The organism is Verrucosispora sp. WMMD703 (assembly GCF_049178935.1).
Classification (GTDB): Bacteria; Actinomycetota; Actinomycetes; order Mycobacteriales; family Micromonosporaceae; genus Micromonospora; species Micromonospora sediminimaris.
Genome location: NZ_JBMHMM010000004.1, coordinates 2,103,065 through 2,218,407, shown reverse-complemented (window position 1 = coordinate 2,218,407; position 115,343 = coordinate 2,103,065). Strand labels below are relative to the sequence as shown.

General features: G+C 69.7%; 86 protein-coding genes and 1 pseudogene (2 of these 87 running past the window's edge). 38 read left to right on the top strand and 49 right to left on the bottom strand.

The genetic code is table 11. From position 1 onward, the window contains the following. Together ACN26Z_RS10755 and ACN26Z_RS10750 are read right to left on the bottom strand one after the other, a co-directional pair. Positions 1–382, bottom strand: partial view of a GGDEF domain-containing protein gene (locus ACN26Z_RS10755; RefSeq protein WP_282239357.1) — the beginning only. It extends 1,211 nt beyond the left edge of the window; only the first 382 of its 1,593 coding nucleotides appear in the window; its start codon is at positions 380–382; its stop codon lies off the left edge, out of view. Positions 383–433: 51 nt separating this feature from the next. After that, positions 434–1,660 (bottom strand): MFS transporter, encoded by a 1,227-nt coding sequence (locus tag ACN26Z_RS10750; RefSeq protein ID WP_421460927.1) that lies wholly within the window; start codon positions 1,658–1,660, stop codon positions 434–436. A gap of 277 nt (positions 1,661–1,937) precedes the next feature. Between ACN26Z_RS10750 and ACN26Z_RS10745 the strand changes: the two genes are divergently transcribed. Beyond that, positions 1,938–3,200, top strand: a complete 1,263-nt coding sequence (locus ACN26Z_RS10745; protein WP_421460925.1) for a hypothetical protein — start codon at positions 1,938–1,940, stop codon at positions 3,198–3,200. A 53-nt stretch (positions 3,201–3,253) separates the two neighbouring features. Here the strand turns inward: ACN26Z_RS10745 and ACN26Z_RS10740 are convergent, their stop codons facing one another. The 6 genes from ACN26Z_RS10740 to ACN26Z_RS10715 form a co-directional block, all read right to left on the bottom strand. Continuing rightward, positions 3,254–5,650, bottom strand: coding sequence for an RICIN domain-containing protein (locus tag ACN26Z_RS10740; protein WP_421460922.1), 2,397 nt, complete (start codon positions 5,648–5,650; stop codon positions 3,254–3,256). A gap of 130 nt (positions 5,651–5,780) precedes the next feature. Continuing rightward, on the bottom strand, positions 5,781–6,632 hold the full coding sequence (locus ACN26Z_RS10735) for a sugar phosphate isomerase/epimerase family protein (protein ID WP_282239361.1): 852 nt from the start codon (positions 6,630–6,632) through the stop codon (positions 5,781–5,783). A gap of 7 nt (positions 6,633–6,639) precedes the next feature. Beyond that, on the bottom strand, positions 6,640–7,827 hold the full coding sequence (locus tag ACN26Z_RS10730) for a substrate-binding domain-containing protein (RefSeq protein WP_232511164.1): 1,188 nt from the start codon (positions 7,825–7,827) through the stop codon (positions 6,640–6,642). Between the two features lie 12 nt (positions 7,828–7,839). Then, positions 7,840–8,823: an ABC transporter permease gene (locus ACN26Z_RS10725; protein WP_421460918.1), complete on the bottom strand. Its 984-nt coding sequence runs from the start codon at positions 8,821–8,823 to the stop codon at positions 7,840–7,842. A gap of 1 nt (position 8,824) precedes the next feature. Continuing rightward, a complete protein-coding gene (locus tag ACN26Z_RS10720; RefSeq protein ID WP_421460915.1) occupies positions 8,825–9,799 on the bottom strand; it encodes an ABC transporter permease in 975 nt (324 codons plus the stop codon). Positions 9,800–9,830: 31 nt separating this feature from the next. Continuing rightward, the gene (locus ACN26Z_RS10715; RefSeq protein WP_421460912.1) at positions 9,831–11,339 is read right to left on the bottom strand and encodes a sugar ABC transporter ATP-binding protein; all 1,509 of its coding nucleotides are present in this window, start codon (positions 11,337–11,339) and stop codon (positions 9,831–9,833) included. A 532-nt stretch (positions 11,340–11,871) separates the two neighbouring features. Here ACN26Z_RS10715 and ACN26Z_RS10710 point away from each other — a divergent pair. Further along, positions 11,872–15,420 (top strand): ThuA domain-containing protein, encoded by a 3,549-nt coding sequence (locus ACN26Z_RS10710; RefSeq protein ID WP_421460909.1) that lies wholly within the window; start codon positions 11,872–11,874, stop codon positions 15,418–15,420. Positions 15,421–15,556: 136 nt separating this feature from the next. Here the strand turns inward: ACN26Z_RS10710 and ACN26Z_RS10705 are convergent, their stop codons facing one another. The 8 genes from ACN26Z_RS10705 to ACN26Z_RS10670 are packed head-to-tail and all read right to left on the bottom strand — an operon-like array spanning position 15,557 to position 23,453. Next, positions 15,557–16,540: an aldo/keto reductase gene (locus ACN26Z_RS10705; protein WP_421460906.1), complete on the bottom strand. Its 984-nt coding sequence runs from the start codon at positions 16,538–16,540 to the stop codon at positions 15,557–15,559. Then, complete coding sequence (locus ACN26Z_RS10700) at positions 16,537–17,409, bottom strand: amidohydrolase family protein (RefSeq protein ID WP_421460903.1); 873 nt, start codon at positions 17,407–17,409, stop codon at positions 16,537–16,539. The genes ACN26Z_RS10705 and ACN26Z_RS10700 overlap by 4 nt, the downstream gene beginning before the upstream one ends. Further along, entirely contained in the window at positions 17,406–18,167 is a 762-nt protein-coding gene (gene kduD, locus ACN26Z_RS10695; protein ID WP_093403033.1) for a 2-dehydro-3-deoxy-D-gluconate 5-dehydrogenase KduD, read from the bottom strand. The genes ACN26Z_RS10700 and kduD overlap by 4 nt, the downstream gene beginning before the upstream one ends. After that, a complete protein-coding gene (locus ACN26Z_RS10690; RefSeq protein ID WP_421460900.1) occupies positions 18,164–19,189 on the bottom strand; it encodes a zinc-dependent alcohol dehydrogenase in 1,026 nt (341 codons plus the stop codon). The genes kduD and ACN26Z_RS10690 overlap by 4 nt, the downstream gene beginning before the upstream one ends. A 60-nt stretch (positions 19,190–19,249) precedes the next feature. Further along, entirely contained in the window at positions 19,250–20,488 is a 1,239-nt protein-coding gene (locus ACN26Z_RS10685) for a mandelate racemase/muconate lactonizing enzyme family protein (protein ID WP_282239368.1), read from the bottom strand. 1 nt (position 20,489) lies between these two features. Further along, positions 20,490–21,317 carry a carbohydrate ABC transporter permease gene (locus tag ACN26Z_RS10680; RefSeq protein WP_282239369.1) on the bottom strand — a complete coding sequence of 276 codons (828 nt, stop codon included), beginning with the start codon at positions 21,315–21,317 and terminating at the stop codon, positions 20,490–20,492. Next, entirely contained in the window at positions 21,317–22,297 is a 981-nt protein-coding gene (locus tag ACN26Z_RS10675) for a carbohydrate ABC transporter permease (RefSeq protein WP_282239370.1), read from the bottom strand. Before ACN26Z_RS10675 ends, ACN26Z_RS10680 begins: the two co-directional genes overlap by 1 nt. A 4-nt stretch (positions 22,298–22,301) precedes the next feature. Then, on the bottom strand, positions 22,302–23,453 hold the full coding sequence (locus tag ACN26Z_RS10670; RefSeq protein WP_232511162.1) for an ABC transporter substrate-binding protein: 1,152 nt from the start codon (positions 23,451–23,453) through the stop codon (positions 22,302–22,304). Between the two features lie 258 nt (positions 23,454–23,711). On the opposite strand from ACN26Z_RS10670, the gene ACN26Z_RS10665 reads away from it, so the two are divergent. Continuing rightward, the gene (locus ACN26Z_RS10665) at positions 23,712–24,482 is read left to right on the top strand and encodes a FadR/GntR family transcriptional regulator (RefSeq protein WP_282239372.1); all 771 of its coding nucleotides are present in this window, start codon (positions 23,712–23,714) and stop codon (positions 24,480–24,482) included. 85 nt (positions 24,483–24,567) lie between these two features. Here the strand turns inward: ACN26Z_RS10665 and ACN26Z_RS10660 are convergent, their stop codons facing one another. After that, positions 24,568–25,962 (bottom strand): RICIN domain-containing protein, encoded by a 1,395-nt coding sequence (locus ACN26Z_RS10660; protein ID WP_421460895.1) that lies wholly within the window; start codon positions 25,960–25,962, stop codon positions 24,568–24,570. Positions 25,963–26,322: 360 nt separating this feature from the next. After that, positions 26,323–27,426, bottom strand: a complete 1,104-nt coding sequence (locus ACN26Z_RS10655) for a glycoside hydrolase family 53 protein (protein WP_421460892.1) — start codon at positions 27,424–27,426, stop codon at positions 26,323–26,325. A gap of 224 nt (positions 27,427–27,650) precedes the next feature. On the opposite strand from ACN26Z_RS10655, the gene ACN26Z_RS10650 reads away from it, so the two are divergent. The 6 genes from ACN26Z_RS10650 to ACN26Z_RS10625 all read left to right on the top strand — a co-directional run bounded on the left by ACN26Z_RS10650 (position 27,651) and on the right by ACN26Z_RS10625 (position 33,281). Next, on the top strand, positions 27,651–27,941 hold the full coding sequence (locus ACN26Z_RS10650; protein ID WP_421460890.1) for a DUF1905 domain-containing protein: 291 nt from the start codon (positions 27,651–27,653) through the stop codon (positions 27,939–27,941). A 116-nt stretch (positions 27,942–28,057) separates the two neighbouring features. After that, positions 28,058–29,284, top strand: coding sequence for a trypsin-like serine peptidase (locus tag ACN26Z_RS10645; RefSeq protein WP_421460888.1), 1,227 nt, complete (start codon positions 28,058–28,060; stop codon positions 29,282–29,284). Positions 29,285–29,389: 105 nt separating this feature from the next. Next, a complete protein-coding gene (locus tag ACN26Z_RS10640) occupies positions 29,390–29,824 on the top strand; it encodes an SRPBCC family protein (protein ID WP_421460886.1) in 435 nt (144 codons plus the stop codon). Then, a complete protein-coding gene (locus ACN26Z_RS10635; protein WP_282239378.1) occupies positions 29,821–30,741 on the top strand; it encodes an SMP-30/gluconolactonase/LRE family protein in 921 nt (306 codons plus the stop codon). Before ACN26Z_RS10640 ends, ACN26Z_RS10635 begins: the two co-directional genes overlap by 4 nt. 126 nt (positions 30,742–30,867) lie before the next feature. Beyond that, entirely contained in the window at positions 30,868–31,077 is a 210-nt protein-coding gene (locus tag ACN26Z_RS10630; RefSeq protein WP_093403222.1) for a DUF3072 domain-containing protein, read from the top strand. Positions 31,078–31,211: 134 nt separating this feature from the next. After that, the gene (locus ACN26Z_RS10625; RefSeq protein ID WP_282239380.1) at positions 31,212–33,281 is read left to right on the top strand and encodes a HelD family protein; all 2,070 of its coding nucleotides are present in this window, start codon (positions 31,212–31,214) and stop codon (positions 33,279–33,281) included. 18 nt (positions 33,282–33,299) lie between these two features. Here ACN26Z_RS10625 and ACN26Z_RS10620 read toward each other — a convergent pair whose 3' ends face one another. Beyond that, positions 33,300–33,926, bottom strand: coding sequence for a TetR/AcrR family transcriptional regulator (locus tag ACN26Z_RS10620; RefSeq protein ID WP_282239381.1), 627 nt, complete (start codon positions 33,924–33,926; stop codon positions 33,300–33,302). Positions 33,927–33,998: 72 nt separating this feature from the next. On the opposite strand from ACN26Z_RS10620, the gene ACN26Z_RS10615 reads away from it, so the two are divergent. Both ACN26Z_RS10615 and ACN26Z_RS10610 read left to right on the top strand, forming a co-directional pair. Beyond that, complete coding sequence (locus ACN26Z_RS10615; RefSeq protein WP_282239382.1) at positions 33,999–35,972, top strand: acyl-CoA dehydrogenase; 1,974 nt, start codon at positions 33,999–34,001, stop codon at positions 35,970–35,972. Between the two features lie 71 nt (positions 35,973–36,043). Then, positions 36,044–36,595: a TetR/AcrR family transcriptional regulator gene (locus ACN26Z_RS10610; RefSeq protein ID WP_421460883.1), complete on the top strand. Its 552-nt coding sequence runs from the start codon at positions 36,044–36,046 to the stop codon at positions 36,593–36,595. Positions 36,596–36,645: 50 nt separating this feature from the next. Here the strand turns inward: ACN26Z_RS10610 and ACN26Z_RS10605 are convergent, their stop codons facing one another. Then, positions 36,646–37,011: a DUF1330 domain-containing protein gene (locus tag ACN26Z_RS10605; RefSeq protein ID WP_282239384.1), complete on the bottom strand. Its 366-nt coding sequence runs from the start codon at positions 37,009–37,011 to the stop codon at positions 36,646–36,648. A gap of 234 nt (positions 37,012–37,245) precedes the next feature. Between ACN26Z_RS10605 and ACN26Z_RS10600 the strand changes: the two genes are divergently transcribed. The 5 genes from ACN26Z_RS10600 (at position 37,246) to ACN26Z_RS10580 (ending at position 43,410) form a co-directional block, all read left to right on the top strand. Beyond that, the gene (locus ACN26Z_RS10600; protein ID WP_282239385.1) at positions 37,246–37,905 is read left to right on the top strand and encodes an FMN-dependent NADH-azoreductase; all 660 of its coding nucleotides are present in this window, start codon (positions 37,246–37,248) and stop codon (positions 37,903–37,905) included. A 104-nt stretch (positions 37,906–38,009) separates the two neighbouring features. Continuing rightward, on the top strand, positions 38,010–38,519 hold the full coding sequence (locus ACN26Z_RS10595; RefSeq protein ID WP_421460880.1) for a SigE family RNA polymerase sigma factor: 510 nt from the start codon (positions 38,010–38,012) through the stop codon (positions 38,517–38,519). Then, entirely contained in the window at positions 38,516–39,904 is a 1,389-nt protein-coding gene (locus ACN26Z_RS10590; protein ID WP_421460878.1) for a TolB family protein, read from the top strand. Before ACN26Z_RS10595 ends, ACN26Z_RS10590 begins: the two co-directional genes overlap by 4 nt. Positions 39,905–40,055: 151 nt before the next feature. Continuing rightward, entirely contained in the window at positions 40,056–41,051 is a 996-nt protein-coding gene (locus tag ACN26Z_RS10585; RefSeq protein WP_421460876.1) for a glycosyltransferase family 2 protein, read from the top strand. Next, entirely contained in the window at positions 41,044–43,410 is a 2,367-nt protein-coding gene (locus ACN26Z_RS10580; RefSeq protein WP_421460874.1) for a hypothetical protein, read from the top strand. Before ACN26Z_RS10585 ends, ACN26Z_RS10580 begins: the two co-directional genes overlap by 8 nt. Positions 43,411–43,488: 78 nt before the next feature. Here the strand turns inward: ACN26Z_RS10580 and ACN26Z_RS10575 are convergent, their stop codons facing one another. Then, a complete protein-coding gene (locus tag ACN26Z_RS10575) occupies positions 43,489–45,060 on the bottom strand; it encodes an alpha/beta hydrolase (RefSeq protein WP_282239390.1) in 1,572 nt (523 codons plus the stop codon). Positions 45,061–45,514: 454 nt separating this feature from the next. Here ACN26Z_RS10575 and ACN26Z_RS10570 point away from each other — a divergent pair, with 454 nt between their 5' ends. Further along, positions 45,515–46,120: a response regulator transcription factor gene (locus ACN26Z_RS10570; RefSeq protein ID WP_093403004.1), complete on the top strand. Its 606-nt coding sequence runs from the start codon at positions 45,515–45,517 to the stop codon at positions 46,118–46,120. Positions 46,121–46,137: 17 nt separating this feature from the next. On the opposite strand, the gene ACN26Z_RS10565 is transcribed toward ACN26Z_RS10570, so the two are convergent. Then, entirely contained in the window at positions 46,138–48,162 is a 2,025-nt protein-coding gene (locus ACN26Z_RS10565) for a histidine kinase (RefSeq protein WP_421460869.1), read from the bottom strand. A gap of 215 nt (positions 48,163–48,377) precedes the next feature. Between ACN26Z_RS10565 and ACN26Z_RS10560 the strand changes: the two genes are divergently transcribed. Then, a complete protein-coding gene (locus ACN26Z_RS10560) occupies positions 48,378–49,787 on the top strand; it encodes a DJ-1/PfpI family protein (protein WP_421460866.1) in 1,410 nt (469 codons plus the stop codon). A 49-nt stretch (positions 49,788–49,836) separates the two neighbouring features. Continuing rightward, the gene (locus ACN26Z_RS10555; protein WP_282239393.1) at positions 49,837–50,460 is read left to right on the top strand and encodes a dihydrofolate reductase family protein; all 624 of its coding nucleotides are present in this window, start codon (positions 49,837–49,839) and stop codon (positions 50,458–50,460) included. Between the two features lie 59 nt (positions 50,461–50,519). On the opposite strand, the gene ACN26Z_RS10550 is transcribed toward ACN26Z_RS10555, so the two are convergent. Continuing rightward, the gene (locus tag ACN26Z_RS10550) at positions 50,520–51,161 is read right to left on the bottom strand and encodes a TetR/AcrR family transcriptional regulator (protein ID WP_421460865.1); all 642 of its coding nucleotides are present in this window, start codon (positions 51,159–51,161) and stop codon (positions 50,520–50,522) included. Positions 51,162–51,197: 36 nt separating this feature from the next. On the opposite strand from ACN26Z_RS10550, the gene ACN26Z_RS10545 reads away from it, so the two are divergent. Beyond that, a complete protein-coding gene (locus tag ACN26Z_RS10545) occupies positions 51,198–52,745 on the top strand; it encodes a serine hydrolase domain-containing protein (RefSeq protein ID WP_421460863.1) in 1,548 nt (515 codons plus the stop codon). Here the strand turns inward: ACN26Z_RS10545 and ACN26Z_RS10540 are convergent. Continuing rightward, positions 52,717–53,211: a GNAT family N-acetyltransferase gene (locus ACN26Z_RS10540; RefSeq protein WP_282239396.1), complete on the bottom strand. Its 495-nt coding sequence runs from the start codon at positions 53,209–53,211 to the stop codon at positions 52,717–52,719. The genes ACN26Z_RS10545 and ACN26Z_RS10540 overlap by 29 nt on opposite strands. A 169-nt stretch (positions 53,212–53,380) precedes the next feature. Between ACN26Z_RS10540 and ACN26Z_RS10535 the strand changes: the two genes are divergently transcribed. Both ACN26Z_RS10535 and ACN26Z_RS10530 read left to right on the top strand, forming a co-directional pair. After that, a complete protein-coding gene (locus ACN26Z_RS10535; protein ID WP_421460860.1) occupies positions 53,381–53,959 on the top strand; it encodes a TetR/AcrR family transcriptional regulator in 579 nt (192 codons plus the stop codon). Beyond that, positions 53,959–55,098, top strand: coding sequence for a GDSL-type esterase/lipase family protein (locus ACN26Z_RS10530; RefSeq protein WP_421460858.1), 1,140 nt, complete (start codon positions 53,959–53,961; stop codon positions 55,096–55,098). Before ACN26Z_RS10535 ends, ACN26Z_RS10530 begins: the two co-directional genes overlap by 1 nt. 656 nt (positions 55,099–55,754) lie before the next feature. Here ACN26Z_RS10530 and ACN26Z_RS10525 read toward each other — a convergent pair. Then, on the bottom strand, positions 55,755–56,126 hold the full coding sequence (locus tag ACN26Z_RS10525; protein WP_170863378.1) for an effector-associated constant component EACC1: 372 nt from the start codon (positions 56,124–56,126) through the stop codon (positions 55,755–55,757). A 74-nt stretch (positions 56,127–56,200) separates the two neighbouring features. On the opposite strand from ACN26Z_RS10525, the gene ACN26Z_RS10520 reads away from it, so the two are divergent. Then, the gene (locus ACN26Z_RS10520) at positions 56,201–61,468 is read left to right on the top strand and encodes a caspase, EACC1-associated type (protein ID WP_421460856.1); all 5,268 of its coding nucleotides are present in this window, start codon (positions 56,201–56,203) and stop codon (positions 61,466–61,468) included. 118 nt (positions 61,469–61,586) lie between these two features. Here the strand turns inward: ACN26Z_RS10520 and ACN26Z_RS10515 are convergent, their stop codons facing one another. Continuing rightward, positions 61,587–62,120: a phosphopantetheine-binding protein gene (locus tag ACN26Z_RS10515; protein ID WP_170863376.1), complete on the bottom strand. Its 534-nt coding sequence runs from the start codon at positions 62,118–62,120 to the stop codon at positions 61,587–61,589. Between the two features lie 253 nt (positions 62,121–62,373). Between ACN26Z_RS10515 and ACN26Z_RS10510 the strand changes: the two genes are divergently transcribed. Next, complete coding sequence (locus tag ACN26Z_RS10510) at positions 62,374–62,682, top strand: phosphopantetheine-binding protein (protein WP_093402991.1); 309 nt, start codon at positions 62,374–62,376, stop codon at positions 62,680–62,682. A gap of 323 nt (positions 62,683–63,005) precedes the next feature. After that, positions 63,006–65,984, top strand: coding sequence for a BTAD domain-containing putative transcriptional regulator (locus ACN26Z_RS10505; RefSeq protein WP_421460853.1), 2,979 nt, complete (start codon positions 63,006–63,008; stop codon positions 65,982–65,984). A gap of 6 nt (positions 65,985–65,990) precedes the next feature. Here ACN26Z_RS10505 and ACN26Z_RS10500 read toward each other — a convergent pair whose 3' ends face one another. Beyond that, entirely contained in the window at positions 65,991–67,448 is a 1,458-nt protein-coding gene (locus ACN26Z_RS10500; protein ID WP_421460850.1) for a class I adenylate-forming enzyme family protein, read from the bottom strand. Between the two features lie 360 nt (positions 67,449–67,808). On the opposite strand from ACN26Z_RS10500, the gene ACN26Z_RS10495 reads away from it, so the two are divergent. The 3 genes from ACN26Z_RS10495 (at position 67,809) to ACN26Z_RS10485 (ending at position 71,732) form a co-directional block, all read left to right on the top strand. Beyond that, the gene (locus ACN26Z_RS10495) at positions 67,809–69,587 is read left to right on the top strand and encodes a condensation domain-containing protein (protein ID WP_421460847.1); all 1,779 of its coding nucleotides are present in this window, start codon (positions 67,809–67,811) and stop codon (positions 69,585–69,587) included. Between the two features lie 161 nt (positions 69,588–69,748). Beyond that, the gene (locus tag ACN26Z_RS10490) at positions 69,749–70,612 is read left to right on the top strand and encodes a TauD/TfdA family dioxygenase (protein WP_232511179.1); all 864 of its coding nucleotides are present in this window, start codon (positions 69,749–69,751) and stop codon (positions 70,610–70,612) included. Positions 70,613–70,976: 364 nt separating this feature from the next. Then, positions 70,977–71,732 carry a thioesterase II family protein gene (locus ACN26Z_RS10485; RefSeq protein WP_396886481.1) on the top strand — a complete coding sequence of 252 codons (756 nt, stop codon included), beginning with the start codon at positions 70,977–70,979 and terminating at the stop codon, positions 71,730–71,732. Between the two features lie 50 nt (positions 71,733–71,782). On the opposite strand, the gene ACN26Z_RS10480 is transcribed toward ACN26Z_RS10485, so the two are convergent. Together ACN26Z_RS10480 and ACN26Z_RS10475 are read right to left on the bottom strand one after the other, a co-directional pair. Next, positions 71,783–72,391 (bottom strand): helix-turn-helix transcriptional regulator, encoded by a 609-nt coding sequence (locus tag ACN26Z_RS10480; RefSeq protein ID WP_282239404.1) that lies wholly within the window; start codon positions 72,389–72,391, stop codon positions 71,783–71,785. 20 nt (positions 72,392–72,411) lie between these two features. Then, positions 72,412–73,014: a helix-turn-helix transcriptional regulator gene (locus ACN26Z_RS10475; protein ID WP_282239405.1), complete on the bottom strand. Its 603-nt coding sequence runs from the start codon at positions 73,012–73,014 to the stop codon at positions 72,412–72,414. 621 nt (positions 73,015–73,635) lie between these two features. On the opposite strand from ACN26Z_RS10475, the gene ACN26Z_RS10470 reads away from it, so the two are divergent. The 7 genes from ACN26Z_RS10470 to ACN26Z_RS10440 are packed head-to-tail and all read left to right on the top strand — an operon-like array spanning position 73,636 to position 79,446. Continuing rightward, a complete protein-coding gene (locus ACN26Z_RS10470; protein WP_421460844.1) occupies positions 73,636–74,442 on the top strand; it encodes a class I SAM-dependent methyltransferase in 807 nt (268 codons plus the stop codon). Beyond that, complete coding sequence (locus ACN26Z_RS10465) at positions 74,439–75,254, top strand: 2-keto-4-pentenoate hydratase (RefSeq protein WP_421460842.1); 816 nt, start codon at positions 74,439–74,441, stop codon at positions 75,252–75,254. The genes ACN26Z_RS10470 and ACN26Z_RS10465 overlap by 4 nt, the downstream gene beginning before the upstream one ends. A gap of 31 nt (positions 75,255–75,285) precedes the next feature. Further along, a complete protein-coding gene (locus ACN26Z_RS10460; RefSeq protein WP_282239408.1) occupies positions 75,286–76,182 on the top strand; it encodes an acetaldehyde dehydrogenase (acetylating) in 897 nt (298 codons plus the stop codon). Beyond that, complete coding sequence (gene dmpG, locus ACN26Z_RS10455) at positions 76,179–77,243, top strand: 4-hydroxy-2-oxovalerate aldolase (RefSeq protein ID WP_421460841.1); 1,065 nt, start codon at positions 76,179–76,181, stop codon at positions 77,241–77,243. Before ACN26Z_RS10460 ends, dmpG begins: the two co-directional genes overlap by 4 nt. After that, the gene (locus ACN26Z_RS10450; protein ID WP_232511157.1) at positions 77,236–77,463 is read left to right on the top strand and encodes an acyl carrier protein; all 228 of its coding nucleotides are present in this window, start codon (positions 77,236–77,238) and stop codon (positions 77,461–77,463) included. Before dmpG ends, ACN26Z_RS10450 begins: the two co-directional genes overlap by 8 nt. Next, on the top strand, positions 77,456–78,517 hold the full coding sequence (locus ACN26Z_RS10445; RefSeq protein ID WP_282239410.1) for a histidinol-phosphate transaminase: 1,062 nt from the start codon (positions 77,456–77,458) through the stop codon (positions 78,515–78,517). Before ACN26Z_RS10450 ends, ACN26Z_RS10445 begins: the two co-directional genes overlap by 8 nt. After that, complete coding sequence (locus ACN26Z_RS10440) at positions 78,514–79,446, top strand: LnmK family bifunctional acyltransferase/decarboxylase (RefSeq protein ID WP_282239411.1); 933 nt, start codon at positions 78,514–78,516, stop codon at positions 79,444–79,446. Before ACN26Z_RS10445 ends, ACN26Z_RS10440 begins: the two co-directional genes overlap by 4 nt. Before the next feature lie 475 nt (positions 79,447–79,921). On the opposite strand, the gene ACN26Z_RS10435 is transcribed toward ACN26Z_RS10440, so the two are convergent. The 8 genes and pseudogenes from ACN26Z_RS10435 to ACN26Z_RS10400 form a co-directional block, all read right to left on the bottom strand. Further along, entirely contained in the window at positions 79,922–81,217 is a 1,296-nt protein-coding gene (locus ACN26Z_RS10435; protein ID WP_282239412.1) for an MFS transporter, read from the bottom strand. Positions 81,218–81,222: 5 nt separating this feature from the next. Continuing rightward, positions 81,223–88,386: an amino acid adenylation domain-containing protein gene (locus ACN26Z_RS10430; RefSeq protein ID WP_421460838.1), complete on the bottom strand. Its 7,164-nt coding sequence runs from the start codon at positions 88,384–88,386 to the stop codon at positions 81,223–81,225. Further along, entirely contained in the window at positions 88,383–94,838 is a 6,456-nt protein-coding gene (locus tag ACN26Z_RS10425) for an amino acid adenylation domain-containing protein (protein ID WP_421464606.1), read from the bottom strand. Before ACN26Z_RS10425 ends, ACN26Z_RS10430 begins: the two co-directional genes overlap by 4 nt. 5 nt (positions 94,839–94,843) lie before the next feature. Then, complete coding sequence (gene sbnB, locus ACN26Z_RS10420; RefSeq protein WP_421460837.1) at positions 94,844–95,854, bottom strand: 2,3-diaminopropionate biosynthesis protein SbnB; 1,011 nt, start codon at positions 95,852–95,854, stop codon at positions 94,844–94,846. Then, positions 95,848–96,858 carry a 2,3-diaminopropionate biosynthesis protein SbnA gene (gene sbnA / locus ACN26Z_RS10415; protein WP_093402967.1) on the bottom strand — a complete coding sequence of 337 codons (1,011 nt, stop codon included), beginning with the start codon at positions 96,856–96,858 and terminating at the stop codon, positions 95,848–95,850. Before sbnA ends, sbnB begins: the two co-directional genes overlap by 7 nt. 113 nt (positions 96,859–96,971) lie before the next feature. After that, a pseudogene (locus ACN26Z_RS10410) lies at positions 96,972–97,907 on the bottom strand (threonine ammonia-lyase); the annotation flags it as partial. Then, complete coding sequence (locus ACN26Z_RS10405; protein WP_282239417.1) at positions 97,904–99,376, bottom strand: amino acid adenylation domain-containing protein; 1,473 nt, start codon at positions 99,374–99,376, stop codon at positions 97,904–97,906. The gene ACN26Z_RS10405 and the pseudogene ACN26Z_RS10410, both read right to left, overlap by 4 nt. Next, positions 99,373–100,320 carry an ornithine carbamoyltransferase gene (locus ACN26Z_RS10400; protein WP_282239418.1) on the bottom strand — a complete coding sequence of 316 codons (948 nt, stop codon included), beginning with the start codon at positions 100,318–100,320 and terminating at the stop codon, positions 99,373–99,375. Before ACN26Z_RS10400 ends, ACN26Z_RS10405 begins: the two co-directional genes overlap by 4 nt. Positions 100,321–100,498: 178 nt before the next feature. Between ACN26Z_RS10400 and ACN26Z_RS10395 the strand changes: the two genes are divergently transcribed. Together ACN26Z_RS10395 and ectB are read left to right on the top strand one after the other, a co-directional pair. Continuing rightward, on the top strand, positions 100,499–100,696 hold the full coding sequence (locus ACN26Z_RS10395) for an MbtH family protein (protein WP_093402962.1): 198 nt from the start codon (positions 100,499–100,501) through the stop codon (positions 100,694–100,696). 186 nt (positions 100,697–100,882) lie between these two features. Beyond that, on the top strand, positions 100,883–102,133 hold the full coding sequence (ectB, locus tag ACN26Z_RS10390; RefSeq protein WP_093403212.1) for a diaminobutyrate--2-oxoglutarate transaminase: 1,251 nt from the start codon (positions 100,883–100,885) through the stop codon (positions 102,131–102,133). A gap of 170 nt (positions 102,134–102,303) precedes the next feature. Here ectB and ACN26Z_RS10385 read toward each other — a convergent pair whose 3' ends face one another. Then, positions 102,304–103,524, bottom strand: a complete 1,221-nt coding sequence (locus ACN26Z_RS10385) for a tetratricopeptide repeat protein (protein ID WP_421460834.1) — start codon at positions 103,522–103,524, stop codon at positions 102,304–102,306. 131 nt (positions 103,525–103,655) lie between these two features. On the opposite strand from ACN26Z_RS10385, the gene ACN26Z_RS10380 reads away from it, so the two are divergent. After that, the gene (locus ACN26Z_RS10380; RefSeq protein ID WP_421460833.1) at positions 103,656–104,351 is read left to right on the top strand and encodes a proteasome protein; all 696 of its coding nucleotides are present in this window, start codon (positions 103,656–103,658) and stop codon (positions 104,349–104,351) included. Positions 104,352–104,460: 109 nt separating this feature from the next. Here ACN26Z_RS10380 and ACN26Z_RS10375 read toward each other — a convergent pair whose 3' ends face one another. The 11 genes from ACN26Z_RS10375 to ACN26Z_RS10325 all read right to left on the bottom strand — a co-directional run. Further along, complete coding sequence (locus tag ACN26Z_RS10375; RefSeq protein WP_282239421.1) at positions 104,461–105,279, bottom strand: MOSC domain-containing protein; 819 nt, start codon at positions 105,277–105,279, stop codon at positions 104,461–104,463. 406 nt (positions 105,280–105,685) lie between these two features. Next, a complete protein-coding gene (locus tag ACN26Z_RS10370) occupies positions 105,686–106,123 on the bottom strand; it encodes a hypothetical protein (protein WP_198413154.1) in 438 nt (145 codons plus the stop codon). Between the two features lie 240 nt (positions 106,124–106,363). Continuing rightward, complete coding sequence (locus tag ACN26Z_RS10365) at positions 106,364–106,927, bottom strand: sugar O-acetyltransferase (protein WP_282239423.1); 564 nt, start codon at positions 106,925–106,927, stop codon at positions 106,364–106,366. A 195-nt stretch (positions 106,928–107,122) separates the two neighbouring features. Then, positions 107,123–107,851 carry a class I SAM-dependent methyltransferase gene (locus ACN26Z_RS10360; protein WP_421460831.1) on the bottom strand — a complete coding sequence of 243 codons (729 nt, stop codon included), beginning with the start codon at positions 107,849–107,851 and terminating at the stop codon, positions 107,123–107,125. A gap of 102 nt (positions 107,852–107,953) precedes the next feature. Beyond that, positions 107,954–108,142, bottom strand: a complete 189-nt coding sequence (locus ACN26Z_RS10355) for a hypothetical protein (RefSeq protein ID WP_421460830.1) — start codon at positions 108,140–108,142, stop codon at positions 107,954–107,956. Between the two features lie 221 nt (positions 108,143–108,363). Continuing rightward, entirely contained in the window at positions 108,364–109,089 is a 726-nt protein-coding gene (locus tag ACN26Z_RS10350) for a DinB family protein (RefSeq protein WP_421460829.1), read from the bottom strand. Between the two features lie 445 nt (positions 109,090–109,534). Next, on the bottom strand, positions 109,535–110,581 hold the full coding sequence (locus ACN26Z_RS10345) for a LacI family DNA-binding transcriptional regulator (protein ID WP_282239428.1): 1,047 nt from the start codon (positions 110,579–110,581) through the stop codon (positions 109,535–109,537). A gap of 116 nt (positions 110,582–110,697) precedes the next feature. Next, the gene (locus ACN26Z_RS10340; RefSeq protein WP_421460827.1) at positions 110,698–113,145 is read right to left on the bottom strand and encodes an alpha/beta hydrolase-fold protein; all 2,448 of its coding nucleotides are present in this window, start codon (positions 113,143–113,145) and stop codon (positions 110,698–110,700) included. Between the two features lie 308 nt (positions 113,146–113,453). Continuing rightward, a complete protein-coding gene (locus tag ACN26Z_RS10335; protein ID WP_421460826.1) occupies positions 113,454–113,750 on the bottom strand; it encodes a hypothetical protein in 297 nt (98 codons plus the stop codon). Continuing rightward, complete coding sequence (locus tag ACN26Z_RS10330; RefSeq protein ID WP_421464604.1) at positions 113,747–114,112, bottom strand: hypothetical protein; 366 nt, start codon at positions 114,110–114,112, stop codon at positions 113,747–113,749. The genes ACN26Z_RS10335 and ACN26Z_RS10330 overlap by 4 nt, the downstream gene beginning before the upstream one ends. 150 nt (positions 114,113–114,262) lie before the next feature. Continuing rightward, positions 114,263–115,343, bottom strand: partial view of a helix-turn-helix domain-containing protein gene (locus ACN26Z_RS10325; RefSeq protein ID WP_421460825.1) — the 3' portion only. The gene runs 131 nt beyond the window's last position; only the last 1,081 of its 1,212 coding nucleotides appear in the window; its start codon lies off the right edge, out of view; it ends in the stop codon at positions 114,263–114,265.

Below are 115,343 nucleotides of genomic sequence, written 5' to 3'. Positions count from 1 at the left end.
CCGGATCCGGTTCGCCGGCCAGCAGGGCCGTTTCGGCGCGAACGAGGTCCCGCAGGACGGCTTCGATGTCGTACTCGGCGATGTCCTGGTCGCCGAGGCGGAGCCGCCGGTCGGCGCGCAGCGACAGCGCGCAGGAGCGCCACCCGGCGCTGTTCTCCCGCTCGGCGGCGACGAGCATCAGATCGGCGGCGGCGATCGCGGCGCGCAGGTCACCGAGCCGGGTCAGCGCCACGACGCGCACGAAGTGCATCGCCGCCGGGCCGTCGCGCAGTTCCCCGGTCGGTTCCCGTAGCGCCGCGACCGCCTCCGCCAGCACCTGGGCCGCGCCACCGGCCTGCGCCTCCTCCAGTAGCCGCAGGGCTCGGAGGGTCACATCGTCCATGCGGTCTCCTCCGCACCCACCCAGGGGAAGAACAGCCCGATGGTACGGTAATCAGCTCTCTTCGATAGTCTCCGACCGGTTTGGACTCTGTGCCAGCGGTCGCCAGGCGGCGACAGCGACAACCGCCATCGTCACCCCGGCGATCCAGAACGGGGCCGTGTTGCCCCAGCTGCCGGCAATCAGGCCACCGAGAAGGGAGCCGACCGCCGCCCCGCCGAGATCGAGCACCGCGTACGCGCTGCCGACCCGGCCGAGCAGCCGGGACGGCACCAGCCGTTGACGCAGCGACGCGACGGTGATTCCCCAGACCATGCCGTGCGCGCTGAACACGACCAGGACGACCACCACTACCCATGCTGCCGTCGTGGTCGCCAGAACCAGGTGCGTGACCACCTCGACGATCAGCCCGCCCCGCAGCACCACGGTTCGTCCGACCATCCGGACGAGTCGGGTCGCCACCGCCGTGCCGGCCAGCCCGCCGACCGCGAACGCGGTGAGCAGGAAGCCGTAGCCGACGCCGGAGACGCCCAGACGCTGCCGGCAGTAGAGCACGAACACCGCGAACGCCGCGCAGAAGGCGACGTTGCCCACGCCCATGCTCAGGGCCAGGGTCCGTAGCAACCGGTGCCGCCACAGCCACCGCACCCCCTCGGCGATCGAGCGGACCACCGACGCACGCGTCGTGGCCGCCGGTGCCGGGGCCGGCCGCAACCCCGCCAGCAGCACCGCGGCGACGGCGAACGTGAGTGCGTTGAGGCCGAACGGCGCCGCTGCGGCGATGACGAACAGCCCGGCGCCCAACGGCTTGGCCACGAACTGGTTGCCGATCGTGAAGGTGGCGTAGAGCCGCGCGTTCGCGCTCGGCAGCCGGTCGGGGGCGACCACCGATGGCAACAGCGCACCCATGGCGGTGTCGGCCAGCGTCTCCCCCGTACCGAGCAGAAAGAGCACCGCGTAGAAGATGACCACCGTGACGGTGTCGGTGGCGATGGTGACCGTCAGCGTGGCGAGCGCGACGGCCCGCACCAGGTTCACCGCCACCACCAGGCGACGCCTGTCGATCCGGTCCACGTAGGCACCGCTGAGCAGGGCGAACAACAACCAGGGCAGCTGTTGTACGAAGACCGCACCGGCGATCAGCGCCGGGCTCTCGGTGATGGAGGCGACCAGCAGTGGGCCGGCCGCCATGGTGATGCCGTCGCCGATGTTGGACACCGCCGAGGCGGTCCAGAGTTTGGCGAAGTCCGCGCCCAGACGCGCGGATACCAGGGCACGCAAGATTGCTCCTCGAACTGGAAGGGAAACGGTCGTCAGGGGACCGCTCCGCAGCGAGGAGCACCGCCACCGTCGGTGGACCGGCGGTGGACCGCACGGATCAGCGCACGGGGAGCTCTCGCGCCGGAGCGGCGGCCGTGTCCAGGTCGAGGCGCATCTCAGCTCCTGTCCGTCGACGGATGTCGAAGCGGAGGATAGTCGGCCGATCCCGTACGCCGGCACTGGATTTCGCCGTTTCGCGCCGAGCCATGATCGCGACGCCGGTCGATACAGTGACGCGGTGGAGCAGATCAGCCGCCGGCGGTTCCTCGACGAGATGGCGGCCGTCACCCGGGACCGGCAGGCCACCACCCACCTCTACCTGATGCTGCGCGAGGGCGGCGGCATCGGCGTGCAGTGGGAGCAGCCCGGTCTCGACCATCTGCGGGAGTTCCGCGTGGTCGACCCGGACGGGCCCGTCTGCCCGCACTGCACGATCATCGAGACGGTCCTGACACTGGCCCCGGTCCTGCCGCTCGACATGCTGCGGACGGCCCGGGCTCGGGTGCAGTACGAGCGGATCCTGCGCGCCGGCATGCTGCCGGCGCCAGCGTTCGCCCGACAGTCGGTGAGCCGTGAGGTCACCTGGTTGGGAGACTGCCACGGCGCGACCGGCGATCCGCACACCGACGCGGACTGCGCCGAACACGCGGCGATCGGTCCGTCCATCGTCACCGACCCGCTCCACGTGGATCCCGTCGCGCCACTGCCCCGCGCGCTGCTTGAGATGACCGACGCCACCGACGTCCGGGAACGGCTGCGGCTGGCCCGCGACTGGCGGGACACCGCAGCCGAGGTTGCCCGGCGCAGCCGATGGGCCGCAACGACCTGGGGCTTCCTGCGGAGTTCCGCGGTCCTGGGCGTCCCTACGCCCGGCCGGCCGGGGATGGTCTACGCCCTCGACCCGGACGCGGCGACCGACGACCGTCCCTTCACCGAGGTCGCCACGACGGCGATGCGGTCGCTCTCCGGCCGGGATGACCTGGTCTACGCCGACCGGGTCTGCCTGGTACCCGACCCGGTCCCGAGCGGCGAGCGGATGCCCAGCTTCGCCGGTGCGGTGGACGTGGCCGCCGGGCAACCGGTACGCACGTTGCGGCTGCCGTCGAGCCGCCGGCCGCTGAGTCGGCTCGGCCGCGGGATCCTGCTGTTGTTCGAGGCGCGGCACGTGATGCTGATCCGCCACGTCCAACGCACCCCGGACTGGGAGTCGGAGGCGGCGCTGCACCTCTTCGAGTTCGGCATGTTGGAGGAACTCGGCGGGCCCGCGTACACCTCGGCCGTCGCCGCGTACCTCGACGCGCTGCGCCGCGCGGGCGAGTTGCTCGCCCGACCGCAGAAGGTCCTCGACCGCCGCGCGCGCAAGGCGCTCGCCGGCATTTTCGGCGGCCTCGACGACGAGGAACTGCACCTGTGGGGATCGGTCGCCTACCGCAACGCGATCATGGTCATGCTGGGCAGCCAATCCGCCTTCGCCGAACACCTTCGACGTCAGGCGTCCTGAACCGAGTAACCCGGGTGGGTGGGGTCGGCACGCGGCCCCACCCACCCGGATCGTCAGTTACGCAGATTCCACTGCTGGTTGGCGCCGCCGTGGCAGGCCCAGAGGTGGACCACCGTGCCGTTGGTGGTGCCGTAGCCGCTGGCGTCGAGGCACAGCCCGGACTGCGCGCCGGTGATGGTGCCGTTGGCGTTGACGTTCCACTGCTGGTTGACCTGGCCGTTGCAGTCCCAGATGATCGCCAGGGTGCCGTTGCTGGTGCCCTGCCCCGACGCGTCGAGGCACTTGTTGCCGTACACCATGAGTTGCTTGCTGGCGGTGTAGGTCCAGCGCTGGTTCGTCCCGCCGTGGCAGTCCCAGAGCTTCGCCTGAGCGCCGTTGGTGGTGCTCGCACCTTCGACGTCCACGCACCGCCCGGACTGGGTACCGACGATCTGCACGCCCTGCGGGTTGCTGGTGCCGCCCTGCGGACCGGCCCCGGCCATCACCGCCTGGGCGCCCGAGGGCCAGTTGCCGTTGGTCACCGTCACGTTTCCGGACACGACGTTGCCCCGGTCGCCGTTTGTCACGTTGGTGCTGCCGTTCGTCGACCAGTTGTTGGTGACGGTGAAGTTGCCCATGTTCTCGGCGTACCAGTAGTTGGCGGTGGCCCAGGTGCCGGTGGACGAGAACACGTTGTTGCGGGCGGTGTAGTAGCGGGACCCCTCGTCGAAGTAGACGCCGAAGTAGCCGTTGGTCCGCAGGCAGTAGTTGTCGCTGATCAACCCGCCCGGGTTCGCCGACAGGGTGTAGATGCACCCGCCGTCGTTCATCTGCTGCATCACGTCGTGCACGTAGTTGCCGATGAGCCGGTTGTTCGACGCGGTGGTGGCCGTGGTGTAGCGCGGCTGGTAGTTGTACAGGCCACGGCCGGCGTAGTGCTCGCTGCCACCCGCGTCGTTGGAGCCCCAGCCGTACCCGATGGACATGCCGGTGTACGGCATGTTGTAGACCTCGTTGTACGAGACCGTGGAGTTGGTGACGTAGGTGGTGAGCACCGAGACGATGCCCCGGTACTCGATGCCCAGGTCGTGCAGGCGGTTGTTGCTGATGGTGATGTCCCGGTTCACCATGCGCTGGTCACTGGGGTGGTGGGCGTCGGCGCGTACGCCACCGACGACGATGCCACCGGCCGCGTTGCGGGCGATCTCGGAGCGGGTGACGGTGATGTTGCTGGTGCCCAGGCCCACCCCGCTGCCGTGGGCGTTGGCGTCGTTGCCGATCCCGATCGCCGTCTGCCCGAGGTTGACGAACTGTGAGTCGCTGAAGGTGATGTTGTTGGCGGCCGAGACCTGCACGGCGGCCGGCATCTGCTGCCAGTTCGGTCGGGTGGCCTCGAACTGCGGGCAACCGTTGTGGCAGGAGGAGAAGCTGGGCCAGTTCCAGTTGCCGTAGATGTACGCGCCGGTCTGCTGGTCCACGTAGCCCTGGTTGCTGCTGGCCCCCAGCCAGGTCGTTCCGGTGAAGGTGATACCGGTGAACGTGATGTGGTGTGCCGGCGCGGCGTAGGTCCCGCCGAGGTTGACCAGGGACTGCTGCGTCGGCAGTTCCACGCTTACGCTGTTCATGTTCTGGCCGGCGAGCGGGATGTAGTTCAGCGCGCCGGTGCCCGGGTCGAGGTACCACTCCCCCGGCGAGTCCAGGAACTCGTAGGCGTTGGCCAGGTAGAGCGGTCCGGCCCGGTGTGGGCTGGTGAACGTGTCGTACCCGAAGTTGTTGTTGCTCCAGCCGGGCTGCTGCATCCGGATGAGGCTGCCGCTGATGCTCTGCACCGACACGTACCGGTCGGTGAACGAGTTGACGCTCTCCATCTGGATGCGGCTCTGGTTGGCCAGGTTGTTGAGGTAGCTCAGGGCGCCGCTGGTGAACCGCATACCGGTGCTGTCCGCGGTGAAGTCCGCCCGGTTGACCTGGGTACGGGCCCGGGTGGCGAGCGCACCGTTTACGTACAGCTGGCGGGTGTCGGTGCCGGCGCCGACGTTGGCCCGCCAGATGTTGCGGCCGGCGTCCACCTGCGTCCAGCCGGTGACCGCCCGCGCGCCGCTGATCACGGGACGGGCCGACGGTGCCGCCTGCCAGATCACCCGGTAGCCGTTGGTGCCGGAGTCGGCGGCGGTGAACCGCAGCGGTGCGGAGAGCCGATAGACGCCGTCAGCCAGTTGCACGACGATGTCGCCCGACATCGAGCTGTTCATCGAGCGGACGGCGGTCTGCGCACCGGCCAACGAACACGGCTGCGCGGCGGTGCAACTGCTGCCGCCACCGGAGGGGGACGCGTAGAGGGTGGTGGTCGCGGCGAGCGCGGGGGCGGCGAACGTGGTCACGCCGGCCACGGTGGCCGCGGCGGTCAGCGCCACCGTCGCGGCCGCGGCCAGCACCCGTCGGGGTGTGCCGGGGGGTGGAGGTACGGACACGGGGGTCTCCTTACCTGGACGGGTGGTGCGGTGTGGTGGGTGGTATGTGGACGGCAGTTCATCATACGAATGATGTCTGCGCAAGGATCGACTGAGATCACGCCGGTGACCGGGCGTAGGGCGGCGCAGCTCAGCCGAGAATGCTCCGGAGATAGGCCAGCCCGTCCCCCGCGAGCCGGTCCGGTGACGGGGCGAGCGGGCGCCAGATCGAGGCGGCGGTCGCGATCGTCGCGTTCTCCGGGGTGAACGACTCGATGCAGATCGCACCCCAGTAGCCGGTGGCGGCCAGGGCGGCGAGGAGCCGGGGCCAGTCCAGGTGATCCGACCCGGGCGCGCCCCGGTTGGTGCCGCTCACCTGTACGTGCTTGATGTGCGGACCCGCCGCGGCCAGCGCCGCGTACGGGTTCGCCTCCTCGATGTTCATGTGGTACGTGTCGATCATGAGGCCGACGTTCGTCGGCAGACCGTCGATCATCTCCACGGTCTGTTCGATCGTGTTGACCACACTGGTCTCGTACCGGTTGAGCGCCTCCACCCCGATGGACACCCCCCGATCGGCGGCCCGGTCGGCAACCGGTACCAGCGCCCGACGGAAATCGGCGTAACAGGTCGCGCGTTCCGTCGGCGTCATCGGCCAGGTGCGGCCCACCGACGCGTAGACCGGACCACCGACACACGGCGCGCCGATGATCGCCGCACTGTCCACGCAGCTGTTCAGGTACGCCACCGTGGCCTCCACCACGGCGGGGGCGGCATTTACGAGTTCCCGCCCGGGCGGGGTGACCGCACAGACGCCGGCCGCGTCCAGTCCGTACCTGGCGAGCAGGTCCCGGACGCGGTACGGATCCCAGTCACCCGGCTGCTCGATCGGCAGTTCGACCGCGTCGAAGCCGAGCGCCGCGATCCGGGGGATCAGTGCGGTCAGGGCCTCGTCGTCGACCGGCGAGGTCCACACCCAGGGATTGACACCGACGGCACGCAACGGACGCCTACTTCCAGCGCTGCGGGTAACCCGGCAGGTCGGTGCAGCCGCACATCGCGTAGTGCAGCGGCGGCATGTTCGGGTCGAGATAGCTGTCCAGATTCTCCTGGGTGATCGTCGGCTGGGGCAGCTTCCACGGGTCGGACACCTGCTGGCCGTCGAGGATTCGCAGCGCCGCGATGATCGGCGTACGCCACTGGTAGGTCGGGTACGTGGGCGCGATCGCGGTGAGCCCTTCGTCCTTCCACATCTTCAGGAAGTCGAGCTGGTCCTCGCCGTTGATCGGAGGCACCGGCTGACCGGCGTCCTGGAACGCCTCCACCGCCGCGACGGCGACCGCGCCCGCGTCCATCCAGACGCCGTCGATGGTGCCGTGCCGCTGGATGTAGTCGTTGACGATCTTCTTGGTCTTGGCCGGGTCGCCATCGGTGAACTCGACCCCGACCACGTCGACCTGCGCCTTGTCGAACGCGACCTTGGCGGCGGACCACCGGGTCTCCAGCACGTCGACGCCGGGCAGGATACGCAGCGCGAGAACCTTGCCGCCGGGCTTCATCTGCTGGCTGACGAACTCCGCTCCGACGTGACCGAACCCGTACCCGCCGATCGGGTTGATGAACGTCACCGGGCAGTCGGTGTCGACGCCACGGTCGAAGACGATGACCGGCAGGCCGGCGTCGCAGGCCGCCGTCACGGCCGGAGTGAGCGTGGCGGTGGTGTTCGGCGAGACGATGAGCGCGTCACAGCCCTTGCCGAGCAGGTCGTTGATGTCGGCGATCTGCTTCTGGTCCTTGCCTTCGGCGTCGACGTGAACGAACTCGGAGATCCGGTCGCCCTGCGCCTCGACCTCGGCCTGCATGGTCTTGAAGCCGACCTGACGCCACGGGTTGTTCAACGCCGCGTTCGAGAAGCAGATCTTGTAGGGGCCGTCCTTCTTGAACTTGGCGGTGTCCACCATCTTCGGGTTGAGCACCTGCTCCCACGGCTTGTCGGCCGGACCGGTCGGTGCGGCGTCGAGCAGCGCGAGTTCGTTGTCGTAGTCGGCCTGCACGAAGAACTTCGACTGCTCGCCGGTGCCGGCCCCGGCAGGGGGCGCCGAAGAGCCGTCCGAAGGGGTCGCAGCGGGCTCGTCGGTGGCACAGCCGACGAGGGACACCAGGAGAAGCGCGGCCGTGGCCGCCATGCGTCGTTTCATTTAGAAATCCCCTTATCTCGACGTGGAACGTCGACTCGAGACCGCCACGGCGAACAGGATGATGGCGCCCTGAACGGTCGGTCTGAGGGCGCCGGAGACGCCGTAGAAATTCATGAGCGTGAAGAGCAGTTCGAGGGTCAGCGCGCCGAGCATCGCGCCGACGACCGAGCCACGTCCGCCACCCAGGGCGACCCCGCCCAGCACGACCGCGGTGATGGCGCCAAACTCCAGACCGGCACCGGCCTGGAAGGACACCCCGCTGTAGCCGCCGATCAGGATGGCCGCGACGGCGGCGGCGAGGCCGCTCAGCATGAAGGCGATGGTCCGGGTACGGCGTACCCGGGCGCCGCTCAGCTCCGCCGTACGTGCGTTGTCCCCGACCGCGACCAGGATCCGGCCGAAGTCGGAGCGCATCAGCAGCACCGCGAGCGTGGCGAGGACCAGCAGGACCAGCAGGGCGTACGGGATACGGCCGAACACCGGCACGTCCTCGAACGCACGCCGGCCGAAGCGACGGAACTCCTCGGAGAGCCCGCCCTTGGGCGCGCCGTTGGACCAGAGATAGACCGCACCCACCAGGATCAGGAACATGCCGAGGGTGGTGATGAACGAGGGCACCCGCAGTCGCGTCGTGATCAGGCCGTTGACCAGCCCGACGAGCACCCCGCCAGCGAGCAGCACCAGCACCACCGGCCAGGTCCGCGACGGATCGCTGTCGATCAGCCGGGCGGCGACCACGACCTGTGCGGTGACCAGCGAGCCGACGGACAGGTCGAACTCGCCCGAGACGATCACGAAATACTGACCCGCGGCGAGCAGGATGAGCGGCGCCGAGCGGCCGAGGAACGACATCAGGGAGGCCGGCGCCAGAAAATCGGGCTGGCGCACGGCGACCAGAATTAGCAGCACCGCGAGTATCGCGAGCAGGGGCAGCAGCCCGCCGGCGCGTACCCGGGTCAGCTGGGGCGGCAGCGGGCGACGCTTGACGAGCTGCATGTCAGACGGCCGCCTTTCGCATGGCCCGACGGGCGTAGACGGCCACGGCGGCGATGATGATGGCCCCCCGGATCACCTGCTTGAAGAAGGCGTCCACTTCGAGCTGGTTGAAGATGGCGTCGATGCTGGCGAGCAACAGCACGCCGCCGAGCGTGCCGAGGACGCCACCACGGCCGCCGGCGAGAGCGGTGCCGCCGATGACCACGGCGGCGATCGACTCCAGGTCGTAGAGACCTTCGGTGCCCACCCGGGGGGCACCCGAGCCGAGCCGGCTCGCCAGGTAGATCCCGGCGAGTCCGGCGCAGAGCGAGCAGAGCACGTGGGCGATGACCAGAACCCGGTCGTTGCGGACGCCGGAGAGTCGGGCGACCTCCGGGTCACCGCCGACGGCGACCAGATGGTGACCGAACCGGGTCCGCGCCAGCGCGAACCAGCATGCCCCGGTCACGGCGAGCAGCAGCAGGAAGGACAGTGGTACGGGGCCGATGCGTTGGTAGCCGAGGCTCTGCACGAGCCCGGGCGAGGTGCTGCCGGCCGGACCGTCGTAGCCGTTGTCGAGGTATCCCTTGAGCAGCAGCCCGACGCCGAGGGTGGCGATGAAAGCGTTGATCCGCAGCCTGGTGACGAGCAGCCCGTTGAGCAGCCCGACAGCAGCACTGACCATGAGCGCCAAAGCGACCGCGGGCAGCAGCGCCCCATCGCTGCCGTTCATCGTCTCGGCCGCGACGAGGGTGCTCAGGCTGATCACGTAGGCCACCGAGAGGTCGAGCGACCCACCGAGGATGACCAGGGTCTGACCGACCGCGACGAGGCCCAGCCCGGCGGCGACGTGCAGCAGGCTCACCGTCGTCGACTGGTTGAACAGCTGACCGCCATCGATCATGACGATCAGCCAACCGAGCGCCAGCGTGATCGCAAGCGCCACGAACACGCCAGGTACCGGCCGTCGCGCCGGCCGCAGCGACAGCAGACTCACGCCGCCGCCTCGCTTCGCTCGCTCCGCTTACTCACGCCGCCGCCTCCCGTACCGTCCCGACCGCCAGGGCGACGACGTCCTCCTCGGTGGCGCCGGCGGGCAGCTCACCGGCGACACGGCCGTCGCGCATGACGAGCATCCGGTCACTCATGCCGAGCAGCTCCGGCAGCTCGGACGAGATCATCAGCACCGCCGCACCCGCCCGGGCGAGCCGACGGACGAGATCGTGGATCGCCGACTTGGCGCCCACGTCGATGCCCCGGGTGGGTTCGTCGAAGAGCAGGATCAGCGGGTCGAGTGCGAGCCACCTGGCCAGCACCACCTTCTGCTGGTTGCCGCCGGACAGAAATCGGATCTCCTGGTCGTCACCGGCGGCCCGGACCTCCACCGCGGCAAGCAGCTCGCGGACGCGTACGGTGCGCGCGGCGCGACCCGAGCGGGCCGGGAAGACCGCCCGGCTCGCGAGCAGCGCGTTGTCGAGCACCGACTGCCGGGCGACGATGCCCTCGCCCTTGCGGTCCTCGGTGACGTACGCGAGGCCGGCCCGCGTCGCCGCGCGCGGGGAGCGCAGCCGGGTCGGCCTACCGTCGATCGTGACCACGCCGGTGGTGAACGGCTCCACGCCGAACAGCGCGCGGGCCAGCGCCGAGCGTCCGGAGCCCTGCAGACCACCGATCCCCAGCACCTCACCGGCGCGCAGTTCCAGGTCGACGTCGCGTAGTTTGCGGTTCCCGCCACCGCGCACGGCCAGCCGTACCGCGCCGGCGTCCCCGGGCGCGGCCCGATCCGGGTAGTAGCTGGACAGCTCCCGGCCGACCATCTGGCGTACCAGGTCCTCCGGTGTGGCGTCGGCGGTGCGCATCGTCCGCACCAGGCGGCCGTCCTTGAGGACCGTGATCCGGTCGGACAGGTCGAAGACCTCGGTCAACCGGTGCGAGACGTACAGCAGGCCGATGCCCTGCTGTTGCAACCGTCGCACCAGGCCGTAGAGCAGTTCGACCTCGTGGTCGGCCAGTGCGGCGGTGGGCTCGTCCATGATGAGCAGGCGCGCGTCGAGCGCGAGCGCCTTGGCGATCTCGACCACCTGCTGCTGAGCGACCCCGAGGCGGCCCACCACGGCATCGGCGGGCAGTTCCGTCTCCCCGATGGTGGCCAGCAGCTCCGCGGTGCGGCTGAGCATCTGTCGCCGGTCGACCAGGCCACGCCGCTTCGGCTCATGGCCCAGGTACACGTTCTCTGCGACGGTGCGCTCCGGCAGGAGGTTGAACTCCTGGTGGATGATGCCGATGCCGGCCCGCTGGGCGTCACGCGGGCCGCCGAACACGCGTGCTCGCCCGGCGAACTCGACGGTGCCGCCGTCCGGGGCGTACCCACCCGAGACGATCTTCATCAGGGTGGACTTGCCGGCACCGTTCTCGCCCACCACGGCGTGCACCTCGCCCGGAGCGACGTCGAGATCGACACCGTCGAGAACGCGTACCCCGAAGAAGGACTTGCCAATGCCCCGCAGGGTCAGCAGCGCCGGGGGTCGAGCTGACATCAAGAATCCTTACGGATAGTAATCGCCAAGGGCATCGGTGCGCCACCTCGAAGTTCACTTAGGACCGGCCGGTCACCTGGCTTTAGTTATCGGAAGCGAAGCTTCCTGTTGTCGTGCTCAAACTTTCGCTTGACATGACCGAAACATCACACGTATGAAGATAGATGCTCGGGGATGGGTACGCAATCCCCGATCTTCCCGGACTACCGACTGGGCCAACGACAGGCAAAGACGCCGGGTGGGGTCCACTGGGGAGCGCGGACGCCGATGATCAGTCCCATCCATGTTGTCGTTAACATCAATATATGTCCATATCGATACTATTTAGGCTCCTTGCCACCACGGGGCCCGGAACCCACCCGGGCGTGACTCTGCGTCACATCCAGCAGTGTCACGTCGGTACGACGAACCGTGCGAAGACCACCGCGCACGCCTCCCGTCGTGCCACACCAGGCACCACCCGACGTGCCGTGGGAGGTGACCGGACTCGTGGTCGCGCCCCCTGTTGCTCCACCCCCGACGAGGAGACGGCATGCGTCGTAAGACAGCCATCATCGGACTGATCGCCGGTCTGTTACTGGCGCTCGCGCTGGTCCAGCCGGCATCAGCGGCTCCGGAGTTCCGCGCCCTGTTGTTCACCAAGACCACCGGCTACCGGCACGACTCGATCCCGGCCGGGGTCTCGATGTTCCAGCAGCAGGCCGCGTCCGACAACTTCGAGCTGGTACACAGTGAGGACTCCAGCGTCTTCACCGCAGCGAACCTGGCCACCTTCGATGTCCTGATCATGTTCCAGACGTCCGGCATGGTGTGGACCTCCGCCAGCCAGCGCCAGGCGGTGGAGGGCTACCTCGCCAGCGGCAAGGGCATCGTGGCCATCCACAACGCCACCGACATGGGCATCGAGGGCGAGTACCCCTGGTGGGACCAGACCATCAACGCGGGTGCGCACATGCCGGAGCACTCCCCCGGCGTCCTGCCCGGCACCGCCATCGTCGCCGACAAGAAGCACCCGTCGACGGCCAGCCTGCCGGATCGCTGGAACCGCAGCGAAGAGTGGTACAACTTCGACAAGAACCCGCGCGGTGAGGTGCACGTCCTGGTCACCGCCGACGAGCGCACGTACAACCCGGGCCCCCGCGCGATGGGCTCCGACCACCCGATCTCCTGGTGCCGTAACACCGGCGGGGGCCGGGTCTGGGCCACCGCGATGGGCCACGCCGCGGCGTCCTACAGCGAGACCCACTTCCGCAATCACGTCCTCGGCGGGGTGAAGTGGGCCGCCGGCAACGAGCCGGGCGACTGTGGTGGCACCGTCTGGGGCAACTTCGAGAAGCGGACCCTCGACAGCAACACCGTCGACCCGATGGCACTGGCCGTGGCACCCGACGGGCGGGTGCTGTACGTCCAGCGCGGCGGCCAGGTCAAGATCTTCAAGCCGAGCACCAACAGCACGGTGACCGCCGGCACGCTCAGTGTCTACACCGGAGGCGAGGACGGGCTGACCGGGCTGGCCCTCGACCCGAACTTCGCCAGCAACGGGTACGTGTACGTGTATCACGCCCCGGCCAGCAGCTCGACCGACGTCAACCGGGTCTCCCGCTACACCCTCAACGGCGACACGTTGAACATGTCCAGCGGGGTGACCATCATCGACATCCCGGCCTACCGCGACCGGACGTACCCCGAACCCGGCCACACCGGCGGATACATCGCCTTCGGGCCCGACGGCAACCTCTACATCGGCACCGGCGACGACGTCGCGCCGAACCTCGACCCCAACTGGCAGGGCTACGCCCCGCTGGACTGGCGCCCGGGCAAGCACATGCTCGACGCGGCGCGTACCGCCGGCAACACCAACGACCTGCGCGGCAAGCTGCTGCGCATCCGGCCCTCCGCCGGTGGCGGCTACACCATTCCGTCGGGCAACCTCTACCCCCAGGGGACGGCGCAGACCCGGCCCGAGATCTACGCGATGGGCTTCCGCAACCCGTTCCGCTTCTCGATCGACCCGGCCAACGGCTGGGTCTACCTGGCCGACTACGGACCGGACCGGAACCCACCGACCACCAACCGGGGCCCCGAGGGCCTCGTCGAACTCAACGTGATCAAGACGCCGGGCAACTACGGCTGGCCGTTCTGCCACGGCGACAACCAGCCGTACGCGCCGTACAACCCGGACACCGGCGTGGTAGGCGCCAAGTTCAACTGCGCCGCACCGGTCAACAACTCGCCCAACAACACCGGCCTGACCAACCTCCGGCCGGTCGTCGCGCCCAACTTGTGGTACGGCTACGGCGCCTCGCAGAACTTCCCAGAGGTGGGCTCGGGCGGCTCGGCACCGATGGGCGGACCGGTCTACCGCTACGACCCGCAGAACCCTTCGGCGACGAAGTTCCCGCCGTACTACGACGGAGTGCACTTCTTCTACGAGTGGTCGCGTGACTACATCAAGGAGATGCACTTCGACTCGGCGTCGGCGGTCACCCGAACCAACCCGTTCCTGCCCAACACGCGGTTCAACAGCCCGATGGACCTCGAGTTCGGCCCGGACGGCTCGCTCTACCTGCTGGAGTGGGGCACCAACTTCGGTGGCGGCAACAGCGACTCCGGCCTCTACCGGATCGACTACGTCCAGGGCGGGCGGTCACCGATCGCCAAGGCCACCGGAACCCCCACGAGCGGCAACGCCCCGTTGACCGTGCAGTTCTCAAGCGCCGGGTCGGCCGATCCCGACCCCGGTGACACGATCAGCTACCTGTGGACGTTCGGCGACGGCACCACCTCGACGGCGGCCAACCCGTCGAAGGTCTACACCAGCAACGGCAACTACACGGCGCAGTTGAAGGTCACCGACAGCTCGGGCAAGACGGCCTTCGCCAACGTGCCGATCACCGTCGGCAATACCGCTCCGGTGGTCACCATCACCACGCCGGCCAACGGTGGCATGCTCACCTTCGGCGACCGGGTCTCCTACCAGATCACCGTCACCGACCCGGGCGGCGCACCGATCGACTGCAGCAAGGTCTTCCTCAACCCGGCGCTCGGGCACGACGACCACGCGCACGAGACCACGGACTACGCCGGCTGCTCCGGGACCATTCCCACCGACCTGCTCGGCGGGCACCCGGACGGCGCAAACCTGTTCTACGTGCTGAACGCGCGGTACACCGACGACGGCGGCGCGGGTGGCGCGGCTCCACTCACCGGCCGTGCCCAGGTGATCCTCCAACCCCAGCACAAGCAGGCCGAGTACTACAGCAGTCAGTCCGGCACCCGGGTCATCGACCAGGCCGGCGCGGAGAGCGGCAAGCGCATCGGGGACATCTCCAACAACGACTGGGTGGCGTTCAACCCGATGAGCCTGTCCGGCATCAACACCGTGAGCTACCGGCTGTCGTCGCCCTCCGGCGGCGGATCGATCGAGTTGCGGGCCGGATCGGCCACCGGCACGCTGCTGGCCACCACCCCGGTGCCGAGCACCGGCGGCTGGGACAACTACCAGTCCACGCCGCCGGTGAACGTCACCCCGCTCGCCGGCACCCACACCCTGTACCTGGTGTTCAAGGGCAGCGGCAACAACTGGTTCGACCTGGACTCGCACACCTTCGGTGGTCCGGGAGTGGGCGTCGGTGACACCGGTGGTGGGATAGCCGGCCGTACGTGGACGCTCACCGCACAACACAGCAACAAGCTGATGGACGTCAGCGGCGTCTCCACGGCCGACGGCGCGCAGATCCACCAGTGGGCGGCCACCGGTGGCAACAACCAGAAGTGGCAGGCGGTCGACGCCGGCGGCGGTGCCGTCTATCTCCGGGCCGTGCACAGCAACAAGTGCGCGGAGATCACCGGCGGCTCCACCACCCCCGGCGCCTTCCTCCAGCAGGCCACCTGCAACAACAGCAACCAGCAAAAGTTCACCGTCGCGTCCACCGGTACCACCGGGGTCTACACGGTGAAGAGTGTGCTGAGCGGGCTCTGCATCGATGTCAACGGCGGTGCCACCACCGACGGCGCCCGCCTGTTGCAGTGGACCTGCCACAGCGGCACCAACCAGCAGTGGCGGTTCAGCCTGGCCTGACCGTCGCGACCATCGCGACCGTCAAGGACGCCCCGGTCGGGACCGGTTTCCGAAAAGCGGAGCCGGTCCCGCGCCGGTGCGGTCACACCCGCCAACGCGATGTGTGCTCGACGTCGTCATATCCGATCTTCGAGCGTCATCCTGCCGAGGCGAGCAGCCCGGTGGCGGCCAGTGACCGCCACAGCTCGTCGGGCACGACCGTGGCCGAACGCCGTACGGTCTCCGTCATCTGCGTTCCGTTGCGCACACCTACCACCGTGGAGACCACGGCCGGATGCCGGCGGACGAAGGCCAGCGCCGCCTGGGGCAGGGTGACACCGTGCGCGTCGCAGACCTCGGCGATCCGTCGGGCCCGCTCGATCAGCTCCGGTGGCGCCTGCTGGTAGTTGTAGAGCGCGTTGGCGGGCGGGTGGTCCCGGGACAGCAGTCCCGAGTTGTAGACACCCGCGATCACCACGCCCACCCCCCGGCTCTCCGCGAGCGGCAACAGGTCAGCGGCCGCACCCTGTTCGAGCAGGGTGTACCGGCCGGCACACATCATCACGTCCACGTCGGTTTCCCGAACGAACCGCGCCAGCATCGCCGACTGGTTCATGCCGGCCCCGATCGCATCGACGACGCCCTGGTCGCGCAACTCGACCAGGGCGGGCACGGCCTCGGTGACGGCCTGCTCCCAGTGATCGTCGGGGTCATGCAGGTAGGCGATGTCGATCCGGTCCAGGCCAGTGCGCGCCAGGCTGGCCTCGATGCTGCGGCGTACCCCGTCGCGGCTGAAGTCCCAGACCCGGCGATGGCTGGCGGCAACGTCGAACCCCTCGGAGTCGCGCAGGTGCGCGTTCTGTGGCGACGGCACCAGGAGTCGCCCCACCTTCGTCGACACCACGTACTCGTCGCGCGGTCTGTGCCGCAGGGCGCTGCCCAGGCGACGTTCGGACAGCCCGAGGCCGTAGTGCGGCGCGGTGTCGAAGTACCGCACCCCGGCAGCCCAGGCGGTGTCGACGGCCGCGACGAACTCCTCGTCCGTGGTCGCCCGGTAAAGGTTGCCGCCCTGGGCAGCGCCGAAGCCCAACTCGGTGAGGCCGATCGCCGGACGGCGCGGCAGCACGTGGGTCCTCATCATGCCCCCAGTCGGTACGAACGCCGGGCGGTACCGCCCCAGAATGCTGCGCGCCCGGTCGGGCCGAGGTCGCCCAGCAGCTCCGTGACCGCCTCGATCCAGCGGGGGTACGAGGTGGCGAGCAACGAGACCGGCCAGTCCGACCCGAACATCAGCCGCTGCGGCCCGAACACGTCGAAGGCGTGGTCGACGGCAGGTCGCAGATCTGCCGTCGACCACGGCGACCGGGGCACCTCGGTCGTCAGACCGGACACCTTCGCCGTCGTGTTGGCTGCTCTTGCGAGCGTCCGCAGGTCACGCTTCCAGTTGTCGAATTCCTGGGTGCCCAGCGCGGGCTTGCCGAGGTGGTCGAGGACGAAGCGCACCTCCGGCAGGTCATGGGCCAACCGGGCGGCCATGGGCAGCTGGTGTTGCCGAACCAGCAGGTCGAAGACCAGACCGGCGGCACCCACCGCGGCGATGCCCCGGCGGACGTCCGGACGGTCGAGGTAGGCCGGGTCGGTCTCGCTCTGCACGAGGTGACGGATGCCGACCAGGCGCTGCCCGCCGGGCGCGGCGCGTAGCCGGTCGAGACGGTCGGCGACGTCGTCGGCCGTCAGGTCGACCCAACCGACGACGCCGCCGACCAGGACGTCGTCGGCCGCGATCCGGAGCAGGTCCACGGTCTCCCGCGCCGAGGCGATGGACTGTACGACGACGGTGCTGGTGACACCCGCCGCCCGGGCCAGCGGGGCCAGGTCGGCCAGCTCGAAGTCGGCGTCGATGGTCGCCATGGTCACCGGGTCGATCCACGGCTGCGGATGTCGTGCCCGGACCCAGAGGTGGTGGTGGGCGTCGACGATCCCGGCCGCGCCCGGAGTTGCGTCGGTCATCGGCCCAACCACCCGCCGTCGACCGGCAGCACGATCCCGTTGACGTAGTCGGAGGCCGCCGAAGCCAGAAACACGGTCGCACCACCGAGGTCATCGGCGGCGCCCCACCGACCGGCCGGTATCCGGGCGAGAATCGCCTGGTCGCGCTCGGGGTCCTCGCGCAGGGCCCGGGTGTTGTCGGTGGCGATGTAACCAGGGGCGATGGCGTTCACGTTCACCCCGTGCGCCGCCCACTCGTTCGCCAGGGCCTTGGTGAGACCGGCGACACCCGACTTCGAGGCGGCGTACCCGGGCACGGTGATGCCGCCCTGGAAACTGAGCAGGGACGCGGTAAAAATGATCTTCCCGTGGCCGCGTTCGACCATTGCCCGACCGATCTCCCGACTCAGCACGAACTGGCTGTTCAGGTTCACCTCGATCACATGGTCCCAGAGTTCGTCGGGGTGCTCGACGGCCGGTGCGCGGGCGATCGTACCGCCGTTGTTGACCAGGATGTCGATCGGTCCGAGCGCGACAAGCTCGCCGGCCAGCCGGCGCACGGCCGTACGATCGGCCAGATCGGCGCGCAGCCCGGTGAACCGTCGGCCGGCGGCGCGCACCCGACGCTCCACCTCGCTCCCCTCCGGTTCCAGGTGCGCAGAGACGCCCACGACGTCGGCACCGGCCCGGGCCAGCGCCTCGGCCATGGCCAGGCCGATGCCCCGCCGGGCGCCGGTGACCACGGCGGTCCGTCCGGACAGGTCGAACGGATTCGTCACCGGTTGCCCTCCCGCCAGTCCAGCAGCACCTTCATCACACCGCCACCCTTCAGCGCGGTGAACGCCGCGGTCGCCGCCTCGGGCGGGTCGACCCGGGAGATCAGCTGCCGTGCCGGGATGGCGCCGGAGGCGACCAACCGGATCGCCTCCGCCATGTCGTCGCGCTGGTAGAGCCGGGCGCCGAGCAGCTCCAACTCGCGCCAGAAGAACCGGTGCAGGTTCACCTCCCGGGGGCGGGGATGGATCGCCACCATCACCAGCCGACCCCGGACAGCCAGCACCTCGACCGCGGTGGCGACCCCCGCCGCGGCACCGGAGACCTCGAAGGCGACGTCGGCGCCCGCGCCGTCGGTCCGGTCGGCGACAAACGCCGCCACGTCGATCGCAGCCGGGTCGACCGCCTCGATGCCGATGTCGCCCGCCACGGCACGCCGAGTCGGGTCCGGCTCGACGAGCAGTACCCGCGCACCGCGACCCTGGGCGACGGTGCCGATGAGCACCCCGATCGGCCCTCCGCCCACGACGACCACGTGATCGCCCGAGGCCACCGAGCCCCGCCGTACGTCGTGCACGGCGACGGCGACCGGTTCGACGAGTGCACCGTGGTCGAGCGGCAGCTCCTCCGGCAGCGGCAGGACCAGTTCCGCCGGCACGTTCCAGACGGACTGCATGGCGCCGGGCGAGTCGATGCCGAGGAAGTCCATGGCGTGGCAGATGTGCGAGTTGCCGCGCCGACAGGCGGCACACTGCCCGCACCATCTGGTGGGCAGCACCGTCACCGGCTGGCCGACGGACCAACCGGTGACGCCCTCACCCAGCGCCGCGATCCGCCCGGACATCTCGTGCCCGATGATCGCGGCGGCACCGACCCGGGAGTCCATGTCCCCGTGGTAGATGTGCAGGTCGGTGCCGCAGATCCCGGTGTACGCCACCGATATCCCCAACTCACGGCGCCCGGGTGCCGCCGGCTCACGTTCCTCGATACCGAGATGCCGTGCTCCCCGGTAGACCACTGCCTTCATCGATCCTCCGTATCAACTCCGCACACCGCTCGCGTCACCGGCCACCACCGTCGGTCTCGTTCAGTGACTTCCGGTCGGCGACACCTGGTTGCTGTTGTGCGCCGGGGTGACAGCCCGGGTCAGCGGGAAGCCAGCGGTGGCGGGCAGGACGCCGTCCGTCGCCGCCAGCAGCCGTCGCCCGGCCTGCTCCGGCCGGACGTTCGGGCCGTCGTCCGCCGGCGCCTGGGGGTGCCGGTCCACGGCCTGGATCCGCTGTTCGTCCACGCGGAGGCCGAGTCCGGGTGAGTCACCCAGGACGAAGAACCCGTCCTCGACGTGCGCGTCGACGGAGACACCGACCGGCGGCCAGAGGTCCTGCAACTCGCTGGTCAGGTGGTTCGGCACCGAGGTGGCGGCGTGCAGCAGCCCGAGCGGGCTGTTGCCGATCGGGCTGACCGGCAGATCGTAGGCGTGCGCCAGGGCGGACACCCGCAGGAAATGGGTGACTCCCCCGACCGCGGACGTCTGGACGACGTCGACCGCGCCGGCGGCGATCAGCGGACGGTACTGCTCCAGCCCGGTGAGGTTCTCCCCCGTGGCGACGGAGGCGCGTACCCCCCGGCCGACGGCGGCGAGCCCTTCGGCGTCCCAGCGTCGAACCGGCTCCTCGATCCAGATGAGGTCGAGGGTGCGTTCGAGTTCGCAGACGTGCCGGACGGCCTGCTTGCGGGTCCACGCCTCGTTGACGTCGAGCATCAGACCCGGCCGCAGTCCGTGGCCGGCCTCCGCCAGGACCTCCTTGACCAGGTGGAGCCGGTGTCGGTCATGCTCGATGTCGAGACCACCCTTGAGCTTGGCGGCCCGCAGCCCGTGCTCGGCGTAACGGATGTACGCCGAGACGAGGTCCTCGTCGCTCAGGGCGATGTCGAGACCGGACGCGTACGCCGGGACCCGGCGGTCGCGGCCGCCCAGCAACCGCCACAGCGGCTGACCGGCCGCCTGCGCCTTGATGTCCCACAGTGCCGTGTCGAGTGCGCCGATGGTGCCGAACACCGGGCCGGCGTGACCGGCCTTGAAGGTGTGTCGCAGCATGCGGTCGTAGAGCGTCGTCACCGCACGGGGGTCTTCGCCGTCGATGGCCGCGAAGATCCGCTCGATTTCGACGTGCGGGCCGATGCCGACACCCGACAACCCCTCGTCGGTTTCCACGACGACGATCGGCACCGGGACCCTCCCGTCGGCGAAGACGCCGTTGGCGTCGCCGACCGGGCGCCCCCATTCCTGGACCGTGGTGAGCGTCCGAAAACCGGTGATGCGCATTTCAGCCCTTCGTGGAGCCGGCGGCGACGCCGTCGGCGATCTGGCGCTGGAGAAAGAGGTAGACCACGAGGACCGGTATCGCGGCGATCAGCACCCCGGAGGCGAAGGTGGGGATGTCGTCGGAATACTGGCCACGCAGCGAGGTCACGCCGACCATGAGCGTGCGGTGATCCGCCGACGGCATCATCACCAGCGACATCAGGACATCGTTCCAGCAGAACAGCGCGTTGAGGATGCCGACCGACAGCAGCGCCGGGGTGCCCAACGGCAGCATGATCCGGCGGTACACGCCGTACACACTGTTGCCGTCGATCCTGGCCGCGTCGATGATCTCCCGCGGAATGGTCTTGTAGTAACTCGTCATCAGGAAGACCGTGAAGGGCAGGAACTGGGCCACGAAGACCAGGATCAGTCCGGGGTACGTGTCGATGAGGGCGGTGTCGGCCATGATCCGGGCGAGCGGCACCATGATCACCTGGAACGGCACGAACAGGCCCGCGAGGCAGCCCAGGAACAGCGCCGAGGAGCCACGGAACCGAAGCTGGCTCAGGGCGAAGCCCGCCATCGACCCGAGCAACAGCAGCAGGAGGACCGACGACGTCACCACGATCAGCGAGTTGACGAAGTACCGGTCCATGCCGACGCTGTTCCACGCCGCGCTGATGTTGTCCCAGCGCAGAGTGTCGGTCAGGGAGAACCGGTCGAGGATGTAGTCGCGCCGGGTCTTCATCGCCACGTTGGCGGTGAACAGCAGTGGGTAGATCGTCGCCAGCGCGAGCAGCGACATCGGGATGGCCAGCAGCCACCGGCTCAGTCGTACCCGGGACATCAGTCCTCACCTCCCGCCCGCCTGAGCAGCTTCACCTGGAGCAGCCCCACGACGAGCATGATCACGAAGAGCACCGTCGACGCGGCCGAGGCGAGGGCGGGCCGATTCATCTGGCCCTGCTGGATCCAGATGTAGTACTCCGGGAGATAGGTGGACCCTTCCGGCCCGCCGCTGGTCATCACATAGAGCAGGCCGAACATCGAGGTCAGCATTCCGACCATGGTGGTCACGGCGACGAACGCGATGGTGCGGGACAGACCCGGGATGATCACGTGTCGGATGACCTGGGCCAGCGAGGCACCGTCCACCCGGGCCGCGTCCAACAGCGCGGCGTCCAGGGTCGCGAAGCCGGCCAGGAACACCACAAGGGCCATTCCGAAGGTGGCCCAGATGTGTACGCCGACCACCACGAACATCGCGACGTCGGGATTCCCGAGCCAGTCCACCGGGCTGATCCCGGCCGCCTCGAACAGGACGTTGACCGGGCCGTCAAAGGCGAGCAGCAGATTGAAGATCGCGCCGACGATGACAGGTGAGAGCACCGCCGGGAAGAAGTAGACGCTGCGGTAGAAGCGGTGCCCGGGTACCCGGAGGTAGATGAACGTCGCGAGCAGCCCGGGGATCGCCACCGCCACCGGAAGCAACAGCACCAGCAGCCCGACGTTGCCCAGCGCGGTGCGGAACAACGGGTCCTCGATCAACTCAAGGTAGTTGTCGAAGCCCACCGTCTGACCGTTGCGCTCGCCGTCTCCGGTGAAGGAGAAGTTGACGCCGAGCAGCAACGGGTACAGCCGCAGCACCACGATGATCAGGATGGCGGGTGCGACCAGGACGTAAGGGGCGAAGCGCTCGGCCCGCGAGCCGCCGCGAACGGACCGTGAGCCGCCACCGCGACGGGCGCCTGCGGACCCGGCCGCCGCCCCGTCGGCCCGTCCGGGAGGAACCGGACGGACCGACGGCTCTGCGTTTCCGATCGGCACGAAATCAGCCTGCCTGGTCGGAAGCTGCCAGCTGCTTCACCGCCTCGTCGACGCTGATCGAGCCGCTGAGCAGTTGCTGGGAGACCCGCCCCATCAGGTCCAGGGTCTTCGAGGAGAGCGCCACGTGCAGGGCGGGCTTACCGCTGTTGAGCGCGGCGACGATCGTGGCGGCGGCCGGACCGGCCTGCGACACGTCGATTGTGGTGTCGGCGGCGATCGCACCGGCGTCGGCGTAGAACGCCTGGAGCGCCTCGGTCGACGTCAGCGATCGCACCAGGTCGGCGGCGACCTTGGGATCCTTGGTCCACTTCGCCACCCCGTACCCGATGCCGCCGTCATAGGCCAGGCTCGGCGTGGTGCCGGCGGTGACCACCGGAGCGCTCATCACGCCGAGCTTCTCGGGCGTCAGGAACTCGTTGAAGTCCTTCCAGTGCCCCACGTCCGACATCAGTCCGATGACGTGCGCGGCCTTGGCGGACTGGAAGAGCGCGAACGAGTCGTTGAACATCGCGGTCGAGTTGGCCCCGTCGTTGTTCAGGCCGGCGTCGCCGGCCTCCTTCCAGAGCTCGAAGATCCGCTTCACGTTTGGCGAGTTCCAGTCGCGCTTGCCCGCGATCCAGTCGTCGTACTCCTGAGCGGTGAGGATGCCGGAGCCGAGGGCCGACATCCAGAACTGGATTCCAGCGCCTTCCTTGTTGCCCAGGGCGAAGCACTTGGCGCCGGCCTTGCCGATGGCGGCGCAGTCAGCGAGGAACTTGTCCCAGGTGGTGGCGGGGCTCGCCGGATCGAGCCCGGCCTTCTCGTAGAGCGCCTTGTTGTAGTAGATGGGGTGCCCCTGCAGCGTCACCGGACCGGCGTAAACCTTGCCGTCCTTGCTGAAGGCGTCCCAACCGGCGAGGCGCTGCTTGTCCTCGGCCACGTACTCGTCGAGGGGCACCAGCGCGTCGACCCGGTCGCGGATCTGACCGCCGCCGTTGAACAGCATCACATCCGGGCCCTTGCCGGACTGAATGGCCCCGCCGAGCAGCGTGTAGTACTGGTCGAACGGCTGCGCGACGAACTCGACCGTCACGTCGGGGTGCTTGGCGGAGAAGTCGGCCTTCGCCTTCTCGACATACGCTTTAGCCGAAGGCTCGCCGGACTTCCAGTCCCACACCACAAGTTTGTCGTTTCCGCCACCGGACGAGGGCCCCGTATCGCTGGCACTTCCACAACCTGCCGTCGCCAGTCCCACAACGAGGACGGCTGACCACAATGCTCGTTGTTTCATAGTTGTTCACCTCTGAAGGGAGTGGCTGACGGCCTGCCGCAGCCAACGTGATCAAGAACGTAACTCGTATGACGTCTGACGTCAACAGTCCCGCCGTACACTGGCCCTGGACGTCGTGGCACGACGAGCCAATCGGAGGGGGACATGACGCCATCGCAGGAGACGGCCCTGGAAAATCTGGCCGCCCCGGTCTGGGCGCGCCGCCCCACCAACCTCGCCACGGCGGTCACCGCCGAGCTGGTGGAACGCATCGTCCGTGGGGTGCATCCGTCCGGCACGGCACTGCCCCCGGAGCCCGTGCTCTGCGAGACCTTCTCCGTCAGTCGGACAGTCGTCCGAGAGGCGGTGAAGATCCTCCAGGAGAAGGGGCTGGTGCAGGTCCGCCAGGGTGCCGGCACCATGGTCACCCCGGCCTCGATGTGGGACATGCTCGACGAGCTCGTCCTCGGGGCCACCATCGCCGAGGACGACAGCCTCGCCATCCTCGACGACCTCGTGGTCACCCGACGCCTGCTGGAATCCGACATGGCGAATGTCGCCGCCCGGGTCGCCGACCAGGAGACTCTCGACCGGCTGCGCGCCCTGGTGGACCGGATGGACGAGCTGGTCGGCGATCACGTCACCTACCACGAGCACGACCGGGCCTTCCACGACCTGATCATGCAGGCGTCCGGGAACCGCATCGCCCGTGGCGTCGTCCGGGCGCTGGAGAGCCAGGTGGTGAACACCGCCCGGTACATGGGCCGAACCGAGCGTTCCCTGTGTGTGGCATCGAACCGCGGGCACCGCCGCATCTACGAGCGGATCGCCGCCCACGACCCGGAAGGGGCCGCGGCGGCGATGTTCACCCACATCACCGAGGCCTGGGTGGTCCGCCGCAGCGGCTCCGGCAAGCCGGCCCGCCTGCAACGCTGACCCGGGACACGACGGGTCGGCGGGCCCGACCCCCTGGCTCCCACTGCCGCCAGGAGGCCGCGACCCGCCGTCGCGCTCGGCCCGGTCAGGAGAACTGGGCGAAGAAGCGCCAGATCTCACCCTTGGTCCAAGTGGTGATGCCACTCTCGGCGTAGGTCCCGTCCACCGGGCCCGGCATGTGCCCGTTGTCGAAGGCCGCCCACTGCACCGGGTACCCGGCTCGGCAGCCGGAGTAGGCCGTGGTGATGTGCGTACGGCTGCCCGCACCCGGCTCCGGCGGGTTCTGAGCGTTGCACCCGTTGTTCCGGACGAAGGTGTCGCGCAGCCCTCGGCCCTGGCCGATGCTGAGGACGTTGTCCGAGATGCCGTGCAGACCGAAGTACGCGATCGGCTGGGTACCGCCGCTGCAACCGCTGATCTGCGCACCGGCGATCACGGCAACCGCCCGGAAGACCGTGGCCCGTGCACAGGCGAGGGCGTAGCTCATGCCACCGCCCCAGCTGAAGCCGAGGGCGAAACGCTGCCTCGGGTTGACGCACAGGTCGCTCTCGATCCGGCGGATCATGTCGTCGACGAAGGTGACGTCCTCACCGCCGGCGTTGCCCCACCCGTTGCCGAGACCCTGCGGCGCGACCAGGATCGCGCTGTTGTTCGACTGCTCCTGCTGCCCGTAGTAGGACCAGGCGCTCCCGCTGGTGCCACCGGAGGAGATCTCCTGCATGGTGCCGCCACGCCAGTGGAACGCGAAGATCAGCCGGTACGCGTTGTTGTTGTTGTAGTTGGCCGGCAGGCGCAGGATGAACTGGCGGCTCTTGCCGTTGCTCTGGATGGTGTGCGTGCCGTTGTACAGCGTCGGGGCCTTGCCGCACCCGGTGCCACCGCTCGGCGGTGGCGACGTGGGGCCGCCCCCGTCGACCCGGGCCAGTTGCCACTGCTGGTTGCTGCCGTTCCAGTCGGCGTACTGCACGATGTTCGCGCCGTCCGCCGTGGAGGCACCCTGCACCTCGACGACCTTGTTGCTGTGCCGACTGACCAACCGGACATGACCACCATCGGAGTCGGCCAACCGGAACTGCTGATTGGTGCCGTTGTGATCCGACCACTGCACGATGGCCGCACCGTCGCCGGTCGACGCGTTCGACACGTCCAGGACCTTGCCCGAGTGCCGGGACTTCAACCGGTAGTAGCCACCGCCGGAGTCCACGAACTGCCATTGCTGATTCGCGCCGTCGTTACGGGTCCACTGGCTGATCCGCGCACCGTCATTGGTCGCCAGACCATACACGTCCAACGCCTTGCCACTGTTGCGATTGACCAGCACATACCAGGCATTCGTGTCCACGGTCGCCGCCGCCGCCGGCGCCGCGTTCACCGCCACGAGCGCGCTCGCCGCCAGGGCCGCGGCGGCCGCCGCGGCCAGCCCCGACCGCCAACCGCGTCTGGGTGGAGAGGCGGGACGAGCCTCACCGATGGCCTTCATGGTCCACTCCTTCGATCGGGGTCACCCACGCGCAGCCGTGGATGCCCTGGGGATGTGCCGGCGTCAGGTGGTGGCGTCAGCACGTGGGGTGGTGCGAAAGGTCTGGTCACCGGCGCCACCGGTCAGCACGACGACGCGCCCACGGTCGCGGCTGGCCGGCGCGGGACCACGGCGGAGAATCCGGCTCCCGGCAGCCACAACACCCGCCCGTGAAGCGAAGTTAGCGTTAACGACGTCATACGTCAAACGACAGAGGTCTATCCCTTGCCAGGTGTTCGTGCCCCCGGTCCGGATCCGCGCAGAGCCACGGAACACCCCCGCCCACCGGGCCCGGTGGCGACTCCCGGGCCCGGACGACGGTCACGGTGTCCAGTACACGTGCGGGTTCACCCGCCCCGACCAGTCGAAGACGGCCATGTTGTCCCAGCCGTTGCCGGTTCCGTTGATGTCCGCCGGATCCCAGCCATTGCCGCGTACGGCGTGCCAGGTCGGCTCCCAGTAGAAGACGCCTACCGCACCGGCGTTGCGTGCGGTGTTCTGCACCCAACTGAACTGCTGCGCCTGCCCGGACCAGGTGGCCGGGATGTTGTCGCAGCGCGCGGTGCCGGGGATCACGTTCGGCTGGTGGTCGGCGTCGGCAGTGGTGAACGGGTACGCGGTCTCGGCGATCACCACCGGTTTGCCGTAGCGGGCCTTCACGTCGGCGATGACGTTGTACAGGTTGGCCAGCGTGCCGTGCCACATGCAGCAGTAGGACAAGGCGGTGACGTCCCAGGTGACGCCCTGCGCCCGGATCCCGTCGTAGAACCAGCGGGCGTTGGCGTTGCTGTCCGCGTTCGCCGTGTGGATCCACACCTGGGTGCCGCCGTGGCACGCCTTGGTGGCCTGGTAGCCCCGTTTGAGCAGGCTCGCCAGCGGGGCGAAGTCGTTGTTGACCACCTGCCCGGCGGGCCAGAGCATCCCCACGTTGATCTCGTTGCCGATCTGCACCGCGTCCGGCGTGGTGCCCTGCGCCTTCAGCGCGCTGCACACGTCGTAGGTGTAGTTGTAGACGTCGGCCTGCAACTGACTCAGCGAGTGGTTGGCCCATGCCGCCGGCGGATACTGCTTGCCCGGATCCGCCCAGGTGTCCGAGTAGTGGAAGTCGATCAGCAGCTTGAAGCCCTTGGCCTTGATCGCCCTGGCCTGCTGAAGCACCTTGGCCTTGTTGTTGTAGCCACTGGCCGGGTTGTTCCAGATGCGCAGCCGCAGGTAGTTGACCCCCTTCGAGGCGAGGATGTCGTAGGGGTCGGCCTGCGCGCCGGAGGCGTTGTAGTAGCGGGCCCCGAGATCGAGGCTGCGTTGCAGCGAGGAGACGTCGGCACCGCGCATGGCGAGTGTGTTGGCCGCCTGCGCGGGAGCGGTCAGGGCCAGCGGGGCCGCGAGGACTGCCACCCCCACAAGGACCCGGAGGGACGGTTTCATGGCGCTCCTTCACATCCAGGGATGCGGGTGCCCGACGGGTTCGGGCACGTCCGGCGGGACTGCCGGACGGTCTCGGTACCAGGTGAGGTGGTGATGGGGATCGATGGCTCAAGCGTGACAGTCAGAGTGACCCATGCCGGCACCTCCGCACCACCCCCCCACGGTGCCGCGCTCCGACCCGACGTCGTACGCCCGACCGGGGCCGGCGACGGTAGGTTGCCCGCATGGAGCTGGAGTTCGCCGGTGAGGTGTGGTTCTGGCGCGGCCCGTCCCCGTTCCACTTCGTCACCGTGCCCGACCAGCACTGCGGCCAGCTGGCGGAGGTGGCCGGTCAGGTCAGCTACGGCTGGGGAATGATCCCGGTGGCCGCGCGGATCGGTGACACCCAGTGGACCACCTCACTGTTCCCCAGGGACGGCGGCTACGTCGTGCAGGTCAAGGACAAGGTCCGCCGGGCCGAGGGCATCGAGGTCGGCGACGTCGTCACGGTTCTGCTGATCGTCGACGCGAGGTAACGACGCGCAGGCCGGCCGAGAAGCGGTATAACTTATTGATTATCTTGCATGTATCGATGCTTTTCGGTAAGAAGGCTTAGGAATCGTTCAGGTTCCGCTTCCTGGGAGGAGCGACGATGAAACATGCCCTGCGCCGCCTACGCACCGCGACCGTCACACTCGCCGCCTGCACACTCGGCCTGTCCCTGCTGTCGGCTCCGGCCGCGGCATATCCGGTGCAGCCGACCACGCCCCTTTCCGACCGGGCGCCCGAGTCGGACCAGTTCTCGGCCGAGGGTGTGACGACCGTCGGTGAGCTGCGCACCGTCGACGGCTCGTTGTCGTACGCCCGCGCCGGCCGGACCCAGATCATTCAGCACCCCGGCGCCACGTACATCAAGGTGCACTTCAGCTCGCTGCGGCTGGCTCCCGGGGAGTACGTCACCGTGTCGAGCCCGGACGGCCGGGAAAGCTACCGGTACGACCGTCACCTGAACCGGGCGACCGGCGCGGACTACACCACCGACGGACGGCCGGGCTTCTGGGCGATGTCGGTGGAAGGCGACACGGCGGTGGTGACCTTGCACAGCAACCGCTCCTCCCGGGGCAGCGCCGCGACCATCGACCGGTTCTGGCGCGGCTACGACCGCACGGAGATCAGCCAGTACAACTTCTCCATCCAGTCGGTGTGCAGCACCGACGCCCGCCGGGACGTGGTCTGCTACCGGAGCAGCCACCCCACCGAGTACGCACGCGGCAACGCGGTGGCCCGGCTGCTGATCAGCGGCGGCGGCATGTGCACCACCTGGCGGGTCGGCAACACCAACCGCATGCTCACCAACAAGCACTGCTTCTCGACCCAGGCCGCGGTCAGCGGGAGCGAGATGCAGTTCAACTACCAGTGCGCCACCTGCGGCGGCGCGAACCCCGGGCCCGGCACCAAGGTCAGTGGTGCAACGCTCTACCGGGTGAGCAGTGGTGGCTCCAGCCAGCTCGACTACGCCCTGTTCTCGGTGAACAACTTCGCTGCCATCCAGGGCTTCGGCACGCTCTACCTGGCGACGTCCGCCACCACCACCGGGACGCAGATGTACATCCCGGGGCACGGTGACGGCAGCCCGAAGCGTCTGTCCATCTTCGAGAACGCCCAGAACGGCGCGCGCTGCACCGTCCGCAACGCCAACTACAACACCTGGAACATCAGCTACAGCTGCGACACCTCCGGCGGCAACTCGGGCTCACCGGTGCTGAACAGCAGCCACCGGGTGATCGCCCTGCACCACCTCGGCGGCTGTCCGTCCAACCAGGGCGCCAAGGCGCACCTCATCTACAACGAGATCGCGAGTCTAATCGACAACGGCTGACCACGGCCGGTGGCGGCCCGGTGGCGGACCACGCGACCCCGGGCCGCCACCGGTCGCACCAACCCTCGTGGGCCGCGCACCCGAGTCCGCCGTACCATCCGGTACATGACGATTGCCGTCGAACAGCACGTGGACGCCGAGGTCGCCGCCGTCTGGCGGACAGTGAGCGACGTCGACCGCTGGGCCGAGTTGCTGCCCACCATCGACGAGATCAGGCGAATCGACGACGCCGGGCCGGTGGCGGTCGGCAGCCGCTTCCGGATCCGCCAGCCGGGGCTGAGCGCCGCCACGTACGAGATCACCGACTGGCGGCCCGGGGCCGGCTTCACCTGGGTGGCCCGTACGCCGGGGGTCCGGACCAGGGCGAGCCACGAGCTGCTGCCGGAGGGCTCCGCCACCCGCCTGCGGCTGAGCATCGACTGGGCCGGCCCGGCCGCCCGCCTGGTGGAACTGCTGTACGGCAAGCGGACCCAGCGGCTCCTCACGCAGGAGGCGACGACCTTCGCCAGCCTCGCCGCAGGCAACGGGGGTGCCCGATGAATCCGGTCGAGCGCGTACCCACCCGCTGGGACGTCCTGGACGAGCGGTTCCGGACGGTGAGCGGTGACCACCTGGTGCAGCGGCTGTTCGACGGCGGGCGGTGGCTGGAGGGGCCGGCGTACTCCCCCGCGTGGCGCTGCCTGCTGTTCAGTGACATCCCGAACGACCGGGTGCTGCGGTGGGACGAGATCACCGGGCGGTGCGACGTCTTCCAGACGCCCGCCGGTTACGCAAACGGCCGTACGATCGACCGCCTCGGCCGTGTCGTGACGTGCGAGCACGGCCACCGCCGGGTCACCCGTACCGAGCCGGACGGGTCGCTGACCGTGGTGGCGGACCGTTGGCAGGGCAAGCGGTTCAACAGCCCGAACGACGTCGTGGAGACCAGCGACGGTTCGTTGTGGTTCACCGACCCGAGCTACGGCATCGACAGCGACTACGAGGGGCACCGGGCGGATCCGGAGCTGGACGGCTGCCACGTCTACCGCTGCTCGCCCGACGGTCGGGTGGAACGGGTCGCCGACGACTTCCTGCGTCCCAACGGTCTGGCGTTTTCGGCCGACGAGCGTCGGCTGTTCATCGTCGACACCCGGCGTCGGCACCTCCGCCACTTCGACGTGGGCCCCGACGGGACGCTGCGGGACCGTGGCGTGCTCGCCGAATGCGACGCCGGGTCGTTCGACGGGATCCGACTCGACCGGGAGGGCCGGCTGTGGGTCGCCGCCCACGACGGGCTGCACTGCTTCGACCAGGACGGCACCCTGCTCGGAAAGCTCCGGCTGCCCGAGATCTGCTCGAACCTCACCTTCGGTGGTCGTAAGCGCAACGTGCTGTTCGTGACGGCCACCACCTCGGTCTACTCGCTCGTCCTCAATGTCACCGGCGCAGGCCCGACGACCGGTCCGGCCACCAGGTAGGCACACCGACGTCCGCTGGTCGGACCACCCGGACACCAGCCACCGGTGCGCTGCCGGCGGGGCCGGGAGGGTTCGGTGGCCACCGACCCGGGTATGGCACACCTGTTCGAGAGAGAGGGTGCCGACATGAGCGAAAAGCATGATCCGCAGGCCGCGGTGAAGGACCCGGACGAGTGGGTGACCGGCGACGAGCCGACGACGGCGGCGCAGGAGTCGTATCTGCGGACCCTGGCCCGCGAGGCGGGCGAGAGCGTGCCGGACGGCCTCAGCAAGGCCGAGGCGGCGAAGCTGATCGACCGGTTGCAGCAGCAGACCGGGCGGGGTGACCAGGGCTGATCCCCTGAGGCCACTTCCATCTTATCGACGGGTCAAGTCGCGCAAATCACCCTGGATGCTGATTTTGCGGTTCTGGCCGGTACATATTCTCGACCAGTCCCCGTGCAGCAGCCTCTGGCAGACCAGGGAGCGGTGTGTCCGAAACAGTGCGGCAGCTCGCCATCGAGCAGCAGGTGGTCGACAGGGTGTACGAGCGACTGGAGGTCATGCGTACGCAGGCGAGGGAACTGGAGTCCGAGGGTCGCGGTCGCGCCACGGCCGGCCCGCTGACCGGGCTGGTCGAGCGCGACGCGATGGTGCTGAGCGCGGCGGCCAGACTGTCCGACCTGGATGGTCAGGAGGAGGGCCTGGTCTTCGGCCGGCTGGACTTCGACGACGGCGACACCTACCGCATCGGCCGGCTGGGCGTACGCGACGAGAACCGGGAGCCGCTGGTGGTCGACTGGCGTGCGCCGGCCGCCGCGCCGTTCTACCGAGCCACCCCCGGTGAGCCACTGGGCGTGGTCCGCCGCCGGATCATCACCTGCGAAGGCCCCACGGTCGTCGGCGTGGACGACGAGGTGCTGTCCGGCGGCGAGGTCGACGGTGTGGTGGGCGAGGGCGCCCTGCTCGCGTCGCTCAGCCGGGAACGCGGTCCGCACATGCGCGACATCGTCAGCACCATCCAGCGCGAGCAGGACGAGGCGATCCGCGCTCCGGCGCACGGCGTCACCCTCATCACCGGCGGCCCCGGCACCGGCAAGACCCAGGTCGCCCTGCACCGTGCCGCCTATCTGCTCTACACCGACCGGGGGAAGTTCGCCGACGGCCGGGTGCTGGTGGTCGGTCCCTCGACCGTGTTCACCGAGTACATCGGCCGGGTGCTGCCCGGTCTCGGTGAGGACAGCGTCCACCTGCGGGCGATCGGGGAGCTGTTCGACGGTGTGGTGGCGACCCGGCGTGACCGCGCCGAGGTCGCCAGGTCCAAGGGCGACCTGAAGATGGTGCGGGTGCTCACCGAACTGGCCTGGGACACTCCGCCGAACGCGCCACAACGGTTGGCCAGGCTCGACGCCGACGACCTGACGAAGGCCCGCCTGGAGGTGCGTCGACGGTGCGAGGCTCGGGGCATCAAGCCCAACCTCGCCCGTGCCGAGGCGGCGCAGGTGCTCTCGGACCTGCTCGGCGGCAGGGAGATCCCGGACGCCTTCCTGACGGCCTGGTGGCCGATGCTGACCCCGCAGGACGTGCTGCCCGCGCAGCACGGGCAGTGGTCGGTGGACGACGTCCCACTGCTCGACGAGCTCGCCGAGATCCTGGGCCCGCCGGTCACCACGGCGCCGACCAGGAGCGAGTGGCAGGTACGGGAGTTGAGCAGTGGTCCCCGGCTGGCGGAGACCTTCGTGCTCAGCCTGAGCCTCAACGACGGTTGGCAGCTCTTCGCACCCGGACTGGCCACCCCGATCGCCGTCTCCGGCCAGTCCCTGGACAGCGGCAACGCCTGGGCGGCGCAGCGCTGGGCGGCGGCGATCATCCTGCGTGAGGGCCACACGGTGGTGGGCTGGGCAGACGGCTTCGACCCGTACGGCGAGGAGGGGCACGTGCCGGAGCTTGCCGAGCCGCTGCCGGTGGCCGTGCCCACCGAGCCCGTCGAGGACGTGTACCTGCATGTCATCCTCGACGAGGCCCAGGACCTGTCGCCGATGGAGTGTCGGATGATCGCCCGCCGAGCCGCGCACGCCTCGATGACGATCGTGGGCGACCTCGGTCAGGCGACCCATCCGCTGGCCGCCGGAAGCTGGCCTGAGCTGGTGCAGCAGCTCGGCAAACGCGAGGCTCGAATGCTCGATCTACCCACCGGCTATCGGGTGCCGCAGGTCATCGCCGACTTCGCCGCCCGGACGCTGGCGCCCGGGATCGCGCCGACCCGCTCCTTCCGACCCGGCGGCACCCTCACGATCCGCCAGGTGGACGACCTGCGGGCGGCCCTCGCGCAGGAAACCGGTGCGATCATCGCTCCGGACGCGATCGCCGACCAGCTCGGGGCGATCCCGGTCAGTCAGGTCAAGGGGCTGGAGTACGACCGGGTCGTGCTGGTGGAGCCCGCGGACATCGTCGCCGCCGAGCCGCGCGGCATGAACCGGCTCTACGTCGCCCTGACCCGGGCCGTCGCCGAACTGGTCATCCTGCACACCAAGCCACTGCCGGAGGCGCTCCGGTCGTGAGCGCCCGGTCGGCGTCGGTCACCCGTCGTGAGACGCCGCCGGTGGTCGCTGGACCGCCTCGGCGACGACCCGCCAGACCTGGGTGGCGAGCCAGTCGTTGAGCTGCTCCGGCCCGACCTCGTCCCGGTGGTCGAACCACCAGATGATGCCGGCGTCGACCATGCCCACAACGCTGGCCACCACGTACGCGGGCAGGTGCGCCGCGTACCCGGCGGCACGCAGGTTGGCGACGGCGGCTTCGGTGATTTCGGGGACGGCGTGCGCGGTGCCGAGACGGGCCCGGAACCGGTAGAGGTTGGGGTGGGACACCGCCCAGCTCAGCACCTGGCCGACGATGCCGTGCACCACCTCCGGCGGGGTGCCCGGGGCGGTCAGCGACGGACGGATCCAGGCGCTCACCAGGCGGGCGGCGTGCCGGGCGACGGCCTGGTCGAGGTCGTCCTTGCTGGCGAAATGGCGGTAGACGTGCGGTCTGGGCAGCCCGGCCCGGTCGGCCACCGTGCCCAGCCCGATGTCGGTGCCGTGCTCCTCGATGACGCGGACCGCGGCCTCCACGATCGCCTGCCGTCGCCGGGCCCGCTCCTGCGGAATGCCGCCGGCACGGCGGGCGGCGATGGTGTCCCGTTTCACCGCCGCGTTACCCACCGGATCACTGTAGCGGGTCGGTAGCCTTGGTTGGGTACGAGCTGTACCCAACCAGCATCCTGCGAGGTAGCCATGCCCAGTCAAGCGCCCGGCCCCGTCGACCTCGCCCGCCTTCAGCAGGTGCTCGACGGACCGTGGGCCGAGGTCCGCAACGCGCACCGTCGGCATCTCGACGAACGCTTCCTCCCGGTGTACGGCGAGACCGGTGACCAGGCGCGTGAGCGGATCACCCGACTGCTCGGCGAGCTGCCTGTCAAGCTGGGTATCGCGTCGGCCTTTCCCACCCAGTACGGCGGCGGATCCGACGTCGGCGGCTCGATCATCGCCACCGAGATGCTGGCGCAGGTCGACCTCTCGCTGATGGTCAAGGCCGGCGTGCAGTGGGGTCTGTTCGGCGGCGCGGTCGCGGCTCTGGGCACCCGGCGTCACCACGACGCCTACCTTCGGGACATCATCTCCGGCCGGATCCTGGGCTGCTTCGCGATGACCGAGACCGGGCACGGCTCCGACGTCCAGCAGCTGCGCACCACCTGCACGTACGATCCCCGGACGCAGACCTTCGACCTGCACACCCCGCACGAGGCGGCCCGCAAGGACTACATCGGCAACGCGGCCCGGGACGGGCGGATGGCGGTGGTCTTCGCGCAGCTGGTCACCAACGGGCGGCGGCACGGCGTACACGCGTGGCTGGTGCCGATCCGTGACGAGCGGGGCAACCCGCTGCCCGGCGTGACTATCGGCGACGCGGGGGCCAAGGCCGGCCTGCTCGGCGTGGACAACGGGCGACTCAGCTTCGACCACGTGACGGTGCCCCGCGACATGCTGCTGGACCGGTACGGCCAGGTCGCCGAGGACGGCACCTACTCCAGCCCGATCGAGAACGACTCCCGACGCTTCTTCACAATGCTGGGCACCCTGGTCCGTGGCCGGGTCAGCGTGGGTGGTGCCGCGTCGTCGGCCACCAAGTCGGCGTTGACCATCGCGGTCCGCTACGGCGACATCCGCCGCCAGTTCAGCACCCCCGACGCTGAGCGGGAGGTGCTGCTCAACGACTACCTGGCCCACCAGCGCAAGCTGCTACCCGCCCTGGCCACCTCGTACGCGCTGCACTTCGCCCAGGCCGAGCTGGTCGCCGCGGTGCACGAGGTGCAGGGCGGCGACGGCCCGGTCGACGAGCGCCGGCAACGGGAGCTGGAATCCCGCGCCGCCGGGCTCAAGGCCGCGCAGACCTGGCACGCCGCCCGCACCATCCAGCTGTGTCGCGAGGCGTGTGGCGGCGCCGGTTACCTGGCCGAGAACCGGTTGCCGGGCCTGCGGGCCGACACCGACGTCTTCACCACCTTCGAGGGCGACAACACGGTCCTGCTGCAACTTGTCGCCAAGGGGCTGCTGACCGGCTACCGGGACGAGTTCGGCTCGCTGGACGGCTGGGGTCGCGCCTCCTTCGTCGCCGAGCAGGTCCGGGAGATGGTGCTCGAACGCACCGCCGCACGGTCGCTGATCCAGCAGCTGATCAGCGCCGTGCCGGGCCGCGACGAGGAGGTCGCCGTCACCGACCGGGGCTGGCAGCTGAAGATCTTCGACGACCGCGAGAAGCATCTGCTCGAAGGGGCGATCCGCCGCTTGCGTAACGGCGCTTCCAGCAAGCAGGACCGCCCGTTCGACATCTTCAACGACGTCCAGGACCACGTCCTCACCGCCGCCGCCGCGCACATCGACCGGATCACCCTGGAGGCGTTCGTCGCCGGCATCGAGGACACGGCGGACCCGGCGGTCCGGGCGCTGCTCTCCCGCGTCTGCGACCTGTACGCCCTCAGCGTCATCGAGGCCCACAAGGGGTGGCTGCTGGAGCACGGCCGGCTCACACCGGCCCGCTCGAAGGCGATCACCGCCGTGGTGAACGGCCTGCTCAAGGAGCTGCGCCCACAGATGCGGACACTGGTGGACGGATTCGCCATCCCGGACATCTGGCTGCACGCCGCCATCCTGAGGGAGGAACCCGGTCGCCAGGAGACGATGACCGCCCACGACACCGCCTCCGCCTGAGGCGTGGGCTGCTTAGATTTCGCGAGTAATCTATAACTCGACATTCGGTTGGCCACGGTGAAGGTGGGCAGATGAGTCGGGCATCCAAGGCTGACGCACAGGCCAATCGGGCAGCGGCGGTGAAGGCCGCCTCGCGACTCTTCCGCGAACAGGGCGTACCGAACGTCAGCGTGGGCGACGTGATGCGGTCCGTCGGCCTGACCCAGGGTGGCTTCTACAAGCAGTTCGCATCGAAGGCGGCGCTCGTCGACGAGGCCGTACACCTGGGCTTCATCGACATGCTGCGCTATCTGTCGGACCTGCAGGACGGCTCCGCGGACCACGCGGCGGCATGGTCGTCGCTGCTGGACACGTACCTGTCGGTCGAGCACCGGGACGACCCGGGCGCGGGTTGCCCAGCGGCCGGATTCGCCGGTGATGTCGCGCACGACCCGGGGCCTCGTGAGACGTACGCGGCCGGCGTCCGGGAGATGGCCGGCTGGATCGCGCCGGGCAACGCCGGTCTGGCCGCCCTGTCCACCATCGTCGGCGGCCTGCTCCTGGCCCGGGCGACGGCGGGCACGGAGGTGTCGGAGGAAATCCTGGGCGCGGTGCGCGAGGCCGCCTCTCCGCCGGCCGACTGAACACGCGAAGGCGGAGCCGTGGCAGTCGCCACGACTCCGCCCCGCACCGCTCAGCTGTCGGAACCGGTTGCCGCGGCGATCGCGGCGCGCACCTGCTGTGCGAAGCCCCGGACGGTGTAGTCGGCCGGAAGGCTGTCGATCAGCACGATGTCAGAGATCGAGTTGTTGACCCGCAGAGGCAGGATCTCCTGATACTCGGGCGAGGCGTACCACCGCTCGGCCGCGGCGCGATCGGGGAACTCCATGAGGACGACCAGGCCCGGCCACGCGCCTTCGACCGTGCTCGCCTCGCCGTTGGCAAGCCACTTCCCGCCGTACGGCTTCACCGTGGCCTCGACCTGCTCGAGGTAGCGCAGCCCGGCCTCGTTCGGAACACCGCCGGGAATGCGCAAGTGGTTGATCAGGTAGGTGCTCATCGCGGACCTCCAGGTCAGGGGAGAGCCGCGGACGCGGCCCTGTTTAGATTATGAGCGTAATCTAAACAGGGCCGCGCACCCGAGGCGCGTGAGCCACCACACTCGATTGCCCGAGGATCCTCGCGGTCGCGCCTCGACGCCTCGCAGGCCCACGTCAGGGTGAGACATCTCCCATTCAGTTCAAGCTTGAATCAAGTCTGGCTATCGTCGGATTCAAGCTTGAACCTCAGACTCATGGGAGTTGTCGTGACCCTGTTCCGACTGGATGCCAGCATCCGCACCCACGGCTCGGCGAGCCGCGAGATCGCGGACATCGTCGAGGCGGAGTGGCTCGCCGCGCGCCCCGGTGACACGATCGAACGTCGCCACCTCGGCGTCGATCCCCTGCCCGCGACCGCCTGGGCCGCGGCGGTCACCGCCGGGACGACCGCGCCGGAGGAGCACACCACCGAGCAGCGCGAGGCCGTCGCCCTCGCCGCGACACTTGTGGACGAGCTGCTCGCCGCCGACGCCATCCTGTTCGCCGTGCCGCTCTACAACTACGGCGTCTCACAGCACTTCAAGGCGTACGTCGACCTGGTGAGCACCGACCAGCGAGCGTTCGCCCAGCCGTTCCTGGCGGGCAAGCGGGTCGTGCTCGCGACGGTGCGTGGTGGGGCGTACGGCGGTGGCACGCCCCGGGAGGGTTGGGACCACGCGACGCCGTACCTGCGCCGCATCCTCGCCGACTGCTGGGGCGCCGACCTCACAGTGGTCGAGCGCGAGTTCACCCTCGTCGGCGTCAACCCCGCCCTTGACTCGTTCACCGACCAGGCCGCGCAGATGCACGCCGAGGCCCTGAAGGCCGCTCGGGAGGCCGGCCGCGCGCTCGGTGACCTGCCGGTCCCGGCCTGAGGGGGCGGGTGAGGCAGGCCGGCGCGGGACGCCCCGCGCCGGTCCCACCTCGCCCTCAACCATCCGCGCGGCAGGAGGCGTTTACTTCTGCCGAGGGGGTGGCGATGAGCCAGACGTTCCACGAGTTCGTGGTGCACCGTTCACCGGCGCTGTCCCGGACCGCCTACCTGCTCACCGGCGACCACCAACTGGCCGAAGATCTTCTCCAGAGCGCACTCGCCCGAACGTACCGGCACTGGCGGCGGATCCGCGACGGTGACCCGGAGGCGTACGTGCGCCGGGTCATGTACCACCAGCAGGTCTCCTGGTGGCGGCGGCGTCGGTTCACCGAACGGCTGGAGGCCGACCCGGCGCCTGCGCAGACCGGTCACCCGGACCCCAGCGACGCCGCCGCCCTCCGGGTGACGCTGGCCGCCGCGTTACGCCAGCTCACCCCCAGGCAGCGGGCCGTGATCGTGCTGCGCTTCTACGAGGACCTGACCGAGGCGCAGGTGGCCGCCGTACTCGGCTGCTCGGTCGGGACGGTGAAACGGCATGGGCACGACGCGCTGGTCCGGCTTCGCGCGGTGGCCCCGGAACTTGTCGACCCGGTGCCGGAGAGGAGCGCGCGATGACCACGCGGCTACGGGACGTGCTGCACACCACGGCGGCGCAGGTTCCCGCGTACCAGGTGGAGCAGCGTGCTCTGGCGACGGCGCGGCGCACGCGACGGCGTCGAGCCACGGCGGTGGCCGCCGCGCTCGTGCTGGTGGTGCTCGGCGGGCTCGTACTGCCGGCAGCCCGTACCTCGCCGGTGGATCCGGCCGGACGAGACGAGCCAGGAGCGTTGCCGGACCGGATCGGCCTGCCGCCCCTCGGGAGCCTGCACGCCACGGACCGGCCCCGGACCGGTCCCGCCTCGGTGATCTTCACCGGGGAGGCCGGACGCCTGACCTACGACGACGAGTGCAGTCTCGTCACCGTGGTGGACGGCGACACCGACGCCTACCGGGTCTTCCGCAGCGGCTGGGAGATGACCGCCGGCACGGACGTGGTGCTCTCCCCAAAGGGCCGGTGGATCGCCCACGACCCGCAGCGCGGCGATCCCCGGGTCGACATCATCGACCTGGTCACCGGTGCGACCCGTCAGCTGCGCAGCGGTGTGGCCGGGACGGTCGGCACGGAACCGGCCGCCTGGTCGCCGGACGGGATGTCACTTGTGGTCCGTGACTCGGTGCCGATCCACCTCGACCGCAGTGATCACCGGCGCCTGCTCAATCTGATCCGGCTGGACGACGGCAGCTCGGTCCGGCTGGCCGAGGCGCCATCCGGCACGGTGCCGGGCGTGGTCGTCGCCTTCGCGCCCGGTGGGGCCCGTCTCGCCTGGCAGACCGGGCGCGTGGTCACGGTCGCGCACATCGACGGCAGCGTGATCGCCTCGTTTCCGCTCGCGCCCGGTACCGAGCTGGCCGGCAAGGGGGCCTGGACGCCGGACGGGCGGTGGCTCACGGTGGCGCGGCGCGATGACGCGAGGTGGACGCTGCGCCGGATCGAGCCGGCCACGGGAGCCGACGGCGGGGCGTTGGGCACCGCCGGTGTCGACGACGTGGTCGGCCTCCAACTCCTCGGCTGGACGGCGACCGGCGTGCCCTGGGTGGTGTCCTACCTTCCCCATCCGCCCGAGGCAGCGACCTACACCAGGCCCTTCCCCAACGACGACCGCCCGATGTACGGCAATATCGGCAGTGTTGAGGTGCTGTCGCTGCCGCCGGACGGTCAGCCACCGACCACGCTGCTCACCGCACCCCGGCAGGTGGTCTCCATCGACATCGCCGACGAGGTGATCCGGGCCGGTCAGACCCGCGTCGCCGACCCACCGCGCGGCGTCGGCGGCCGGTTCTGGATCTGGACCGCCGGGATCATGCTGGCGGTGAGCGCGGTGGCGGCCTACCGGCGCCGGGAACAGCTCACGCTCTGGTGGGAGAACCGCCGGGTGCGACGGTCAGCCGGGGCCCGGTGACGCTGGAGCGCTGAGCGGCATTCAGTGGCCGTTCACGCCAGCGCCAGGCAGGCGTCAACTCGTCACGGCAGGGTGACCGCCTGCGCACGTTGCGCGGATGCTCTGAGGTGGACTCTGCGTGGGACGGGGCCGGCAGACGATGCGATCCGACATGACCGGAGAGACGACGCTCTCCGTGGTCATTCCGATGTACAACGAGGAAGCGGTGATAGCCGGCCTCGTCGCCCGGCTCCGCCCGGTGCTGGACGGTCTGCACGTCGACTACGAGGTAGTGGCCGTCGACGACGGCAGTCGGGACGCCACGGTCACGCTGCTCACCGCGCAGGCGCGGGACTGGCCACAGCTACGGATCGTGCGGCTGCGTCGCAACAGCGGCCATCAGGCGGCGCTGACCGCCGGCCTGCACCGGGCGCGCGGCCGGTGGGTGGTCAGCCTCGACGCCGACCTCCAGGACCCGCCGGAGACCATCGCCGAGATGCTGCGGCTCGCTCGGGCCGGTGCCGCAGTGGTGTACGGGGTACGCGCCGACCGCAGCACCGACACGGTCTTCAAGCGGCACACCGCCCGGGCCTACTACCGCCTGATGCGGCGGATCGTCGGGGCCGAGGTGCCGGCTCAGGCGGGCGACTTCCGAATGGTCAGCCGGGAGGTGGTGCAGACGCTACGCCGGCTGCCGGAGCAGAACCCGGTCTACCGGCTGCTCATCCCGGCCCTCGGCTTTCCCAGCGCCGAGGTCCGCTACGTACGCGAGGCCCGGCACGCCGGGCAGACGAAGTACCCGCTGCCGCGCATGATCGCGCTGGCCTGGGACAGCGTCGCCAACTTCTCCGCTGCTCCGCTGCGGCTGGCCACCTGGCTCGGCGCGAGCAGCTTCCTGGCCTGCCTGGCGCTGATCGTCTTTGGCGTCGTCGGGCACCTGCGCGGGGTGACCATCCCCGGCTGGACCTCGCTGTTCGGGGCGGTGCTGCTGCTCGGCGGGGTGCAGCTGGTCTGCCTGGGCCTGCTCGGCGAGTACGTCGGCCGGATCTACGCCGCCGTGCAGAACCGACCCGCCTTCCACATCGGCTCGGACACCGCCGACGACCCGCCCACCACGTTGGAGCATCAGGCGGCCAACGGCCAGCCGGTCGCTGCTCTCCGTGGCTGACCTGCGTCGATTCGCCGCACTGCTGCCCTGGCTGGCGGTGCTCACCGTAGTGCCGGTCGGCTGGTGGCACGGCGGGGTACCGGTCGCCGACGTCGGAGCGTTCGTGGCGTACTGGGCGTTGGCGGTGGTGCTGCCGGGAACCCTGGTGCACCGTGCGCTACGCGGCAGCCGGGGTAACCTGCCCGAGGATTTCGGCTACGGCGCGGCCACCGGCCTGCTGCTCGAACTCGCCGCCTGGGCGGTCGCCGCCGCCACCGGCGGCCAGCACCTGTTGCGGTGGTGGCCGCTGCCGGTGGTAGTCGTTTTCCTGGCCGTACCCCGATTGCGGAAGCACTGGCGTACCGGTCCCGGTCGACGGCTGCCGCTGGGCTGGCACTGGGCGATCTGCGGGGTACTGCTGCTCATCGCCGTTTGGGGCTACGCCAGCTGGCGGATGCTGCCGCTGCCCCCGGCCGACTACGCCTACTACCCAGACCTGCTCTACCACCTCGGGCTGGTGCACGAACTCACCCGGACCATGCCCTTCGAGCTGCCGCACCTGGCCGGGGAGCCGCTGCGCTACCACTATCTGTCCGACGCGCACGTCGCCAGCGCCAGCATGATCACCGGCGTGCCACCGGCGACGGTGCTGCTGCACCTGTGGGTGGTGCCGGTCGGCTGGGTGGCCGCGCTGGTCACCGCCGCGCTGGCCCGCGAGCTGGCCGGACGCTGGTGGGTCGGGCCGTTGGTGGCCGCTGTGGGGTATCTCGGCGCCTCGCCGACCTTCGGCTCGCCGCTGGACATCCCGTGGACCCGCGCGCTGTCGTACGCCAGCCTTTCTCAGACGTACGCGCTGCCGCTGTTGATGCTGCTCGCCGCCGTCTGCGTCCAGGTGCTGCGCGGGCGGGCCCTCGGCCCGGCCTGGGTGCTGGTCCCGGCGCTCGGCCTGGCCTGCGCGGGCGCCAAGTCCAGCGCCCTGCCGCCGCTGATCGCCGGCCTCGGTCTCGCCGCGCTGGCCGCCTGGGTCCGTCGTCGTCGGGTGCCGTGGCGGGTGTTCGCGCTGCTGGCCTCGCTGGTCGTCGCCATGGCCGTCGGCTACCGGTTGTTCGCCGGTGGCGGCGCGGGCACCCTGCGGGCCCAACCGCTCGGGCTGATCCGCCATCTGCTGCCCTACCAGCAGACCTACGGCGCGGAAGAGGGCGCCCGGTTCGGGGGCCTGCTGCCGCCGGGCCTGGCCGAGGCGGACAGGAACGCCGCGTGGCTGCTCGCGGCGGCCCTGTTCGGCTCGTGGCTACTGCGGCAGGCACCCCGGCTGGCCGGCGGGTTGCTGCTGGCCACACCGGCCCGACGCGATCCGGTCGCCTGGTTGTTCACCGGTGCCATCGCCGCTGGTCTCGCCGTGGCCTGGCTGACCTACCATCCCTCCGCCAGTCAGGTCTACTTCTGGCTACCCGTCATCCCGTTCGGTGCGCTGCTCGCCGGCTGGCTACTCGCCCGGAGCCGGGTACGGTGGCCGGTGCTCGTGACGGCCGGTCTCCTCGGTGTACTCACGCACCTTCTCGCCCCGCCGCTCGGGTCGCCGCCCGTGCTGACCCAGGCGGAGCGAGCCGTCGAGTCGGTACGCCTCGCCAACGCCGACGACTGGATGACCGCACTCGGGTGGTCGGCCGCCCGGTACGCCGCCCTGATCGTCCTGGCCGCGCTGCTCGCCGTCGCGGTGGAGGCGCTGCTGCTCACGTGGCCCCGGGCCGCCGTCTCTGCCCGCCGTGCCGCCCTGGTCCGTCGGCGGGGCCGGCCGACGCGGACGACGTTGCTCGGCCGGTCGGCGCTGGCCGGGACGGTCACGGCACTGCTCGGTGCCAGCCTCGCCGTCGGAGTGGAGATTCCGGTTCGGCACCTGCTCGCCCGCGAGGATCCGCTCGGGGCCATCAACCAGCAGCTGGTGGTGACCGAGGCCGAGATGCGGGCCGCGCTCTGGCTGAACGAGCACACCGAACCCTACGACCTGGTCGCCACCAACGTGCACTGCCGACCGGTACGGTCCACACCGCGCTGCGACGCCCGCGCCTACTGGGTCACCGGACTGGGCGGACGCCGCGCCCTGGTGGAGAGCTGGGCGTACGCCGACGCCACCCTCGCCGCCCACGGCCGCGACGGATACCGCTACCCCCGACAGCCCGCCCCCGACCCGGACGTGTTCACCCTCAACGAGCGGGTGTTCACCGCCCCCACCCCCGCCGACCTGGCCCGGCTCCACGACACCCACGGGGTGCGCTGGCTACTCGCCGACACCAACGCCGGACCGGTCTCCACTGACCTGGCCCGGCTGGCCCCGGTCCGCTACACCGCCGGCCCGGTCACCATCCACGAACTACCCTGACCCGCGACTCGACCGGCTCGGGCAGCGACGGAGGTGGTCGGCTCGCCGAGGCGAACCGACCACCTCCGTCCCGATCGGTCAGAACAGCCAGGTCGGCAACGCCGGGTCACTGCGCAGCGGCACCGGCGGCTGCGCGGCGGGGCCGGAGTCCTGGCTCGGCGCCCGGCCACGGGCCGACGTCGTGCCCGGCGGCGGGGCTGCGGCGCAACGGGTACCCTCCGCCGGCACCACCTGATCGATCAGGTACGCCTCGATGGCCTCGTCCGCGCAGCTCACGCGGCCGTACACGATGTGCCCCCAACCCTCGTAGGTAAGCAGTTCGGCATGGTCGGCGAACTGGTCGGCGGCACCGAGCGCCCAGTTGTAACCGGTCGCCGGGTCGTGCAGCGAGTTGACGAGCAGCAGTTGCGAATCGTTTGTCGGGTCGATCCGCCGCTGCGGGTTGTCCGCCGAAGTCGGCCAGCCCAGGCAGATCGCGCCGACCGACGCCCGGGGCGGGTCCGGCAGATCCGGCGCGACGCGCTGCGCGTCCGCGAGAATCGACCGCCACCTGGTGACATCAGGTGCCTTAAGGTTCCAGTCCTGGCAGAGCACCGCCTGATACGCGAAGGCCACCACGGTCGGCGGTTCCTCGGCCGACTGCCGCGCCGCCGACGACGTCCCCGACGGCCGACCCGCGTCGACCCGCTCCAACTCGGCGGCGATCTCCAGCCAGTACGGCTGGTAGTTGAGGTTGCCCAGCACGAAGTTGACCAGATCCCGCTGGGTGATCTTGTAGGTGTGATCGTCCGGGTCCGGCAACTCACCCCGGGCGGCGCGGTCGAGCAGCCGCTGCCAGAACTGGCGGATGTCCCGGCCGTACAGGGCGCACTGCGGCAACCGGGCGCAGCCGGCCACGAACTCGTCGAACGAATCCTGCCCGGTGGCCGCCTGGGTGACGGCGAAACCACGCGCGTCCTGGCTGTGATCCATCACGCTGTCGGCCACAATGGCGCGTACCCGGCTCGGAAACATTTCCGCGTACTGCTGGGCCATCAGCGTGCCGTACGACATCCCAAGAAAATTCAGCTGGGTGTCACCGACTGCGGCGCGTATCGCGTCGATGTCCTGGATAACCTGTAGCGTGTCGACGTGGTCGAATACCGGCCCGCTGTTGGCGCGACAGTCATCGGCCAACGCGCGACTCGCGGACACCATCCGGGCAAATGCGCTGGACGTTTTGATCGGCTCGACCGGCAAATCGTTGATCTTGTCCAGCGTACACATGATCGGTGAACTGCGGGCCACCCCGCGCGGGTCGAATCCGACGATGTCGAAATGGCGGCGCAGCTCGTCGCCGTAGGTGGCCCAGAGCGCCGAGTCGACGCCGGAGCCACCGGGCCCACCCGGATTCACGATCAGCGACCCGCGGCGCACCGTCGGGTCCGTTGCCGGCCGCTTGGCCAGCGCCAACTCGATTGTCGGCCCGTTCGGATCGGCCCAGTCGACCGGTACCTCCAGGGTGCCGCACAGGGCGCTGGCATCCTGCTCACACGGCATCCACTGCACGTCCCCAATCGGGGCCGCGGACGCGGACGACGCGGCAAGCGGTGCCAGCACCACCCCCACCGTGACCCCGGCGAGCAATCGCCGGATCAGTTTTCTGCGCATGCTCCCTCTCCCAGATCATTTTCCGGCTTTCCGCCGGCCGATGCTGAACGTAGCGACCGGGCCACGGTCCGGGGTTACCGAGAAATGTCGCCGGCAATACCATTTGGAACGCGACATGATTGATCGGAATGACCAGCTACGGCACCGTTGCCGTACGGCGCACGTGAATGGCGAGGTCACCGGGGAGACGGCGGTTGTCACAGCTCGCGAATCGGCAACCGGTCGACGGATGTCAACATGGCAGAGGTCACAATCAGCCGCCGTGTTAGCGCTAACCCAGGAGGCATCCGACCGCAACGTCCGGTCAAATTGCGTGATGAATTGGAAACCCCGGATTCATGTGTCCAACCGCCGGGTGGCGGCCGCACGGCCCCGAGCGCCGCGGCGTACGGTCGGCGTGGGCGCGGCAGAGCCGGCACCGGGGCCGGCTGGCCGATCGGCTCGGGAGGAACGAGTGATCCGGATTCTTCTCGCAGAGGACGTACGCATCCTGCGGGACACCCTGGCCGCGGTGCTGCGGCTTGAGGACGACCTGGCCGTGGTCACGACGGTCGCCAGGGGCGACGAGATCGTCCCGGCCGCGCTACAGCACCGCCCGGACGTCGCCGTGGTCGACATCGACCTACCCGGCGTCGACGGCCTGACTGCGGCGGCCGAACTGCACCAGCGCCTCCCGCAGTGCCGTACGTTGATCCTGACCGGGCTGGGCCGGCCCGGCAATCTCCGCCGGGCGGTCGCCGCCGGGGTGAGCGGCTTCATGGTCAAGGACGCCCCGGCGGAGCAGCTGATCGACGCGGTCCGGCGGGTGGCCGGCGGAGAACGGGTGGTGGAGTCACAGCTGGCGTTGGCGGCGCTGGAGGCGGCGGACAACCCGTTGACCGCCCGGGAGGCCGAGATCCTCACCCGGCACGCGGCCGGCGCGTCGGCGGCCGAGATCGCCGCCGACCTGCACCTGTCCCGTGGCACGGTGCGCAACTACCTGGCCTCGGCCGTCACCAAGCTGGGCGCGCGTAACCGGGTGGACGCCGCCCGCATCGCCACCGAGGCCGGCTGGCTGTAGCGGAACGGATCCGCACGTCAGGTCTCCGGCTCTGGGACGGACCCGCCGACAACAGGCGGCCGGTGGGCGGAGTCGCCAACGACGGGTGCCCGTTCACCGCGCTGTCTTGGTGGGACGCCCGGCAGCGGCAGCCAGGCCGTCAGCTCGAAGCGACCGCCGTGGACCCGAACGGAGAGCCGCCCGGCAAGGTCAGCGACCCGACCGGCCAGGTTGGACAGCCCGTGCCCGCCGGTGTCCGGAGGCGCGTCCGGCCCAGGTGGCCGCAGTTGCCCACGCTCGCCAGCGACGCCCAGGAGGCCGTCGTTGGAGACCCGGAGGCGGACCGTGTCCTCGCCCACCTCGACCGTGATCTCGCACCCCCGTGCCGGCGCGTGCCGCACCACGTTGGTGACCGCTTCCCGCAGGAGCGTCGCAAGGACGGTGTCCAGTTGCTCGGGCAGCCGAGCCACCGACGGCTCGGCGCGCACGACGGCGTCCACACCGGCGGCGGCGAGCACCTCAGCCGCCGCAGCCAGTTCGACGCTGAGCGAGAGGACACGTTCGTCGGCGGTCACGGTCCGCAGGTCCGCCCGTGCCTGCCGGGCCAGCCGGGTCAACGCCTGCAACTCCGCACGCGCCGCGGCGTCGTCGCGGCCGATCAGCCGCCGGGCCAGGTCACACTTGAGCGCGACCGCTGAAAGGCCCATACCCAGCAGGTCGTGGGTGTCCTGCGCGACCCGTATCCGCTCCCGCACGGCGGCCATCCGGGCGAGGTGCCGGCGTAGGTCGTCGAGTTCCACCGCAAGGGCCGCCATGCGGGACAGCGCGTGGACGACCAGGCCGGTGGTCACCGTCACCAGGAGCGCGTAGACGAGGTCGGCGGTGTCCAGGTCGGGCAGCACGTGCGCGTGTACCGCGATCGACGCCTGGATCACCGTGAAGGTCAGCCAACCCCATGGGCGGGGCAGCAGCAGCAACGCCGAACCCGCCACGAAACCGCTCAGCCCGTGGATGGCCGGGTGCATGGCCGGGACAAAGCCCAGGCAGGTGAGCAGCAACTGGCCGGTCAGCGTGTACGACCAGCCGCGCGGTCGGACACGGTCCCGCCACGCCGTGGAGTGGTAGAGCTGAAGCACCGCGAGCAGCACGATGGCGGCGACCGAGGCCGCCATGACGACGGTGCTCGCGGAGCTGGCCACGGCACTGACCGTGAACTCCGCCGCGAGGGCGGCCAGCACCAGGGCGAGGACGAGTCGGGCGAGCCGTGGTGCCAACGTCGGCTGGGTGGTGTGGTCGGCGGACGGGTCCGGCATGCTCGCCGGCCGGTCGTACGCCACCGCTGCCCGGATCTGGTCGAGTGCCTGCCGGGCGCTGCGCGCCGCCTCGTCGAGCCGTTCGCGCGCCTCGTCAGACCTCCGGATGCCGGTCGCGAGTGCGGCCCGGGCATGCGCCAGCACGGTGTCGAGCCGGTCACCGACGGCCACCCGCAGTCGCTCGGCCGCCCGCAGGCGTTCCCGGGCCACGGTCAGGGTCGCCAGCTCGGTCCGGGCGGTGTTCAGTTCGGTGACGATGCCGGCGAGCCGGACCAGTCCGAACAGGGCCATGCCGACGTAGACCGGTAGGACGAGGACCAGCGGGGTCTCCGAGAGGCCGGTGAGATGCGGCAGGCCGACAACGGCGAAGCGCAGCACACTCTCGGCCGCCACTGCGACGCCGAACAGCAGCCATGACATCGGCGTCGCCACCGTCAACAGCAGCAGCGCGCCCAGCAGACCGGACGTGCCGACCACCCAGTCACCCCCGAACAGCACGAACGGCAGGTAGGTCAGCAACGCCTGGGTGGTGAGCAGGAGCGCGCGGTGGCGCGCCCACCAGGGCCGGGTCGCCGGTACGGCGTACAGCAGCGGTAGCGCGAACGCCAGGATGGTCACCACGCCGGCGAGCGGACCCGCCCAGTGGACCGCGATCCCTGCGCCCACGGGCAGGGTCAGGCAGAGGAAGACAGTCGCGGACACCCACGAGTGCCGGTGGGCGTCCGGGGCCGGCCCCCGGTCCGCGTCCATTCCTGCTGGCACCTTCCTCCTCGCCGGTTCCTGGCCGGCTGCTGCCGTCTGCACGGTAGTCGCCACCGTCCGCCACCGAAACGAAGATGTGCCCGGCGCACCCTCCGGCCCATGCGGATCGCACATCCAGCTCGTGCTCGGCGGCACTGGTCCGCCGCGTCCGCACCGCACGAGACTCGACCTACGGTCCGTCGTCAGCAGTCGCGGAGGTCAGCATGCGGAGCACGGGGAAGCTGGCGCCTCCCGGCCGCCGCCGCGTGGTGCGGAGACTCACCCGAGGCGCGGTGGTGCTGCTCGCCTTCCTCGCCGTCCCGGCGGCCACCTTCGCCGCTGGCCTGCACACCTTCGACCGGGACCGGTACGCGCAACCCGACGCCGACGCGGCGGCGATCGCGGCGGCCGTTCCGCCGGCACACGACCCCGGTAAGCCCACCGCCGTGGTCGTCGTCGGCAACGACGGCGCCAACATCGCCGACACGCTCGTCCCGTACGAGGTTCTCGCCGCCAGTGGTGCGTTCAACGTCTACACCGTCGCGCCGGAACGTCGCCTCGTGCCGCTGCTCGGCGGGCTCGATCTCGTACCCGATCTCGACTTCGCGCAACTGGACCGGCGGCTGGGTGGTGCCGCGCCGGACGTCACAGTCGTACCGGAGATGCCGGCATCGGAGTCCAGCGACGCGCGGGTGACCGGGTGGCTGCGCGACAGCGCCCGGCGCGGACTGCTGCTGGGGGTGTGCACCGGCGCGCGACTGCTCGCCGAGGCCGGTCTACTTGACGGCCGCGACGCGACCACGCATTGGTACCGGCTCGACGGTTTGCGGGAGCGCCATCCCGATGTGCGTTGGCAGCGCGGGGTCCGCTATCTCGACGACGGCGACGTCATCACCACCGGCGGGCTGTTGTCCTCAGTTGACGGCACGTTGCGGGCGGTGGAGCGGCTCGCGGGTACCGACATCGCCGCGACGGCCGCGACGGCGGTGGGTTGGCGGCACTACTCCCCCGGCAGCGCAGCCGCCCTGCCGAGGTCGCGGCTGGCCGTCGGCGACGCACTTCTGCACGTGCTCAACGTCGGCTTCCGCGCGCGGGAGACCACCCTGGGGGTGGTGCTCACCGATGGTGTGGGCGAGCTCGAACTGGCCTCGGCGTTCGCCCCGTACGCCGAGGTCAAGGCCGCGCGGACAGTGGCGCTCGCGGCCGGGGACCGGATCCGTTCCCGGCACGGCCTGACCTTCGTCCCCCGGGCACAACTCGGCGACGCGGAACGCGTCGACCGGCTGCTCGTTCCCGGTGCCGACGCCGCCGCCGATCCGCCCGCTGCGCTCGTCGGGTTGAGCGACCGCGCCGACGTACCGGTGGCGTACCTGCATGAGCGGCCCGGCTTCGCGTTCGACCCGGCGCTGCGGGAACTGGCCCGCAGCATGGATGTGCCCACCGGACGGTGGACCGCCAAGATCCTGGAGTACCCCCGCTCGGATCTCCAGCTGTCCGGGCCGGGGTGGCCATGGTTGTTGACCCTGCGCCCGGTGCTCCTCGGCCTGGCGGGGCTGGCGGTCGCGCTGGCGGTCCTGCGATTGGCGCGGAAGCCCCGCGCCGCGCCTCCCCTGCCTGACAATGCAGACCGATGATTCGTCGCAGGTGGGCCTACACCCGACAGACAACTGGAGGTAGCAGCGGATGAGCACGACCGAGAGTCGCGGCCGGGTCAAGGCCGCCATCACCGTGTCGGTGGATGGCTACGTCACCGGTCCGGACGACCGTGAGGGCCAGGGGCTCGGGGTCGGCGGTGAGCGGCTGCACTACTGGGTGATGGGCGGCCCATGGACCTACGAGACCGACCATGAGCCCGGTGCAGGCATGAGCGACGCGGACCGCGCCTACTACGACGCACTGCTCGACGGGGCGACCGGCGGCCTGTGTGGCCGTGGCATGTACGACAGCTCCGGTGCCTGGGGCGGCCAGAATCCGTTCGGCGGGACGATGGTCGTACTCACGCACCGCACTCAGGACCAGCCCGACCCGAGTAGCGGCTTCCTGATGGTGAACGGCTTCGACGAGGCGCTGGCGGCGGCCCGGAAAGCGGCGGACGGCGGGGCTGTCGCCATCGGCGGAGGCGCCGACATCATCCGGCAGGCCCTCACCGCGGGGGTCGTCGACGAACTCGGCATCACCACCGCTCCGGTGACGCTCGGCCGAGGCAAGCGGCTCTTCGAGGGCTTCGACCGCGACCTCGACCTCGAGATCCTCTCGGTCCACCAGTCGCCGTACGCCGTCCATGTCAGGTACGCGGTCCGACGCTGACCGTCGACCGTCTGTTGTGACCAGCGCTACCTACCCGAGAATGGAAACACCGGGTGGGATCACGACCGGGCGTAGTGGCGGCAGCGGCCGGTGAAGGTCAGCGCCAGGACCGGGTCGATGACCGCGTCCGCGGGTGCCCGACGACGGGCCGGATCGTCGGGGCCGACCAGGATCAGGCTGGCAGCCAGACCATAGGTGGTGGCGAGGATCCGGGCGGCGGCGGTATCGACGTCGACGTCGACGTCGACCTCGCCGCACCGCTTCCCGTTGCGCACCGCGATCGACGCGCGCAGGTGCAGGTCGCGGTGGGCGCGTGCCGCGACCTCAGCGAGCTCCTGATCATGCAGGGCCTGGGTGGTCAGGTTCTGGGTGACGTGGAACTCCTCGATCCGGATCTCGTCGAACGGAAGCAGTTCGACCACCGCGGTCGCGATGATCTCGCGAATCGGCCGTTCGACGGCCTCGCCCTCGGCGATGTGCGTCGCGATCCGCTCGTCCCGGCGGCGGAGCGCGTCGACGTAGACGAATCGGAGCAGTTCCTCGCGGTTGCCGAAATAGTGCTGGATGAGGCCGACCGAGATGCCGGCAGCGGCGGCGACGCGGGCGAACGTGGTGGCCTGAAGGCCGTGTTCCACCAGGTGACGCCGGAACGTCCGGGCGATGAGCGCGCGTCGCTGGTCGTGGTCGGCAACGCGGGGCATTTGATGACCATACCGCCGTATGGCTACGGTTGCCATATGAACGTATTGCAACGGGGGGTGGCCGCGCTGCTGCTCGCGCTGCCCGGAGTCGACCTAGGGGTCGGAGCCGGCAGGTCGGTTGAGGCGGCACCGGCGGCGAGCAGCGCCGTCGAACCGGGCCGGCTGGACGCCTTCGTCACCGAACAGATGGACCGGGCCGGCGTCCCGGGCGTCGCGTACGCGATCGTCGGCTCCGGTGGAGTGGAGCACCAAGCGACGTTCGGCGCGGACGGCGACGGCGAGCCGATCACCGACGCCACCCCGTTCCTGTGGGGATCGGTGGCCAAGCCGGTGACCGCGAGCCTGCTGGTGTCGATGGCCACGGCCGGGGAGCTGGATCTCGACGCGCGCGTGACGACCTACCTGCCGACCTTCGGCATGGCCGACGAGGAAGCCAGGACGATCACCCTGCGCCATCTGCTGAGCCAGACCGGCGGCATCCCGGAGCGGATGGACCTGACCGACCGCTACGACGTTGATCGGCGGCCGGGCGACGTCATCGACGCCCTCGACAACGTGCACCTGGCCGCCGGCGTCGGCGAGAAACACCTCTACTCCAGCGTCAACTACCTGTTGCTCGGGGCTGTCGTCGAGGAGATCACCGGCCGGGACTTCGCCGACGTGCTTCGTGAGCGGCTGCTCGCGCCTGCGGGGATGAATACCGCGATCATCGAGGCCGACGATGCGGCAGACCGGCTCCCGCCGGGCCATCGATACGTGTTCGGCGAGCCGAGGGCGTTCCCGAGCCGGTTCGACCCCGCCGGTGTCAGCTACGGATACCTCGGGGGTTCCCTCCGGGACGCCGTAGCGTTCGCCCGGGCGAACCTCGACGGCAGCGCAGTCCTGTCCGCCGAGCAGCGGGCCACTCTGGTCCGTCCGGTGGCGACCACCGGGGACGGCCGGAGCTACGGGCTCGGCTGGCGCACCTGGCCGGTGTTCGGCAGCGACCAAGCGATGGTCTGGCACTCCGGCGCCGCGCCGGGCTACCAGGCCGGGATCGTTGTGCTGCCCGAGCAGGACCGGGCCGTGGTGGTATTGCAGAACGCGTACGGCAGCTTCCAGGAGAACCAGCTCCTGGACACCTCGTGGGGCCTGGCTTCCATCCTCTCCGGAGCCGTACCCGAGACCCACGGCAACGAGCGGTCCTACGCCGCGCTCCTGTCCGGCCTGAGCCTGGTGTGTCTGCTGCTGCTCACGGCGGTGGCCGGCTCGCTGTGGCGGGTGGCGCGGCCGGTCGCCGCCGGGTCCCGGCGGCGTCTGCTGGGTCTCGTCGCCTGGCTGGTGGCCCTGCTGCTCGTCGGTGCCGGCCTGCTCGCCCTGCCGTCGTACTTCGGCGTCACGCTGGGCCAGGTCTCCCTGTGGGCGCCCGACCTCGCCGCGCTGCTCGGTGCCGGGCTGCTCCTCGTCGCTGTTCTCGTGCTGGCCCGCGCAGCCGTCACCGTACGCATCTGGCGTCGGGCAGCAGAGTTGGATCCGAGTACCGCCCCTGAGACCGGTGTCGGATCTGCGGGGCGGATCATGTTCCCGGAAGGTGGCGACGCATGATCCACGTCGGCGCCGTGCCTTCGCCGGTCACCGCGCCGGTACGCGGGTCGACCGCGCGCCAGCGGTGCTGGTGAGGTCGAACGATCACGTAACCCAACCTCTGGTAGAACGAGACGGCCGCCTCATCGTCGACGTCGACGTCGAGACTCATGGCGTCGGCGCCGCGCGCCACACCTGCCGCTTCGCTGGCTGCGACAAGCGCCCTTCCTACCCCACGGCGACGGGCCGGCGCGACCACCGCCAGCCCGTACAGCCATGGGTTGGGGGTGTCGCAGCCGTCCCGCCACCGGACGCTCACCACCCCCACGACGCGGTCGGCGGCCACCGCGACGAGCATCGCCTCCTCGCCTCGCCCGGCGGCCTGGAGACGCACCTCGGCGCGGTCCCGCGAACCCGCCAATTCGCCCAGACCGTCCAGGTCGACGCGGTGGGCGGCACGGATCATCAGGTCGTCGAGCGGGCTCATTGCGGCGTCCCCAGTCGCGTCGGTAACGGGCTCGGCATCGTCGTCGGTGCCGCGTCCGGGCGGCAACACCGTCTCGGAGATCGTGTCACTCGTAGCGATGGGCCCGGGGGTGCCGCCGGGAGCAACCTAAAGCTATTAGGTTTTAATCTAAAGGGTGTAGGGTGTGGGTATGGCACGAGCGAACCTCACCCCGGCGGTCGTCATCGCCGCGGCGGCCCAGTTGGCGGACCGGGAAGGATTCGACGCGATCACCCTGTCGGCGCTGGCCCGCCATTTCGGCGTGCAGACCGCGAGCCTCTACTCGCATGTCCGTGACCGGTCCGCGCTGCTCGACAGCGTCCAGGAACTGGCCCTCGGCGAGCTGGCCGACCGGATCGCGATCGCGATCGGCGGCCGCTCACAGCGAGACGCGCTCACCGCTCTCGCCGACGCGCACCGCGACTACGCCCGTCAGTTCCCCGGCCGTTGGGCCGCCCTGCAACGTCCGGCGGCGGCGACCACCGTGCGGTCGGACTCCGCCGGCAGGCTGGTCGCGCTCACGCTGGCGATGCTCCGTGGCTACCAGCTGCCGGAGACCGAACTCGTGCATGCCACCCGGCTGCTCGGCGCGACAATCAACGGCTTCCTCGCACTTGAGGTGGCCGGCAGCTTCGGGCACCGCGAGCCCACCCCCGACATCTCCTGGCAGCGAGCGCTGAGCGCGCTCGACACCGCATTCCGCTTCTGGCCCACCGAAGGGAACCACTGATGCCAGTCCCATCCGAACTCCTCCGTGGCGTCGCCGAGGCCGAGGCCACTCCTCGCGGCCTCCGGCCGCACCGGCTACCGACCTGGGTACGGGAGCAGTTCCCGGACGGCCAGCTGCTCGCGATGGAGAGCCAGCCGTCCGGCGTACGCATCGTCTTCCGGACGGCGGCGAGCACGCTGGAACTGGTGACTCATCCGACCCGGGTCGCCTACCTGGGCGCCGACCGACCGCGTGGCCGCATCGACGTGTACGCCGACGGCGCACTCGCCGCCCGCGACACGCTGACCGGTGGCGACCGGATCGATGTCGATCTCACCAGCGGTCAGAGCGCCCTCCATCCCGGACAGGCGCACACGACCACCGTTTCCGGGCTGCCCGCCGGCCGCCACCGGATCGAGATCTGGCTGCCGCACAACGAGAGCATCGAACTGGTCGACCTGCGGGCCGATGCCGCGATCGAGCCGGACGACGCCGCGTTGCCGCTGTGGGTGCATCACGGCAGTTCCATCAGTCACGGTTCGAACGCCCTCGCGCCCAGCGAGGTCTGGCCCGCTGTCGCCGCCCGCCGGGCCGGTGTCGAACTGCGCAACCTCGGCCTGGGCGGCAGCGCGTTCGTCGACCCGTTCCTGGCCCGCGTGATCCGCGACGCCCCCGCCGACTACATCAGCGTCAAGCTCGGCATCAACGTGGTGAACCTCGACGGGATGCGGCTACGTACCTTCGTCCCCGCCGTACACGGTTTCCTCGACACGATCCGCGACGGCCACCCCGACGTCCCGCTGCTGCTGATCTCGCCGCTGTTCTGCGGAATCCACGAGGACACCCCCGGCCCGGGGGCGATCGACCCCGAGTCGATCGGCACCGACCAGGTACGTTTCGTCGCGACCGGCACACCCGGGGACGTCGCGCTGGGACGCCTGACGCTCCAGGTCATCCGGCGCGAGTTGCGCTCGCTGGCCGACCGCCGTGCCGCCGACAAGAACCTGCACTACCTCGACGGCACCGCCCTGTACGGCCCGACCGACGCCACCGACCTTCCGCTACCGGACGGCCTGCACCCGAGCGCCGAAGCCCACCGGCGGATCGGCACTCGGTTCGCGGAATACGCCTTCACCGGCACCGGCCCGTTCGCCCGATGACACCTGGACGTCAACCTCGCGATCTACCCTTCCACCGACCCCACCGACCCGCTGCGGAACGGACCCGATTCCGATTCCCCTTCGGGTCCTTTCGCGACCGATGCTCTGCCGAAGCCTGCCCGGACGTGGCCCGGCGTGCCTCGGCTGCTACCACCCCGTCGTGGTCGATCGCCGCCGCTTTTCGTTGCGTCGGGACAGGCGCAGGCCCAGCGTCGCCTACCGTAGGTGACACCGCCGCCTGCCGACGGTGGTCATACCGCAGGTAGGCCCACCCGGCGACAGCCGTGAGAACCCAGGTGCCGGGGAGAAACCAGTAAAGGTCAAACCCGATGCTCTGCAGTGGCCAGGCGACGATCAGACAACAGCAGAGAGCCAGCACAGATGCGAGGACGGCCTGCCTGGCCCAACCCTCACCACGACCTTGGCCTCCTGGGCGGCCATGGAATGCCACCACGACAAGAACGAGAACGAGGCCGACGATTGTTTCAAGCGGTTCCCACTGTCCTTCAGCCGCCGCGATGCTGACGGTGGCCGCGAGCGCGACGCCCAGAATTGCCACTTGATTGGAATGGGCTTCCGGCCTCTCGGTCACGCCCGGGTCCTCTCCGTCCATGATCTCCCACCGAAATCAGCCGACCGCTACCTGAAACGCGCTCCTACTCCAGGTCCACGACCTGCTCCAGGGCGGCGCGGATCGTCTCGTCGGACACCGTGTCACCGGTGATCTCCACCTCGGCCACGATGCGGCCGTCCACTCGCTTACGCAGTATCAGGAAGCGACGCCGGTCGCGGTTGAGCCAGGCGTGGAACAGCGCGACGACGCTGCCCAGCGCCCCTCCCCCGCCGACCAGAATCGTGAGGTACTGCTCCCACCCCTTGGTGCCCGGTACGTCGGGGCCCTCGTCGTGCGAGATCAGACCCTGTTCGAGCAGATCCACGCGTAGATCTTCCACCGCACTGAGTGCCGCTTCGTGGTCGTTCGCGACACCGGTCAGGCCGGGACTCACCACGATCGCCAAAGGACCCACCTCGCGCCTCCTCCGCATTACTGGCGAGCCGTACAGTAGACCACTGGTCGCGTTGTGGGCAGTCGGGAGCGAGAGTGTACAAAGCCCTCCTCATTTGCAATTCGGACTACGGCCGGTCCGGGACGCTGCCGTTCCTCCGTGGTCCCGAGAAGGACGGGAACCTGCTCGCTGCCGCCCTGACCGATCCCGACAGGGGCATGTTCACCGACGCGACAGTACGGCCCGAGCAGAACTTGACCTCGGCTCAGATGCAGCGCACCATCAACGAATTCTTCAGGTCCGCGAGTCCCGAGGACACTCTGCTGTTCTACTTCAGCGGGCATGGCCGCAGCGAGTTGCAGAAGCTCTACCTGTGCGGCGTCGACACCGAACGGGATCTCATCCCCGGCACGGCCGTCGGAAACGACACCATGAATGCGATCTTGCAGCAGTGCGTTGCCCGGACGAAGATCTTCATTCTCGATTGCTGTGACGGCGGCGCGTTCAAGGGCGACAACCTGGCCGAGCAGTTCGCGGGCCGCGGCCGGTTCGTGCTCACCGCTGCCGCCGCGACGGAGCTGGCCAAGGACGCCGAGCTCGACGGCCAGCCCAGTCCGTTCACCGCAGCCCTCGTGGACGGACTGTTGGGCGGTGCGTCGGTCGACAACGACGGCAACGTCACGCTGGCCACTCTCTACGACTATCTGCACGCCACGCTCACCAGTCCGCGGCCCGGCCAGAAGTTCGACGGATACGGTCGGATCGCGATCGCCCGCCGACCTGCGCCGGCCGTGGGAGAGGTCACGCCGCCGGCGGATCCGCAGCCGACCGATCCGACCGAGGAGGCCCTGTCGCTGCTGGAACGGCCGACCTCCGGCACGGCCGTGAACACCGAACAGCTGGCCCGGTTCCGCGCGAACCTGCGCCCCGACATCGCCGCGGAGATGCCACCCGCCCTCAACACCGCCGAGTTCCTGCATCGGGCCCACCTGATGCGCAACGGGCGGCTGACCTACGCGGGAGCGCTGCTGTTCGGCGAGGATCCGACGGCCGTGGTGCCGACCGCCATGGTGACCTGCGTACATTTCAAGGGTTCGAACCGGGACGAGTGGTACGCGCGAGAGGAGTTGCGCCGGACGGTACCGGAGCAGATCGTGCAGGCGCGCAACTTCGTCGCCCAGCGGACGGCGCAGGGTGAGACGTTCACCGGTGACTCGATGACACCGGTGCCGGTCAACGACTACCCGATGATCGCGGTACGCGAGGTCATCGCGAATGCCCTCGCGCACCGCGACTACGAGCACCGGGGCATGTGCGTGCACGTTCGGGTCTTCGACGACCGGGTGGAGATCGTGAACCCGGGTTCCTGGCACGGGCCGGAGTTGCCGGACGGCGAAGCGATTCCGATCAGCCAACTACGCTCGGAATCCGACCGCCGCAACTTCCACTTCGCGCGGGTGTTGACCTGGATGCGACTGGTGGAGGGCGAGGGCTCGGGCATTCCCCGCGCGGTCGGCGAATGCCAGCGCATCGGCGCACCTGAGCCGACCGTGGTGCAGACCGGTGACCGCGTCATGGTGACGATCTATCCCCGGGCCCTCAAGGCCACCACGAAGGTGTACGTCTCGTCGACCTTCCCGGATCTGACCGAGTGCCGCCGCGCGGTCCACACCGCCGCTCGTCGGCTCAATGTCGAAGACGTCGCGATGGAATCGTACGTCGCGGAGAGCCGTCCTCCCCTGGAGGCGTCGCTGCGGGCCGTTGCCCGCAGCGATCTCTACATCGGGCTGTTCGCGTGGCGGTACGGTTTCGTGCCGGCGGGGCAAGACCAGTCGATCACCGAGTTGGAGTACCGGGAGGCGCTACGACTGGGCAAGCCGTGTCTGATCTTCCTCCTGGCTGACGACGCGCCGTGGCCGGCCACCATGGTCGACCGTGGCGAGGCGGGCGAGCGGATCGAGGCGCTGCGTACGGAGCTTCGAGGGCGCCATCTCATCGCGTTCTTCCGCGGTCCGGAGGATCTCGCAACCCAGGTGACCGCCGCGCTGGCCAACTTCCTCGCGGGCACCCAGCCCCCTGAAGCCGACGACAAGGCCATCGCCGAGAGCCTGCGGGGATACTTCCTGCGGCTACGCCAGCGCTACGGTGGACTCGACCTGGAGGCGTTGTCCGGGCCGGGCTATCGACGAATCGACCTCGGGTCCGTGTTCGTCGAGCCGATTGCCCGTGAGGAGGTCGGCCCCGGAGCGACGGCGTCAGCGGTGCCTCTGTTCGAGCTGCTGTCCGATCCAGGCCGCCGGACGGTGATGCTGCTCGGTGCCCCCGGCGCGGGCAAGTCGACGGTGGCGCAGTATCTGGCACTGGCACTGGCCGAACCGCATCGGGAGCCCCGACTCGCGCCGCTGCGCGGGCACGTTCCGCTGCTGGTTCCGCTCCGCTCCTACGCTGCGCCAGCCGGCGACGGTCGGCGGGAGGGCATTCTCGATCACCTCGACCACCTGCATCGCTCCGAGGGCCTCGGCCTGCCGCGCTCCGTGCTGCGCGCCCTGCTGGACGCCGGTCGGCCCATGATCTTCATATTCGACGGGCTGGACGAACTGTTCGATCCCCGCCAACGTGAGGCGGTGACGGGCCTCATCGCGGCATTCGCCGCCGAGTATCCCTCCGTCCGGATCGTGGTCACGTCGCGGCCGGTCGAGTACAGCCAGCGGATCCTGGCCGAGGCCGGGTTCCACCACCTCACCCTGGATCCCCTGAACGACGCCCAGATCGCAGATTTCCTGTCCAACTGGTATGCGGTGGAGGCGCCGGACGACCCTGCCAAGGCGGAACCACACCGGAAACGTCTCCGGTCCGCGATCCGCGACAGCCCGGCCATCCGGGCGTTGGCCGGAAACCCGTTGCTGCTGACCGCCCTGCTCTCGCTGAGACTCCGGCCGGAGCAGCCCAGGAATCGATGGCAGCTCTACGACCACCTCACGGACGTCCTTCTCGACCGCTGGGACCAGCACCGCCACCTGAGCCCGACCCGGCACGCCGCAGCCTTCGTCGACGTCGCCGACAAGAAGCAGGTGCTGGGGCGCCTGGCGTACCTGATGCAGTCACAGGGCGCGACGCGCCTCGATCGAGATGAGCTTGACCGGGTCTTCGAGTCCTACCTGGAGGAGCGGTACGGCCTGTCACGTGTGCAGTCCCGGCAGGTGATCGGCGAGCTCATCGACGAGTTCCGCGTACGCGACTTCATGCTCGTCCGCTACGACGACAGTCGGTACGGCTTCACGCATCGCACCCTCCTGGAATGGTTCTGCGCGCGGGACATCGTCCGGCAGCACCATGAGGGGCAAGCGGAGTCGTTGCTGGCCCTCTTCGCCGCGCACTGGGCCGACCAGTCGTGGTGGGAGGTGCTCCAGCTCGTCGCGGGAGCGGTGCCCCCGGCGCTGGCCGGGCGGCTGATCCAAGTCCTCTCGACCGAGGTCAACCGGCCCTGGCCGGCCGACCGGTTCACCGAGCCGCCGTGGAATCTCGTGCTGGCCGTGCAGTGCCTCGCCCAACTGCGGATCGGACCTGCGGTGGCCCGGCCGGCGTACGCGCTCCTGCGCCAGCTCATCCTGCTCATCGAGCACGGCGTGTCCACCGGCGACGAAGCCACCGCCGTACTGATCGAGGACCCGATGCTGCCGGTGATCAGGACGCTGGGCACCGACTGGCCGGGCCGAGAGGCGTACCCGCGCTGGTACCGGCGACGTGGGTTCGAGCTGACCCGGGGCACCGCGTACGCCGAGGTCGCCGCGCGGCTCGCCACGCTTCTCGGCGCTCCGCGCGACGGCATCCAGGAGCTTCTCGACCCGCTGGCCGACGAAGGGGATCACCAGGCGCAGCTCGCACTGGTCGCCGGACTGGCCGAAACCGCGATCTCCGAGGCTGGGCTGCCGGTCGAGCGGGACCGCTTGACGGCCGGTCGGGCACGGCTGATCGGGTACGCCGTCAACAGCGCTGACCCGGCGGTGCGGCGTGTCGCGCTCGACGCGCTCGTCAGCGGCTACGGCGTCGACGACGCTCTGGTGAATCTGCTGCATCACCGGGCCCGCAGCGACGAGGACCCCCCGGTACGCGCCCTGGCGGTGCGGGCGCTCGGCCACCATGACGACGGGGACGTCCACGACACCCTTTGCGAGAGACTGGCCAAGGATGTCGCGCCTCCGGTGGTGGAGGCGGCGGCCATCGCGCTGCTTGACCAGCCCGGCAACGCCCCACTGGTCCGGCGGCAGTTGCTCGACCGGATCCATGAAGACGAGTCCGGGGCGGTGCGCAGCATTGCCGTCCGCCTGCTGAGCCGGCACTTTCCGGACGCGGGGCTGATGCTCGAACTTGTGCGTCACGACCCCGACCCGGACACCCGCCTCGCGGCGCTGGAGGCACTCGTGCGAACCACCGACCACAGTGCGGCGGTTCTCGACACAGCACGCGACGATCCGGCGCCAGCGGTACGGCTCGTCGCCGTCCACGCTCTCGCGAACGGCAGTCCGGCCGTCCTCGCGGACGCCGCCGAGGACCTGATCCGAGACGCGGACCCGGCTGTGCGACAGGCCGTCGTCAGTACTCTCGTCCGGACCGGCACCCGCGACCACCTCGCGCTCGAACGCATCCGCGAGGATCCGGACCCGCAGGTGATCCGCGAAGCGGCCACCGGCCTCTTCGGCTGGCAGTCCCCCGTGCGAAACGAGGTCGTCGCGGCGCTGCTGCAACGCGGCAGCCACGACGTTGACCCCGCTGTCCGAGCCGCAGCCGTCGAACTGCTCGCCAGCTCGCCCCTCCCGGCCGAGCAGTCGAGGGCGTTCCTCCTCGACCGGGTGAACGACCCGGATCCCACCGTCCTGGCGGCCGCCGCCGGCGCGCTGCTCGCGGCGGACGGCAGGCCCACGGTGGCACCGCTGCTTCGAACACGCGCTACCAGTGACGACCCGACCATCCGACGCGCCGTGGTCGAGCTGCTCAGCCGAGACTCGGAGGGCGACAGCGACACCCTCGCCCTGCTGGTGGAGCGGGCGAGCACTGACCCGGACGTCTCCGTCCGCCGTGTCGCCGTGGCAGGTCTCGTGGACAAGGGACGCGACCGCCCCCAGGTCGTCGACCTGTTCCGCGACCTTTTCACCGACGGCGATCCCGGCGTACGCCGCACAGCGGCCTGGGCACTGGCGCAGCACCACCCCACCGAGGAGTTCCGCGACCTGCTCGTGGACCAGGCCGCCCATCACCCCGACCCGGCTCTGCGGCGGCTCGCCGAACAGGCCCTCACCTGGCTGCCCGGCACCGAGATCGACGACCTACCCGACCGCACACCGAGCTATCCCGACCCCCGGTAGCCGCCTTCGTGGAACGATGCCGTGAAGCCGACCGGACGGACTCTTCCGAGGCATCCTTTCGACCGACGCGGGCCATCACCACTCGGGTTAGCCACTGGGACATGAACAGGCGTACTCACTACTGCTGCTGCAGTACCCGAGCTTCGCTCAGAAGACCGGCGACACCGCGGATGTGGTAGGTGCTCATGAAGTCGTAGACGTCCAGCGCCTCGCCGAACTCGTCTTCGATCTTCGCAAGGACCTCGACCGCAACAATCGAGTCGCCGCCGAGGTCCAGAAAGTCGTCGTGCACGCCGATCCACTTGAGGTTCATGGTGCTGGTCCAGATCGACAGGAGCCGCTCTTCGACACCGTCGACCGGACCTTCGAACAGGGTGCACGTGCCGGCGATGACGGCGGACCGGACGTATTCGGTGTCGAGCGTGTTGCCGGCGAGCGGCATGGCGTCGACGAGCAGCACGCCGTCCAAACCACAGCCCGCACCGAGCCGGTCCCACACGTAGCCACGAAGCTCCGGCCCGCTTACGTACTGGGAAAACTCGACCACGCCGATCGTGACGTCCCGATCGTCGTGGCGGATCGTCGTCGCCCGGGCATCACGCACAGCCGGATGCCCCAGCAGGGTGGATGCGAGCTCTGCCAAGCCAACCATCAACCGCTCCTTCAGTAACGGCGGCAATCCGAGCCGTCGGCGCGGATTGACAACAGTCGCCAATGTGCCACGGATGCTTGAGCGGTCGCAGAGAAGAACCGGCAGAAGTTCCGGAAGTGGTTGACTGCCCTTGCTTCTTACCGCCAATCCTTGCCCGCGCCGGCCGCGCGAACCACAATTCTCCGGAGGGTGGCGAACCTGCGACTGTTCGCCAATAGACGCCATATTGTCGCCGGCCAGGGGGTAATTGACGATGAACGAGATCAGCTATGCACAGTCGTCGCTCGTCGAAGAGGACAGGCCAAGCACCACTACGGAACGGGTCATCGCCGAGGTGTGGGCCGAGGTACTGAATCTCGACGAGGTCGGGCGACACGACAACTTCTTCGACCTCGGCGGCCATTCGGTGCTCGCGACGCAGGCCGTGGCAAGGTTGTGCGTCGCCCTGGACCGGCAGTTGCCGGAGCGGGCCCTGTTCGACTGGCCGACCGTCGCGACTCTGGCCTCGGCTCTGCCCGGCTACCCCGTCGCCGAACAGGTTGCGCCCATCAGGCGCCGGTGAGTGACGGGCCGGGGGCTTCCGGACCGGAGCTGCCCCGCCGCACCCGCGGGTCGGACAAACCGATCAAGCCGGAACCACACGACATGACGGATCCTCACGACATCGAGCGACCAAACTATCGTTCAGAATTTACCGGGGTTTCGTCCGCGACAGGTCATCAGTAAGACGATCTGTAACCGGTCAAACCGCCTCCCGACGAATTAAGGTTACTCGCGGTATCCCTGCTCCGCGGCCCGCTCGAGTACGCCCGGTTGGCGCCTGAACGACTTCCGGAACAAACGTGATTGATGATCGTCGTTCCGTGATACCGTATGCTGGCCGACATGGTGCGAGTCGAGTTCCGGGTTCTCGGAACATTGGAAGCCGTGGTCGATGGTTCCCCCGTGCCGATAACCTCCCCGCGGCAGCGCATAGTGCTGGCCAATTTGCTGATGGCCGCCAACCATGTCGTGACCGTGGAAAAGCTGATCGGCGCAGTTTGGGACGATTCCCCGCCGCCCAGCGCGCGTGGTCAGATCCAGATCTGCATCTCCGCGTTGCGCCGGGCTCTCGGCAGTCCGGAGATCATCGACACCAGCCCACTCGGGTACTCCATCCGGGTGGCCCGTCAGCAGCTCGACTACCTCATGTTCGACGACGCTCTCGCCCGGGGCCGGTCCGCCGCAGCCAAAGGTCGGCTGGACGAGGCGCTTACGCACCTGGACCGCGCGATCGACATCTGGTCCGGACCGGCCTTGGGCGGAGTGCCGGGCCGGGCCGCCGAAGTTGTCTCCCACCGTCTGGAGGAACGGCGGATCATGGCGCTGGAGGACCGCGCCGAGATCCGTCTTGGCCTGGGCGGTCATCGGGAGTTGGTCGAGGAACTGGTCGCGTTGACCACGGAGTACCCACTGCGGGAGCGCCTGTGGGGATTCCGGATGCTCGCGCTGTATCGGTCCGGACGGCAGGCAGAAGCGCTGGCGACGTACCGTACGGCCCGCACCAACCTGGTGGGCGAGCTCGGCATCGAGCCGAGCCAGTACCTGCGCAAGCTGGAACGCGCGATCCTCAGCCAGGACAGCAGCATCAGCGGCGAAGTGGACGACAGCCGAACCGAGGCCGCCACGAGCGTGCACCGTCCGCAGGAGTTGCCCGCAGATCTGCCGGACTTCGTCGGCCACGCGGCGCTTATCGAAACCCTGACCGCCACGCTGACCAGCGAGGACACCAAGCAGGTGCCGATCGCGGTCATCACCGGCGCGCCGGGCTGCGGAAAAACCTCGCTGGCCCTGCACGTGGCCCATCTGTTACGCGCCAAGTTCGTCAACGGCAGCCTCTACGCCTGCCTCTACGGGAGCACCACGCAGCCACGCTCGACCGAAGCCGTACTCAGCGACCTCCTGCACGGACTCGGCGTCGCCCCGGCGGCGATCCCGGTCGCACCCGGCCAGCGGATCAACCTGCTACGGAGCCAGCTCGCGACGCGGCGGCTGTTGATCGTGCTGGACGATGTGGGCAACGAGGACCAGATCGCCGACCTGCTCCCCGGCGTGCCAGGCCCGGCGGTGCTGATCACCAGTCGCCGCCGGCTCGCCGGCATCCCGGGCGCCCGGGCCGTCGACGTGGACATGATGTCGGCCGAGGAGAGCCTCACCCTGCTCGGCCAGATCTGCGGGGAGCAGCGGGTCGCCGCGGCGCCCGAGGCTGCTGCGGAGCTGACCGAGATGTGCGGTGGTCTGCCCCTGGCCGTGCGGATCGCCGGGGTCCGACTGGCTGCGCACCCGCACTGGGCCGTTGGCACCCTGCTGGACCGGCTGCGCGACGAACGGTCTCGGCTGGACGAACTCTCCCACGGTGACGTCGCGGTCCGCTCGCTGCTCGCTGACGTGTACGACTCCCTCACCGTGCCGGCGCAGACCCTGTTCTGGTTGCTCAGCGCGTTGGAGCTACACGAGTTCAGCGCCTGGACCGCGGCGGCCCTGCTGGACTGCGATTCGAGACAGGCCACGGCGCTCCTCGACGAGCTCGTCGACGTCCGGCTGCTGGAGGCCCAGCTTTCCGCGCTCACCAAGCAACCCCGCTACCGATTCCACGAGCTGGTGCGGGTGTTCGCCAGCGAGCACCGACTGACGCAGGACGACCGGGAAACCTGCATAGCGGCGGTCACCCGATCGCTCGGTGCCCTGCTCGCCTTCGCCGAGGAGGCTCATCATCGGATCTACGGGGGGCGGTTCGCGGTTCTGCACGGCACGGCACCCCGATGGGCCAGCGCGCGTGCCGAGTTCGACCGCTTCCTCGGCGATCCCACCGCCTGGTTCGACGAGGAGCGCATCACGCTGGAGGTGGCGATCCGCCAGGCGGCAGAGCTGGGGCTGGACGAACTGTGCTGGGAGTTGGCCACTGTATCGGTTGCCCTGTATGAACGGCGCGGCCTGTTCGCCGAATGGCGTACGACCCACAACATCGCGCTGGAGGCCACCAGCAGGGCCGGCAATCGCCGGGGTGAGGCTGCCGTGTTGGCGTCGCTCGGCTCGCTCGGCGTGGCCCAACACGCCGAGGACGACGGCGAGAACCTGCTGCACGCGATGAGCTTGTTCGACGCGGTCGGCGATCAGGCCGGAGCGGCATTGACATTGCGCAACCTTGCGCACCTGGACCGGATCCAGGGTCGACCCGACAGTGCGGTGCTGCGTTACGAGCAGGCGCTGGAGAAGTTCCGGGCAGTCGGCGACCTGGGCGCACAGGCCCACGTACTGAGTGGACTCGCGCGTAGCCACCTGGATCTCGCAGCCCCGGAGCGCGCCGAGATCCTGGCGAAGGAGTCACTCGCACTGGGTGAACAGCTGGGTAACCGGCGCCTACAGGCCCAGGCGTTGTACCGGCTCGGTGAGGTGTTTGCCGACTCGAAGCAGTCGCTGGCCGCGAAGGCCGTCTTCCAGTCGGCTCTGGACCTCGCTCGGGCGCAGGACGACCGGATCGGCCAGTCCTACGCCCTGATCGGTCTCGGCGGGGCCATGTTGGAGCAGAACGAGTTCACCGCCGCCGAGATCCACTTCAGCGAGGCGGTCGAGATCTGCCGGATGACGCAGGAGCGGAATGTCCATGCCCACGCCCTGTTCGGCCTCGGCCGGGTGTACCTGGGCCGGAGTGAGTTCGACACCGCCGAACACTTCTTCGTGCAGGCCGCGAACGCGTTCGCGATGCAGGAGAACAATCCGTGGCACTCACGCTCCATCGACGAGCTGGGCGCGCTGCGTCGGGCCGCCGGCCGGCTGACCACGCAGAGCAGCAAGAACGAGCCGGCCGGCGAGATGAGAACCTGACCGCGATCAGCCCCGCTGGCCGGCCAGCCGCCAACGTTCGAGCTTCCCGGCCGCCGAGCGCGGCACCTGATCGACGAACGTGACCCGCGTCGGCACCTTGTAGTTGACCAGACCAGCCCGGCAGTGCGCCATCAGCTCACCGGTGCTGACCGAGGCTCCCGGCCGGCAGACGACGTAGGCGCCGACCGTAGCGCCCAGCACCTGGTCCTCGGCCGCCACCACCACGGCGTCCAGCACCGCGGGGTGCTCCAGCAACTGCGCCTCGACCTCGTTCGGGTAGACCTTCTCACCGCCCACGTTGATCACGTCGTGCCGACGGGGGGCGAGGAACAGATAGCCGTCCTCGTCGAGCCATCCGAAGTCGCCGACGCTGGCGAAACCGTCGGCCGTCGTTTCCAGCACCTGGCTGCCCAGGTAGGCGTCTCCTTTGGACACCCGACCGGCGCGCATGAACACCTTGCCGGTCTGTCCCGGGCCCAGCCGGTTCCCGGCGTCGTCCCTGATGCTGATCTTCGTGAAGAACCCCCGGCCCACCGTGCCCGGCCGTTGTTGCCATTCGTCCCCACGCACCAGGGTGCCGCCGACGTTCTCGGTCGAGCTGTACACCTCGTACAGGTGTTGCGGCCCGACCAGCTCGATCCACCGCTTCTTGGTGAACGAGTCGCACGACGCGGCCGTGTGCATCACCGTACGCACGCTGGCGAAGGACGCCGGATCGGGCTCGAGAAGCATCAGGATGGTGCGCATGTGTGCCGGGGTGAGCTGGATCCATTCCACCGCGTAGCGCTCGACCAGCTCCACCGTCCAGGCCGGCAGGAAGTACGGCGGCAGAATTGTGGTGTTGCCGTCGAGGAGCCCGTCCAGCAGCGTGGTGAACGGGGCCGCGTGGTGCAGCGGGCCGAGAATCAGCTGCCGCTGACCGGCGCGCCAGCCGGCGCGACGGCGCAGGGGCAACGGCACCTGGTGCGGATCGTAGCCGAGTGGTCCGGGCCGAATCGCGATCTTCGGCCGGCCGGAACTGCCGCCGGTGGGCAGCAGGTAGGCGATTCGGCTGGCCATCGCCGCCGGCGACCGCGCCGGTCGTCCCGCGCCGGCCTCGGCGTCGGCCTCTGCGGCGATGAGCTCGGCCCGTCCGTACGTCTGGCCGATGAAGTTGAGCAGCTTCTCCCGCTCAGGTACGGGCGAGGCCGGGTTCAGCGGCAGCAGTGGCAGTTCCGCGGAGAGGACGGCCACGATGTCGACCACCGACTGGATCGTGTTGTTCGCCTCGATCGCGACCACGCCCGGACCGGTCCCCCGAGCGGCGGCGTCCACAAGTGCGTCCGCCCGCCGGCCGCTCCGCTCGGCCAACTCCCGCCACGTCAGTACCTGCTCGACGGAGTTCTCGTCGAAGCCGACGACCGCAGGCCGATCGGCTGACAGCTCCGCGATATCGGTGATCCGCTGACGGATCGATACGCTCATTCGAGCCTCCCACAATCGAGTACGTCGTCATCCACCCGGCGGTCGGCGACCTGCCGGACAAGCCGGCCGAGGTGGACGAGACGCAGACCCACCCGGCAGACCTGGCCGGCGCACACGTGATGGACGCAGGTCGATGATGGCCCGCCCGGGTCGGCGTACGCAGAGAACAACCGGCAGAACAACGCACACGACCCGACCCCGAGTCGCTGCCGGTCTTTCTCTACTGCGCGGCGCGGATCGCTCAATAGCGTTGCGCACATGGTCTCACCAGGGCACATCGACAGTGCCGCGCCGAGCATCCGGACGACGCGGACCCACCAGGCAACCGGAACCCGCGCGCCCCGGCGTCGGGCTCGATCGGTGACCCTGGTCCCGCGGCCGTCGGTGACCGTGCGGTTCAGTGGAACACGGTCGGCCGAGGGGCCCCTCAACATCGGCCAGTACAACATCCTGCAGTGGCTGCGTCGTGAGTCGGAGCAGTTCTTCGCGGCCGTCGCGGGGGAACTCGACGTTCCGGCCGCGACCGTGGTCGATGACGTCGCCCAGGCACTCGCGGTCCTGATCGAACGGCACGAAGGACTCCGTACGACCTACCTGGACGGCGCCGAGCCACAGCAGTTCGTGCAGGCCACCGGCGAGCTTGTCGTGGAGGTTTACGCGATCGAGGCCGCTGACCCACAGCTCGTCGACCGGGCCAGCCTGGCCCGGGACCTTACCCGGCGGTTGCGCGCCGCGGGCGCGTACCGCATCGGCGAACTGCCGGTCCGGGTCGCCCTCGCGGTGTCCTCCGGTGACGCGTCCACCAGCTCCGCCGAGGTGGTGCAGGCCGCGGTGATCGGCTGCTCGCATCTCGCGGTCGACTATCAGGCCATGGAGATCATCAAGCGGGAATTCGCCGACCTGATCCGTGACCGCGGTGCACGACCGGCCGGCGGACCACCGATCCAGCCGTTGGACCTGGCCGCCCTGGAACGTACGCCCAAGGCCCTGCGGCACGAGGAAGCGGTTCTCAGCTACTGGAAAGACCGGTTCTCCCGCATGCCGCAGTGCCTGTACCCGGTCCCGCGGGTCGCCGCCGGCACCGGGTCGGTCTCCGTCGAGATGACCTCCACCGCAGCCGGGATGGCGTTGCGGGCGGTGACGGCGCGCACCAGGACGAGTCGCGCCAGCGTCGTGCTGGCGGCGATCGGCGCGGTGCTCTCGCACCGGACCGGCGTCCGGGAACTCGTGCTCCCCACCCTGTCCGCCAATCGCTTCGAGCCGCACCTTCGGCAACACGTCGGCAGCCTCGCGCAGCTCGCGTCGATCACGCTCACGGTCAGTGACACCACCTTCGACCGGCTGGTACGGCAGGCGTGGGCCGCTGTGGTCGACGCGAGCCGACACGGCCGTTACGACGTGGACCGGCAGAGTGCCATCGCCCGCCGGATCGAGCACGAGCGTGGCGTCGTGTTCGATTGCGAACCCCTGTTCAACAACCTTGTCATCGAGTCCGGTCGGGCCGCCGGCCGGGCCACGGCACCGGTACCCACGCCGGATGAGCTGGTCGCCGCGCGACGCACGACGCAGCTGCGGCGGCAGCCGATGCCCGCCGGGACCACGCTGATCCGCTTCGACCTCTACGGCACCGACGGGCAGTTGCGTCTCGGCTGCTGGAGCAGTGACACCGGCCGCATCCCCGACGACGAGGTCGAATCGCTGCTCCTGGCGGTCGAGAACCTGTTGATCGCGGCCGGATCCGCTGACCTCGGCGCCCGGGGGATCCGCGACTCGATTCCGCTCAGCCCGGTGCAGCGGGGCCCCGGCTGGCGGCTCGTGGACGGTTGCTGGATCGAGGTGGCCGAGGTGCAACGGTTGCTCGACGACAACCTACCGTCGACAGGTGCCCGGATCTTCGCGGAGGTAGACGGCCTGCCGTTGGTCGCTCACCTGGCGCGGACCGAGGCCATCCGCACCCCCGAACAGGCCCACGCCGCCTGCCTGGCAGCGGTGAAGGCGTATCCGACGGCGATGACACCACGGCACTACGTCATCTGCGAACGCGTTCCGGACAACCCCGACGACCCGGCCGCCTGGCGCGACGTGTGCTCCCAGGGATCCGGCCGAACCGTCGGGACCGGCGACCCCGGGCCCTGCTGATCCGACCCGACCACCAGATGCAATGAAGGGAGCCGACGGTGACCACCAGCAACATCACGCCCGTACGCCTCACACCCGCGGTATCGAGCGACGAGTCGACACTGCCCGCCGTGCTGACCGCGCCCAGCAGTGGCGTACCGGCCGAGAGTCAGATCGCCGAGATGCGGGAATCGGTCCGTCGGCAGCTGCGCACCAACGGCGCGGTCCTGCTACGTGGCTTCGACATCGGCAGCGTCAGCGGGTTCGAACGGGTCGTCCGGGCGGTGTCCGGTGCGCCGCTGTCCTACGCCGAGCGGTCGTCGCCGCGTAGCACCATCGAGGGCCAGGTCTACACCTCGACGGACTACCCACCGACCGAAGAAATCTTCCTGCACAACGAGAACTCGTACCAGGCGACCTGGCCGCTGACGCTGTTCTTCTACTGCATCACGCCGCCCGACACGCAGGGCGCCACGCCGCTGGCCGACACCCGCCGGATCCTACGGTCGATCGATCCGAGCGTGCTTGAGGAGTTCACCCGGCGCGGCTGGACCGTGGTACGCAACTTCACCGAGGGCTTCGGGGTGCCATGGCAGCAGGCGTTCAACACCACCGACCGGGCCGAGGTGGAGCGCTACTGCGCGCGTAGCGGTGTGGAGGTCCAGTGGGTCGGGACCAACGGCCTGCGTACGACGGCCCGCCGCCGGGCGGTGCACCAGCACCCGGTGACCGGCGAGACCGTCTGGTTCAACCACCTCACGTTCTTCCACGTGACCACGCTGCCCGAGGAGGACTGCGAGGGCCTGCGGGAGATGTTCGACGAGGCGGACCTGCCCACCAACACGTACTACGGCGACGGCGGGCGAATCCCCGATGAGGTCGTGGCGCACCTGCGCGACTGTTACCGAGCCGCCCAGCGCCGCTTCGACTGGGAGCGCGACGACGTACTGATCGTCGACAACATGCTCGCGGCTCACGCCCGTGAGCCGTTCACCGGACCACGAAAGATAGCCGTGGCGATGGCCGAACCATTTCCGGCTGCGTGAGGAAGGTGGCACCTGACCGACGGAGGGACACCGCTGCGGCGGCCCTCCGTCGGCCGGCCCGGGAGAGACTGATCATCCCCACGGCGTGTCACCGGCGACAGCGACCACCGAGGTGGGCGACGAGACGATCGGGCGCGGACCGGAAACCTTTGAAACCAACAACTCGATACCCCTTGTCTGCTTCGGCTCTTGTGCCGGCTGCCGCCGACAGAAACGAAGCTATGGCCGGCCGTTTTCGGCTCCCCATCACGACGCTTTCCTCGCCGGCCGCTGCCTACCCGATCGGCGATAGCGGTGTGGAGGTGCCCGGGACGACGGTTGAGCAAGAATTGCCTACTCTCCGTCAACGAAGGCGACCCTCCTCATGGCCTCATGGTTGGACCAGCGGACCGCTCCGCATGTCGGCACCGCAGCGCTGATCTGCATACCCAGCGCCGGTAACGGCGACTTCCAGTTCGACCGGTGGCCCGACACCGTCGGGCCCTGGTGCGTCGTCCGCCCGCCCGTCGTGGGCGACCCGGGCGGCGACGCACCGGGCACGCGGTCTGCGGCCCAGCCTCCGCCAGGACTGCCGGAGCGGGCCGCGGAGCTCGTGGCGGACCTCAAGCGCCTAGGGGTCGAGAAGTTCGCGTTGTTCGGCCACGAGGGTGCCGCGCTGCTCGGCTACCAGGTCGCGGTCGAGCTGGACCGGCGGGGCGCGCCGGCACCGCTGCGCCTGTTCGTGTCGGGCTGTCCCGCACCCCAGTACCTCCGCCGCTATGCCGGCGAGGCGCACACCGAACCGACCGACGACGAACTGACCGAACGGGTGCTGGCGACCGCAGTGGCCATGGGCACCATTCCGCTGCCGTCGATCGTCGCGGCCGGCGTACGGGCGCTCCGGGCCGAACTGACCGCGTTGCGGGCCTATCAGGTGCCCCGTCCGGCGCCGCTGCGCTGTCCGCTGACCGCGATCCGGTGGCTGGACCAGGGCATCGAGGCGGAGGTGATGGCCGGCTGGTCGGCGTACGGAGACACCGATCTGGTGCAGTTGCCCGGGTCCGGATTGAGCTATTCGACCGAGCCGGCCGATCTGTTGCGGGTCATCGGTGACCGGGTGCCGGCCGGTGGCCGCACCTGAATGACACGTCCGCGGCTGCACGCCGGTGTGCAGCCGCGGACGAGGGGGGCTCAGATCAACCCGGTCGCTACCCCACAGGCCACGGCGTGGGCGCGGTTGCGGACCTGCAACCGCGCCATCATGTCGTAGATGACGTTCTTCACGGTGTGGTTGGAACACAGCAACGACCGGGCGATCATCGCGTTGTCCTGGCCCTCGGCCATCAACGCGAGCACCCTCGTCTGACGGGGCGTCAGCGGCGACCGGCCGGCCGCGCGGGACGTTTCGGCCTGGCTCGGCGTGCCGCTGCCACCGAGCACCCCGACCAGCACCTCGTGCGGCAACCGGACCTCCCCGTCCCGGGCGGCCCGCACGGCGGCGGCCAGTCGGCTCGGTGTGACGTCGGCGAAGCGGAGCATCACCAGGGTCCCCGAACGCAGTACGCGTACCACGTCCGTCGGTGAGAAGCGGTCCGCGACCAGCAGCGTCCGCTGTGTCGTGGGCCGCGACGGGCACGCCGTCAGCGCCTCGTGCACCGTGTCGACCGCCGTGACGATGACGGTGTCCGGTGATTCGTGCGGGTCGGGCACGGGTGTGACACCGGCACGCCGCAGCGCGGCCAGCACCTCGGCCCGGATGGTCGCGTTCGGGGCCACCACGTGTGCGGTCAAGGCCATCATGTTCTTCTCCTGTTCGCCGTTCACAACATTCCGGCCCGCAGGGCGAAGGCCACCGCGTGGGCCCGGTTGCGCAGCCGGAATCGTCGCGTGATGTCGTGCACGACACTGGTCACGGTGCGCGTCGAGTAGCACAGCTCCTTGGCGATCTCACCGGTCTCCCGGCCCTCGGCGATCAGCCGCAGCACCGCGCGCTCGCGGTCGCTGATGTTCGACGCCAGGGTGCCGGCCGGAGCGGCCGGCGCGGCGAGCAACCGGTCGAGCATGTCCGGCGAAACCGTGCAGTCCCCCTCACCGGCGGCCAGCACGGTGCGGGTGAGCCGCTCCGCGGTCGCCTCCCGGCGCCGAAGCAGGCCGCGGGCACCCGCCGCGATGGCTCGCAGCGCGTCAGCCGGCTCCACCTCGGGCACGACGAGCACCACCTCGGGCCGGTCCGCACCGGCGCGGACGGCCCGCACCGTATCCAGCGCGTCCTGGCCCAGCTGGTCGACCACCAGGACCGTGACCGCCGCCTTCTCCCGCGTCGTCACCACAGCGATGTCCGGGCACCCGAGCATCGCGCTCGTCACGCCCGCTTCCAGCACGGGGTCGGTCGCCATGACGTTGACCCACATCGGTTCGCCCATCACGCCTCCTTCTTCGTCACGCCGGGGCGTGGCGTGGCGTCGGAATGTCCTGGCCGGATGGTTCCGCGACGAACTAACTGGTCGCTGTCGACTCGCTGTCGACTCGCTGTCGGCCGCCGGCACAGCCTGATAGCGGAGCATCGACTCGGCATCGTCGCGCCAGCGCCGGTCGTCCTGCCCGCAACGCGACGCCGGCTACATCGGCGGGCCGACCCGGGGCGGCAGCCTTCCCGCATGTCTGCCGATTCTTCTCTGCAGGCGGTCCGTGTTTCCGTGGCACATTTACAACCGTTGTGGATCCGTGCCGAGAACGTCGATTTCCGCCGTTGCGGTGAGAGCGGTTGATGAAGGCCGCCCGCCCTCTACCTGGATGGACACGGATCGGAAAGAGCAAGGTTCGGTGCCGAAAAATCGTCGGATCAGCAGGATGTGGGTGAACAAGTGATTAGTTCTGACGTCAGTGACATCGCCGCAGACCTCGCGGCGAACGCCACTCTCTTGGAGATCGCCGAGAATGTAGGGCTTTCGCCGCTACTCGATCGCGGAACCCCATTCACGCTGGCCGAGGCAACGACCGCGACGGGCGTTCCCGAAGATCGTGCTGCCCTCTTGCTGCGCGCCATGTCCGCCGCCGGGCTGCTGGAGCGCGACGCCGAGACCGGGCCGTTCACGCCCTGCGCGGAGCTCGCGGACCGGCGGTACGAGGCGGGCTACCTCTCCTGGTCGCTCAGCGCGAACCGGCCGTACATCGATCACGCGGAGCGGTTTCTGCGTGAGCCGGACGCGGCCGGCCGCCAGCACCAGCGCGACGGTCGACGGGTGGCGGTGTCGTCCCGCTGGATCGGCTCGCGCGGTTTCTATCCCGGGGTGTTGTCCGAGATCATCAGCCGCAAGCCCCGACACATCGTGGATCTCGGCTCCGGCGCGGGCGCGCTGCTGATCCGGCTGCTGACCGAGCTACCCACCAGCACCGGCGTGGCCCTGGACCTCAGCGCGGGAGCGTGCGAGGAGGCCGAACGCGCCGGTCGCCACGCCCAGGTGGACGACCGGCTCACGGTGGTCAACCGGTCCGTCGAGACGCTCGTCGACGACCCCGCTCCGCTCGACGGCGCGGACATCATCCATGCCGGCTTCGTCATGCACGATGTCGCTCAGCATCCCGAGGTCTTCGCGGGCGTCCTGCGGGCCTGCCGCGAGCACCTCGCCGACGGCGGCTGCCTGGTGGTCACTGACGCGGTGCCGTACGTGGACAGGCCGGGCGAGCGCGCCTTCAGCGCCCTGTTCAGCTACCTGCACGAGAGCTCGATGGACGTGCGGCTGCCGACCGAGGACCGGTGGTGCGAACTCTTCCGGCAGGCCGGTTTCTCCGAAGTGACCAGCACCGCCCTGGGGATGCCCGGCAGCCGCCTCTTCGTGGCCACGCGATGAGCCGCAACGGCGGAGCAGCGGCCCTCGCGGAGCCCGACGCCGAGCGCATGGCCATGGCTCTGTACGAGGCGCGGAGCAACCGCGTGCCGATCGCTCCGTTCACCGATGCCTGCCCCACGCTCGACGCGGCCGGCGGATACGCCGTCCAGCGCCGGTTGACCGAACTGCTGATCGCTGACGGCGAACGGGTGATCGGCTACAAGGCCGGGCTCACCTCCGCCTCGATGCAGGAGATGTTCGGAGTCCACGCCCCGGACTACGGCCCGGTGTTCGCCTCGACCGTCCGCGCGGACGGTGCGAGCTTCGCCCGCGGCGAGTTCATCTCGCCGAAGGTGGAAGCCGAGATCGTCTTTCGGCTGGCGAGGCCGTTGACCGGTCCCGGCGTCACCGTGGAGCAGGCCCACGCGGCGATCGGCGAGGTCATCGCGGGTCTTGAGATCGTCGACTCCCGGATCACGGATTGGCGCATCCGGCTGGGCGACACCATCGCCGACCTCGCCTCGAACGGCGCGGCCGTGCTGGGACGTTCGATCCCGGCCAGCGCGGAGCTGGACTACCGGCGCGTGCGAATGGCCTTCCGCCGCAACGGGGAGTTGGTCGCGTCCGGTCAGGGCGCCGACGCCCTGGGCGACCCGGTGGCGGTGGTGGCGCTGCTGGCGAACCTGCTGGGCGAGAGTGGCGTCACGCTGGAGGCCGGCCAGTTGATCATGACTGGTGCCCTGCACGCCGCAGTCCCGTTGAGCCCCGGTGACACCTACACCGCCGAATTCGATCACCTGGGCTCGGTCACTCTGCACGTCACCAACACGTAGCCCCGACGCGGGTAGGAAGGCGATCCCCTCGATGAATTCAGAACGACGGCTGTCAGTTGGGGTGCTCGGCGCCGGGCTCATCGGCGTCGACCTGGCGGTGAAAGTCGAGCGGTCCGCCGCACTGGACCTTCGCCTCGTCGCCGGCCGGACGGCCGACAGCCCGGGCCTCAAGCGGGCCGCTCGGCTGGGGCTGCCGGTCGCCAGCCGGGGCCTGTCGTCCCTTGCCGACCTCGACGAACCGCTCGACGTGGTCTTCGACGCCACCAACGCCGGCTCGCACGCCGAGCACGCGGAGACGCTGACACCGCTCGGCACGCTGCTGATCGACCTCACACCCAGCCGGATAGGGCGGATGGTCGTCCCCACCGTCAACGGCGCGGAGGCCGCCGCGCACCGCGACCTGAACATGGTGAGCTGCGGTGGGCAGGCATCGGTGCCGATCGTACGAGCGATCACCCGAGCCCACCGCATCGACTACGTGGAGGTGGTCGCGACCGCGGCGACGCTCAGCGTCGGTCGCGGGACCAGGCTCAACCTCGACGAGTACGTCGAGACCACTCAGGACGCGCTCCGCGAGTTCACCGGTGTGGGGGACGTGAAGGCCATCCTCAACGTCAGCCCGGCTCGTCCTCCGGCGACCTTCAGGGTGGCCATGTCGCTGATCGGCGAGGGGCTGACCCACGAGTCGGTGCACCCGCTCGTGGCGTCCGCCGCCGCCGACGTCCGTGCCTTCGCCACCGGCTACACCGTGACGAGTTGCATCGTGAACGACAACAAGGCGTTCATCGCCGTGGAGGTGACCTCCGCAGGCGACCAGATTCCCGCCTACGCGGGCAACCTCGACATCATCAACTCGGCTGCGATCCGGGTCGCCGAGCGTTGTGCGGTGGAACGCCGACCGATCGAGGCCATGGAGGTCGTGTCATGAGCCAGCAAGCTGCGGAAAGTTCGCCGAGACAACCGATCCTGGTCCACGATCCGACGCTGCGCGACGGGCACCACGCCGTCCGCCACCAGCTCGGGCGGGATCAACTCCGGGCGTACGCCGCCGCCGCCGACGCCGCCCGGGTACCCGTCGTCGAGGTGGGGCACGGCAACGGCCTGGGCGCCTCGTCCCTGCAAGCCGGCCGAGCCCTGCTCAGCGACGAGGCGATGCTGTCGGTGGTCCGGGACGCGTTGACCACCACCAAGCTCGGCGTCTTCATGCTGCCGGGCTGGGGCACGACCGAGAGCATCCGGCTGGCCGTCTCGTACGACGTCGACCTGGTCCGCATCGGCACCCACTGCACCGAGGGCGATCTGGCCGAACGGCACCTCGGGTTGCTGCGCGACGCGGGCGTCGACGCCCACGGCGTGCTGCTGATGAGCCATATGGCCAGTCCCGAGCGCCTGGCCGAGGAGTGTGCGCGGCTCGTCGAGTTCGGTGCGACAGGCGTCGGCATCCTCGATTCCTCCGGCCACTACCTGCCGCAGGACGTGAGCACGCGGATCGCGGCCATCCGGTCCGCCGTCAGCGTGCCGGTGATCTTCCACGGGCACAACAATCTCGGTATGGCGGTGGCGAACTCCATCGCCGCCGCCGAGGCGGGCGCCACGATCCTGGATGCCTGCGCCCGGGGGTTCGGCGCGGGGGCCGGCAACACGCAGCTGGAAGTTCTCGTGCCCGTGCTCGAACGGCTGGGCTACGACACCGGCATCGATCTCTATCGGCTGCTGGACGCGGCGGACATCGCCGCACGGGAGCTGATGCCCGCGCCGCCCACCATCGACTCGATCGGTGTGGTGAGTGGTCTCGCCGGAGTCTTCTCCGGGTTCAAGAACCGGGTGTTGGACGTCGCCGCCCGGGAGGGCGTCGATCCGCGCGACGTCTTCTTCGAACTGGGCCGCCTACAGGCGGTGGCCGGGCAGGAGGACCTCATCGAGGACGTGGCGCTCGCGTTGCGTGCCGGGTCCACGGGTCAGCGTGAACGGACGGCAAGCCATGTTTGACCAACTCAAGACCATCCTGGTCGAGGATCTGCAGATGCGGACCGAGGATGTCGTGGCCACGGCCGATCGCGTCGAGGTCGGCCTCGACTCCCTCGCCGTGGTCGAGCTGTCGGATCTGCTCAGCAAGCGGTTGGACGTCCACGTTTCCGACTACGAACTGCTGGAACTCGCGACGGTCGGTGACATCGCCGAGCTGGTCGCGGAGCGCTGTCGTGCGTGAGGCCGCGGGGCCGACCGCCGGAGCGTCCCGTACCGTCACCCGGGCCCTGTCGCGCAACGAGTCACCGCACGGCCCGTTGCCGGACATCGTCGCCGCGGTCGCGGCGAGCAGCCGGGACGTCAACCGCTATCCCGACCCGGCCTGCACCGACCTGACCGCGGCGCTCGCCCGGCGGCACGGTGTCGCACCGGACCGGGTGGCGATCGGCGCCGGATCCTGTGCGTTGCTCCAGGCGGTTTTCCAGCTCGCCGGGCCGGGTGCGACGGCCGTCTACGCCTGGCGTTCCTTCGAGTACTACCCGATCCTCGCCGGTCATCTGGGGATCCAGTCGGAGCGGGTGCCACTCGCCGACGACGTGCACGACCTCGCCGCCATGGCCGATCGCATCACCGCCACGACCCGGCTGGTCGTCATCTGCAACCCCAATAACCCCACGGGTACGCTGCTCGGCCTGGACCGGCTGCGCGCGTTCCTCGATCGCGTCCCGCCGACCTGCCTGGTCGCCCTCGACGAGGCGTACTTCGAGTACGTCGACGAGCCGATGGGCGCCGGTGGACTCGCGCTGTGCGACAGGTATCCCAACCTGGTGGTCCTGCGCACGTTCTCGAAGGCGTACGGCCTGGCGGGGCTCCGGGTCGGCTATCTCATCGGCGCGGCGCGCATCGTGGCGTCGCTGCGCGAGATGACGCTGCCCTTTGCGGTGAGCGCGCCAGCCCAGCACGCGGCGGTCGCCGCCCTCGCCCTTGAGGACGTGCTCCTGACGCGGGTCCGGCAGACGATCGCCGAGCGCACCCGGGTGCGGGCTGCTCTGCTGGCCGACGGCTTCGCGGTCCCGGCCAGCCAGGCGAACTTCCTGTGGCTCGGGCTCGGCGAGAACGCGGGCCCGTTCGGTAGTTGGTGTGCCCGGGCCGGAATCGAGCTGCGGGTCTTCGACGGGGAGGGCGTCCGGGTGTCGCTCGGTTCGCCCTCGGACAACGACGCGTTCCTCGCGACGGTACACCGATGGCGCGTCCGCAACGCACCGGAACTACTCACGACTGGAGCGCTGAGATGATGCCCGAGAACACAGCCCTTCACCGGAAGGTGATCGTCGCGCCGGGAATGTGCAGCGGCGGCTCTCTGATCTTCGGGCGGATCGGCGACTGGACGTGGGAATCGGTGGCCGAGACCTGCCGCACCAACGTGCACGCCGCCCGCACCGCCGAAGGCGAACCGACCTACCTCTCGTTCTACTACTACCGGGTGCGGGGCGGGAAGGTCGTTCATCCGCACGGCCTGGCCTTCGGTGACGAGCTTGAGGTGACGTCGAGGGTCTTCCAGTTCGGCGGTGGCTCGGTGCTGACGTTGCATCGGCTCGCTCCCGCCGGCTCCGGCCTCGGCACCGCGTTCCTCGATCCGGCGGAGGTCTACGAGACGCCGGACCCGGAGTGCATGTACGCGGAGACGCTCAACCGGTGGATCGCGCGCGGCAATCCGGGCAGCAACCGGGTCCTGTCCGAAACCGTCCCCCACGGCTTCGACAACGCCGACCTGCCACGACTTCCCAACCAGTTCTCACCGCGTACGCTCGTCGGTCGCGCCCGCGGTGCGGGCAGCTTCCTCACCCCGGCGCCGCCGGGATTCGCGGTCGCCGGGGACGAGCTGTCCTTCGAGTACGCACTGGACGCCGTCCGGGACATCAACGGCGCCGGGCTGGTCTACTTCGCCTCGTACTTCTCGATCTTCGACACGGCGCTGTTGCGTCTGTGGCGTGGGCTCGGCCGCACCGAGCGGCAGTTCCTCCAGCGGCGGGTGATCGATCAGAAGGTGGGTTTCTTCGGCAACGCCGACCTGGGCTCGCTCTTCACCGTCACCGCCCGGCGGTGGCAGAACGTCGCCGACCCGCTCTCCGAGATCGCCGACCTGGAACTGCGCGACTCGGCCAGTGGTCGGCTGCTGGCCGTCGCGGCGATCGAGACGGAAACGCCGTCGACGCTGGCCTGAGGACGTCGACCCGACAGGTCGCGGGCCCCGGCCCGCACCCCACCGGCCACCTGATGGGCGCGGTTGCGAATTGGCAACCGCGCCCATCTGTGCGTAGCTGACGTTTCGTCACCGGGTGGGTCGCCCTCGCCGCAGTCAGCCCGGACGCGGGCACTGGGTGTGGGCCACGGGCACGGGCACGAGACACGGGCGCCGGACGCCGGGTGCCGGACGCCGGGTGCCGGACGCCGGGTGCCGGGCACGGCTGGCTCATCCGGGTGGGCCGCCCACGCCGAGGTGGACGGCCCGCACCAGGTCGAACTGCAACGGCCCAGGCAGTCGGCTTCCGGGACCGACCGCGGCGATCCCCTCAACACGGTGATGTCCGGGCCGACGTCGGCCCGGACATCACACTCTCAGCGCATGTCGGGTGAGCTGACCCACGCGGGGTGCTGCTGCCCGCTCCGGCCCGCCGCTGGCGGCGCGCCGGAGCGGGCTACCGAGCAGCTGCCGCCGGCTCGGGCTCGGGCTCGGGCTGCGGGCTGGTCGGCGCCACCGGATCGAAGTGCCGCAGCGCCACCACCAGGTTGACCGCCGCGAGGGTGGACAGAGCCGCGAGGAAGAGCAGGGTCGTCGTCACGCCGAAGCGGCCGATCGCCATCCCGCCGGCCAGGAAGCCCAGCGGGCCGGCGATGTTGCTGATGGTCATGACCGCCTGGATGACCTTCGCTCGGATGTCGGCCGCGAACCGGGTGGCCAGGATGCTGAAGAACGGGGCGTTGGACAACGGAAGCGCCGCGCCGGACACCGCGAGCGCGGCGACCAGGACCGGCACCGGCACCTCGAACAGCAGCACCCACCAGGGCAGGACGAGCTGGAAGGCGGCCAGCCCGAAGACCATCGTCGGGGACAACCGGCTGCCGATCAGATAGCTGACCGCCGCCCCGGCGATCGCGCCGGCACCGAAGCCGGAGAGCAGCAGCCCACCGACTCTGGCATCGCCGGCGAAGCGGGCGAACGCCAGCAGCGGCAGCGCGAGCATCAGGACCCGCATGAGGAAGCCGAAGCTGATGGTCGTGACCATCACCCGTCGCAGGAAGTCGTCCCGGAGCAATGCGCGTACCCCGGCCAGGACTCCTGCGTGGTCCGGGGTCTGCCGCTCCTGCGGTGCCGGCGTCGCCGGCTCCGTCCGCCGCGTGCGCGGCACGAACCACCACAGCAGCAGACCCGACACCGCCGAGGTCACGGCGTCGAACAACAGCACCTTGTCCGCGCCGAGCGTCGCGATCAGCACGCCCGCTATGGCCGGGCCGGCCAACGCGGCGATGTTGAAGCACCCTTCCAGCACGCTGTTCGCCCGCATCAGCGCCTTCGGGTCCGGACCGGCGAGTTCGGTGGCCAGGTCGCGTTGCGCGGCGAAGTAGGGCACTCCGAGCACGCCGATCACCGCGACGATCGTCAGGAGCAGGGGAAAGCTGAGCAGACCCAATGCGGCCAGCGCAGGTATCGACCCGATGGCGGCGAACTGCGCGAAGTCGATGACCACCATGGTTCGGCGTGCGCCGTACCGTTGGATGACCTCGCCGCCCGCGAATCCGAGCACCGCCATGGGAAGCACCGACACGGCGAAGACCAGACCTGCCCGCGGTGCCGAGCCGGTGCTCTCCAGCACCAGCCACGGCAGCGCGAGCGTCGTCATCTGGGTCCCGACGGCGGACCCGGCGCCGGCGGCGTACACCGCCGCGAGGGCCCGCCTGGTGGTGCCCGGTGCGGGAGACGGCGCGATCGACATACCGTTCACCGTCGCCCGGCCGGCTTGTCGATCAGCCCCGTCAGGATGCCGGCGAGGTCCGCCACATATTCCTTCATGACCGAGAAGTGCTCACCCTTCGCCCGGTGCACCCCCAGCCCGGCGGTCCGCTCGCGCCACCGTTGGAGGTAGTCGCCGTAGCTCTGGCCGGAGCTGACGACCTCGTGCTCACCCTGCGCCAGCTCGTCACTGACGATCAGGTCCAGGTGACCGGCGTACGGGCGGTCCCGGTAGGACAGCACCATCTCCATCACCTCCTCCCACATCCGCGCGGCGGGCAGCCACATCGTTCCCGCGCCGCGTTCGGGGAGCGTGATCCCGTCGTTGCCGACGATGTCGTCCACGATGTGTTCGAGCAGCGCCAGCGTCTCCTGCCGGAGCACCGAGGTGTCCTCGTCCGGCGGTGCCGCGTCGAGCCGTTCCAGGTTCGTCACACACTGCTTGATCAGCGCGTACTCCGACCAGAGGTGCTCCTTCTGCCACGCGTCCTGCCCCGGGTCGAGCAGGATGAAGGTGACTTCCTCGCCTTCGGCCATCAGCCGGCTGGCCATCTCGGTGCTCACCCCGCTGCCGCCACACCAGCTGAAGATCCGGTACGGCCCCTGCGGGACCGCCTCCCGCAACTCCGCGAGGTAGCGGGTCGCCATCTCCTCGGTGGACGGCACCGAGCCGGTCGACGGGTCAGGGCCCGGCCACTCGAAGGCGACCACCGGCAGATTCGGATCAAGGTGCTCGGCCAGCCGCCGGTACCAGTGCGCGCTGCCGCCGCCGGGGTGCACACACACCAGTGGCGGTTGGTCGCCGGTCCGGCGCAGCCAGAGCAGCGCCGTGGCCGGCTGCCGCTCGCCGTCGATCGACGCGGCGAGCGCCGCGAGCGTGCGGTGCTCGACGAAGGTTCGCACGGTCGTCTCGATGTCGTGCCGGTCCCGCAGCATCGCGATCGCCCGCAAGGTCAACAGCGAGTGCCCGCCGAGGTCGAAGAAGTCGTCGTCACGGCCGACCCGGGGCAGGCGGAAGACCTCGGTCCAGACCTCGGCGACCGCCACTTCCGTGGGCGTACGCGGCGCGCTGTATTCCCGTACCGACGTCGTCGCCGCCGGCCGGGGCAGCGCGGCCCGGTCGAGCTTTCCGTTGTTGTTCAGCGGGAGCCGGTCCAGGCGGACCCAGGCCGTCGGGACCAGGAAACCGGGCACCCGGCTGCGCATCACGTCACCGAGCCGGGCGGGGTCGGCCGGGCCGTCCTCGTCGAGCACGACGTACCCGACGAGCTGCTTGACCCCGTCCACGCCCTGGTACGCCGCCGCCGCGGCGGCCCGCACCGTGGGCAGCTCGGCGATCGCGGCCTCCACCTCGCCCAACTCGACGCGGTGCCCACGAATCTTCACCTGGTGGTCGCGCCGCCCGATGAAGTGGATCGTGCCGTCCGGATCCTGGCGGACCAGGTCCCCGGTGCGGTAGAGCCGGTTCCCCGGCGCGTGCCCGGACGGGTCCGGTACGAAGCGTTCGGCGGTCAGGTCCGGACGGCTCTGGTATCCGCGCGCGACGCCCGGACCACCCAGCAGCAGCTCACCCGGCACGCCGAACGGGACCGGGTCGAGGTTCTCGTCCACGACGTGCACGTAGGTGTGATGGATCGGCTTCCCGATCGGGATGACGTCGGTGAGCGCCGGCAGGGGGATCCGTGGGTGGACGGTGGCGAACGTGGTGGTCTCGGTCGGGCCGTACCCGTTGCTGACCAGCACGCCGTGTTCCATCGCCTTGCGCACCTGCAGCGGCGGCAGCACCTCGCCACCGACCACCACTTCCCGTACCCCGGCCAACGCCTGCGGCCGAACGTCCATCATGGTGTTGAAGAGGCCGGTGGGTAGGCACAGCACGGTCACCCCGTGTCGGCGCAGGAGTTCGTCGAGCCCGTCGGCGGTCGGCATCTCCGGGGAGACGACCAGCCGGGCCCCGTTGCACAGCGCACCCCAGATTTCGAACGTCGACGCGTCGAAGGCGAGCGTGCAGATCTGGAGCATGACCTGCTCGGCGTCCAGTCGCGCGTACTCCTGGCCGTGCACCAGCCGTACGACGCCGCGGTGCGGGACCAGCACGCCCTTCGGACGTCCGGTGGACCCCGACGTGTACGTGATGTAGGCGAGGTTCTCCGGTGACAGGGTCACCTGTGGCGCGGTGGTCGGCCGGCTGCCGTCCGACCACCAGTCGGAGTCCAACTTCAGCGTGGTCAGCCCGGCACGCGCCACGAAACGGTGGGCGTGGGCCGGCCCGCTCACCAGAACCTGGGCGCCGGAATCGTCGAGGAGGTACTCGATGCGGCCGTCCGGGTACTTGGGGTCGAGCGGCAGGTAGCAGCCGCCGGCCTTGAGGATGCCGAGCAGCGCGACCACCGTGTCGATCCCGCGGTCCATGCAGACCGCGACGGGCGTTTCCAGGCCCACACCGTGCTCACGAAGCGCCCACGCCAGCTGGTTGGCCCGGGCGTCGAGTTCGCCGTAGGTCAGGCGCGAATCGCCGCACTCGAGTGCGACGGCGTCCGGCCGGGCCTGCGCCTGGGCCGTGAACAGGTCGGTGACGCACGCCTCGGGCAGGGCGGGCCAGTCCTGCTGCGGCTCGGTGAACCGGTGCGCCGGGGTCGAGCTGAGGTCGACCGGGTTCGCGCCGCCGTCGGCGATCATCGCGGTGAGCAGTTCGAGGAAGGTCTCGCCCAGGGCGGTCAGCCGCTCCTGGGTCGCCCAGCCGGCCCGGCACTCCAGTCGCAGCTCGCCCGGGAAGGTCAACGTGACCAGGGTGAACTCGTTGGGGCTGTCGTCGACGACCGCGCCGAACACGTCCTCCTGCGCGTCGAGCACGTGGAAGTCGAGGTAGGAGAAGATGCTGCTGATCAGCGGCGTACCGGCGCCCCAGGCACGCTGCATCGCGGGGATCGGGTAGCGCCGGTGCGGCCAGACGGCAAGCTCCTCGGCGAACACGGCGCGCACGAGGTCGCGCCAACGGGGCGTACGCAGATCCACCGCGAACGGCACCGTGTTGAGGTACATCCCCATCACCTCGTCGCCGCGCAGCAGTTCGGGCCGGCCGTTGACGACCAGACCACTGAAGAACCGCCGCTGGCCGGTGATGGCGCCGATCATCGCGAGGTGCGCGGTGTGCAGCACGGCCTTGAGCGAGGTCTGCGTCCGCGCGGCCAGCTCACGCAGCCCCGGTTCGAGATGCCGCCAGGACATCCGCAGCTCCGGCACCGCGCCGTGGCCGGCGGGGGCGGTGTCCGCCGGCAACGCGATCCGGTCGTACTCGTCGACCCGGCTCCGCCAGAACTGCTCGTCCGGCCCGGCCGACAGCGATCGCCGTTCCAACCTGACGAAGTCGGCGTACCGCCCGGGAGGCGGGGGCTTCAGCGCATCAGGGTCCGCGTCCCGGATCGCCCGGTAGGTGTCCCGCAGCTCGGCGATGAGGGAGTGGTGGCTCCAACCGTCCAGGATGGCGTGGCACTCGGTGTGGGTCAGCACCCACGTCCGCTCCCCGGTGCGGTGCACGTGCCAGCGCAGTTGCGGGGCGTGATCGATGGGCAGCATCGCCAGCTTCATCGTCTCCCGGTACCGCTCCAGGATGTCCTGCTGCTCAGCTTCCGCGAGCTCGCGTAGATCGTCGAAGCCCACCTCGACCCGCGCCTCGGCGTGGACGAGTTGCATCGGCTCCGTGTAGCCGGACGGGTGGAACGTGGTGCGCAGGATCTCGTGCCGGTCGACCAGCCATTGCGCGGCCTGCTGCAACGCGGCCAGCGAGAACGGGCCGTCGTCGGCGATGTCGAAGCTGGTGACGTTCTGGTACGCCGGGTGCGAGCCGTTGACCAGCATCTCGTACACCATGCCGGCCTGCACCTGACCCATCGGGTAGGCGTCCACCAGGCCGTCGGGGAGCCGGTCACGGTCGGCCGGGTCGAGTTGCTCGAACCGGCCGACCGGCGCCTCGTCCGCACCGGTCGCCGGCCGGTCGGCGAGCGTGGCCAGCTGCGCCGCGGTCTGGTGGGTGAAGATGTCCTGCACCGACAGGTTCAGCCCGCCCCGGCGCAGGGTGCCGATCGCGCGGATGGCCCGGATCGAGTCACCCCCGACGTCGAAGAACCGGTCGTGCACACCGATCCGATCGATGCCCAGCGCCGCCGCGAGCGCCTCGGTGACGACGCCTTCGGCCTCGGTGCGGGGGGCGACGTACGCTCCGGCCGCCCAGGCGCGGCCAGGTGTCGGGGCCGGCAGCGCGCGCCGGTCGGTCTTTCCGCTGGTGGTCAGGGGCAGCGCGGGCAGCAGCTGCCAGTGGCTCGGGATCATCGCCTCGGGCAGTCGACCGCGCAGGAACGACGCCACGTCGCTCACCTCGACGCCGGCGTCGGTGTCCCGGGCGACGAGGTAGCCGACGAGCTGGCCGTCGTGCACCGCCACGGCGACCGCGGACACTGCCGGGTGCTCCGCCGCCACCGCCTCGATCTCGCCGAGTTCGACCCGGTGCCCACGGATCTTCACCTGGTCGTCGAGCCGGCCGAGGTAGTCGATCCGGCCGTCCGGCAGGTAACGCGCGAGGTCGCCGGTGCGGTACAGCCGTCCTCCCCCGCCACCGGACGCCGCAAACGGGTCGGGAACGAACCGCTGTGCCGTGAGCTCCGGGCGGCTGAGGTAGCCGCGGGCCAACTGCACGCCGCCCAGCAGCAGCTCACCCGGCACTCCGATGGGGACCGGTCGCAGGTTCTCGTCGACGATGTAGGTACGCGTGTTGGCGATCGGCCGTCCGATGGTGACCGGCGTCCCGGGCAGGCACCGCACCGCGGTGACGTCGACGGCCGCCTCGGTCGGCCCGTAGAGGTTGTGCAGCTCGCAGCCGATCCGCTCGTGGACGGCGGCGACCAGGTCGGCGGGGAGCGCCTCGCCGCTACAGATCATCCGGCGCACCGACGGCAGCGGCCCGAACGACTCGGCCAGGAACACCCGCAGCATCGACGGTACGAAGTGCAGGGTGGTGACCTGCTCGGTGGCGATCAGGTCGGCCAGGTAGTGCGGGTCGCGGTGGCCGTCGGGGCGGGCGATCACCAGCGTCGCCCCGGTGATCAGCGGCCAGAAGAACTCCCACACCGAGACGTCGAAGCTGTACGGGGTCTTCTGCAGCACCCGGTCGGAGTCGTCCAGCCGGTAGGCGTCCTGCATCCAGCGCAGCCGGTTGACGATCGCGCGGTGGGTGACCACGACGCCCTTGGGCCGGCCGGTCGAGCCGGACGTGTAGATCACGTACGCCGGGTGGTCCGGCCCTGCCGGGGTCGGGCTCGCCGGTGCCGGCCCGTTGCCGGTGATGGCCGGTTCGCCGTCGGTGAGCACGATTGTGACACCGGCGTCGGCGCACATGTAGTCCCGACGCTCGGCCGGGTGGTCCGGGTCCAGCGGCAGGTAGGCGCCGCCGGCCCTCTGGATCGCCAGCAGGGCCACCACCAGCTCGACACCGCGCCGGCGGCACACGCCGACGATCGACTCCGGCCCGACACCCGCGTCGACCAGGTACCGCGCCAGTCGGTCGACCCGCCGGTCCAGCTCGGCGTAGGAGACGTCCTCGCCCTCGAAGCGGAGGGCGACGGCGTCCGGGGTCCGGGCCACCTGCTGCGCGAAAAGCTCCGGCAGGGTGCCGGTCGGGTACGCCACCTCGGTCTCGTTCCACGTCCGCAGCACCAGCTCCCGCTCCGCCGGTGGCGACTCGACGAGCTGGCTGACAGGTGCGTCCGGCGTGGCAGCGATGCTGCCGACGAGGGCGGTGAAGTGGCTCGCAAACCGCTCGACGGTGTCCCGGTCGAACAGCGCGGTGGCGTAGTTCAGGAAGCCGGTGAGGGTGCCGTCGGGCTGGTCGACGACGACCAGGGTCAGGTCGAACTTGGCGTCGCTCTCGCCGACCGGCAGTTCCTCGGCGCGCAGTTCGCCGACGTGGCGGGCCGTGGAGTCCCCGTTGGCCCAGAGGAACATGGTCGAGAACAGCGGGGTCCGGGAGGCGTCGCGCACCGGGGCCAGCTCGTCGACCAGCCGTTCGAACGGGAGTTCCTGGTGGGCGTAGGCGCCGAGCGCCATCTCCTTCACCCGCCGGAGCACCTCGCGGAAGGACGGGTCGCCGGACAGGTCGGTGCGCAGCACCAGCGTGTTGAGGAACAGCCCGATCAGGTCCTGCACCTCGGCCCGGTCGCGACAGGCCACCGGGGTGCCGATCGTGATGTCGTTGCTCCGGCCGAACCGGCCCAGCGTGATCGCGTACACGGCCATCAGCACCATGAACGGCGTCGCGCCGGACTGGCGGGCGAGGTCGTGCAGGGCTCGGGCGTCCGACGCGGACACCGCGAACGGGACCAGGTCGCAGGCGCTGTCCCGGACCTGTGGACGGGGCCGGTCGAGCGGCAGTTCCAGCGCGGTGGCGCCGGCCAGCGCCTGCCGCCAGTAGTCGAGCTGACGGTCGAGCTTGGCACCGGACATCGCATCGCGCTGCCACGCGGCGAAGTCCGCGTACTGCACAGGTAGTGGCGCCAGCGGGGACGGCCCGCCGGTCAGCGCGGCGGTGTACAACCGGTCGAGTTCCCGCCACAGCACCTGCTCGGACCAGCCGTCGAAGGCGATGTGGTGCAGGGTCACCACCAGCGCGTGTTCCTCGTCGGCCAGCCGCGCGAGGGTTCCGGTCAGCACCGGGCCGGTCGCCAGGTCGACGGGTGCCCGGTCGTGGGTCATCCAGCCGGCGATCCGTTCGTCCTGCGCGGCGGGGTCGAGGCCACGCAGGTCCACCTCGTGCAGCGTGGCCGGCTGCGGAGGGTCGATCACCTGGCCCGGTTCACCGTCGACCACCACGTAGCGGGTACGCAGCACCTCGTGCCGGGCCACGATCGCGTCCAGCGCCGCTCGCAGCGCGCCGGGCTCCAGCGGCCCGAACAGGCGCAGGCCGGCACTGGCCAGATACTCCGTACCGCCCGGCCGGACCTGGTCGAGGATCCACAGCCGGCGCTGCGCGAACGACAGCGCGGGCGGCGTCTCCCGCGAGACCCGGGTGACCCCCTCGTCCGGCGCGGCGGTCGCGGCACCTACGAGCCTGCGCCGAAGCAGTTCCGCGCGCAGACCGGCTCGATCGATTGTCTCAGTCACAGGGCACCATCCTGGGAAAGCAGTTCGTTCATCTGGGCGTCGGTCAACTCGTCGAGTTCCGCCGTGATCAGGTCGGTCACCACCACCGCCAGCTCGGCCACGGTGGTCGCCTCGAACAGGCAGCGCAGCGGGACCTCCACGGCGAAGGTCGCCCGCAGCCGGGCCAGGACCCGGGTGGCCAGCAACGAGTGCCCACCGAGTCCGAAGAAGTCGTCGTCGACGCCGACCCGGTCGACGCCGAGAATTTCCGACCAGATCCCGGCGATGGTCTCCTCCGCCGGGTCCCGTGGCGCCACGTACCCGCGGGCACCGTCGAGTTCGGACGGTTTCGGATCCGGCAGCGCCGCCCGGTCGACCTTCTTGCTCGGTGACAGCGGCAGGGCCGCGACGGTGACCCAGGCCGACGGGATCATGTACGAGGGCAGCGACTCCCGGAGGTACGCCCGCAGTTCGTCGAGGTCTGGTCCGGTGTCGTGGGGCCACTCCAGGTAGGCTACGAGCCGCTTGTCGCCGGGCCCGACGTCCCTCGCGACGACGGCGGCTGCGGACACCGCGGGGTGCCTGGCCAGCACGGCTTCGATCTCGGCGAGTTCGATCCGGAAACCACGGATCTTCACCTGGGTGTCGAGTCGGCCGAGGAAGTCGACAGCGCCGTCCGGCCGGAGCCGTACCAGGTCACCGGTGCGGTAGAGGCGCGCTCCCGGTTCGGTGGCGAACGGGTCGGGCACGAACCGCTCCGCGGTCAGTTCCGGCCGGTCGTGGTAGCCACGGGCCAGGCGGACGCCGCCGAGGTACAGCTCACCGGGCACCCCGACCGGAAGCGGACGCATCTCCGCGTCGAGCACGTACACCTGGGTGCCGGCGGCCGCCCGGCCGATGTGTAGGGTGGCCGTGCTGCGCTCGTCAGCGAGATCGCCCGACACGGGGTTGAACATGCAGGTGACGGTCGCCTCGGTCGGCCCGTAGGTGCAGAGGAACCGGCCGGGCAGGCCGGTCGCCGCCCAGCGTTGGGCGTCGTCGACGGTCACCACGTCCGAGCTGACGTTGATGGTCTTCATCGCGGTGAGCCGGTCCACGCCGGACTCCATCATCTCCCGGTAGTACGCCGGGGTGATCTCCATGATCGTCACGCCGTACTGCGCCAGCTTGGCCGGCAGCTCGTTCGGCGTCCAGAAGACCGGGTCGCTCACCACGATCGTGGCGCCGGTGACCAGGGTGGCGCCGATCTGGTCCATCGCGACGTCGAAGGTGAGCGCCGAGAGCTGCACGACCCGTTCGCCCGGGCGGATGCCGTACTGGTCGGCGACCACCCGGCAGTGGTGCGCGTACGCCCGGTGCGAGATCATCACGCCCTTGGGACGGCCGGTCGACCCGGACGTGTAGATGATGTACGCGAGGTTGTCCGGCACCGTGACGGTTGCCAGGTCGGTCGTTGGCCGGCCGCTCGCCCGGTCCCCGTCGTCGACCACCAACACCGGCCGGTCGTGTCCGGCGAACCGGTCGGCGAACCTGCCGGTGGTCACCACCAGCTGCGCTCCGGCGTCGGCGAGCATGTAGCGCAGCCGCTCCGGCGGATGTTCCGGGTCGAAGGGCGCGTACACGCCGCCGGCCTTGAGCACCGCCAGCAGCACCACGACCGGTGCGATCCCGCGCTGAAGGCACGAGCCGACGACGACCTCCGGGCCGACCCCCATCGCACGGAGCTGGTGCGCCAGCTCGTTGACCCGGGCGTTCAGCTCCGCGTAGCCGAGCCGCTCGTCGCCGAACACCACGGCGGTCGCGTCCGGGGTCCGGGCCGCCCACTGTTCGAACAGCTCCGGTACCGAGAGGTGCCGTTCGCCGGGCGGGTCGAGCAGGTCCAGCCGGTCCGCGTCAGGGTCCGCCCACTGGTGCACGATCGTGTGGCGTTCGTCGGCCGACAGCAGATCCAACTCGCTGATCCGGGCCTGCGGGTCGGCGGTCGCGCCGCCCAGCAGGCGTAGGTACTGGCCGGCGAGGCGTTCGATCGTCGAGCGGTCGAACAGCGCCGTGGCGTACTCGAACCAGCATTCCAGCCGGCCGTCCGGCTGCTCCATCACGGACAGGGTGAGGTCGAACTTGGCCACCGACAGGCCGCTGTCCAGGCCGGTCGCGGCGCAGCCGGCGAGGGTGGACGCCGCGTTGCCGGCACCGGTGTGCTGTACCTCGAACATGATCTGGAACAGCGGGTTGCGGGACAGGTCGCGGTCCGGTTGCAGGGCGTCGACGAGGTGTTCGAACGGCACCTCCTGGTTGGCGAACGCCTCCAGGGCGCTCCGGCGGACCCGGTCGACCAGGTCGAGGAAGGTCGGGTTCCCGCCCAGTTCGGCCCGGACCACGAGGTTGTTGACGAAGAAGCCGACCAGGTCCTCGGTCTCCGGCCGCGTCCGACCGGCGACCGGGGTGCCGATCGCGATGTCGGTGCGGCCGGTGTGGCGACTCAGCAGCACGTCGAACGCGGCCAGCAGCACCATGAACATGGTTGCGCCGGTCTGGTTGCCCAGCTCGCGTACTGCCGCTCCGGTGGTCTGCGGAATGTCGACGATCAGCATGTCGCCGCGCAGGTCCCGTCCGGGCTGGCGGGGCCGGTCGGGGGTCAGCTCGACCGGCACGAGCCCGGCGAGCCGGTTTCGCCAGTGCTCGATCTGGTTGCCGATGGTGCCGTCGGCCTGCCGGTCGCGTTGCCAGGCGGCGAAGTCGGCGTACTGGACCGGAAGCGGCTGCGTCGACCACGGGGTACCGGCGAGTCCCGCCGCGTACGCCTCGTTCAGCTCGCGTAGGAAGATGCCAAGCGACCAGTTGTCGAAGGCGATGTGGTGCAGGGTGATCGCGACCAGGTGTTCGTCGGCTGCCGTGTGCACGACCGTGACCCGCAGCGGACGCTCGTGGGTGAGGTCGAACGGCCGGGCGCTCACCGCTTCGACGATCGTCCGGGCGCGCTGCGCGGCATCCGCGGTGCCGATCAGGTCCACGACGTCGAAGGGCACCGGGCCGGGGGGATCCACGAGTTGCAGCGGAACGCCGCTGTCCCCGACGTAGCGGGTGCGCAGCACCTCGTGCCGGGCGCTGACCTGCTCGACCGCGCGGCGCAGTGTCGCGGTGTCGAGCGTTCCGGTGAGGTGGTACACCAAGGGAATCAGGTATTCCGCGCTGCCCGGTTCGAGCTGGTCCAGGAACCACAGTCGTTGCTGGCCGAACGAGGTCGGCAGGGCGCCGTCGCGGGATACGGGCACGATCTGCGGCTCGCTGTCGGGCGCCGTGCCCGCATCGATCGCCGCGGCGACCCGCTCCACGGTCCGTCCTTCGAACAGGGTGGCCACCGTCAGCTCCAGCCCGAACCGGCGACGCAGCCGGTGCGCGAGCCGGATCGCCAGCAGCGAATGCCCACCCAGCGCGAAGAAGTCGTCGGCGACGCCGACCCGCTCGGTCCCGGTCAGCTCGCCCATCAGCGTGGCGACGGCCCGCTCGGTCTCCGTCCGGGGGGCGACGTGACCGGGGGGCACGTCGTCGGGCTCGGCGTGCTCCGGGTCGTCACCGGCCGGGCGGCTGCCGGGGGGCGGCAGCGCCGACCTGTCGACCTTTCCGTTGGGCAGTGACGGCAGCGCGGCCAGCGGGACGATGCTGGCGGGAACCATCGCGGCGGGCAGCCGGGTGCCGAGGAATCCGGACAACTCGTCGATCTCCACCGTCGTACCGGCGGCCGGTACCACGTAGCCCGCGAGTTCCAGGTCGCCGGTGACGGACCGGTAGGAGGTGACCACGGCCGCCGCGACCGACGGATGCGCCCGCAGCGCGGCCTCCACCTCACCGGGTTCGACACGCACGCCTCGCACCTTGACCTGCGCGTCGAGGCGGCCGACGAACTCCAGGACGCCGTCGTCACGCCACCTGGCGAGGTCTCCGGTGCGGTACCACCGCTGGCCGGGCCGGTCGGCGAAGGGGTTCGGGGTGAAGCGTTCGGCGGTGAGGTCGCCGCGCCCGGCGTAACCGCGGGCGAGGCCGACGCCGCCGATACACAACTCACCCGGTACGCCGATGGGCGCGAGCCGACCGGCGGAGTCCACCACGTACAGGTCGACGCCGGGCAGCGCGGCACCGATCGGAACCGTACCGTCGGTCTCGCCACGTGCGTAGCGCCACGCGGTCACGTCGATCGAGGACTCGGTCGGGCCGTAGGTGTTGTACACCTCCACCTCACGCACGCCGAGCAGTCGCTCGCACAGTTCGGTCGGCAGCGGCTCCCCGGCCGAGCAGACCAGCCGCAGCGCGTCGCAGGCGGCCAGCTCCGGTTCCTCGACCACGGTGCGCAGCACGGACGGGACGAGTTGCACCACGGTGACCCGGTACGCGGCGAGGGCACCGACCATCACTGCGGTGTCGCGGTGCGCGTCCTGCGGCGCCATCACCACTGAACCGCCGGACACCAGCGGCGCCAGGAACTCCCACATCGACGCGTCGAACCCGATGGTCGTCTTCTGCAGTACCCGGTCGGTACCGGTGAGCGCGAACTGGTCCACCGCCCACAGCACCCGGTTCCGGATCCCGCCGTGGCTGATCACGACGCCCTTGGGGCGACCGGTGGAGCCGGACGTGTACATCACGTAGGCGGCGTTCGCGGCGTCGAGCGCCACCGGCGGCGGTGGCGTGGCGCGGGCGATGTCGTCCCACTGCTCGTCGAGCACCACCACCGGGGTCTGCTGCGGAATCCGCTGTCGCAGCGCCGTGTCGGTGAGCACCAGTCCGACGCCCGCGTTCTCGATCATGAATTCGAGCCGCTCGTCGGGCAGGTCGGGTGCGAGCGGAACGTAGACCGCGCCGGCGGTGAGCGAGCCGAGCAGCGCGACCACGAGATCGGTACCGCGATGCAGGGCGACGCCGACGGCGGTTTCCGCGCCGACTCCGCGGGTGCGCAGGAAGCTGGCCAGCCTGTCCGCCCTGGACCTCAGCTCGGCGTAGGTCAGCTCGGTGTCACCACAGACCACGGCCACCGCGTCCGGCGTGGCCTCGGCCTGTGCCCGGAACAGGTCCGGCAGCAGGGCGTCGGTCGCTGCGCGCGGTGCGGGGTGCCAGCCGAGCAACTGCTGCTGCTGCGCGGTCGTCACGGTCGGCACGTCGCGCAGCGGCTTCTCCGGCGCCGCCGCCAGGTTCTCCAGCAGCGCCACGTAGTTGTCGGCCATCCGCTCGATCCGGGCCCGGTCGAAGAGCGCCGTCGGATAGGTGATCCGGGCCACCCAGGATCCGTCCGGCTCCTCGGTCATCTGGAGCGACATGTCGAAGGTGGCACTGCGTACCGGGGTCGGCACCCAGTCGACCTCGACGCCGGGCAGACTCAGCGGCTCCCCCTGGCCGTTCAGGACCGCGAACCCGACCTGGAAGAGCGGGTTGCTGGCCAGGCCACGGTCGGGCGACAGTTCGGCGGCCAGGCGTTGCAGGGGCACGTCCTTGTGTTCGAAGGCGTCCAGGGCCGTCTCGCGGACCCGACCGAGCAACTCGACGAAGGTGGGATCGCCGGACAGGTCGGTCCGCAGCACCACCGTCTGCGCGAGCGAGCCGATCACCGACTCCAGCTCGACCCGGTTCCGTCCGCTTGTCGACACTCCGACACCGAAGTCGAGCTGATCCGCGTAACGGCTGATCAGGAGCTGGTAGGCGGCCAGGAACACCATGAACGGGGTCGCCCGGGCGGCACGTCCCGCGGAGTTGACCCGGGCCGCCAACGGGGCCGGCACCGCGAACGCCACCACATCGCCGGCCGGCTCCCAGGCGGCGGGGCGCTGCCGGTCCGTGGGCAGTTCCAGCGACGGCAGTCCGGTCAGTTGCTCCCGCCAGTAGTCCAGGTGCCGGACGAAGGTCGCGTCGTTCGCGTCCCATCGGCTCCGCTGCCAGTCGGCGAAGTCGGCGTACTGAAGCTCCAGCGGTGCCAGCGGCGACTTCTCGCTGGCGGCGTGGGCCGCGTAGAGCACGCCCAGTTCCCGGGCCAGGATGCCCAGCGAGGGGCCGTCGAAGGCGATGTGATGCACCACCAGCATCAAGATCGCGTCAGTGGGGGAAAGCTGCACGAGGGTCAGCCGCCACGGAGCTGATTCGCGCAGGTCGATCGGCGTGGTCACCGCCGCCTCGCCGATCTCGCGTACCCGTCGGTCCTGTTCCGCGGCGGGGTACCCGGTGAGGTCCACCACCGTGAGGTCGGCCGCCGCCGGCTCGTCGATGATCTGCACCGGCTGTCCGTCAACAGTCGAATAGCGGGTACGCAGAATCTCGTGCCGGCCGGCGATGTCGGTGAAGGCGGCGGTCAGCGCCGCCCGGTCCAGCGGCCCGCGCAGCCGGAATCCCCAGTGCAACAGGTACTCCTGGGTGCCGGACCGGACCTGGTCGAGAAACCACAGCTGCTCCTGCTCGAACGAGAGTCGGAGCTGGTTGTCGGTTTCGAGGATGTCAGTCATGCGCACACCTGCTGCTTCGTCGGTAGGAAGTCATCCAATGTGGTGCCCAGGCCGCGGCCCGACGCCGCACGCCGGACCAGGTCGGCCACTGCCAGATCCAGGCAGCCGAGACCGAACGGGGAGAACACCGTCACGGCTTCGTCGCTCCTGACGTACCGCTCACCGGCCACCAGGACCTCGCCGAGCGAGGCGGCGATGAAGTCGCGGTGGCCGGCTTCCTGCTGGGCCAGATCCAGCGAGGTCGCGGCCCGGCACACGTGGTCCGCGTCGTCCACGATGTTCACGCTGGAACGGATCGAGTCGGTGGTGAGGTCACGCAGGGACAGGTGCAGCACCAGCGTTCCCGGGCGGCAGTGCTCGGTACCCAGGTGCGGGGCGCTCGCCGTGGTCGCCAGGCACACCAGCTTGTGGCGGGCCATGGCGTCGGCCGCGTTCTCGGCCACATCGATCTTCAACGTCGGCCAGACCGACCGCGCCTCGGCGGCGAAGGACTGCGCCCGTTCGGCGCTGAGGTCGTACAGGGTCACCGTGTCCAGCGTCGGCAGCACGGTGCGCAGATACCTCAGCACCTCGAAGTTGATCGGACCGCAGCCGACGAGCGTCACAGCCGATTCCGGGCTGGACGAGGAGAGCGTGGACGCCGCCAGGGCGGCGCTCGCGGCCGTACGCCCGGCCGAGATCGCCGACGCTTCGAGAATCGCCTCCGGTACGCCGGTGTGTACCGAGTTCAAGATCATCACGGCTGAGGCCCGGTGCATCCCCCGGTCGAGGTTGCCGGGAAAGGATGACACCCACTTCACCCCGCAGGTCGGCGTCTCACCGCCCAGATAGGCCGGCAGCGCGATGATCCGCTCGCGCTCTCCGTCGGGGAAACGGAGGAAAACCGACTGTGGTACCCGGGTACGGCCCAGCGCGTGCGACCGGTACGCCGCCTCCACCGCGGACACCACATCGCGCTCGCCTCCGTCGAGGACAGCACGGACCTCGCCTGCTCCGAGAATCAACATGGCGCCACCTCCATGTCGGGCTTGGTCCACAGGTGCGACACGTCACCGAAGTACGTCATGACCCAGTCGTCGTCGTAAATGGTGTCGAGGTACCGCTCACCGCGGTCGGGAAAGACCATGGCGCAGGTGGCCCCGGGTCGGATCTGATCGCGCATCTGCTCCAGGCCCGCCACGACTGCGCCCGACGAGCCGCCGACGAGAATCGCCTCGCGGGCGGCCAGCCGGCGGCAGGCCACAATCGCGTCGAGATCATCGACTCGGACCACGATGTCGGCCAGATCGCTGCGGTACAGCTTCGGACGCACCGATGCGCCGTGGCCGGGAATCATCCGCCACCCGACCGCTGGGCCGAATATCGCACTACCCAACGCGTCCACCGCCACGATGGTCACCGGCAGTTGGTGCGTCCGGATGTATTCGGCGCACCCCCGCAGGGTGCCGCAGGAACTCGTGGCACAGAACAGGTAGTCGATGTCCGGCAGCGCGCGCACGATCTCTCGTACCGTCGTACGGTGTGCCTGCGGGTTGAGCGGGTTCGAATACTGGTCCGGGCAGTACGCGTGATCGATCGTCGCGACGAGTTCACGCACCCGTCGGATACGGACGGGCAGGTACTCTCCGGTGGCCGGGTCGACATCGGTGACCACCTCGACCTGCGCGCCGAGCGCCCGCATGATGGCGATGTTGTCCTTGTTGGTGCGCGGGTCGACCACACAGATGAAGCGAATTCCGTAGTACCCGCAGACCTGCGCGAGCCCGATTCCGAGGTTGCCGGAACTTGACTCGATCACCACCGATCTTCCGGGTACGAGCCGCCCGTCGCGTATGCGTTCTCGCAGCATCTCCAGCGCCGAGCGGTCCTTGATACTGCCGCCCGGATTGTGCGACTCCAACTTAGCGAACGTCCTGAACGGACTCTCGGGGTCGAGCTTCACCAGCTCGACTATCGGTGTCGCTCCGATGGTTGCCAGCACTCCTGACCCGGTGGGGGTTTGTTCGGTCATAGAGCCGCTCCTCGAATTGCATCCGCCGCGATGCGCCTACTACGAGATTCCTCCGCACCGTCGAGACAGCGCAGGGAAGAACATGCAGACTCACCGGTTGACGCCGGCAGCAGTTCTGCCGGAGGTTCTTCTGTTTTCTTCGTGCTGCTGCCGGCCGTGCCGTTTCCACCCGAAACAATGACGACCGCACGGCCGGCAGATCCGCGCCGTAGCGCGCCGGCCAGCGCTACCGCACCGCTTGGTTCCGCGCTGACACCGGCACGGCGAAGAACACCCAGCGCGTGGGTGATCGCCTCGTCGGTCACGCCGATCAGATCGTCGACCCGGTGCCGAATGATCGGCCAGGGAACCGCACCGGGTCGTTGCCCACGCAGGCCGTCGGCGATCGTCATGGACGGCGGCAGCTCGATCGGCGCACCCTGGGCGACGGAAACGGCGTAACGGCGGGCGGACATCGGCTCCACCCCGACGACCCGCACCCGCTGGGACAGCGCCGACGCCGCCAGGCAGACGCCGGCCAGCAGGCCACCACCGCCGGTCGGTACGAAGATCGTCGTGACGCCCGGCACCTGTTCGAGCACCTCAAGCCCGACCGTGCCGGCCCCGGCCACCACCAACTCGTCGTCGGAGGAAGGCACGAAGACCGCCCCGGTCGCCGCCGCGATGTCCGCGGCCCGACGGTCACGTTCGACCACGCCGCCAGTCACCTGGACCACGCTGGCGCCCAGCGCCCGGATCGTCCGGGCCTTGCCGTCGCTGGCCCCGGCGGCCATCACGATCGTCACCCTGATGCCCAACGCGGCACCGAGCATGGCGACGGCGATGCCGTGGTTACCGGAGGAACCCGCGACCACATCGTCCGCGTACCGGGCAAGCATCGCGTTCGCCGCGCCCCTGATCTTGAACGAGCCGCCGCGCTGGCGGTGCTCGGCCTTGACCAGCACCCGCGAATCCAGCGCGAGCACCGGAGTGCGATCGACCAGGCCGGTGATCCGGTCGGCGGCCAGGCGTACATCCGCGAGGGTGGGCCCGACGCCTGTCGTCCTCATGGCCCGTCCACGGTGACCGCCCGGCGGTCGGTCTTGCCGCTGACCGTCGTCGGCAGGCGGTCGATCCGGGCGAACCGTCGCGGGATCATGTAGTGGGGCAACGTCATCGCCAGGTGGGCGCGCAGCGCTGCGTCCGTCACCTGCTCCGACGCCGCGGCGACGTGCGCGATGAGGAAGACCCGGCCGCCGGCATCGGTACCCGAGGTGACCACCGCGCCGGTGACGGCGGGATGGGCCAGCAGCGCGCCCTCGATCTCGGCCGGGTCGATCCGGTAACCCCGGACCTTGATCTGCCGGTCGATGCGGCCGAGATACACGAGGTCACCGTCGGGCAACCGACGCGCCAGATCCCCGGTGCGGTACATCCGCGCGCCGGGGGCACCGTGTGGGTCCGGCAGGAACCGGTCCGCAGTCAAGCCCGGTCGGCCGCTGTAGCCGCGCGCGACTCCACATCCACCGATCCACACCTCGCCGACACCGCCGTTCGGCACGGCGTGCAGCTCGTCGTCGAGCAGATGCACGCTCACGCCGTCGATCGGTGTTCCGATCAGGTCGACAGTCGTGTCCGGAACCGCCGGCACGGCGAAGCGGGTCGAGGTCATCGTGGTCTCGGTGGGGCCGTACTGGTTGATCAGCCGTCCGGGCACCCGGTCGCGGCCACCGGCGACGAGGAACGGTCGCAGCGACTCACCGCTGGACACGGTCAACCGCAGGTCGGGCAGATCGCTGTGCCGCAGCGACGTCAGAAAGGTCGGGGTGGCCGACAGGATCGTGTTCACGCCCCACCTGCGGAGGGCCGCGACGAACTCACCGGCGCGCAACAGGGTGGAGCGCGGCGCGAGGACCACCTGCCCGCCCGCGACGAGCGGGGCGAACGTGTCGCGGATCGAGGCGTCGTACCCGAACGGCGCGAGTTGCAGCACCACGGTGTCCGGACCGAGTTGGTAGTCGGCGACGACGAACCGCAGGTAGTTGGTGACACCGCGGTGCTCCAGCAGTACCGCGTTCGGCGGCCCCGACGAACCGGAGGTGTGACTGACGTAGGCCAGCGATCGGGGCGACACCGGTCGCAGGGGCGCCGACGCGTCAGGCGCGTCGACGAACACGGTGGGGCCGTCGATGGCGAGGTCGTGCTGCCCGGCCCGGGCCGGTGTGGTGACCAGGAACCGGGCCTGGGCGGTGCGGACCATCGCCGCCAGTCGCTGGTCGGGCAGCTCGGTGTTGAGGGTGAGGAAGGCGCCGCCGGCCCGAAGCACGGCCGCCATCGCGATGACGGCCTCCGGGCCCCGGTCGACCATGACCGCGCAGACCTGCTCCGGTCCGACGCCCCGGGCCACCAGCGCCCGGGCCAGCCGGTCGGTCCGGGCGGCGAAGTCCTCGTAACACAGGGCGGTGTCCGGGGTGACGATCGCCGGTGCGTCGGGCCGGGTCGTGGCGTGGGTCAGGATGTCGTCGAGAAACGTGGTCACAGCCCCGCTCCGCCGCTCGGCCGGTCGGTGGCGCACCACTCCAGGACCGCCCGGGCGCTGTGGTACTTGTTCTCGGCCTGGGCGAAGGCGATGCTGTCGGGCCCGTCGAGCACCGCCCCGGTCACCTCCTCGCCCCGGTGCGCCGGCAGGTCGTGCATGAAGACCGCGCCCGGACAGGCCGCCATCAGCGTCTCGTTGACCTGGAACGGGGCGAACTCGGTACGCCAGTCGGGCGTCGGCTTCGTCGAACCCGTCGTCTGCCAACGGGTGGTGTAGACGACATCGACCGCTGGCAGGTCCGATACGTCGTGCCGCTGCTCGACACGTGCGCCGCTGCGCCGGGCGGACACCGCCGCCTGGTCGAGGTAGCGCTGCTCCACGCCGTACCCGGCCGGGGTACGCAGGTGCAGCTCGGCGCCGGGGTACCGGGACAGCGCGAGGGTCAACGCCGAGGCGGTGTTGTTCCCCTCCCCCACGTACAGCACCCGTACGCCCTCGACCCGGCCGAAGTGCCGGACGATCGTGGTGAGGTCGGCGAGGGCCTGCGTCGGGTGTTCGACCGCGCTCATCGCGTTGATCACCGACATGCGCTTCTGGGCGGCGTACGCCCGCAGCTCGGACTCCGGACCGACCGTGCGGGCGACCAGGACGTCGAGCATGCCGGAGAGCACCGCGCCGGTGTCCTCCACCGACTCGCCGGTGGCCAGTTGCAGGTCGTTCGGGCCGTACGTGATCAGGCCGGCGCCGAGACGCAGCGCACCGGCGGAGAACGCGGTCCGGGTACGGGTGGAGGTCTTACGGAACAGCACGCCGACGACCGCCCCGGACAGGGGCTGGTCGGCTCCCGCGGAACCACGCGAGTACTCGGCGCCGCGCTGGACGAGCCAGCGCAGTTGGTCGTCGGAGAGGTCGTCGATGGAAATCAGGTGGCGTCGCTCGGTCATGCCGAGCCCCCTTCCAGGTGGCGATCGGCCGTGACCCCAGAGCCTGCGCGAGGTGCGGACCGTCGAACAGGGACGGAGTCGCACGACGCGTCTGCGTATTCGTCTCTATGGGCGGTACGCGTGGGCCCGGCAACATCGGGCTCAGCTATTCGGATCACCCGACCATGCCGGAGGGGTCATGACTGACGACGGTGTCTACCGCGTCGTGCGCAACGACGAGGAGCAGTACTCGATCTGGTGGGCAGACCGGGAGCTGCCGCTCGGCTGGACCGCCGAAGGGACGTCCGGGTCGAAGCAGGAGTGCCTGGATCACATCGGAAAGGTGTGGTCGGACATGCGGCCGCGAAGCCTGCGGGAGCAGATGGCCAGGGCCTGACGGCCGAAGTCCGCACCACACCACACCTCATGCCGCCCCGTCCCGCCGAACACGGCGTGCGGCGGGGCGGCAGCACAACGTCTCGCCGCCGAGGGCCGGCAGCTCAGCGCCGTGGACGCAGACAGCTACATCGACGCGACTCCGAAACCGTGGTGGACGGGCAGCTCCAACTCCGAGGGAGAAATCATGATCGCCCCGACAATTGAGTCCGAGGTCCGTAGTTACTGCCGAAGCTGGCCGGTCGTGTTCGACCACGGGCGTGGCAGCCGGATGTTCGCCGACGACGGCCGCGCCTACCTTGACTTCTTCGCCGGCGCCGGTGCCCTCAACTACGGCCACAACCATCCGACCCTCAAGCAGGCCCTGCTGGACTACCTGGAGCGGGACGGCGTCACCCACAGCCTCGACATGCTGACCGCCGCCAAGCAGGACTTCCTCACCGAGTTCGCATCCCAGGTGCTCGTTCCCCGTGGCCTGGACTACCGCGTGCAGTTCACCGGGCCCACCGGCACGAACAGCGTCGAGGCCGCCCTCAAACTCGCCCGCAAAGTGACCGGACGCCACACCGTCGTCGCCTTCACCGGCGCCTTCCACGGCATGTCACTCGGGTCACTGGCCCTCACCGGAAACGCCGCCCTGCGCGCCGGCGCCGGCGTTCCACTCGGAAACACCTGGCGCGTCCCGTACGACGGCTTCGCCGGTGGTCAGGTCTCCGGGCTCACCCTGCTCGACACCATGCTCGCCGACAGCAGCAGCGGAATGGACCTACCGGCTGCCGTCATCGTGGAGACCGTGCAGGGCGAAGGCGGCATCAACCCGGCCCGCGCGATCTGGCTCGCCGACCTCGCCGAGCTGTGCGCCCGTCGCAACGTGCTGCTGATCGTCGACGACATCCAGATGGGCTGCGGTCGCACCGGCCCGTTCTTCAGCTTCGAGCACGCCGGAATCACGCCCGACATCGTCTGCCTTTCCAAGTCCATAAGCGGGTACGGCCTGCCGATGTCCCTCACGCTCTTCCGCCCCGAACTCGACGTGTGGCAACCCGGCGAACACAACGGCACCTTCCGCGGCAACAACTTCGCCTTCGTCACGGCCGCCGCCGCGCTCAAGGAATTCTGGGTCGACAGCAAACTGGAGAAGCAGACAGCGGAACGGGACATCCTGCTGGAGGACTGGCTCGCGGAGCTCGCCGAGCGACACCCGGCGCACATCGCGACCTCCCGTGGCCGGGGCCTGGTGTGGGGCCTGGCCTTCCGGGAGCCGCACCTGGCCCGACGAGTCGCCCAGGAGGCGTTCTCCCGTGGGCTGCTGGTGGAGAGGTCCGGATCCACCGACGAGGTGGTGAAGCTGATGCCGCCCCTGACCCTGACTGACGACGAACTGGCCGAGGGCCTCGGCATCCTGGAGCAGTCGGTGGCGGCAGCAGTCACCCGCTGAGCCGCACCCCCGCCGTACCCGGTGGGTCCCTTGCCGAACCCGAGATCCGGGCAACTTCCCTGCTCCTGCTGCCTCAGCCCGACCCCGAGGCAGCAGGAGCAGGGAAGTTGCCCGGATCTGAGGCCATGCCGTCGCGGCCGTGCAGGTCGTGTCACCGCAGGAGCATCCGGTCAATCGGAGGCAGCGCTCCGGGGAGCCTGCCGTTGCACGAAGAGATCTGCCTCCAGCAGCCGGCCCGAGAGCCGACCCGCCTCGTAGATCTCGTCGGCGGTCATCCTCGGCACGATCTCGTGGGCTTCGTGTATGCCGTCACCGCTGCCGACATTGAGCATGGTGAGATACCACCGAAGTGCCTGTACGAGGTTGATCGGCCCGCCGAAGCCGTCGCGGTACCAGCAGGCTGCAGCGAACATGCTGCCCTTGTCACCGGACTCGGCGCCCCGCACGTACCACCTCAGCGCCTCCTCTTCCAGGTCACGCTCGCTGAGCCGGTCGCCTAGCAGCGGATACGCCTCGGAGATCCCGGCCTCCGCCGCGCGCCGCAGCCAGTGCACCGCCTCGGGCGAGCTACCGGACAGCACACCGAGGTTGAACGCGGCGAAGCCGTCGCCCGCGTCGGCGGCGGCCTGGTAGAGGGTGGCCGCCCGGACATCGTCCTGCTGCACTCCCAAGCCGTGCTGGACGAGGTAGCCGAGGCTGCGCTGGGCGATCGGATCGCCTTCCTGTGCCGGGACGGTCAGCAGCTTCGCACCACCCGCCGGATCATCGAGCTGGAAGGCGCGGATCACGCCGAGCATCGTGCGTGCCCGGCTGTCAACCTGGACCAGTTCCTGCAGCTTCGGCGCGAGCAGCTGTAGCTCCTGCTCGGCCACCTCGACGCCCGCCTTGGCGGCCAGCAGATACCAGGACGCCGCCTCCGGTAGGTCCCCCTTGTGATACCCGAACAGCGTCCCCAAGTCATGCAGCGCCCGTACCTCGCCATCCGCCGCTGCCGACCGCCACTGCCGCTCCGCCTCGTCCTCGTCGACCGCCACGCCCTGCCCAGTCGCGTACATCAGTCCGACCATCCGGCGAGCAGACACGTCACCCAGCTCAGCCGAACGCCGATACCACCGGAGCGCCACCGTGAGGTCCTGGGCGACACCTCGTCCAGTGGCATACAGGACGCCCAGATTGTGGGCCGCTTCAGCGTTGCCCAACTCGGCCGCCTGCTCGTACAACTGGCCGGCCTTCGCCGGGTCCGTCGGCTCGCCCTGACCGTTACTGGCCAACTGGCCCAGCAGCAGCAACGCCCTGTCGTCCGGGCCAGCCAACGCCAGCTGCTCACGAGCTTCATCGAACGCCCGCCGCTGCACAGCGAGCACCCCGCGGTCGTACGCCGGCAGTCTCACGCCAAGCAGTGTAGGGAGACCGGAGAGGGCTCTCGTTCGGGGCAGCGAACGGGCCGGCACCTGTCGGGGTGTAGGCAGGCGGGATGCCGGGTACCTCGCGCCCAACCCCCACCCCTGCCCTGGAGGACCCCATGACCGTCGTACTCGCCGTTGTCTGCAGCGACGGGGTGGTGATCGGCGCGGACTCCCAGATCACCGAAAGCGACCGCGGTCTGAGCTTCCCCGCCCGGAAGCTGCACCCGCTGGGCTCCTGCGCCGCCTGGGGTGGCAGCGGCGCGCGGGGAGTTCTCAACGACCTGCGTCCCCTCCTTGAGGATTCGGCCACCGCCATCCTCGAAGCACCCGACATCGGCGACGAGTTGCAGGAGCGCGTCCTGCCCGTCCTCAAGAAGCACTACGAGAACTACATCCCGGACGTGCCCGGAGAGGACGGCGGGGGTGGGGTGTCTGCGTACCTGCTCGCGGCCGGCTACAGCCAGGGCGGGCCGTGGATCGTGGAGATCAACCCCAACGGGCTCATCGGCCGTTACGAGGACGTGGGCTTCCACGCCATCGGCTCCGGCGCACCCATGGCCCAGCAGGCCGGCGCGCTGCTGTCCCACTTCCGGATGACCACGCGCACCGTCGAGTACGGCGTGGTGGGCGTGCTACGGGTGCTGGAGGCGCTGGATCGGACCTCGCCGTCGGTCGGCGGGCCGTTCAACGTCGCGTGCATCCGCGAGGAGGGCGCCGACCACCTCGACGAGAAGGAGATAGCCAAGGCCCTGAAGGACGTCCAGCGCTGGTGCGACCTGGAACAGGAAGCGCTCGACCGGCTGTTCGACTGACGGCGACGACCGGCATGGCGACGGCCCGTCGGGTCTCCACCATGACATGGGAGGCGAGTTTCCGGCTCGGGCGGATTGCTGGCGCACCGCGCACGTTCGGGGTGCCGTGTCAGGCGGCGATCGTGACGCGGTCGCCGATCCGTAGTAGGCCCTCGCGTTGGACAGCGCCGTAGGCGCCGACGCAGGTCAGTTTGCCCAGGTCGAAGACCGGAACCCGGTTGAGCCGTGCCGCTGTGCGTAGCACGGCTGGATCATCGGGCAGGTCGGTGCCTTGAGCGAGGGTGGGCACCGCGCAGCGCGGGGTGGGTGCGACGATGCGGATCGCGGTCTGGGCGGCGACGGTCATGGTCTGGCCTTGCCAGGTGTTCTCCGCGAAGGGTGCGGGGTCGTCCAAGCGCACCACGATGTTCGGGCGGAACCGTCGCGGGTCCATTCGACCATCGGGGTGCCGCCGGGCCAGGGCGTCCAGGGTGGCGGTGGTGATCACGTGTACGGCGGCGAAGTCGACGAAGGTGTTGCCGGGGGTGCCGGCCGCGAGGCTGCTGTGGGTCACCGTTCCGGCGCCGGGCTCGGTCGGCGGGGTCAGCCGTTCCATGCTCGCGTCTTGCGGGAGGCTGTCGGTCAGCCGTACGGGTCGTCCCAGGGCTCGCGACAGCGCGGAGTTGGCGGTGGGTGCGCCGGTGTGGATCTGCTCGCCGTCCGGGCCGGTGACGACCACCCGGCCGTCCGGCTCGTGACGGGCGGTCATCGAGAGCAGGCCGCGCCACCTGCGAGGGTTCTTCGCGCTGGCGACCAGGCCGGTCTCCTCGTCGATCAGGGCACAGCGGCGGTCGCCCACGACGCCCGAAGCGTCCAGGCGCGCCTCGATGAGGCGCTCGCCGCACATCGACTTGACCGGGTACCGACCCAGCCACACCACTTCCCCCATGACCACCCCCAAGTCCGCGCTGCCCAAGATATCCGCGACCGCTCCCGTAGCGAGGTGGGCGAGGAGGAGTTGGTCGCGGTCGCGCACCGCAAGAGCGCCTTTCCCCGGCCCCACCGCACATCTGGCCGAGGTGGTTCGCGCACCGCCAACCACGGGCTCACACTTCCCCAGTTCAGGGAGCGATCGTTACGGTCCCAGCGGGACGTAGACGCACGGCCTGACGCGGCCAGTCATCGTGACCGTGGGCAGCGACCTCGATCCAACATCATCCGGTGGCTGTCCTGCAGACGAGATCGCAGTGCGCGCAGGTACCCAGCCCTTGGAAGAACACAAAGCCGCGCGCTCATGCCGAGTTGAGGACGTTCATCCTTTCGAGCCGACGGCGTGATGAAGTGGCCTCCCCTGCTCAGCGAACTGTCGCCCGCAGCGCTTCTTCGTACTGGAGGCGATCGAAGGTGACGGGAAGCAGTTCCTGGTAGCCCCAATCACGATGCCCGGTGCGATAGCCAGACCAGTTGACCGTGTCCTCAGCCACCGTGACCATCGCGGTAAACGGCCAGCAGCCCCAGTCACCGCAGGTACACCCCAGTAACACGGTGTCGCCGTCACCGAACCAGCTCAGCACCGGATCACCGAGATAGTGCCGACTCGGCCAGCGCACGCTGTCGCCCAGCAGCCCCGCATAGCTGCCCGCGAGGTTGGGTTTCCCTTCCCGCCGCGCAAAGGGCAGCTCAGCCGTGCGAACCATGTCAGGCAGGGATATGTCGTTAAGGTACGGAACGAGTGTCGGGAACATCCCGACGCCGAGCTCCTGCTCGATGGTACGGAATTCGATACGTTCCACGAGCCCAAGGCTAGAATCCTGCGCCCTGACGTGGTCGGGCGCCCCCGTGTCATTACTGCCCCGGGTCGTCGCTAGCACGGCGGGCAGGGCACGGTTCCGCAGCGGATCGCACGCACATGCCGCCTCCCGAGCGCGCCGCTTGCCAGGGTTTCATCGCTGCCTGCACTGGCGGGTGGACCGGATGACGCCAGCTACCGCCTTCCCGTCAAGTAGCCGATGTGCGTGGGTGAGCCGCAGGTTTCAGGTTGCGGTAGACGCTGGCTTGAGACGCTTTCGCTCGACAACGCTTGTTGCCGTCACCACACTCAGCGGCGGCACGTCCTTCGCGACAACGGCGCCCGCGCCGACGACCGAGCCCCGACCGATTGTCACTCCAGGGGTGACCGTGACCGCGGCACCGATCCACACATCATCCTCGATGACGATGGGCGCGTGCGTGATGAAGTCGTACCGCTCGTGGAGCTCGACGGGATGTCCGGCCGTGCTCAGAGTCACTCGGGGACCAATCAGGACGCGGTCACCGATGGTGATGCCCCCGTAGTCGAGGAAGAAGCATCCCTGGTTGATGAACACACGCTCTCCAAACGATGCTCCAAGCCCGTAGTCGCAGTAGAACGGAGGCAGGACGGACAGCGAGTCAGGGATCGGTTTACCGAAGATCTCGGTCAGCACCGTCCTGCGCGCATCGAGGTCGTCAAACGGCAGCACGTTGAGGCGCGAGGTCAGGTTCATGACGAGCTGTACGCGCTGTCCGAAGGCTCGGGACTCGGGCGTCCGTGTTCGTAGCCGTTCCTCGTTGCGCACGAGACGATCCTGGCACGGCGAGTCAGAGACTGCGTGACGACCCAGGCAGGGAATACATCACTCCATGATCGTTGGCTCCTCATCAAACGTCCGGATCTAGCCGCAGACCGGGCGTCACGGAGCGCAGCCGCTGCCCATGGGCAGGCGCGAGGACACGCCCGAGAAGGGTGCGACAATCGTTCAGTGTTGGTGCGGTCAGTGCGTTCGTTGCGCCACGAACACGTACTCCCGCCCAGGACGGTCTGGGGCCTCGCGGACGTCGATCGTGGTAAAACCACTGGTGACCAGGGTCTCCTCAACCTCTGCTTGACTGCGGAACCTGAGGGTGGAGTCCGACTCCACCGAGAAGCCGTCAGAGGCGAAGGTGTACGTGTACCGGAAGGAGACATATGGCAGCGCCACCCTGGTGACTTCCATACGCCGTTCGACCTCACCGATGCCAGGAAGATTTCGGGTGGCCGGGTCAGTGTCGACGACCCATTCCTCCCAGGCACGGCGCTGCGGGCGTCTCGTCTCGAACACGAGGTGGCCGCCGTCGCGTAGCGCGCCATGAATGCCCTGGAGTGTCGCGCTCCAGTCATCGTCGTCAAGGAAGACTTGAGCCACGTTGCCGGTCATCAGCGCGATGTCAGCTGACAGCGCGGGGAGCGTCGTGGCATCCCCGTGGAGCCAGGTGACCGATGCGGCGCCGGGTTTGGATACCGCCGCGTCCAGGGAGGCAGCGGCGGGATCAACGCCGGTTACATGTCGTCCACTTCTCGCCAGCAGGATGGCCAGGGATCCCGTACCGCATCCGATGTCGAGCACGTGCCGGGCGTCGAACTCGTCGACGATGCGAAGATATGCGTCGAGGTCTGCGCGGTCGCCATCGAACGCATCATAGACAGGCGCGAGGCGCGGGTGGCTGAAGATCGCGTCGGGCATGGCACAGAACCGTAGCGATAAGGAGCGTCCGCGACCAGCAATAATCGACGCGGTTGCGATACCGCTCATGCCGCGCCAAACGCGGCGGCCTGATGTACTGCGTTACCGCTTCTGTGCTCGGTACTTCCGGAGCAGCGCGGTAATCTTGGCGTAGTTGCGGGTGCCGTTCAGCTCATTGAGCAACTCGTCTGGGCAGAGCTCAAAGAGTTCGCCCCACCACCGGCGAGCCCGGTTGTCCCAGATCCGGTAGCCGCCATCAACGCCCCTCGCCACGTACCTTCGCCTCGCCACCGGTGGCAAGGTATCAATGTCGATACCCGACTGCATGCGGATTGCGGCTATCCAGTTCGGCACGCTCATCTGGCCGCTGAGAACGCGCGCTCGGCCTTGTCTCTACCGCACCGGGCTCTCCCTCCGACACCCGCTGTAGTCACCCTCGGGGACGTAGCGGGCCTTGGCCGCAGCGACACCGGATTTCCCGGGAGATAAGCAGCAAGCTCAGAGTTCAATCATCAACCCGGCGAAGACCCCTGGCGCGACAGTTTGTCCAGGTCACGCTTGCAGAACCGGTGGTGTTCCCATTCCTCGTTGAGCACAGTGCCGAGGCATTGCCGCACTGTCCGCCCCTTGGCGTACGGGGGCCATCTGTCGTCGTCCGGGACCGGCGCGGTCTTCGCGAGCTGATCAGGCGTGACCTCGGCCAGCCATGTCTCGATCTCTGAAGCCTGCCGGACTCGTACCGCGAGCACCTCGTCGAGGCTCGGTTGGGCTGACGGATCGAGCCCATCCTCCTGGCCCGAGACCAACGGTGGCCCCAGTCCCATGGCCGTGAACGGCTCGGTAAGCCCGAGCACGCAGCGTCGGAACCAAGAGTCGTGCACGAAGACAAGGTGGCGCAGGGTGTCGACCATCGACCACTCGCCGTCGACGCCGCGATGTTCGCTGTCCTCGGGCATGGACCGAACCCGCTCGGTAGTCCTCGCCCAATCGTCGCGCAGTTGCTGCCAGGCATCTCGCAGGTCGTCCGGCTGATCGGAGCGGATCAGCAGCCGTACCGGGTGACGACGGTCGAGTTCCGCCTCGACGTACGACATCACTTCGACCCCGTTGACCACAAGATTGGTGACCAGGCCGTCGATCTCAGCGTCCTGCATGACCACGCCGACCATCCGCGCTCTACTCAGATCGCACTCGCGGAACTCAGCTCCGGTCAGGTCCTCATCCTGGAAGCGTCGCATACAAACAGGCTAGGTCGCACCGCACACGCAACGCCCGGATCTGGCCGCCGATCGTGCGTGCTCTCCCCTGTGGTGGGCTTCGCCGTCAGTAGCAGCCGCAGCTTCCGGCGAGGTGCGGACCTTACGATTGCTCTGGCGGCCGCACGTGCGGAGCCAGGCGGTTGTCGCGCCAGTAGCGGAAGACCAGTCCGGGTACCACCTCAACCGACGGCCATCACTGCGGGCATCGAGCAACGGCTCGCCATGCCAGCGGACGTACGAGCGCGGGCAGCGGCGAGCCCGGGGCTGAATGTCCGCCGCCGGCCAGGCTTGCCCGTGCCGCCGTCCGGGCGTCACGGTACGTGCCGGCGTGCAGTTCCAGTCCGGCCGATCTGAGGGCGACGGTTGACCGCTTGGGCCGAAGGGCGCCGCCGTAGCAATTGCGCAACCGGTGTGGCAGGACGCCTCAGCGCAGCGTCGACTGCCGCTGGATCAGTTCGAAGTCGACGACCAGCCTCCGGGGCGCCGGCTGCTCCTCTCGCGGCACACCGTCGAACTGGAGTTGGATCCGCTCTTCCAACAGGGCGACTGCCTGGTGTGCGATCACGTCGCGTCCGGGGTCGATGGTGCTCAGCGGAGGTCGGGAGTAGTTCGCTTCGTCGATGTTGTCGAAGCCGATCAGCAGGACATCCTCGGGAACCCGTAGGCCGCGGTCCTGAAAGGCGGCGAGCGCACCCAGCGCGAGTGTGTCCGCGAACGCCACAACCGCGTCGGGTTTGACACCGCTGTCAAGGATGCGAGCGATCGTCGTGGCGCCGGTGGAGTGGAAGTAGTCGGGTACCCCGATGATCGCGCGTGGGTCGACGGTGAACCCTCGTGACTGGAGGGCGTCCCGGAAGCCCTGGAACCGCAGGGTTCCGCTGCTCGGCGACGGGTCGTCCTTGACTCCGAGGGGAACTACCGTGGTCGCACCCCGGCCCAGCACGTGCTCGGTCGCCGCACGTGCTCCCTCGACGTTGCTCATCGTGACGTGGTCGAGGCCGCCATCGAACACCCGCTCGCCCAGGAGCACGAGGGGGAAGTCGACGTCGAACAGCGGGAGGTCTTTCTCGCCCAGCGCGAGCGGGGAGTACAGCACGCCGTCAAAGCGTGACCGGTAGCTGCCGTCCAGCACCCGCAGCTCGCGGTCGCGCTCGGCGTTGGTCTGCTCGATGAAGACGGTCAGGCCCCGCCTGGATGCCTCTCGCATGACGGCATCCGCAAGTTCGGCGAAGTACACAACACGCAACGACGGCAGCACCAGAGCGATCGCCCCGGTCCGGCCTCGGCTCAGGTTCCGCGCCGACACATTCACGTGGTAGCCCAGCTCACGGATCGCGTCGTCCACCCGCTCGCGGGTTTCCGGACGCACGTACTGATAGCCGTTGAGGATGTTGGACACCGTCTTGATCGACACCCCGGCAAGTCGGGCGACGTCGCGCATCGTCGCCGACCTGTTGGTCTTGCGTGCCACAGCCCCTCCCGCCGCCCGTCGATCCGTCGGCCAGGGTATAAGACTGCACCATTCACCACCCCAGACGCAGCGGCCGGCCCGCCCGATCCGGGGCGCGCCGGCCGCGTGACGCGAGGTCAGTTGATGGTCAGGGCGATGGCGTGAACGGGGCCGCGGACCGGGTCGATCTGCAACTCGTAGGCACCCGGGGAGAGCCCGCTGGTGTCCCAGTGGAAGACGTACTGGTTTCTTGCGGCGCTGTAGCGCGCGGTGTTGTCCGCCCTCTTCTGGACGGGTGTGGCCGGGACGCGGTTGCCGGCCACGCCGTCGGTCTTCTTCACGAGGTAGAGGCGCGGCCGCGCGTCGGTGACCGTCTCGCCGTCTGCGCCGGTCAGGGTGAACTTGACCGGCACGGCGCGTCCGGCTTTGACGATGTCGGGGCCGTCGCCGGCCAGCGGAGGCCGCACCCCGCCGAACCGGTGCTCCGGCGCGAAGATCCGCGGCACGAAGTCGATCAGATTCGCCATCCAGATGTCGAAGCCATGCGGACCGACCCAGGTGCCGGCGTACTCGTACTCGATGCCCTGGGAGGTCAGCCACTGCATCGTGTTCTGGGTGAACGTGTACGTGAAGTCGACGTCACCGGAGTACAGCCTTGCCAGCTTGGTGCTTTCGTTGACCGCCTCGACGTCGACTGTGGGGTAGGAGAGCAGGCCCCCCGAGAAGGCACCGATGTAGGCGAACTCGCCCGGGTGGCTGATCCAGGTGCCGAGGGTGTTCATGGCTCCCCACGACAGACCGGCGAGCGCCTGCTCATCCGGATCAGTCGAGATGTTGTACTTTTCCGCAGCGGTTGGCATCACGTGCTGGCTGAGGTCGGTCCAGAAGTCGACGCCGTTCTGGTCGGGCATGACCACAACCATCGGCACCATTGTCCCGTTGAGGTAGCTGTTGTCGAGAATCTGCTTGGCACGCCCGGTTTCGAGCCAACTGCCGTAGTTCTGGCCCCCGCCGTGGTACAGGTACAGCACCGGGTAGGCAGCTTCGCGGCCAGCATCGTAGCCAGGCGGCGTCCAGACGTACGCGTAGCGCTCTGCGCCCTGGCCTCCGTCGTAGGTCATCAGCGAGACCGTGCCGCCCCGGCCTTCGGGGACATCGGCCAGCATCGCGTCGGACTTACCCGGCACGAAAAGCTGCGACTCCATCACGTGGGTGTTGACGGTGTCGGCCGGGTCCTTCATGTCGACGCCGTCGACCACGTACCGGTAGTAGTAGTAGCCGTCGAGCGGTCCAACCGTGATTCGCCAGCGGCCGTCGGGCTGCTTCTCCATCGGGATCCGGAACCATTGGCCATTCGGAGCCCAGTTGCCCCAGATCGTGACGTCCTTGGCGCCAGCCCACTGGGTGCCGGTCTCGAACGTGACGATGCCGTGCCGGTCGATGTGCGGGGTCGTGATCGACCCGGCCGCAGGGGGCTCGTACGGCCTGGTCAGCGCGCGGTGTCCCTTGCTGGCGCCGTGGCGGACGCCCTTCTGTCCGAAGAGCCGAGCGGCGAAGTCTCGCAGGTTCTCCCGCCACGCGTCCCAGGTGGCGCCGTCGTCGGGGTTGACGCCGTCGAACTCGAACCTCACTCGGGACTTCTTCAGGTCCACCAGCAGGTCGTAGTTGTCGTTGTAGGACGGATCGAGCGTGTTGCCGACGTACACCCGGAGCAGTTTGGTGCCCTTGTTGATCGCCTTGGCCTCCGCCTTGGTGATCGGGCCGTCGACGGAGCCGGAGAAGGAGCCGACGTAGGCGAACGCGCCGGGATCGCTGCGGAGGATGCTGATCGCCTGCTCGGCACCCGTGTCGACACCGGCCAGCGCCTGACTCCTGGGCCGGGACGAGATGTTGTAGCCGGCCCGTGCTGCGGGGACGATGGCGTCGAGCAGCTCGGCGCGGGGGTCGGCGGAATTGGCGTCAGCCATCACGACCACCATCGGCTTGGCGTCCCTGCCTGCGACCAGGTTGTCGAGGATCTGCTTCGCCCGGCCAAGTTCCAGCCACTCACGAGCTGTCTGACCCTCGCTGCTCAGCAGGTACAGGACCGGGTACGCCTCGGCCCGGGCCGAGTCGTAGCCGGGCGGCGTCCACACCAAGGCGGTACGGTCCTCCGCCGCTGTCGCGCTCGGGTAGGACAGTTCCTCCACAGTCCCGCCCGCGGCGATGTCGTCCATCCACGCGACCGACTCACCGGGCACGAAGAAGGTGTTCCAGTTTGGCTTCGACGTCACCGCCACCGGGCTGCCGGGCTGGCGGAAGGACACCTTCGACCTGTCCTGCATCGTCGCGGTGTACTGGTAGTAGTACAGCCCGGGATCGAGCGGACCGACGTTCGCGGCGTAGTCCGAGCCGCTCGGGTCGAGCGCGAGCGCCGACCAGGTGCCGCTCGGGCCGATGTTCGCCTCCAGTTCGAGCGTTGCCGGCGTTCCGCCGACAATGCTGCTGGCCTGCGACTGCGGCACCTTGAAGTAGTGATAGACGTCGTCGTTCGAATGCCACGTGTCGGTCGCGGCAGCCGCCGGGGCGGCCGCGATGACTGACACCACCAAAGCCGCGGCTGCGACAAGGCTCGTCATTCGGGGGCCACTGCTGTGTGACATCGCGTTGCTGCTCCTCTCAGAGCGTCAAGGCCTCCCGCATCGAAGGCATGCGCCTCACCATCGAGATCGGCCACCGAAACCTTCCCGACAGCCGCGACAGTCCACATTCACACCAGCGCACTACTTTTCCTACACCGGTGTAGAGCGGATAGCAAGAGACACCTGTCGATGGTCGGCGATACTGGGATCGAACCGGTGGCATCTTCGGTGTGAACTCTCGGCGGGCCGGCCGGATCGGGCTTGATACGACGTCATCCGGCCTGGTGACGCCCGTTCCGGCCTCGTTCGGTCGGGACGGTTGCTGTACTTCGCTGCGGTACTTCCGCCGGCTGCCGCGTCCAGCCGATGAAACGGCGGTGCAGCGCGCCGGCCGGTGCCCACGGCATGTCCTCGGCCGCCTGGACGAGATAGGCACCGAGGTAGAGCGCCAGCGACACCGGCGCATCCGCGTACTCCGCGCGCAGCTCCCGCCGCCGCGTGGGGCACGGCCACGGCAGTTCACAGCCGCCGCAGCTCCAGATCGGCAGCACCGGGCCGTGGGTGGTCACCGCACACCACCCAGGAACCGGGCGACGCTCGCGCGAGCCTGCCGACTTGTCGCCCAATCCACCTGCCAGCAGGGGTACGGGGCGAGCCGTGACCACCACCCGCGGCAGCCGGCGCACATGCCGTCGAGCCCTCGAACGTGCACCGCGAGGATCGTCCGCTCCGGGCTGCCGATCACTGCTCGTTCTCCTGCGGCCAGTGGCCCCGGTTGATCGGTATCCGGTGCCGGGCACGACACGGCAGGTCGGCACCGCAGCGACAGACGCGCCGCCAGAGCTGCCAGGACCAGACCGGCCGATGCCGTCGGGCGAACGTCAACGCGGTGGCCGACAGGTACTCGTCGTACGAGACGCGCCGCACGCACCCCTCCCTCGTCGCTCACGAGGGCAGCCTCTTCGCCCTCTGATCGAGGGGGACGCGGCGACCGGGCGTGACTCGCGCCGCCCGCCGCATCCCGTAAGCGAGAAGCTACGGTCGGTTGCGCGATGGAACGGGTAAGGTTCCTACCTCTGGATCACGAGACGAGACCGACTCGGACCGCGAGGTCACGGGCGTCATCCCGGGTGGCACGCGGGCCGTCGAGCAGGTCCAAGGTGATCTGGCGGGCGTACCCGTTATAGCGGATCGTCTCCGGGGCCGACTCGTACGCCTGCCGCAGCGTCGCCACTGTCGCTTCCGTGTCGTCCCTGCCGTAGTGCGCCCGCGCGACCTCGATCAGATGGCGTGCCCGACGCGGCCTCGACGGGATCGCCGCCGCATCGTGGCGGCGGGCCTGCCGCACCGCCTCGCCGGACTTCTGCAACTCCACCGCCACGGTCACCGCGTGAGCGCCCATGATGACCCGGGAAAACGATGTCTGCGGTTGGTAGAAGCTCTGGGGCAGACGCTGCGCCACCCGATCCGCGCGGTCCCAGTACCGCCAGGCCCGCCCTTCCTCACCGGCACGAGCGGCCGTGTACGCGGCCTCGAAGTTCAGCGCACCCCACAGCGCCAGCAGATTCGTGCTCCCGGTGGCCGCCTGCGACTCCAGCGCCGACAGCACGTCCAGCGTGACCGCCATCGCGGTGTCCCAGTCCCCGGCGTCCCGATGCACCTGACACAGGAACCACCCCGCACCGGCCAGCGCCTCCGGATCACCGGACTCCTGCGCCGCCACCATCGCCCGATCCGCCACCCGCCACAACAACTCGGCCGCCGGCTGGTACGCGATGAACATCTGCGCCAACCCGAGCGTCTCCGCCAACAGCGCCTGCGCCTGCCGCCGCTCGTCGCCCTCGTACACCAACGCGGCACGCTGCACATCCCGCAGCAACCCCGGCAACAACCCGCCCAGCACCGTCCGGTGATCCGACGCCTGATGACGTGCCCGCCACGCCACCGCAAGCCGCTCCCTCAGACCGGACAACGACTCCGCCGGGGCGTCACCGGCGAACGCGACACGGTTCACCGCATCCCGCACCGACGCCAACGCCGGATGCTCCGGCCCATTGACCACCGCAGACCGGTCACCCAGCTCCACAGCCAAGGCAGCCACGTCGACCTTCAGAGCACGCGCGATCCGATCCAGCATGGGAAGGCGCGGCGGCAAAATCCGG

Bases quoted from the DNA above. Each gene is read 5' to 3' on its own strand.
- ACN26Z_RS10350 (WP_421460829.1), bottom strand. From the start codon at position 109,089: ATGCGACGCTTCCAGGATGAGGACCTGACCGGAGCTGAGTTCCGCGAG.
- dmpG (WP_421460841.1), top strand. From the start codon at position 76,179: ATGAGCCAGCAAGCTGCGGAAAGTTCGCCGAGACAACCGATCCTGGTC.
- ACN26Z_RS10465 (WP_421460842.1), top strand. From the start codon at position 74,439: ATGAGCCGCAACGGCGGAGCAGCGGCCCTCGCGGAGCCCGACGCCGAG.
- ACN26Z_RS10715 (WP_421460912.1), bottom strand. From the start codon at position 11,339: ATGTCAGCTCGACCCCCGGCGCTGCTGACCCTGCGGGGCATTGGCAAG.
- ACN26Z_RS10460 (WP_282239408.1), top strand. From the start codon at position 75,286: ATGAATTCAGAACGACGGCTGTCAGTTGGGGTGCTCGGCGCCGGGCTC.
- ACN26Z_RS10510 (WP_093402991.1), top strand. From the start codon at position 62,374: ATGAACGAGATCAGCTATGCACAGTCGTCGCTCGTCGAAGAGGACAGG.
- ACN26Z_RS10610 (WP_421460883.1), top strand. From the start codon at position 36,044: ATGAGTCGGGCATCCAAGGCTGACGCACAGGCCAATCGGGCAGCGGCG.
- ACN26Z_RS10535 (WP_421460860.1), top strand. From the start codon at position 53,381: ATGGCACGAGCGAACCTCACCCCGGCGGTCGTCATCGCCGCGGCGGCC.
- ACN26Z_RS10515 (WP_170863376.1), bottom strand. From the start codon at position 62,120: ATGGTTGGCTTGGCAGAGCTCGCATCCACCCTGCTGGGGCATCCGGCT.
- ACN26Z_RS10635 (WP_282239378.1), top strand. From the start codon at position 29,821: ATGAATCCGGTCGAGCGCGTACCCACCCGCTGGGACGTCCTGGACGAG.
- ACN26Z_RS10555 (WP_282239393.1), top strand. From the start codon at position 49,837: ATGAGCACGACCGAGAGTCGCGGCCGGGTCAAGGCCGCCATCACCGTG.
- ACN26Z_RS10480 (WP_282239404.1), bottom strand. From the start codon at position 72,391: ATGATGGCCTTGACCGCACACGTGGTGGCCCCGAACGCGACCATCCGG.
- ACN26Z_RS10450 (WP_232511157.1), top strand. From the start codon at position 77,236: ATGTTTGACCAACTCAAGACCATCCTGGTCGAGGATCTGCAGATGCGG.
- ACN26Z_RS10660 (WP_421460895.1), bottom strand. From the start codon at position 25,962: ATGAAGGCCATCGGTGAGGCTCGTCCCGCCTCTCCACCCAGACGCGGT.
- ACN26Z_RS10500 (WP_421460850.1), bottom strand. From the start codon at position 67,448: ATGAGCGTATCGATCCGTCAGCGGATCACCGATATCGCGGAGCTGTCA.
- ACN26Z_RS10605 (WP_282239384.1), bottom strand. From the start codon at position 37,011: ATGAGCACCTACCTGATCAACCACTTGCGCATTCCCGGCGGTGTTCCG.
- ACN26Z_RS10400 (WP_282239418.1), bottom strand. From the start codon at position 100,320: ATGACCGAGCGACGCCACCTGATTTCCATCGACGACCTCTCCGACGAC.
- ACN26Z_RS10540 (WP_282239396.1), bottom strand. From the start codon at position 53,211: ATGAGCCCGCTCGACGACCTGATGATCCGTGCCGCCCACCGCGTCGAC.
- ACN26Z_RS10565 (WP_421460869.1), bottom strand. From the start codon at position 48,162: ATGGACGCGGACCGGGGGCCGGCCCCGGACGCCCACCGGCACTCGTGG.
- ACN26Z_RS10690 (WP_421460900.1), bottom strand. From the start codon at position 19,189: ATGAAGGCAGTGGTCTACCGGGGAGCACGGCATCTCGGTATCGAGGAA.
- ACN26Z_RS10395 (WP_093402962.1), top strand. From the start codon at position 100,499: ATGACTGACGACGGTGTCTACCGCGTCGTGCGCAACGACGAGGAGCAG.
- ACN26Z_RS10630 (WP_093403222.1), top strand. From the start codon at position 30,868: ATGAGCGAAAAGCATGATCCGCAGGCCGCGGTGAAGGACCCGGACGAG.
- ACN26Z_RS10560 (WP_421460866.1), top strand. From the start codon at position 48,378: ATGCGGAGCACGGGGAAGCTGGCGCCTCCCGGCCGCCGCCGCGTGGTG.
- ACN26Z_RS10600 (WP_282239385.1), top strand. From the start codon at position 37,246: ATGGGAGTTGTCGTGACCCTGTTCCGACTGGATGCCAGCATCCGCACC.
- ACN26Z_RS10705 (WP_421460906.1), bottom strand. From the start codon at position 16,540: ATGATGAGGACCCACGTGCTGCCGCGCCGTCCGGCGATCGGCCTCACC.
- ACN26Z_RS10655 (WP_421460892.1), bottom strand. From the start codon at position 27,426: ATGAAACCGTCCCTCCGGGTCCTTGTGGGGGTGGCAGTCCTCGCGGCC.
- ACN26Z_RS10730 (WP_232511164.1), bottom strand. From the start codon at position 7,827: ATGAAACGACGCATGGCGGCCACGGCCGCGCTTCTCCTGGTGTCCCTC.
- ACN26Z_RS10710 (WP_421460909.1), top strand. From the start codon at position 11,872: ATGCGTCGTAAGACAGCCATCATCGGACTGATCGCCGGTCTGTTACTG.
- ACN26Z_RS10615 (WP_282239382.1), top strand. From the start codon at position 33,999: ATGCCCAGTCAAGCGCCCGGCCCCGTCGACCTCGCCCGCCTTCAGCAG.
- ACN26Z_RS10530 (WP_421460858.1), top strand. From the start codon at position 53,959: ATGCCAGTCCCATCCGAACTCCTCCGTGGCGTCGCCGAGGCCGAGGCC.
- ACN26Z_RS10680 (WP_282239369.1), bottom strand. From the start codon at position 21,317: ATGTCCCGGGTACGACTGAGCCGGTGGCTGCTGGCCATCCCGATGTCG.
- ACN26Z_RS10505 (WP_421460853.1), top strand. From the start codon at position 63,006: ATGGTGCGAGTCGAGTTCCGGGTTCTCGGAACATTGGAAGCCGTGGTC.
- ACN26Z_RS10585 (WP_421460876.1), top strand. From the start codon at position 40,056: ATGACCGGAGAGACGACGCTCTCCGTGGTCATTCCGATGTACAACGAG.
- ACN26Z_RS10685 (WP_282239368.1), bottom strand. From the start codon at position 20,488: ATGCGCATCACCGGTTTTCGGACGCTCACCACGGTCCAGGAATGGGGG.
- ACN26Z_RS10485 (WP_396886481.1), top strand. From the start codon at position 70,977: ATGGCCTCATGGTTGGACCAGCGGACCGCTCCGCATGTCGGCACCGCA.
- sbnB (WP_421460837.1), bottom strand. From the start codon at position 95,854: ATGTTGATTCTCGGAGCAGGCGAGGTCCGTGCTGTCCTCGACGGAGGC.
- ACN26Z_RS10640 (WP_421460886.1), top strand. From the start codon at position 29,390: ATGACGATTGCCGTCGAACAGCACGTGGACGCCGAGGTCGCCGCCGTC.
- ACN26Z_RS10375 (WP_282239421.1), bottom strand. From the start codon at position 105,279: ATGGGGGAAGTGGTGTGGCTGGGTCGGTACCCGGTCAAGTCGATGTGC.
- ACN26Z_RS10575 (WP_282239390.1), bottom strand. From the start codon at position 45,060: ATGCGCAGAAAACTGATCCGGCGATTGCTCGCCGGGGTCACGGTGGGG.
- ACN26Z_RS10440 (WP_282239411.1), top strand. From the start codon at position 78,514: ATGATGCCCGAGAACACAGCCCTTCACCGGAAGGTGATCGTCGCGCCG.
- sbnA (WP_093402967.1), bottom strand. From the start codon at position 96,858: ATGACCGAACAAACCCCCACCGGGTCAGGAGTGCTGGCAACCATCGGA.
- ACN26Z_RS10490 (WP_232511179.1), top strand. From the start codon at position 69,749: ATGCGGGAATCGGTCCGTCGGCAGCTGCGCACCAACGGCGCGGTCCTG.
- ectB (WP_093403212.1), top strand. From the start codon at position 100,883: ATGATCGCCCCGACAATTGAGTCCGAGGTCCGTAGTTACTGCCGAAGC.
- ACN26Z_RS10475 (WP_282239405.1), bottom strand. From the start codon at position 73,014: ATGGGCGAACCGATGTGGGTCAACGTCATGGCGACCGACCCCGTGCTG.
- ACN26Z_RS10545 (WP_421460863.1), top strand. From the start codon at position 51,198: ATGAACGTATTGCAACGGGGGGTGGCCGCGCTGCTGCTCGCGCTGCCC.
- ACN26Z_RS10645 (WP_421460888.1), top strand. From the start codon at position 28,058: ATGAAACATGCCCTGCGCCGCCTACGCACCGCGACCGTCACACTCGCC.
- ACN26Z_RS10380 (WP_421460833.1), top strand. From the start codon at position 103,656: ATGACCGTCGTACTCGCCGTTGTCTGCAGCGACGGGGTGGTGATCGGC.
- ACN26Z_RS10360 (WP_421460831.1), bottom strand. From the start codon at position 107,851: ATGCCCGACGCGATCTTCAGCCACCCGCGCCTCGCGCCTGTCTATGAT.
- ACN26Z_RS10470 (WP_421460844.1), top strand. From the start codon at position 73,636: ATGTCCGCCGCCGGGCTGCTGGAGCGCGACGCCGAGACCGGGCCGTTC.
- ACN26Z_RS10700 (WP_421460903.1), bottom strand. From the start codon at position 17,409: ATGACCGACGCAACTCCGGGCGCGGCCGGGATCGTCGACGCCCACCAC.
- ACN26Z_RS10725 (WP_421460918.1), bottom strand. From the start codon at position 8,823: ATGCAGCTCGTCAAGCGTCGCCCGCTGCCGCCCCAGCTGACCCGGGTA.
- ACN26Z_RS10650 (WP_421460890.1), top strand. From the start codon at position 27,651: ATGGAGCTGGAGTTCGCCGGTGAGGTGTGGTTCTGGCGCGGCCCGTCC.
- ACN26Z_RS10595 (WP_421460880.1), top strand. From the start codon at position 38,010: ATGAGCCAGACGTTCCACGAGTTCGTGGTGCACCGTTCACCGGCGCTG.
- ACN26Z_RS10665 (WP_282239372.1), top strand. From the start codon at position 23,712: ATGACGCCATCGCAGGAGACGGCCCTGGAAAATCTGGCCGCCCCGGTC.
- ACN26Z_RS10435 (WP_282239412.1), bottom strand. From the start codon at position 81,217: ATGTCGATCGCGCCGTCTCCCGCACCGGGCACCACCAGGCGGGCCCTC.
- ACN26Z_RS10590 (WP_421460878.1), top strand. From the start codon at position 38,516: ATGACCACGCGGCTACGGGACGTGCTGCACACCACGGCGGCGCAGGTT.
- ACN26Z_RS10550 (WP_421460865.1), bottom strand. From the start codon at position 51,161: ATGCCCCGCGTTGCCGACCACGACCAGCGACGCGCGCTCATCGCCCGG.